Annotated in this window: 105 protein-coding genes (2 of these 105 cut by a window edge); 60 read left to right on the top strand and 45 right to left on the bottom strand. The window is 65.9% G+C overall.

Annotated features, from left to right (window positions below; genetic code table 11):
- The 6 genes from B9C43_RS42720 to B9C43_RS42695 all read right to left on the bottom strand — a co-directional run.
- Positions 1-2,084, bottom strand: partial view of an AAA family ATPase gene (locus tag B9C43_RS42720; protein WP_084433088.1) — the 5' portion only. It extends 382 nt beyond the left edge of the window; the window shows 2,084 of its 2,466 coding nt (coding positions 1-2,084); its start codon is at positions 2,082-2,084; its stop codon lies off the left edge, out of view.
- 202 nt (positions 2,085-2,286) lie between these two features.
- On the bottom strand, positions 2,287-2,862 hold the full coding sequence (locus B9C43_RS42715; protein ID WP_033380580.1) for a GTP-binding protein: 576 nt from the start codon (positions 2,860-2,862) through the stop codon (positions 2,287-2,289).
- Positions 2,855-3,277, bottom strand: coding sequence for a DUF742 domain-containing protein (locus B9C43_RS42710; RefSeq protein ID WP_143446981.1), 423 nt, complete (start codon positions 3,275-3,277; stop codon positions 2,855-2,857). Before B9C43_RS42710 ends, B9C43_RS42715 begins: the two co-directional genes overlap by 8 nt.
- Entirely contained in the window at positions 3,247-3,684 is a 438-nt protein-coding gene (locus B9C43_RS42705; RefSeq protein ID WP_084433087.1) for a roadblock/LC7 domain-containing protein, read from the bottom strand. Before B9C43_RS42705 ends, B9C43_RS42710 begins: the two co-directional genes overlap by 31 nt.
- The gene (locus B9C43_RS42700; protein WP_084433086.1) at positions 3,681-6,128 is read right to left on the bottom strand and encodes a sensor histidine kinase; all 2,448 of its coding nucleotides are present in this window, start codon (positions 6,126-6,128) and stop codon (positions 3,681-3,683) included. Before B9C43_RS42700 ends, B9C43_RS42705 begins: the two co-directional genes overlap by 4 nt.
- A 168-nt stretch (positions 6,129-6,296) precedes the next feature.
- A complete protein-coding gene (locus B9C43_RS42695) occupies positions 6,297-7,511 on the bottom strand; it encodes a styrene monooxygenase/indole monooxygenase family protein (RefSeq protein WP_143446980.1) in 1,215 nt (404 codons plus the stop codon).
- A gap of 274 nt (positions 7,512-7,785) precedes the next feature.
- Here B9C43_RS42695 and B9C43_RS56070 point away from each other — a divergent pair, with 274 nt between their 5' ends.
- Both B9C43_RS56070 and B9C43_RS42685 read left to right on the top strand, forming a co-directional pair.
- On the top strand, positions 7,786-8,298 hold the full coding sequence (locus B9C43_RS56070; RefSeq protein WP_033380586.1) for a hypothetical protein: 513 nt from the start codon (positions 7,786-7,788) through the stop codon (positions 8,296-8,298).
- A 1,419-nt stretch (positions 8,299-9,717) separates the two neighbouring features.
- The gene (locus tag B9C43_RS42685) at positions 9,718-11,244 is read left to right on the top strand and encodes a non-reducing end alpha-L-arabinofuranosidase family hydrolase (protein ID WP_084433083.1); all 1,527 of its coding nucleotides are present in this window, start codon (positions 9,718-9,720) and stop codon (positions 11,242-11,244) included.
- A gap of 69 nt (positions 11,245-11,313) precedes the next feature.
- Here the strand turns inward: B9C43_RS42685 and B9C43_RS42680 are convergent, their stop codons facing one another.
- The gene (locus tag B9C43_RS42680) at positions 11,314-11,658 is read right to left on the bottom strand and encodes a nitroreductase family deazaflavin-dependent oxidoreductase (protein ID WP_235039175.1); all 345 of its coding nucleotides are present in this window, start codon (positions 11,656-11,658) and stop codon (positions 11,314-11,316) included.
- A gap of 112 nt (positions 11,659-11,770) precedes the next feature.
- Between B9C43_RS42680 and B9C43_RS42675 the strand changes: the two genes are divergently transcribed.
- Positions 11,771-12,421, top strand: a complete 651-nt coding sequence (locus tag B9C43_RS42675) for a TetR/AcrR family transcriptional regulator (protein ID WP_235039174.1) — start codon at positions 11,771-11,773, stop codon at positions 12,419-12,421.
- 47 nt (positions 12,422-12,468) lie between these two features.
- Here the strand turns inward: B9C43_RS42675 and B9C43_RS42670 are convergent, their stop codons facing one another.
- Genes B9C43_RS42670 through B9C43_RS42660 form a run of 3 tightly spaced genes read right to left on the bottom strand, consistent with a single transcriptional unit; the run spans position 12,469 to position 14,692 of the window.
- Positions 12,469-13,704 carry an RNA polymerase sigma factor gene (locus B9C43_RS42670; RefSeq protein WP_084433081.1) on the bottom strand — a complete coding sequence of 412 codons (1,236 nt, stop codon included), beginning with the start codon at positions 13,702-13,704 and terminating at the stop codon, positions 12,469-12,471.
- The gene (locus B9C43_RS42665; RefSeq protein ID WP_084433080.1) at positions 13,701-14,024 is read right to left on the bottom strand and encodes a YciI family protein; all 324 of its coding nucleotides are present in this window, start codon (positions 14,022-14,024) and stop codon (positions 13,701-13,703) included. Before B9C43_RS42665 ends, B9C43_RS42670 begins: the two co-directional genes overlap by 4 nt.
- 47 nt (positions 14,025-14,071) lie before the next feature.
- Positions 14,072-14,692 (bottom strand): dihydrofolate reductase family protein, encoded by a 621-nt coding sequence (locus tag B9C43_RS42660; protein ID WP_084433079.1) that lies wholly within the window; start codon positions 14,690-14,692, stop codon positions 14,072-14,074.
- 299 nt (positions 14,693-14,991) lie between these two features.
- Between B9C43_RS42660 and B9C43_RS42655 the strand changes: the two genes are divergently transcribed.
- The 5 genes from B9C43_RS42655 (at position 14,992) to B9C43_RS42640 (ending at position 17,329) form a co-directional block, all read left to right on the top strand.
- Positions 14,992-15,402, top strand: coding sequence for a hypothetical protein (locus tag B9C43_RS42655; RefSeq protein ID WP_051894861.1), 411 nt, complete (start codon positions 14,992-14,994; stop codon positions 15,400-15,402).
- Positions 15,365-16,207: a hypothetical protein gene (locus B9C43_RS42650; RefSeq protein ID WP_143446979.1), complete on the top strand. Its 843-nt coding sequence runs from the start codon at positions 15,365-15,367 to the stop codon at positions 16,205-16,207. Before B9C43_RS42655 ends, B9C43_RS42650 begins: the two co-directional genes overlap by 38 nt.
- Positions 16,204-16,332, top strand: coding sequence for a hypothetical protein (locus B9C43_RS59745; protein WP_268811612.1), 129 nt, complete (start codon positions 16,204-16,206; stop codon positions 16,330-16,332). The genes B9C43_RS42650 and B9C43_RS59745 overlap by 4 nt, the downstream gene beginning before the upstream one ends.
- 35 nt (positions 16,333-16,367) lie before the next feature.
- Positions 16,368-16,958, top strand: coding sequence for a hypothetical protein (locus B9C43_RS42645; protein ID WP_084433077.1), 591 nt, complete (start codon positions 16,368-16,370; stop codon positions 16,956-16,958).
- 92 nt (positions 16,959-17,050) lie between these two features.
- Positions 17,051-17,329, top strand: coding sequence for a hypothetical protein (locus B9C43_RS42640; protein ID WP_143446978.1), 279 nt, complete (start codon positions 17,051-17,053; stop codon positions 17,327-17,329).
- 57 nt (positions 17,330-17,386) lie between these two features.
- Here B9C43_RS42640 and B9C43_RS42635 read toward each other — a convergent pair whose 3' ends face one another.
- From B9C43_RS42635 to B9C43_RS42625, 3 genes are all read right to left on the bottom strand, one after another.
- Entirely contained in the window at positions 17,387-17,662 is a 276-nt protein-coding gene (locus tag B9C43_RS42635; protein WP_200825939.1) for a hypothetical protein, read from the bottom strand.
- A gap of 83 nt (positions 17,663-17,745) precedes the next feature.
- Positions 17,746-18,333: a GrpB family protein gene (locus B9C43_RS42630; RefSeq protein ID WP_084433074.1), complete on the bottom strand. Its 588-nt coding sequence runs from the start codon at positions 18,331-18,333 to the stop codon at positions 17,746-17,748.
- A gap of 71 nt (positions 18,334-18,404) precedes the next feature.
- On the bottom strand, positions 18,405-20,474 hold the full coding sequence (locus tag B9C43_RS42625; RefSeq protein ID WP_084433073.1) for a helix-turn-helix transcriptional regulator: 2,070 nt from the start codon (positions 20,472-20,474) through the stop codon (positions 18,405-18,407).
- Between the two features lie 178 nt (positions 20,475-20,652).
- Here B9C43_RS42625 and B9C43_RS42620 point away from each other — a divergent pair, with 178 nt between their 5' ends.
- The 6 genes from B9C43_RS42620 (at position 20,653) to B9C43_RS42595 (ending at position 29,288) form a co-directional block, all read left to right on the top strand.
- A complete protein-coding gene (locus B9C43_RS42620) occupies positions 20,653-23,814 on the top strand; it encodes a glycosyl hydrolase family 18 protein (RefSeq protein ID WP_160097086.1) in 3,162 nt (1,053 codons plus the stop codon).
- 55 nt (positions 23,815-23,869) lie between these two features.
- The gene (locus B9C43_RS42615; protein ID WP_084433071.1) at positions 23,870-24,472 is read left to right on the top strand and encodes a VOC family protein; all 603 of its coding nucleotides are present in this window, start codon (positions 23,870-23,872) and stop codon (positions 24,470-24,472) included.
- A 77-nt stretch (positions 24,473-24,549) separates the two neighbouring features.
- Positions 24,550-25,938: a flavin monoamine oxidase family protein gene (locus B9C43_RS42610; RefSeq protein ID WP_084433070.1), complete on the top strand. Its 1,389-nt coding sequence runs from the start codon at positions 24,550-24,552 to the stop codon at positions 25,936-25,938.
- A gap of 85 nt (positions 25,939-26,023) precedes the next feature.
- Positions 26,024-27,046 (top strand): NAD(P)/FAD-dependent oxidoreductase, encoded by a 1,023-nt coding sequence (locus B9C43_RS42605; RefSeq protein ID WP_084433069.1) that lies wholly within the window; start codon positions 26,024-26,026, stop codon positions 27,044-27,046.
- Positions 27,043-28,341 (top strand): amidohydrolase family protein, encoded by a 1,299-nt coding sequence (locus B9C43_RS42600; RefSeq protein WP_084433068.1) that lies wholly within the window; start codon positions 27,043-27,045, stop codon positions 28,339-28,341. The genes B9C43_RS42605 and B9C43_RS42600 overlap by 4 nt, the downstream gene beginning before the upstream one ends.
- Positions 28,338-29,288, top strand: a complete 951-nt coding sequence (locus B9C43_RS42595; RefSeq protein WP_084433067.1) for a LacI family DNA-binding transcriptional regulator — start codon at positions 28,338-28,340, stop codon at positions 29,286-29,288. Before B9C43_RS42600 ends, B9C43_RS42595 begins: the two co-directional genes overlap by 4 nt.
- A 20-nt stretch (positions 29,289-29,308) precedes the next feature.
- Here the strand turns inward: B9C43_RS42595 and B9C43_RS57075 are convergent, their stop codons facing one another.
- Both B9C43_RS57075 and B9C43_RS42590 read right to left on the bottom strand, forming a co-directional pair.
- Positions 29,309-29,479 carry a hypothetical protein gene (locus tag B9C43_RS57075; RefSeq protein ID WP_160097084.1) on the bottom strand — a complete coding sequence of 57 codons (171 nt, stop codon included), beginning with the start codon at positions 29,477-29,479 and terminating at the stop codon, positions 29,309-29,311.
- Positions 29,480-29,517: 38 nt separating this feature from the next.
- Positions 29,518-30,906, bottom strand: a complete 1,389-nt coding sequence (locus tag B9C43_RS42590) for a GMC family oxidoreductase (RefSeq protein WP_084433066.1) — start codon at positions 30,904-30,906, stop codon at positions 29,518-29,520.
- A gap of 143 nt (positions 30,907-31,049) precedes the next feature.
- Here B9C43_RS42590 and B9C43_RS42585 point away from each other — a divergent pair, with 143 nt between their 5' ends.
- Genes B9C43_RS42585 through B9C43_RS42565 form a run of 5 tightly spaced genes read left to right on the top strand, consistent with a single transcriptional unit; the run spans position 31,050 to position 35,319 of the window.
- Positions 31,050-31,871: a MaoC/PaaZ C-terminal domain-containing protein gene (locus tag B9C43_RS42585; protein ID WP_084433065.1), complete on the top strand. Its 822-nt coding sequence runs from the start codon at positions 31,050-31,052 to the stop codon at positions 31,869-31,871.
- A complete protein-coding gene (locus B9C43_RS42580; RefSeq protein ID WP_084433064.1) occupies positions 31,868-33,046 on the top strand; it encodes a lipid-transfer protein in 1,179 nt (392 codons plus the stop codon). Before B9C43_RS42585 ends, B9C43_RS42580 begins: the two co-directional genes overlap by 4 nt.
- Entirely contained in the window at positions 33,043-33,474 is a 432-nt protein-coding gene (locus B9C43_RS42575; protein WP_033380606.1) for a type II toxin-antitoxin system Rv0910 family toxin, read from the top strand. Before B9C43_RS42580 ends, B9C43_RS42575 begins: the two co-directional genes overlap by 4 nt.
- Positions 33,474-34,313, top strand: a complete 840-nt coding sequence (locus tag B9C43_RS42570; RefSeq protein ID WP_084433063.1) for an SDR family oxidoreductase — start codon at positions 33,474-33,476, stop codon at positions 34,311-34,313. The genes B9C43_RS42575 and B9C43_RS42570 overlap by 1 nt, the downstream gene beginning before the upstream one ends.
- A 7-nt stretch (positions 34,314-34,320) precedes the next feature.
- Positions 34,321-35,319, top strand: a complete 999-nt coding sequence (locus B9C43_RS42565; protein ID WP_033380608.1) for an AraC family transcriptional regulator — start codon at positions 34,321-34,323, stop codon at positions 35,317-35,319.
- Here B9C43_RS42565 and B9C43_RS42560 read toward each other — a convergent pair.
- The 4 genes from B9C43_RS42560 to B9C43_RS42545 form a co-directional block, all read right to left on the bottom strand.
- Positions 35,304-36,677, bottom strand: a complete 1,374-nt coding sequence (locus B9C43_RS42560; protein WP_407657157.1) for an AMP-dependent synthetase/ligase — start codon at positions 36,675-36,677, stop codon at positions 35,304-35,306. The two genes, B9C43_RS42565 and B9C43_RS42560, sit on opposite strands and share 16 nt — an antisense overlap.
- A gap of 11 nt (positions 36,678-36,688) precedes the next feature.
- Positions 36,689-37,774: a CaiB/BaiF CoA transferase family protein gene (locus B9C43_RS42555; protein ID WP_084433061.1), complete on the bottom strand. Its 1,086-nt coding sequence runs from the start codon at positions 37,772-37,774 to the stop codon at positions 36,689-36,691.
- 12 nt (positions 37,775-37,786) lie between these two features.
- Positions 37,787-38,908: an acyl-CoA dehydrogenase family protein gene (locus B9C43_RS42550; RefSeq protein ID WP_084433060.1), complete on the bottom strand. Its 1,122-nt coding sequence runs from the start codon at positions 38,906-38,908 to the stop codon at positions 37,787-37,789.
- 106 nt (positions 38,909-39,014) lie between these two features.
- The gene (locus B9C43_RS42545) at positions 39,015-39,752 is read right to left on the bottom strand and encodes a metallophosphoesterase family protein (protein WP_084433059.1); all 738 of its coding nucleotides are present in this window, start codon (positions 39,750-39,752) and stop codon (positions 39,015-39,017) included.
- Positions 39,753-39,938: 186 nt separating this feature from the next.
- On the opposite strand from B9C43_RS42545, the gene B9C43_RS58985 reads away from it, so the two are divergent.
- From B9C43_RS58985 to B9C43_RS42525, 4 genes are all read left to right on the top strand, one after another.
- Positions 39,939-40,439: a hypothetical protein gene (locus tag B9C43_RS58985; protein ID WP_235039173.1), complete on the top strand. Its 501-nt coding sequence runs from the start codon at positions 39,939-39,941 to the stop codon at positions 40,437-40,439.
- A gap of 313 nt (positions 40,440-40,752) precedes the next feature.
- The gene (locus tag B9C43_RS42535; protein WP_084433058.1) at positions 40,753-41,577 is read left to right on the top strand and encodes a GNAT family N-acetyltransferase; all 825 of its coding nucleotides are present in this window, start codon (positions 40,753-40,755) and stop codon (positions 41,575-41,577) included.
- Positions 41,578-41,701: 124 nt separating this feature from the next.
- Positions 41,702-42,379, top strand: a complete 678-nt coding sequence (locus tag B9C43_RS42530) for an SDR family oxidoreductase (RefSeq protein WP_084433057.1) — start codon at positions 41,702-41,704, stop codon at positions 42,377-42,379.
- Between the two features lie 25 nt (positions 42,380-42,404).
- On the top strand, positions 42,405-42,977 hold the full coding sequence (locus B9C43_RS42525) for a TetR/AcrR family transcriptional regulator (protein WP_143446977.1): 573 nt from the start codon (positions 42,405-42,407) through the stop codon (positions 42,975-42,977).
- Positions 42,978-43,263: 286 nt separating this feature from the next.
- Here the strand turns inward: B9C43_RS42525 and B9C43_RS42520 are convergent, their stop codons facing one another.
- Positions 43,264-45,135, bottom strand: a complete 1,872-nt coding sequence (locus B9C43_RS42520; RefSeq protein WP_200825938.1) for a hypothetical protein — start codon at positions 45,133-45,135, stop codon at positions 43,264-43,266.
- 305 nt (positions 45,136-45,440) lie between these two features.
- On the opposite strand from B9C43_RS42520, the gene B9C43_RS42515 reads away from it, so the two are divergent.
- Entirely contained in the window at positions 45,441-45,830 is a 390-nt protein-coding gene (locus tag B9C43_RS42515; RefSeq protein WP_200825937.1) for a VOC family protein, read from the top strand.
- A gap of 45 nt (positions 45,831-45,875) precedes the next feature.
- Here B9C43_RS42515 and B9C43_RS42510 read toward each other — a convergent pair whose 3' ends face one another.
- Both B9C43_RS42510 and B9C43_RS42505 read right to left on the bottom strand, forming a co-directional pair.
- Positions 45,876-46,346: a MarR family winged helix-turn-helix transcriptional regulator gene (locus tag B9C43_RS42510; RefSeq protein ID WP_084433055.1), complete on the bottom strand. Its 471-nt coding sequence runs from the start codon at positions 46,344-46,346 to the stop codon at positions 45,876-45,878.
- Positions 46,347-46,467: 121 nt separating this feature from the next.
- Positions 46,468-48,063 carry an ABC-F family ATP-binding cassette domain-containing protein gene (locus B9C43_RS42505; RefSeq protein ID WP_084433054.1) on the bottom strand — a complete coding sequence of 532 codons (1,596 nt, stop codon included), beginning with the start codon at positions 48,061-48,063 and terminating at the stop codon, positions 46,468-46,470.
- A 177-nt stretch (positions 48,064-48,240) separates the two neighbouring features.
- Here B9C43_RS42505 and B9C43_RS42500 point away from each other — a divergent pair, with 177 nt between their 5' ends.
- The 3 genes from B9C43_RS42500 (at position 48,241) to B9C43_RS42490 (ending at position 50,662) form a co-directional block, all read left to right on the top strand.
- Positions 48,241-48,678 carry a MarR family winged helix-turn-helix transcriptional regulator gene (locus B9C43_RS42500; protein ID WP_033380618.1) on the top strand — a complete coding sequence of 146 codons (438 nt, stop codon included), beginning with the start codon at positions 48,241-48,243 and terminating at the stop codon, positions 48,676-48,678.
- A gap of 496 nt (positions 48,679-49,174) precedes the next feature.
- A complete protein-coding gene (locus B9C43_RS42495) occupies positions 49,175-49,900 on the top strand; it encodes an alpha/beta fold hydrolase (protein WP_200825952.1) in 726 nt (241 codons plus the stop codon).
- 45 nt (positions 49,901-49,945) lie between these two features.
- The gene (locus B9C43_RS42490) at positions 49,946-50,662 is read left to right on the top strand and encodes an alpha/beta fold hydrolase (protein WP_084433052.1); all 717 of its coding nucleotides are present in this window, start codon (positions 49,946-49,948) and stop codon (positions 50,660-50,662) included.
- 37 nt (positions 50,663-50,699) lie between these two features.
- Here the strand turns inward: B9C43_RS42490 and B9C43_RS42485 are convergent, their stop codons facing one another.
- Both B9C43_RS42485 and B9C43_RS42480 read right to left on the bottom strand, forming a co-directional pair.
- Entirely contained in the window at positions 50,700-52,055 is a 1,356-nt protein-coding gene (locus tag B9C43_RS42485; protein ID WP_084433051.1) for a tannase/feruloyl esterase family alpha/beta hydrolase, read from the bottom strand.
- Positions 52,056-52,137: 82 nt separating this feature from the next.
- Positions 52,138-52,710: a CGNR zinc finger domain-containing protein gene (locus B9C43_RS42480; protein WP_033380630.1), complete on the bottom strand. Its 573-nt coding sequence runs from the start codon at positions 52,708-52,710 to the stop codon at positions 52,138-52,140.
- A gap of 79 nt (positions 52,711-52,789) precedes the next feature.
- On the opposite strand from B9C43_RS42480, the gene B9C43_RS42475 reads away from it, so the two are divergent.
- From B9C43_RS42475 to B9C43_RS42465, 3 genes are read left to right on the top strand one after another with little or no spacing between them, the layout of a single operon-like run.
- Entirely contained in the window at positions 52,790-53,260 is a 471-nt protein-coding gene (locus B9C43_RS42475) for a mycothiol transferase (protein ID WP_235039172.1), read from the top strand.
- Positions 53,253-53,678 (top strand): Ohr family peroxiredoxin, encoded by a 426-nt coding sequence (locus B9C43_RS42470; protein ID WP_033380632.1) that lies wholly within the window; start codon positions 53,253-53,255, stop codon positions 53,676-53,678. The genes B9C43_RS42475 and B9C43_RS42470 overlap by 8 nt, the downstream gene beginning before the upstream one ends.
- A gap of 17 nt (positions 53,679-53,695) precedes the next feature.
- Positions 53,696-54,700, top strand: coding sequence for an alpha/beta fold hydrolase (locus B9C43_RS42465; protein ID WP_033380633.1), 1,005 nt, complete (start codon positions 53,696-53,698; stop codon positions 54,698-54,700).
- Here B9C43_RS42465 and B9C43_RS42460 read toward each other — a convergent pair.
- From B9C43_RS42460 to B9C43_RS42450, 3 genes are all read right to left on the bottom strand, one after another.
- The gene (locus tag B9C43_RS42460; protein ID WP_084433050.1) at positions 54,697-57,360 is read right to left on the bottom strand and encodes an AfsR/SARP family transcriptional regulator; all 2,664 of its coding nucleotides are present in this window, start codon (positions 57,358-57,360) and stop codon (positions 54,697-54,699) included. The genes B9C43_RS42465 and B9C43_RS42460 overlap by 4 nt on opposite strands.
- Positions 57,361-57,522: 162 nt before the next feature.
- Positions 57,523-58,860: a M23 family metallopeptidase gene (locus B9C43_RS42455; protein ID WP_084433049.1), complete on the bottom strand. Its 1,338-nt coding sequence runs from the start codon at positions 58,858-58,860 to the stop codon at positions 57,523-57,525.
- Position 58,861: 1 nt separating this feature from the next.
- Positions 58,862-60,223 (bottom strand): hypothetical protein, encoded by a 1,362-nt coding sequence (locus B9C43_RS42450; RefSeq protein ID WP_084433048.1) that lies wholly within the window; start codon positions 60,221-60,223, stop codon positions 58,862-58,864.
- A 267-nt stretch (positions 60,224-60,490) separates the two neighbouring features.
- Between B9C43_RS42450 and B9C43_RS42445 the strand changes: the two genes are divergently transcribed.
- Genes B9C43_RS42445 through B9C43_RS42415 form a run of 7 tightly spaced genes read left to right on the top strand, consistent with a single transcriptional unit; the run spans position 60,491 to position 70,131 of the window.
- Positions 60,491-62,122: a serine/threonine-protein kinase gene (locus B9C43_RS42445; RefSeq protein WP_143446976.1), complete on the top strand. Its 1,632-nt coding sequence runs from the start codon at positions 60,491-60,493 to the stop codon at positions 62,120-62,122.
- Between the two features lie 56 nt (positions 62,123-62,178).
- Entirely contained in the window at positions 62,179-64,017 is a 1,839-nt protein-coding gene (locus B9C43_RS42440) for a fibronectin type III domain-containing protein (RefSeq protein ID WP_084433046.1), read from the top strand.
- Between the two features lie 52 nt (positions 64,018-64,069).
- A complete protein-coding gene (locus B9C43_RS42435) occupies positions 64,070-65,020 on the top strand; it encodes an AAA family ATPase (protein ID WP_084433145.1) in 951 nt (316 codons plus the stop codon).
- Between the two features lie 2 nt (positions 65,021-65,022).
- Complete coding sequence (locus tag B9C43_RS42430; protein WP_084433045.1) at positions 65,023-66,159, top strand: DUF58 domain-containing protein; 1,137 nt, start codon at positions 65,023-65,025, stop codon at positions 66,157-66,159.
- Complete coding sequence (locus tag B9C43_RS42425) at positions 66,156-68,150, top strand: transglutaminase TgpA family protein (protein WP_160097082.1); 1,995 nt, start codon at positions 66,156-66,158, stop codon at positions 68,148-68,150. The genes B9C43_RS42430 and B9C43_RS42425 overlap by 4 nt, the downstream gene beginning before the upstream one ends.
- Positions 68,147-69,325 carry a serine/threonine protein kinase gene (locus B9C43_RS42420; protein WP_143446975.1) on the top strand — a complete coding sequence of 393 codons (1,179 nt, stop codon included), beginning with the start codon at positions 68,147-68,149 and terminating at the stop codon, positions 69,323-69,325. The genes B9C43_RS42425 and B9C43_RS42420 overlap by 4 nt, the downstream gene beginning before the upstream one ends.
- 17 nt (positions 69,326-69,342) lie before the next feature.
- Complete coding sequence (locus B9C43_RS42415) at positions 69,343-70,131, top strand: FHA domain-containing protein (protein ID WP_051894874.1); 789 nt, start codon at positions 69,343-69,345, stop codon at positions 70,129-70,131.
- On the opposite strand, the gene B9C43_RS42410 is transcribed toward B9C43_RS42415, so the two are convergent.
- Positions 70,120-70,590, bottom strand: a complete 471-nt coding sequence (locus B9C43_RS42410; RefSeq protein ID WP_084433042.1) for a GNAT family N-acetyltransferase — start codon at positions 70,588-70,590, stop codon at positions 70,120-70,122. The genes B9C43_RS42415 and B9C43_RS42410 overlap by 12 nt on opposite strands.
- A 47-nt stretch (positions 70,591-70,637) precedes the next feature.
- Here B9C43_RS42410 and B9C43_RS58980 point away from each other — a divergent pair, with 47 nt between their 5' ends.
- Complete coding sequence (locus B9C43_RS58980; protein ID WP_235039171.1) at positions 70,638-71,483, top strand: hypothetical protein; 846 nt, start codon at positions 70,638-70,640, stop codon at positions 71,481-71,483.
- Here the strand turns inward: B9C43_RS58980 and B9C43_RS42400 are convergent.
- Entirely contained in the window at positions 71,467-72,372 is a 906-nt protein-coding gene (locus B9C43_RS42400) for an SDR family NAD(P)-dependent oxidoreductase (protein ID WP_084433041.1), read from the bottom strand. The two genes, B9C43_RS58980 and B9C43_RS42400, sit on opposite strands and share 17 nt — an antisense overlap.
- On the opposite strand from B9C43_RS42400, the gene B9C43_RS42395 reads away from it, so the two are divergent.
- Positions 72,359-73,555, top strand: a complete 1,197-nt coding sequence (locus tag B9C43_RS42395) for a sensor histidine kinase (protein ID WP_200825936.1) — start codon at positions 72,359-72,361, stop codon at positions 73,553-73,555. The two genes, B9C43_RS42400 and B9C43_RS42395, sit on opposite strands and share 14 nt — an antisense overlap.
- On the top strand, positions 73,552-74,196 hold the full coding sequence (locus B9C43_RS42390; protein WP_084433040.1) for a response regulator: 645 nt from the start codon (positions 73,552-73,554) through the stop codon (positions 74,194-74,196). The genes B9C43_RS42395 and B9C43_RS42390 overlap by 4 nt, the downstream gene beginning before the upstream one ends.
- Here the strand turns inward: B9C43_RS42390 and B9C43_RS42385 are convergent.
- Genes B9C43_RS42385 through B9C43_RS42360 form a run of 6 tightly spaced genes read right to left on the bottom strand, consistent with a single transcriptional unit; the run spans position 74,163 to position 78,796 of the window.
- On the bottom strand, positions 74,163-75,149 hold the full coding sequence (locus B9C43_RS42385) for a serine hydrolase domain-containing protein (RefSeq protein WP_143446974.1): 987 nt from the start codon (positions 75,147-75,149) through the stop codon (positions 74,163-74,165). The two genes, B9C43_RS42390 and B9C43_RS42385, sit on opposite strands and share 34 nt — an antisense overlap.
- Positions 75,146-75,610 carry a Clp protease N-terminal domain-containing protein gene (locus tag B9C43_RS42380; RefSeq protein WP_084433039.1) on the bottom strand — a complete coding sequence of 155 codons (465 nt, stop codon included), beginning with the start codon at positions 75,608-75,610 and terminating at the stop codon, positions 75,146-75,148. Before B9C43_RS42380 ends, B9C43_RS42385 begins: the two co-directional genes overlap by 4 nt.
- Positions 75,610-75,834 carry a hypothetical protein gene (locus tag B9C43_RS42375; RefSeq protein WP_084433038.1) on the bottom strand — a complete coding sequence of 75 codons (225 nt, stop codon included), beginning with the start codon at positions 75,832-75,834 and terminating at the stop codon, positions 75,610-75,612. Before B9C43_RS42375 ends, B9C43_RS42380 begins: the two co-directional genes overlap by 1 nt.
- Before the next feature lie 59 nt (positions 75,835-75,893).
- Positions 75,894-76,757 carry an SRPBCC family protein gene (locus B9C43_RS42370; protein WP_084433037.1) on the bottom strand — a complete coding sequence of 288 codons (864 nt, stop codon included), beginning with the start codon at positions 76,755-76,757 and terminating at the stop codon, positions 75,894-75,896.
- Positions 76,750-77,295, bottom strand: a complete 546-nt coding sequence (locus tag B9C43_RS42365; protein WP_033380649.1) for an ArsR/SmtB family transcription factor — start codon at positions 77,293-77,295, stop codon at positions 76,750-76,752. Before B9C43_RS42365 ends, B9C43_RS42370 begins: the two co-directional genes overlap by 8 nt.
- Positions 77,296-77,329: 34 nt before the next feature.
- Positions 77,330-78,796 carry a PA domain-containing protein gene (locus tag B9C43_RS42360; RefSeq protein WP_160097080.1) on the bottom strand — a complete coding sequence of 489 codons (1,467 nt, stop codon included), beginning with the start codon at positions 78,794-78,796 and terminating at the stop codon, positions 77,330-77,332.
- Between B9C43_RS42360 and B9C43_RS42355 the strand changes: the two genes are divergently transcribed.
- From B9C43_RS42355 to B9C43_RS42345, 3 genes are all read left to right on the top strand, one after another.
- A complete protein-coding gene (locus B9C43_RS42355; protein ID WP_160097078.1) occupies positions 78,795-80,738 on the top strand; it encodes a GH36-type glycosyl hydrolase domain-containing protein in 1,944 nt (647 codons plus the stop codon). The two genes, B9C43_RS42360 and B9C43_RS42355, sit on opposite strands and share 2 nt — an antisense overlap.
- A gap of 30 nt (positions 80,739-80,768) precedes the next feature.
- A complete protein-coding gene (locus B9C43_RS59975; RefSeq protein ID WP_084433034.1) occupies positions 80,769-83,093 on the top strand; it encodes a helix-turn-helix transcriptional regulator in 2,325 nt (774 codons plus the stop codon).
- Between the two features lie 511 nt (positions 83,094-83,604).
- Positions 83,605-83,958, top strand: a complete 354-nt coding sequence (locus B9C43_RS42345) for a response regulator (protein ID WP_235039170.1) — start codon at positions 83,605-83,607, stop codon at positions 83,956-83,958.
- Here the strand turns inward: B9C43_RS42345 and B9C43_RS42340 are convergent.
- Positions 83,923-84,528, bottom strand: a complete 606-nt coding sequence (locus B9C43_RS42340; RefSeq protein ID WP_235039169.1) for a DJ-1/PfpI family protein — start codon at positions 84,526-84,528, stop codon at positions 83,923-83,925. The genes B9C43_RS42345 and B9C43_RS42340 overlap by 36 nt on opposite strands.
- 70 nt (positions 84,529-84,598) lie before the next feature.
- Here B9C43_RS42340 and B9C43_RS42335 point away from each other — a divergent pair, with 70 nt between their 5' ends.
- Positions 84,599-85,585: a GlxA family transcriptional regulator gene (locus B9C43_RS42335; protein ID WP_084433031.1), complete on the top strand. Its 987-nt coding sequence runs from the start codon at positions 84,599-84,601 to the stop codon at positions 85,583-85,585.
- On the opposite strand, the gene B9C43_RS42330 is transcribed toward B9C43_RS42335, so the two are convergent.
- Both B9C43_RS42330 and rho read right to left on the bottom strand, forming a co-directional pair.
- On the bottom strand, positions 85,519-86,106 hold the full coding sequence (locus tag B9C43_RS42330; RefSeq protein ID WP_033380660.1) for a hypothetical protein: 588 nt from the start codon (positions 86,104-86,106) through the stop codon (positions 85,519-85,521). The two genes, B9C43_RS42335 and B9C43_RS42330, sit on opposite strands and share 67 nt — an antisense overlap.
- A 9-nt stretch (positions 86,107-86,115) precedes the next feature.
- Entirely contained in the window at positions 86,116-87,171 is a 1,056-nt protein-coding gene (rho, locus tag B9C43_RS42325) for a transcription termination factor Rho (protein WP_084433030.1), read from the bottom strand.
- A gap of 166 nt (positions 87,172-87,337) precedes the next feature.
- Between rho and B9C43_RS42320 the strand changes: the two genes are divergently transcribed.
- The gene (locus tag B9C43_RS42320; protein WP_033380662.1) at positions 87,338-87,898 is read left to right on the top strand and encodes a TetR/AcrR family transcriptional regulator; all 561 of its coding nucleotides are present in this window, start codon (positions 87,338-87,340) and stop codon (positions 87,896-87,898) included.
- A 19-nt stretch (positions 87,899-87,917) separates the two neighbouring features.
- Positions 87,918-88,667, top strand: coding sequence for an imine reductase family protein (locus B9C43_RS42315; protein ID WP_143446972.1), 750 nt, complete (start codon positions 87,918-87,920; stop codon positions 88,665-88,667).
- 5 nt (positions 88,668-88,672) lie between these two features.
- On the opposite strand, the gene B9C43_RS42310 is transcribed toward B9C43_RS42315, so the two are convergent.
- The gene (locus B9C43_RS42310) at positions 88,673-90,187 is read right to left on the bottom strand and encodes a M4 family metallopeptidase (protein ID WP_084433029.1); all 1,515 of its coding nucleotides are present in this window, start codon (positions 90,185-90,187) and stop codon (positions 88,673-88,675) included.
- 546 nt (positions 90,188-90,733) lie between these two features.
- Between B9C43_RS42310 and B9C43_RS42305 the strand changes: the two genes are divergently transcribed.
- A complete protein-coding gene (locus tag B9C43_RS42305; protein WP_143446971.1) occupies positions 90,734-91,708 on the top strand; it encodes an ABC transporter substrate-binding protein in 975 nt (324 codons plus the stop codon).
- Here the strand turns inward: B9C43_RS42305 and B9C43_RS42300 are convergent.
- Positions 91,705-92,898 (bottom strand): threonine synthase, encoded by a 1,194-nt coding sequence (locus tag B9C43_RS42300; RefSeq protein WP_084433027.1) that lies wholly within the window; start codon positions 92,896-92,898, stop codon positions 91,705-91,707. The two genes, B9C43_RS42305 and B9C43_RS42300, sit on opposite strands and share 4 nt — an antisense overlap.
- Before the next feature lie 129 nt (positions 92,899-93,027).
- Between B9C43_RS42300 and B9C43_RS42295 the strand changes: the two genes are divergently transcribed.
- From B9C43_RS42295 to B9C43_RS42280, 4 genes are all read left to right on the top strand, one after another.
- Positions 93,028-95,418 (top strand): glycoside hydrolase family 95 protein, encoded by a 2,391-nt coding sequence (locus B9C43_RS42295; RefSeq protein WP_235039168.1) that lies wholly within the window; start codon positions 93,028-93,030, stop codon positions 95,416-95,418.
- A gap of 172 nt (positions 95,419-95,590) precedes the next feature.
- Positions 95,591-96,103 (top strand): lytic polysaccharide monooxygenase auxiliary activity family 9 protein, encoded by a 513-nt coding sequence (locus B9C43_RS42290; protein ID WP_033380668.1) that lies wholly within the window; start codon positions 95,591-95,593, stop codon positions 96,101-96,103.
- A 122-nt stretch (positions 96,104-96,225) separates the two neighbouring features.
- Positions 96,226-96,366, top strand: a complete 141-nt coding sequence (locus B9C43_RS57070; RefSeq protein WP_160097076.1) for a hypothetical protein — start codon at positions 96,226-96,228, stop codon at positions 96,364-96,366.
- Between the two features lie 151 nt (positions 96,367-96,517).
- A complete protein-coding gene (locus B9C43_RS42280; RefSeq protein WP_033380671.1) occupies positions 96,518-96,958 on the top strand; it encodes a hypothetical protein in 441 nt (146 codons plus the stop codon).
- A 3-nt stretch (positions 96,959-96,961) separates the two neighbouring features.
- Here B9C43_RS42280 and B9C43_RS42275 read toward each other — a convergent pair whose 3' ends face one another.
- Positions 96,962-97,696 carry a GNAT family N-acetyltransferase gene (locus B9C43_RS42275; RefSeq protein ID WP_084433025.1) on the bottom strand — a complete coding sequence of 245 codons (735 nt, stop codon included), beginning with the start codon at positions 97,694-97,696 and terminating at the stop codon, positions 96,962-96,964.
- A gap of 155 nt (positions 97,697-97,851) precedes the next feature.
- Between B9C43_RS42275 and B9C43_RS42270 the strand changes: the two genes are divergently transcribed.
- From B9C43_RS42270 to htpG, 3 genes are all read left to right on the top strand, one after another.
- Positions 97,852-99,372, top strand: a complete 1,521-nt coding sequence (locus B9C43_RS42270) for a tannase/feruloyl esterase family alpha/beta hydrolase (protein ID WP_143446970.1) — start codon at positions 97,852-97,854, stop codon at positions 99,370-99,372.
- A gap of 39 nt (positions 99,373-99,411) precedes the next feature.
- Positions 99,412-100,932, top strand: coding sequence for a tannase/feruloyl esterase family alpha/beta hydrolase (locus tag B9C43_RS42265; protein WP_084433024.1), 1,521 nt, complete (start codon positions 99,412-99,414; stop codon positions 100,930-100,932).
- A gap of 69 nt (positions 100,933-101,001) precedes the next feature.
- Positions 101,002-102,879, top strand: coding sequence for a molecular chaperone HtpG (gene htpG / locus B9C43_RS42260; RefSeq protein ID WP_143446969.1), 1,878 nt, complete (start codon positions 101,002-101,004; stop codon positions 102,877-102,879).
- A 41-nt stretch (positions 102,880-102,920) separates the two neighbouring features.
- Here the strand turns inward: htpG and B9C43_RS42255 are convergent, their stop codons facing one another.
- A complete protein-coding gene (locus B9C43_RS42255) occupies positions 102,921-103,901 on the bottom strand; it encodes an aldo/keto reductase (protein ID WP_200825933.1) in 981 nt (326 codons plus the stop codon).
- A gap of 134 nt (positions 103,902-104,035) precedes the next feature.
- Here B9C43_RS42255 and B9C43_RS42250 point away from each other — a divergent pair, with 134 nt between their 5' ends.
- Positions 104,036-105,784, top strand: a complete 1,749-nt coding sequence (locus B9C43_RS42250) for an alpha/beta hydrolase (RefSeq protein ID WP_200825932.1) — start codon at positions 104,036-104,038, stop codon at positions 105,782-105,784.
- 7 nt (positions 105,785-105,791) lie between these two features.
- On the opposite strand, the gene B9C43_RS42245 is transcribed toward B9C43_RS42250, so the two are convergent.
- On the bottom strand, positions 105,792-106,664 hold the full coding sequence (locus B9C43_RS42245; RefSeq protein WP_143446968.1) for an SAM-dependent methyltransferase: 873 nt from the start codon (positions 106,662-106,664) through the stop codon (positions 105,792-105,794).
- Positions 106,665-106,758: 94 nt separating this feature from the next.
- Positions 106,759-107,247 carry a DUF2165 domain-containing protein gene (locus B9C43_RS42240; protein WP_084433021.1) on the bottom strand — a complete coding sequence of 163 codons (489 nt, stop codon included), beginning with the start codon at positions 107,245-107,247 and terminating at the stop codon, positions 106,759-106,761.
- Between the two features lie 174 nt (positions 107,248-107,421).
- Between B9C43_RS42240 and B9C43_RS42235 the strand changes: the two genes are divergently transcribed.
- A complete protein-coding gene (locus tag B9C43_RS42235; protein WP_084433020.1) occupies positions 107,422-108,249 on the top strand; it encodes a phosphatidylinositol-specific phospholipase C/glycerophosphodiester phosphodiesterase family protein in 828 nt (275 codons plus the stop codon).
- Between the two features lie 221 nt (positions 108,250-108,470).
- Here the strand turns inward: B9C43_RS42235 and B9C43_RS42230 are convergent, their stop codons facing one another.
- The gene (locus B9C43_RS42230) at positions 108,471-108,872 is read right to left on the bottom strand and encodes a hypothetical protein (RefSeq protein ID WP_033380900.1); all 402 of its coding nucleotides are present in this window, start codon (positions 108,870-108,872) and stop codon (positions 108,471-108,473) included.
- A 220-nt stretch (positions 108,873-109,092) separates the two neighbouring features.
- Between B9C43_RS42230 and B9C43_RS42225 the strand changes: the two genes are divergently transcribed.
- The 4 genes in view from B9C43_RS42225 to B9C43_RS42210 are tightly spaced (at most 59 nt apart) and all read left to right on the top strand, a layout consistent with a single transcriptional unit that may run on beyond the window.
- Positions 109,093-109,563 (top strand): sigma factor-like helix-turn-helix DNA-binding protein, encoded by a 471-nt coding sequence (locus B9C43_RS42225; RefSeq protein ID WP_160097074.1) that lies wholly within the window; start codon positions 109,093-109,095, stop codon positions 109,561-109,563.
- Between the two features lie 59 nt (positions 109,564-109,622).
- A complete protein-coding gene (locus tag B9C43_RS42220; protein WP_084433018.1) occupies positions 109,623-110,213 on the top strand; it encodes an OB-fold-containig protein in 591 nt (196 codons plus the stop codon).
- A 3-nt stretch (positions 110,214-110,216) separates the two neighbouring features.
- Positions 110,217-112,286, top strand: a complete 2,070-nt coding sequence (locus B9C43_RS42215) for an SPFH domain-containing protein (protein ID WP_084433017.1) — start codon at positions 110,217-110,219, stop codon at positions 112,284-112,286.
- A protein-coding gene (locus B9C43_RS42210; RefSeq protein WP_084433016.1) for a DNA repair ATPase crosses the window boundary here: on the top strand, positions 112,283-113,789 show its beginning. Its footprint extends 3,341 nt past the window's final position; only the first 1,507 of its 4,848 coding nucleotides appear in the window; its start codon is at positions 112,283-112,285; its stop codon lies off the right edge, out of view. The genes B9C43_RS42215 and B9C43_RS42210 overlap by 4 nt, the downstream gene beginning before the upstream one ends.

Genomic DNA, 113,789 nt, shown 5'->3' with positions numbered 1-113,789 from the left:
CGGGTGCGCAGTGACTCCGCGGCACCCCAGGCCCGGCCCAGTTCGACCGCCGTGAGCTTCAACGGCTGGGACCCGCGAGCACTGTCGGACTGCTCACCGCGGTGTCGCTGCAACAGGCCTGCGCCGACCCAGAAACGTATGTAGGCCAGCCACGTGATGCCCCACGAGTCATCGACATCGCGCTGATCGAGGACCGTGTCCTGGACCAGCGCCTCGGCCTGCCTGGGGTCGGCGTGCCACGCCAACGACATCGCGTGCGCGATCCGTGCCCAGGTGATGGCCCAGTGACCGCCGGCCTCCTCGCATGCCGTGAGGTACTCCCTGGTCAACGTGACCACCCTGCCGGGCTCGTCGGTGAGGTGGAACGCGGCTGCCAAGCCCGCGAACAGCGTGCACATCGCCCAGCCGCCCTGGTCGCCGATAGCGGTCGAGTCTTTCGCCGCCCGCATGAGGATGTCGATGCACCCCATGTCGTAGCTGCCGTCCTGGCGCGGGACAAGCATTCGGTGGGCGCCGTCGACGAACAGCACTGCGGGGTTCACCGCGGCGGTGAACGGGTTGTCCTCGCCGCCGTCGGGACCGTGCTCGTCCATCCGGCGTTGTGCCTCGAGGTACAGATCGCGCAGGCGCTGGGCCTCGTCGACCCGTCCCTGGCACAGGGCGATCCACGAGGCCATCGCTGTCGCCACGATCCGCATCGGGTGTGCCGCGCCGAGGTGGGCGGTGGCCGCCAGGCCCTTCAGCAGCCATTCCTTGCCCTCGCCGAGCTTGCCCCAGTAGAACCACCCGCGCAGCCGGGAGATGTGGATGGCGATGGCAAGCGCGTCGGCGGCCAGGTCCGGTTCGGTGTGCCCGTACAGCATGGCGGCCTCGAAGTTGCCCAGCTGCCAGCGTGCGTCCTCGAGGATGGTGGTCTCCTCGGGACTGAACCAGATGGTCCCGTACCGTGCCGCCATCCCCACGAAGTGCTGGAGGTGCCTGCGGCGCAGCGCGCGTTCCGCCGAGCTGTCCTCGATCTTCTCCAGCGCGAACATCCGCACCGGCTGCAGCAGGCGGTAGCGGTGGACACCGCCGCGGGTGTCGGCCATGACCAGTGACCGGTCGACGAGTGCCTTCACGGCCTGGATCACCTGGTCCGGGTCCAGTTCCTCGTCGCTGCACACCTGGCCCGCTGTCGGCAGGTCGAAGCCGCCGGAGAACACGCCGAGCCGGTCCATCACCCGCCGCTCGACCTGGTCGAGCCGCCGGTACGAGCCGGTGTAGGACTGCCGGAGGCCGTCCGGGACGAGGAACCTGTTCGCCCGCCCTCCCACGTCGTCCAGTCCCGGGTAGCGGCGCCGCACGGGCTGACGGGAGTCGATCACGCGGCTGGCCCGGATCTCCGCGAGCGACTCGTACCGCAACCGCGCCGCGTCAATGGCGATCGCCAACGGCAGGCCGTCCACGCTGCGCACCAGCTCGGCCGCGATCACCCGCTCAGCCGCGGACAACGGGTGGCCGAGTGCGTCGGCGCGTGCCGCGAACATCTCCAGCGCAGGCCACCGACCGTCCAGCGAGTCCTGTTCGCGGGGGAAAGGCAACGGCGGCACGTACTCGACGTGCTCGCCGACGCAGCCCAGCGGTTCCCGGGACGTCGCGAGGACGGTGACCTGTTTGGGGACCGCGGCCAGCAGGCTGGCGACGAACTCGCTGGCCTGGAGCACGATGTGTTCGCAGTTGTCCAGCACCAGCAGCGTCGTGCGGTCCGGGGTCCGCAGGTAGTCGGTGATCGCCTCCCACGGCGGGCGGTCGCCGTAGTCGGGCGAGTCGAGGGCGTCCTGGACGGCACGATCGACCTGGTCGGGCCCGGTGTCAGGGGACAGGGACGTCATCCGCACCCACCGGACGACCAAGTCCGGATGGTTGTGCCGCATCCACCACGCTGTGTGCAGCGCCAGCGTGGTCTTGCCGACTCCGGCCGTGCCGGTCAGGGTGACCACGCGCGCACCACCCCGCAGGTGGTCTCTGATACGGAACGCCAGTTCGTCCCGGCCGATCAACAGGTCCGGCTCGGCCGGCAGAGCCCCCGAGAGGTCTCTGGGCATCCCGCAGCACTCCTCGACGTCCCATGGTCATCGGGCAAACGCACGCGTGTCCGCGCGCGGGGAAACACCGTAGCGGTAGGCGTCCGGGTGAGAGACGAGTGATCCCTCTCACGACCGGGCACGGTCCCACGCGCGAACAGGTGTGGACAAGCGCCCAGCCCGGTGGTGATGTTCTGGCCTGCGGCAACGGAATGTGATGCGGCTACCCGCCGAGATACGCGCGCTCCGTCTGGATGGCGTGGTCAACCAGCGTCAACAGCGCGTGCCTGCACGCTGCCTTGCTGCGTGCGTCGCACCGGATGATCGGGGTCTCCGGGTCGACGTCGAGTGCGTCGCGGACGGCCTCTGTGTCGTAGAGCGAGAGACCGTCGAAGTCGTTGATGGCGACGACGAACGGGACCGACCGGCTCTCGAAGAAGTCGATAGCCGCGAAGCAGTCCGTCGGCCGCCTGGTGTCGATGAGCACGATGGCGCCGACGGCACCGATGACGATGTGGTTCCACGAGTTCCAGAACCGGTGCTGGCCGGGCGTGCCGAACAGGTAGAGGGTGAGGGAGTCGTCGAGCGTCAGCCTGCCGAAGTCGAGCGCGACCGTGGTGGTGGTCTTGCCGTTTACGCCGGTGAGGTCGTCGACGGTGGCGCTGGTTTGCGTCAGCGGCGCTTCCGTCGTGAGCGGCTCGATCTCGCTGATCGCGCTGACCATGGTGGTCTTGCCGACGCCGAAACCGCCTGCCACCACGATTTTCGCGGTGCGCGGGAATCCGTTGTGGTCATGCATTGATTAGTCCGTCCCTGACGCGTTGGAGGAAGTCGAGTCGCGTCTGGCCGTGGGTGTCGGCGGCTTGGAGGCCAAGGCTGATCGTGAGGCGGCCGTCGTCGACGAGGTCGCTGACGAGGATCTGGACGGTGGTCAGCGGCAGCGCCATGCGCGCGGCGAGCTCGGCGATGGCGATGGGCCGCGGCGCCAGGTCCATGATCGTCTGCATCTCCGGCGACATCGCCAGCAGGTGCCGGTGCCCTGCCCGTGCCTGCTGGTCGGCGCCAGCTGCCACCTTTACCTGCGTCGTCAGGTCCAGATCGGAGCGGCTGGGTACGGTACGGCCGCCCGTGAGCCCGAAGGGCCGCACGAACGGCTCGTCGTCATCGCCGTGCCGGGCCATGATCAGCGCTCGGGGGAACCAGTCGGCACCCACGCCGGGGCGTCCGCGTCACGCAACGTGGCGGTCAGTTCCTGTCCCACCGAGCCGACGATTCTGTGCAGCGCGTAGAACACGTCGTCCAGGACGGCGTCGTGGTCGGCACGTGCCGCGAGGTAGGCGTGGGGCCCGGCGGCGATGACGACGTACCAGGATTGGCGACCCTCGATCGGGAGCTGTCGCAACACGTCGCCCTGCTCAGCGAGGACGGAGCCAGCGAGTGCCACGAGTGAGGCGGTGCCCGCCGCCAGTCGTTCGGCGGCGGCGCGGTTGGCGGTGTCCTGGTCCCGGTACGCGTGGGCTCTCAGCATGCCGTCCACGGTCACGGCCATCACCATCTGCAGGCCGGGGACACCGTCCGCGGTGAGGAGGTTCTGGAGCAGGTACTGGACACGTTCGGTCATCGCTGTCGGCTTTCTTCGTCTTCGCGCGGCCAGGCCGGCGACTGAGGTGGTCCGGGCTCCGCGGCGGCGGCCTGACGGCCTCGTTCCGTCCCACGCTGCAGCTGGCTCAGCTGGGACCGGGTGTTCGCGACGTCGATCTCGTCCGGCGGGAGGCTGGCGGCGGCGTGCACCATGCCCGGGGAAGCGGAGGATTGCAGCGAGGCGCCCCGACGGCGCCTGGGTAACGGTGGGGGCGCACCGTTCGGTGCGGATACCACGGGGTCCGCGGTCATCGGCGGGCGAGCGTGCCGGGGTCCCACATCGTGCGCGGACCCTATCGGGTTCGGCACCTCGGCCCTGCCGGGCCCGGCCGAGGACGCGACCAGCGCCAGGTCGTGTTCGGCGGTCGTCTCCGTCGCCGTGCCGAACCACGTCGATTCGGCGGGTGCTGCCCGGTCCTCGCCATGGACCATGACCTCCTCCTGCGGAAACGAGGCCAGCAACTCCGAGGGCAGGGTCACGACCGCCGACAGGCCCTGGAAGGCCGAGGTCTGGAAGGCCACGATCATGCCAAGCGCGCGGGACAGGTGCGCCACCACGAAGAAGCCCAGATGACCGATGGCGTCCTCGCGGACCATCACATCGAACTCGGGTGGGTTGCGCATCAGCTCGTTGACCGACTCCAGCGCCTGCCGGGACAGGCCCATCCCCGCGTCCGCGATCTCGATCGCGACGCCGTGCGCGGTCAGCTCACCGAGTACCCGGATCTGGCTTCCTGGCGGGGAATACCGCACGGCGTTGTCCATGAGCTCGGACAGCACGTGCGCGACCTGGTGCGCGAGCAGCGGTTTGACTGACACCTCCGGGATGTTCTGCAACGAGAACCGCTGCAGCTGCCCGGCCGGGTCCGGGCCCTCCGGCGGCGAGGTCTCCGTGGCCGCGCCCTGGACGATGTGGAACAGCGGCACAGGGTTGCGCCGCTGGCGCCGCGGTTGGTCCCCGGCGAGCACGATCATGTGGTCGGCGATGCGCCGGGCCCGCACCACCTCGTGGTCGATCCCGTAGAGGAGCCGGAGGACGGCCGGGTTTTGTTCCTTTTCCTGTGCCGCGAGGACGGTCGACAACAGCCGTGCCACCGGGAGCTGGATGCGGTGCGCGAGCTCCTTGAGCACCCGCGTCGTGCCCTTCCGCAGAAGGATCTCCCGTCGGCGCGCCTCGAGGTCGGCGACGACGGCGTCGCGGAAGCGGGCCGCGACACCGCCGATCTCGTCCGGCCCTTCGTCGAGGAGCACGACGTCGTCCCGGACGTCGACGTCGTCGTCCTCCTGAAGCACGCGGACCAGCTCCGGCACGTCGTCGGTGGCCACCCGGTGCACGCCCTGGGCCAGGCTCCCCAGCCGGCGCGACACCCGCCGCGCCAGCCGCACACCGACGATCGCCGCGGCCACCGCCGCCGCCGCGAGGGCACCCAGCAGCAGCGCCGTCGTCCAGAACACCTCGGAGCCGGTGTCGGCCGCCGCCCCGGCGATGGTGGTGGCCTGCATGACCGTGAGATCGACCAGCTGCCGGGACACCGTGGACGTCAGGTCCGTCCATTCGCGCGCACTGACCGGGAACGACACCGTGATCTCTCTGTCGCCGCTCCGGTGCGGATCGGGTCCCCGTGCGATCAGTGCGTCCTCGATGCCGCTCAGCCGTTGGTACGCCGATCCCTCGACGACGTCGGTGTACCGGTCACGGACCCCGGGCTCGAGGTACTGCGCGGTCGTGTCGAGCTCGTTGTGGTAGGCACCGACGAGGTGCTGGAACCGCTGGTACTCGCCGGCCGCGAAGGTCTGGTTGGCGAGAGCACCGACGGCCAGCGAACCGGCGCGGGACATGTTGTCAGAGACCCGGAACAGTCCCACCGCGGCGATCGCGGACTGCGTGATCTCCACGTCGGGCACGAAGCGGGCCTGGGCGTCGAACAGGCGCGTGGCGGCGTCGAGGACCTCGTTGTAGTACGAGAAGACCTCCGCCGGGCTCGCGGACCTCGACTCGATCAGGCCGCGTTGCTCCGGCAGCCGGTCGAGCAGCTTGGTGAACGCGGTCAGCCGGTCGGTGATCTCCGGCGGAGCCCCGGACAGCGCCTCGGACGCCTTCTGCATCTTCTCGAGCCCTTGGGAGGTACGGGTTTCCTGCTGCCGGAGGGCGGCGGCGTCGGCGCCCGGTGCGGCCAGGTAGGCCAGCGCATGCTGCCGCTCGGCCTGCAGCTCAGCCAGTGCGGGCACCGCGGGCACGGAGACCTCTTGCACGCCGTCCCCGATGATCTTCAGCTTGAGGCTGGGAAGACCGATCTGGATCACGCCCAGGAGAACCGTCACACCCAGGAGCGCGACGAGCGTGAGGGTTGACAACCGCAACCGGGTCCCGAGCGACTGGAGGCGACGGTGCGGCTGCGCCGGCGCCGGGGGTCGGTCGTACACCTGCTTACTCCTTGTGTGTCTCGATTGCGGTCGCCGCCCGCGTGGCCACTCCGCGCCGAGCGAGCCGTGAGCTCTGGCCCGGTCGTGGACCGGCGACCGTGGCTGGGCGAGCCGAATCCGCCTATCCGGCGTCCGATCGGACAGCTGGACGGGTTCGCGTGCTGGGCCCTAGCCGACTGGCGCGCTGAGCAGCTGCTCGAGTGCCCATGGGGTCTCGAACAGGCGGACGATTGTGTCGGCGAGCTCCGGCTGTCCGGCCGCCTCCGCCAGCAGCTGCCGCACCGGCGGTGGTGGCTCCAGCAGCAAGGAGGTCAGCCGCGACGCCGGATACGCGCGCTGCTGCCGCCACTCGTCGGAGCAAGCGGTCAGGAACGCCTCGTCGAACGGCCCGGAGTGGGCCAGCGCGCGGCGAGCGAAGATCGCAGCGCCGTCAGAGTGGCTGTTGGCGCCCTGTGCTGCCAAGGGATCCATCTGGATGGCCAGGTCACCGAGGGACGCCACCGGCCGCCCCGACAGTGGCAGGTGGCTGACCGGCTGACGCACGACCGGCGTGACGGCGCCTGCCATAGTGCCGCGTGCGTCGGCCAACGTGGCCCGGCCGCACCGGGCGGCCACGCTGGGTGCGAACTCACGCAGTAGGCGCAGGAGGAGTTCCGAGCGCGCGGCAGGGTCCTTGACGTCCCGGAACGTGTCCAGCGCGGTCCCGGGGCGTGCCTCCATCAGGACGATGTGGCAGGTGCGGCCTTCGCTGGTCGTGCGATCGCCGAAGTATGCCGGGATCAGCAGGATCTCGCCCTCGGGCAGCAGGGCCAGCTGCACGTAGTTGCCGGGAGTCGGCTCGACACCGTCGAGGTAGACGGCGAGGAGTTGGCGGGCAGGGGGCAGCGCAGGGAAGGCGGGATCGGCGGGGAACAGCTCGGCGAGATCGCTGTCCTTCGGCGAGGTCGTGACGACGACGAGGTCGTGGTCCTGCGCCAGCCGGTCGACGTAGGCCGCGGTGATCGGCTGCCTGGTCTCGGCGTGGATGCGTACGCCCCGGTCGTCGAGGATGCCGAGCCAGGCGGCGAACCGATCGGGCTGGTTGACGGACACGGCGGGGTTGGTCAGTGTGCCGCGCCATTCGAATAGGACCCGGCCCTGCTCGACAGCCTGGCACCAGATACCTCGGATCTGCGGCGCTTCCGGCCACAGGTCGAACCCGAGTGACCGCTCTTGTCCGCGCGTGCGCCACACCTTCACCTGGGTGGAGCGAACCGGGCTGGCCGCGACCGCTTCCGGCGGGGTCGGGGTGAGCACTGTCGCGTGCCCGCCGCCGTTGCGGATATGAGCCGCCATCTGCAACGCCGTCTCACCGGCGCCGACGACCAGCAGCCGCATTCCCATTCGCTACTCCCAGTGCTGTCAGTCGAATCCGGGCGCGTGGCCCTTCCGTGCGATGTGTGCGCCCACCGTGCCAGTACGGACAGTTCTGGGGAATGCCTTCTCCCCCCTCGATCATCGCGGGCCCGCGGTGCTTGCCGGACGATGACCTTCGTCCATATGGGTGATGTCCCGGTCCGCTACGGGGGATGCACCGGTAGTCACCGGGCTCGCCACGGGCCATATCGGAAAACCCCTCTGACCCGACGCGAATACGGCATTGCCGCCGGGTGAAGCAATGGTGCGTGACGTGGAGCCGCGATGCCATGCTGCGTACGGAATGCGCCTGTCCGGTATTTGTACGTCAAACAGTTCGGAAATTGCCAGTGACCAGTTTGATCACCTCGGTGCGCCGGAGCGGCGCGCGTCACCTGCCCGACCGGCGATACCGGGACGGGTCGCGCATGACGAGCTGGCGGTCTGCACCGTCTTGGTGGGAAACCTGGTGATCGAGGAACTGGGCGTCAAGGTCACGGCGGCGTTAGCGGTCCGTTTCCCGCTCGGCGGCGTCCTTCCGGGCACCAACCACCGGGTCGGCTGGCGAGACGACGTCGGCCACTTCGCCCCCATCGGCCGCGACGAGGTCCAACTCCTGTCCGAAGGCACACTCGAAGGTCTGACAACGCTGTGCCGGATCTCGTTCACCTTCGGCGACGCCATACGCATCCCTGGCGAACAGCTGTTCCGCAAAGTTGTATGCGATCGCTGCCTCATCGCCGTGCAAACCCTTCCCGAACTGCTTCTCCTGTGAATAAGGCGATGCACTCCTGAGGGCAGCATATTGTAGAGTCGCAGGTCAGGGGAACTGTCCGAATCGGACTGACAGTGTGGGGTCAGGGTTTCGAATCCCCTCAGCTCCACTCGACTCTGAGACTCCCTTGCTTCGCGCCCTTCGCTTGGGAGTCTCGTCGCTGTCTTTTTGGGGGCCGAGCCCCTAGACCCTCCACGTGCCGTCTCCGGCGGGCCTCACTTCACATCCGGGGGTTGGATGTGCGCGCACGTTGATCACTGTTGACAGAACACGCTCATGCTGATGTGCGGGTTCCTCAGCGCTTGTTTCCGAGCTTGGTCAGGCCGAGGGTGTTTGGTGCCGAGACGAGGGAATTCGTAGCCGATCGGACGGTGCCCCATGCCGTTCTGTCGCGGACTTGCCCGACGAGCATCGGGGCCTTCAACCCTGGCCATCCTGTACGTTCGGCCCGATCGAAAGTTTCGATCGCGGCCCTTGTCATTTCGATCGATGTGGTACTTCGCGCGATGCGGTCAACGATTCGACACGGGCGGTGGCGCGCTCGGGTCAGTGCTGCCAGTGGCGAATGCCATACGACAACGTCGCAGGTCGACACGTACGGCCGAGCGATCCATCAGCGGTTGATCCTAGGTGTGGTCCTGGTGATTCCCGTTGACTGCGGCGGCAGGACTGGCTACATTGGTTCGAAACTTAAAGTGGGATAGCCTGAACGTTTGAGCGTCAGCGGTGACGTTGTGGAGGTGAGGCACCCAGGGTGAGCGGATGCCCCTGCGTATCCATCCGCCACCGCCACGTCCTGCGATTCATTCGATCACGCACATGTGCGAGCGGTGCTGGGCGCGATCCACTTCGGTTGTCGGTGGCCACGTTCTGCGTATTCAGCCGCGTAACCGAGTGTGCAGAGACGCACTTAAAAGCAGTTGCTTCTTGAAGGTTCGGGAGCGGTCTGGCAACTGCGCCAAGCGGCGATGTTCGCCGTTACCCCAATGCTCTGTTTGATGTGCACACATTTTTGCGGGCTTAAATGTTAGCGCTAACACAACAGATATCGCCGCTTTCACCTGGACAAGGAGCTGCCATGAGATTCAACGACGAATCTGAGCAGGCCCGCCAATGACGTGGCTGGGCGCATCGGATTGGTCGCCCTCCTGGACACCACTGCGGCGCGGTCGCGCTCAACACCGGCGTGGCGTTGGTGGCGAGCGTCGGCACGAGTGCTTGGTACGTCCTGGAACGGGACCGACCGGCCATGGCAACTCGGTCGCATCGGGTAGGCGGTGCGACAAGCGCGCCCACCTCACCCAACCAGAGCTGATCAGATCCCGCGCTCCCGTCGTGACCAACCCGGGAGAGCGGGGATCGGGCCTCCCTGCACGCATATCGGGCTTCGTGCGGCCCTGACACCGAAGGAGAACCACCATGAATTCGATGGGTCAAGCTCCGCCGACCGTGCCACCACGGGCGGCACCCCACCGTAGGGATCGCGCCCGGCGCAGCGGTTGGGCGCGCACGCTGATCACCCTGCTCGCGACCGTCCTCGCCGCTGTCACGGCTGTCGCGCTCAACACCAGCGCAGCGTCGGCAGCGACCGTCGACACGAGTGCGTGGTATGTGCTGGTCAACCGCAACAGCGGCAAAGCGTTGGACGTTTCCGGCGTTTCCACCGCCGACGGAGCGGTGGTCCACCAGTGGTCTCGCCACGACGGAGCCAACCAGCAGTGGCAGTTCGTGGACTCCGGCGACGGCTACTACCGGCTGAAGTCGAAGAACTCCGGCAAGGTGCTCGACATCGACAACTGGTCGACCGCGGACGGCGGGAAAGTCCAGCAGTGGACCGACCTCAACGGAACCAACCAGCAATTCCGCCTCGCCGACTCCGACAGCGGTTACGTCAGGCTGATCAACCGCAACAGCGGCAAAGCCGTAGAGGTGACAGGCTCGTCGACCGCGGACGGAGCAGCCGTCGTCCAGTACGGCGACCGGGGCGGGGCCAACCAGCAGTGGCAACTCGTCCGCCTGAGCGACACCCCGCCCGGCACGTGCTCCCTTCCGTCGACGTACCGCTGGACGTCGACGGGGTCGCTGGCGAACCCGAAGGCGGGCTGGGTCTCACTCAAGGACTTCACCCACGTCGTCTACAACGGCAAGCACCTGGTCTACGCGACGACGCACGACACGGGAACGACCTGGGGCTCGATGAACTTCAGCACCTTCACGAACTGGTCCGACATGGCCTCGGCCAGCCAGAACGCGATGAACCCCGGTGCCGTCGCATCCACGCTGCTCTACTTCGCCCCGAAGAACATCTGGGTGCTCGCCTACCAATGGGGTGGGCCCGCTTTCAGCTACAGGACGTCGAGCGACCCCACCAACCCGAATGGGTGGTCGGCGCCGCAGACGCTCTTCACCGGAAGCATTTCCGGCTCTGGCACCGGACCCATCGACCAGACGCTCATCGCGGACGGCACGAACATGTACCTGTTCTTCGCCGGCGACAACGGCAAGATCTACCGTGCCAGCATGCCCATCGGGAACTTCCCGGGCAGCTTCGGCTCGTCCTACACGACGATCATGAGCGACACACAGGCCAACCTGTTCGAAGCGGTCGAGGTCTACAAGGTCCAGGGCCAGAACCAATACCTGATGATCGTCGAGGCGATGGGACGCAACGGGCGCTACTTCCGCTCGTTCACGTCCACCAGCCTGAACGGTTCGTGGACGCCGCAGGCCGCCACCGAGAGCAACCCCTTCGCCGGCAAGGCCAACAGCGGCGCCACCTGGACCAACGACATCAGCCACGGCGACCTGATTCGCAGCAACCCCGACCAGACCAAGACCATCGATCCCTGCAACCTGCAGTTCCTCTATCAGGGACGTGACCCCAACTCCGGCGGCGATTACGGCCTCCTGCCGTACCGACCGGGTCTGTTGACATTGCAACGCTAATCGCCTGACACAGGGGGTCGCCGCCCTTGCTCTGCACCGGGTAAGGGCGCCGACCCAGCCTCCTGGTGATCAGTGGCGCAGGTCTGCCCGGAGGAACTCGGTGATGCGGAGCAACTTTGGTGGGCGTGTCACATCGTCGGAGAGGGCCTGGAACGCCTCGTCCTGTCCGATGAGACGTGGGGCGACGAGTTCCACCTCCCGCCCGTCGACTTTCAGCCTCGCGCCGCCTGCTGCCAAGACGTTCCGCACCCAGTCCGATCTTGATCCGTACACCAGGATGAACAGATAGCCGCCGTCGACAGGATGCGCGTCGAGCGGCGTGCGGTACGTCGTTCCCGAAGTGCGCCCGACGTGGGTCAGCACCGGTCTCTTCCCGCGCGCGATCGAGCGTGGGTTGACCACACGCTTGTTCACGCGTCCTAACCACCTTGGCATCGGCATTTGGCATGTCCTCCTTTGGCCTTACGTGTGTAAGGCTGACTTACGCATGTAAGGTTGTCAACACGCCCGCACCCCTGGAGTCTTCGTGTCACCACCACGGCCACCGCTCAGCCGAGATCGTGTGCTTGACGCCGCGATCCAGGTCGCGGATCGCGGCGGCGCGGCGGCGATCACGATGCGACGGGTGGCGCAGGAACTCGGCGTGGAGGCTATGTCGCTCTATCACCACGTGCCGAACAAGGACGCCATCCTCGACGGCGTGGTCGATGCTGTGTTCGCGGCGATCAAGCTACCCAGCGCCGACTGCGACGATTGGCGCGAAGCGATCCGTGAACGCGCTTACTCCGCGCGTGCGGTCTTGTCGCGGCACAGCTGGGCTCTCGGCCTCATGGATTCCCGTCGTAACCCTGGGTTGGCGACGCTACGCCACCACAACGCCGTCCTCGGCGTTCTGCGGGAGGCGGGCTTCGCGCTGCCGACGGCCGCACACGCGATCTCGCTCATCGACAGCTACATCAGCGGGTACGTCCTGCAGGAGGTGAACCTGCCGATGACGACGCCCGAGGACGTCGAGGAAGTGGCTGGCGGCATCCTCGAGCACCTGCCGGCGGACGAGTTGCCGTACCTCAGGGAAATGATCGTCGACCATGCCCTGCGGCCGGGCTACGACCACACGAACGAGTTCGGCTACGGCCTGGACCTGATCCTGGACGCGCTCGAAGCTCGCCGAAAGTAGCGCACGACGATGTCCGGCCGCGGGGTTTCGGTCGGGATCCGAGGGCGTTATCGCAGTTGGTCGCGGCGGCGGGTCAGGTTGGCGGTCTCGGCGGTGTTGCCGGCCAGTTCGATGGCTTTGTCATACGCCGCACGGGATTCCTGGCTGCGGCCCAGCCTGCGCAGTAGGTCGGCGCGGGTGGCGTGGTAGGCGTGGTAGTCGGCCAGCCTCTGCTCGAGACGGTCGACGGCCGCCAGCGCCACCTCCGGTCCGTCGAGCTCGGCGACTGCGATGGCCCGGTTGAGGGCGATGACCGGGGAGGGGTCGAGGCGGACGAGTTGGTCGTAGAGCGCGAGGATCTGGGACCAGTCGGTGTCGCGCATCTCGCGGGCTGAGGTGTGCACGGCGTTGATCGCGGCGAGGATCTGGTAGCGGCCCGGGGCCATCCCGGCGGCAGCAGCGGCGAGGCGTTCGCGCACCAGCCGGTGCCCCTCGGCGATCAGCGTCGCGTCCCACGCCCCACGGTCCTGCTCGGCCAAGGGAACCAGTTCACCGCCGGGCGAGACCCGGGCTGGGCGGCGGGCCTCGATGAGCAGCATCAGCGCCAGCAGTCCGGCCACCTCACCGTCGTCCGGCAGAAGGGCACGGATCAGGCGGGTGAGCCGGATCGCCTCGGCGGTCAGGTCGTGGCGCACCGGATCGGTGTCGGAGCCGGTGGCCAAGTAGCCCTCGTTGAACACGAGGAACAGGACGGTCAATACGCCGGAGACGCGTGCCGGGAGGTCCTCGGCGGACGGCACGCGATAGGGAATGTGCGCCGCCTTGATCTTGGTCTTCGCGCGGGTGATCCGCTGTCCCGTGGCGCTTTCGGACACCAGGAAGGCGCGGGCGATCTCGGGCACAGTCAGACCGCCGACCATGCGCAACGTCAGCGCCAGACGGGCTTCCATCGCCAGTGCCGGGTGACAGCAGGTGAAGATCAGCCGGAGCCGGTCGTCGTCGATGGCGCCGGGAGGCTCGGGCGGGCTGTCGTCGTACACCATCCGAGCCTCCTTGTGCTTGTCGTCGCGCTTGTTCTCGCGCCGGACCCGGTCGATGGCCTTGCGGCTGGCGGTGGTGGTCAGCCACGCGCCGGGATTGGGGGGCACGCCGTCGGCCGGCCACCGCTCGACGGCGGTCGCGAACGCCTCGGCGGCCGCCTCCTCGGCGATGTCGAGGTCACCGAAGCGCCTGGTCAGGGCGGCGACCACCCGGGCCCACTCCTCGTGGTGGACCCGGATGATCACCTCATCGACGTCGCTCACCGGAACGGCCGCACCTCGATCTTCCGATCGCAGATCCTCGACGCCTCGGTGGCGAGCTTGAGCGCCACATCCAGATCGGGCGCCTCCCACACCCAGACACCGGCGAGGTACTCCTTCGACTCCACGAAAGGCCCGTCGCTGATCACCGCCTGCTCGCCGCGGTTGTCGATGACCGTGGCCGCGTCGGTGTCCGCGAGTCCGCCCGCGAAAACCCAGTAGCCCTCGGCGATCAGTCGTTCGTTGAACGCGCTGATGGCAGGCTCCCTGTCGGTGCAGCCGGGATTGCTCTTGTCATCGATCACGGAAACCAGGAACTGCATCTGAAGATCATCTCCTCTGGTGTCAAGACAGTGCGGTGGACGGTGTTTCAGCCGGCGTAGTACTGCGGGCGCCCGGCCGGCCGGTGGACCTGGATGGTCACGCCCTTCGAGTCGACCCGCGACTCGATCAGGTCGAGCGCGAGATCCGGGCCGGTCTCCGGGAACAATCGAGCGCCCTGGCCGAGGATCACCGGGATCACGATCAGAGTCATCTCGTCGACCAGATCGTTCTCCAGCAGCCACCGGGTCAGGGCGCCACTGCCGTGCACCTGCAGCTCACCCCCGGGCTTCGCCTTCAGGTCCGCGACGGCGGTCGCGAGGTCGTCGGACAGGACGGTGCTGCCCGACCACGCCGGATCGGTGAGCGTCCTCGACACCACGTACTTGGGCTGTGTGTTCAACGCCCGCATGACGGGCTCCCAGCCAGGGACATCCTGTTCAGTCAATGAACCCCATGAGTCGGCGAACAGCTCGTAGGTCCGCCGGCCGAGCAGGAAGGCGTCGGCGCGCTGGTAGGTCTCCTTGATGAACGCCGTGGTCTCGTCGTCACCCTTGCCCCGGGCCCATCCGCCGCGTTCGAATCCGTTCCTACGGTCCTCATCCGACGTGCCGCCGTTTCCCTGCATCACTCCATCGAGGGTGACCTGAGTCATCGTCGTCAGCTTCATGATCGCGGTTCCTTGCCTTGGCGCCGCCCCCTTGCGGGCGGTCTCACCCCTGCTACGAACGCCTCTGCCCCGATCCGACACCGCCCCCGGATTTCTTCGAAGATCTTTCCCGGACACCCGACGGGTTCGGCCCGAGCCCCTGCCATCAGGCCTTCCTCGGTTGTGCGGGCTTGTGCGGCCATTTCGGGGACGCTTCCGGTACGCGCACTGTCCCCGCTCTACTGGCTCGACGAGCCCTGTCGGGGCGGTCGAGCTACTTGGGGACAGGAGTTATGACACGACCACGATCCAGGTCAAGGGTGCTTGCGGTAGTCGTCGGTGTTCTCGCTGGTCTGCTGGCAGTTTCCGGTCAGGCGAGCGCGGTGGAGGATCAGTACATCGGCAAGCTCGGGTTTGAGCAGCGTTGCGCTGACACCGGCCACCTGATGTGTCTGTACCGGCTTGGCAATGGGAAGGGTGCTTACTGGGGGACAAGCAAAGATGTCCGCAACCTTGAAGGCATCTTCTATCGAACAGTGGGAACCGGGCAGAATCAGCCGGTCAAGAACAACTCCGAGTCTGTGATGTGCGCATTGCCGGTGTACAAGTGCTACATCTATTTCAACAGTGGTTATCTTGGTAACTGGGACTGGTTGTATGGAGGTGAAGTCGGCAACTTGCTGCTGACCTGGAGTGACAACGCCTCGGTACGAATCCGGCACGAGCTCTAGCGATATGGCATGTTGGCGAACTGCTGTCGTCATCGCGGCGGTCATCACGGGCTGTGGCACGACCAGCACAGTCGGCACGACGAACGGTGACGACGCATCAGGCGATTTCTTCCTACCGGTCGACGCGTATGCGCTGACAGTGCAGGACAGCGTTCTCATCGGCCACGCGCGGGACGTACTCGTCGATGACTGCATGAGCCGGCTCGGGGTTGAGACAGACCTCGCTTCCCGGTCCGCGCCAAAGGCGGACCGGGAAGCCGAGAACTTTGGGCACTACGGCAACAGGCGCCGTTACGGCATCACAAACGCAGACATCGCCAAGGCGTACGGCTATCACCTGGTGGGGCAAGCGACGGAAAAGCTGGACACACGTCAGCTGTCACCCGCCGTGAGTTGTATGCGGGAAGCTGATGCGACACTTGCTGGCCCGGCGGGACTGGGTGAAGCCGAGCTGGTGGGAAAGATTTCCCGGGACTCCTATCAGAGCTCAATGACTGATCCCAGCGTCACGCAGGCGTTCACCGCCTGGTCGGAATGTATGAAAGCCAAGGGGTACCACCACGCCCACCCCATCGAGGTCGTTGCCAGCTTTGACATCGACAACCCCGTCGTTTCACCGCTCGAACTCGCGACCGCCGAGGCTGACATCGCCTGCAAGCACCAGACGCACCTGATCGAGATCTGGCACGGAATCGAAGCCAGGCACCAGAGTGCCGAGATCAGCAAGCACGCTTCGCAGTTGGAGACGATCAAGGCTCGGCACAAGGAGGTCGTCGGCCGCGCCACTCAGGTGATCCACAAGTGAGTTTCGTATTGTCGAGTCCATACGCGGATCTGCTCGCCGAGTCGGCGCACGACGGTGCCGAAATCTCGGCGCGGCATCAGATCGGGGACGTCGCGAACCAAGCGCGGTGGATCGCTGGGGCATGATGGAAGGGTCGCCCCCGTCCGCAGCGAGGTGCCGCATGGTCAAGCGCAGAACCAAACTCGCGATGGCAGCCATCGCCTCCATCGGCGGTGTCATCGCCGGTGGGCGGTTATACCTGCGTCATCAGCTCGAGCCGGAGAAATATCTCGGCGTCACGCTCTACAGCGAGCCGCACTACCGGGGCCGGAGTCAGACGCTGACGCGTGCGGACACTCCCTGTTCGGTCAGCGAGACGGGATTGCCTCGCGTCGGCTCCATCAGGGTCCAGCGATACACCGGCGGGTTCCGGCCGGCGGTGCTCGAGCTCCCGCTGGCGTTGGGGTGGGTTCGGTCGTCGATCACCTCTCTCATTTCCCGGGACCTGGAAGGGGCCCGCGAAAGCGGCTCCAACGCAGCAGACCTCATGCGGAGCGCGCTCGACCCCCGCTCGTGGCACGCCGAGCGTGATCCGGCCTTGGACGTGCAGTCGTGGGTTCGGTTGTGGGCTGACCGGCCCACGTATCCGGCGGACGATGAGCTGGCGGGCTCTGGTGAGCAGCCGTGGTACGACGTCTTGACGGACACTCCGGACCTTGGGCCGTGGACTACGCGCACCCGCTATCTCGAACTCGGCGTCCGTACCCCCTGATCGCACAGTTGTCCAAAGCAGACTTATGCGGTGACTTTTCTGTCAATGTTGTGAGAGGGGCGCGTGAACCGCGACTGTCTAGCGTCACCGGCATGGAGTTTCTTCGAAAAACGTCCGTTCGTGCGGTCCAGGTGCTTGCGGCAGGGGCGATCGCCGGCGCGGTGATCGGCACGGCGCCGGCCGCGGCGAGCACGGTGACGCCCGGCGCGCTGGAAGCATGTACGGTGGCCACTCCCTGCTATGGCGGGCCCTACGGCGATCGTTTCACTTGCGTGTGGGAGTCGGCCAAGATGTCCAAGGCGTACACCGTCAGCCAGTGCTATTGGTCGACCACCCCGTGGTCGGGATGGTGGTACAAGTACTGGAGGTGACATCCTCCGGTCGCACTTGTCGTATCGCGCAGTCGTCCGCCGGGCGACTGCGCCCGGTCAGCCGTTGCGGATCACCCGGTAGATCGTTTCGGACGTCGGGGACGGCCGGGGGACGTCGTTCCAGCCGATTTCCTCGGCTCGCTTGGTGATTGCGGCCTTCACCTCAGCGGTGTCCACGTCGTCATCGAAGAACGCGACCGACAGCCCGTTTCCGGTTGCCGGGTCGACCAAGTGGTACGCGTTGAGGACACCAGGAACGGCCTTGGCCGCGTCGATGACCCACTGCCGGTCGTCGTCGGGCATCGGTTCCCACACTGCTACTCGCGCGATCATGAGCCACCACCTTTGTCGAACCCCGAGTCTGGCACAAAGGTCTCAGCCAGGTCGGGGTACGTGCGTGCGGTCTTCGGGGCTGTTTACAGCATTCCTGCGGCGCGGAAGAGGCGGTCGTAGATCTCGCGGATCGTCTCCTGCTTGCGGGCGTTGTAGTCCATCACGTGCCCGTCGCCAGCGATTGCCGCGCGTTTGGCGTCCTCGTAGAGCTTGCGGTCCTCAGGGTGGGTCCGTAGCCAGTCACGGAACATGCGGTGGCGGATGGTCTCTGGGCAGTCCGGGCCGAACACGTGCAGGTTGACCCTGGGGTCGGTGAGTGTCAGGCACCGGTGTTCGTGGAAGGACGGTTCTCGTACTGTCAGGACATAGCCAAGATGTGAGAGCGCGGGGACATATACGTCCTCGTGGCGGGGATCGGCGACAGTGAGGTCGATGTCGATGACGTCCTTCGCTGCCAGGCCTTCGACGGATGTGGAACCGACGTGCTCGACGTCGAGGGCAGCGTCGCCGAGCGCCGTGCGGATCTCCGCGGCCAGTGCCTGGAACAGGCGGGGCCATTCTGGCGTGTACGGGACGATCGCGACGGTCGCAGGTGACGGCGGGCCGTTGACCCAAGCGTTCTCAGTCGGGTCGGGATCGTGGTGTCGGGTGATCTCCTCATTGGTCGGCACTCGTCGCAACTTAGCAGCGCCGGGGCGAAGGCGTTGCTGCGTAGTTCTTCCGCCTACCTCGAGCAGAAGGTCTATCCGAGCATGACTCGGTCCAGTTGGGTACGCGAGGTGATGTCCAGTTTCGCAAAAACCTTGCGTAGGTGGTACTGGACTGTTCGCGGGCTGATGAACAGCCGGGTGCCGATCTCTGGGTTGGACAGGCCGTCGCGAGCGAGTTGGGCGACCTGAGTTTCCTGAGCTGTCAGCGTGTTGTGGTTCGGCTGGGTGCGTTTGCGGGCTGTCTCACCGGTTGCGCGCAGTTCGCGCTGTGCACGGGTGGAGAATGCTTCGGCTCCCATTGACGTGAATATTTCCAACGCTGTCCGGAGCTGTGCCCGCGCGTCGATGCGGCGGTGTTCGCGGCGGAGCCATTCGCCGTACAACAGGTGTGCCCGCGCTAGCTCGATGCGGACGTGCGTGCGGTCGAGGTACGTGATCGAGTCGCGGTGGTGTGCGTCCGCTTGTGCTCCTTCGGTCAGCAGGGCGTCGATTCGGGCTTGGATTCCGGACGCCCAGTCGCCGACGGGATCTGGCAGTGCTTTGACCAGATCGAAGTGACCGGTTCTCGCCGCGGCCTCCGCCAATTCCGTTATGACAAGTGGCGTGTGGAGTGCTCGCAATGCGGCGTCACGGGCGGCGTCATGGCGGCCGATTCCGTTGTACAGCACGGCTTTGGCGTAGTCGTCGGCTGTGGTGGGTTCGACACCGCGCCAGGCCTCCAGCACGCTTTCGATACACACTTCATCCGTGTTGCCGCCAGCCTCGACGGCTCGGCGCACCTCGTCCATCAGTGATGTCGCCGTGCGCAACTGGTCCCGCAGTTGCTCGGCTTTGGCGCGTTCACCCGCGGACAGCGGTCCGGCCAAGGCTGCGGCGACGAGTTCCAACGCTTGGTTCCTGGCGCCCGCGTCGTGTTTCGCCGCAGCCGCGGCAAATAGTCGCCGTGCGCGTTGAGCCGGCTCGGGAGTCAGAATCGCCGCGCGTTCCAGAAACGCTGCCGCTGCGGACAGACCGCCACGTGATTGTGCGCGGACGGTGCAGCGCTCGAGTTCGGCGGCGATGGCCTCCTGCGGGCCCGGGGTGGCGTGGGCGTGGTGCCAGGCGCGACGGTCCGGGTCGGTCCGCTGATCGGTGACGTCGCCCAACGCTTGGTGGATCTCTTGGCGCTGCGGCAAAGTGGCCGACCAGTAGGCCGCGCGCCGCATCGCCGGATGCCGGAACCTGACAAGGGTATCGAGTTCGAGCAGGCCTGCCTCGATCGCCGGATTCGCCGCACGTGCCGCAATGCCCAGCTTGTCCGCGGCCCGCCACACCAGCACCGGGTCGCCGACGAAGTCGGCTGCGGCGACTTGCATCAGTCGCCTTGTCTCATCAGGCAGCGTGTCGAGGTGCCATTCGTCCTTGGTGACCAGGGGGAGTGCGAAACCGCCGAGCGGCTCGTCCGGAATGTCCAGTATCGCCAAGGGGTTTCCGTGTGCGTCGGCGATGATCCGGTCGCGCACAGCGGGATCCACGGGTGCGGCCAGCGTGGAGTCCAGCAAGGCCCGTGCCGCGCTGTCGGTCAGGCCGTTCAGCTTGAGAAACGGCAGTCCGGCGATTTCGGAGCTTGGTTCGCGGCTCGCGAAGACCAGGCCCACTGGTCTTGTTCCCAACCGGCGGGCGGTGAACGCCAGTACGTGCACCGAGGCGTGATCCAGCCATTGTTCGTCATCGACCAGACAGATCAGTGGCTGCTTGTCCGACGCGGCGAACAGGATGTGCCGCACGGCAAGCGAGATCGCGAGCCAGTTCAGGGAGCCCGGCCGCATGCCTGCCGCGGTCCGCAACGCCTCACGGTGCGCGGCGGGCAGTTGGTCGAACCGGACCGGCAACTGGGTCAGGAGTTGGTACAGGCCAGCGAAAGCGAGATCAGCCTCCGGCTGAACACCTTCGACGCGCACGACCAGACACCCTGACGCGCGTTCAGCGATGTGCTGCAACAGTGCGGTTTTGCCCGCACCCGACTCGCCGACCAGCGCGAACGCATGGCTTTCGCCTGCACGGACCCGGCCGAGGAACTCCTCGAGCACCCCGGTTTCCGCGTCTCTGCCGATGAGTTGCATCGTCCATCCACTGTGCACCTAGACCCGACCCGTTGATGTTATGTCGCGCACACGGCTGGCCAGTGGCGGATGCGAGCGCACGGCGACCGAACGGATCGTGTCCGACGCAACGAGATCCGTTGATTACGAGGGGATCCGACAACAGATGCAGCCAACAAGAACAGTCACAAGATGGCGCTTGCTCGCCATTGCCCTGACGGCGTTGCTGGGCTTCGGCGTGATCACCGTGGCACCGCCGCGAGCCTCGGCGGTGATCGGCGACCGGCCGCTGGTGACCTGGAACATCCGGGGCGCGACGACCGACGACCTCAGTGTCTGGAATTCACACATATCGCAGTTCGTCGTCGGTGTGACGAACTCGCCGATCATCGCGTTGCAGGAGGTCGGCGGCCACGAGCCGGCCAACACCGAGGGAACGGCGACGAACTACCTCAACGGCGCCCACCTGTTGCCCGCGGCGATGCAAGGTCAACTGCCGCCGATCAACATCCAAGGCGGTCCACGGCAGGTGCGGCACAGCCAATGGACCGCGGGGCACGGCTTCTTCGACGTCTACTTCCTGCAGACGGACACCAACGCGGACACATGGGGCGGCGGACGGGTCAACCTCGCCATGGTCACCGACAGGCCGGCTGACGATGTTGTCATCGTGCCCAATCCGCTCGGCCCGCAAACCGGATTCGCGGCCCGCGCCGCGCTGGGTCTGCGGTTCGGCACGACGTGGTACTTCAACATCCACGCCCTGTCCGGAGGTGGCAATGACGCGCCAGGTCTGCTGGCCAACATCGACCAGTTCGTACAGACACAAGGCGCCAACCACGAGTGGATCGCCATGGGCGACTTCAACCGGCAACCCAACAGCGTGAACAACGGCGCGCTGCCCGCCGGTGCCGCGATCTACGGGTCCGGTCGCGCGACTCGGCCGGCGTCGTTGAACGAGCTGGACTGGTTCGTCTACTCAGGCGGTGTCCACCCTGGTGTCCAGGTGAATGTCCTTGACCAGCAAACCGCCGGTGTGTCCGACCACTTGCCGGTACTCGCCGGCCAGTTGCGCGCGGGCGCCGAACCGCGGGACCTCTACTCGGCCGACCGGGCCTTGGAGAGCATGGCGGCAGGTGGCGTGCTGGATGTCACGCGGGCGAACACCTCTATCGGAACGCCGATCATCAGCAGCAGGCGCAACGGCGGAGCCAACCAGAGCTGGGAAGTGGAGCAGTACAACGACGGAACAGTGCGGTTCGTCGGCAGACAGAGCGGCATGTGCATGCAGTCCGCGGGATCCGGCGGTCAGACGATCCAGCCGTGTACCAACAACCGTAACCAGCGCTTCTGGCGCGAGTATCTCGGCAACAGCGAATACCAGCTGCGCAGCGCGGAGAACCTGGACGACTGCCTGAACGTTCGCGGCGGTCAGTCGAACCCGAGCAACGACACGGCAGTGATCATGTATCCGTGCCAGAACACGCCGAACTCGCGCTGGGTGTTCACGCCTGCCAACACCAACTCCAGTGCCAGCAAGTCGCCGGAGAAACTGTCGGCCGGTGTTCCTGGGCCCTTCACGCTGGAAAGCGTCCGCAACGGTGGTGTCGTCGACGCGGAGAAGGAGAAGACCGGCAACGGCACCGCGCTGATCTCCTTCCACCGCACCGGTGGCGCCAACCAGGGCTGGGTGCCGCAGTGGCACGACCACGGCACTTACGACACGGTGTCGTTCAAGGGCGTGTCCAGCGGCCGATGCATCGATATCCACAACAGCAACGAGAACGTCGGCCCGGGCCGTGATCTCGTGCTGTTCGACTGCACGGGCCAGGACAGCCAGCTCTGGCAGCCGGAGCAGTTGGACGACGGTCAAGTGCTGCTGCACAGCGTGCCGCATCCGGAGCTGTGCATGGACATCGAGCGCGGTCCGGCCAACCCCGACGACGGCAGAATGATCGTCTGGAACTGTTCGGCAGCGGCGAACCAGCAGTGGATGTTCACCCCGTACGACCCGACTGGCGCCCCGGTGCCGCCGTACGAGGAGCCGGACCACGACGAGCTGATCACGTTGCCAGACCCTGGTCAGCCTGCCGAACGCACGGCGTACTTCCCGAGCTGGTCGATCTACGCCAACGAGCTCTACCCCAAGAGCCTCGACGGGCGCGGTATCGCGGGCAAACTCACCACGATGGTGTACGCGTTCGAGAACATCGACCCGGTCAACCTGACCTGCTTCGCGGCCAACAAAGCCGGGTCGTCGGACGAGAGCGATACGACAGGAAACGACGGTGCCTCCGACGCGTGGGCTGACTACCAGCGAGGGTTCACCAGCGACATCAGCGTCGACGGTGTGGCTGATCAGTGGGAACAGCCGCTGAAGGGCAATTTCAACCAGCTGAGGAAGCTCAAGGCGAAATACCCGGCGTTGAAGATCCTGCTGTCGATCGGTGGGTGGACGTATTCGAAGCACTTCTCCGACGCGGGAGCCACCGACGCGTCCCGCAAGAAGTTCGTGTCGTCGTGCATCGACATGTACATCAAGGGAAACCTGCCGAAGATCGGTGACGATCCGGCAGGCGGAACCGGTGTGGCGGCGGGGATCTTCGACGGGTTCGACATCGACTGGGAGTTCCCGGCGAGCGCGAACGGCCACGCGGGCAACCACACCAGCCCGCAGGACACCGCGAACTTCACCTTGCTGCTCAAGGAGTTCCGCAACCAGCTGGACGCCTTGGGCAAGGGACACGTGCGGCTGACCGCGGCGCTGCCCGCCGGGCCTGGCGACATCGACGAGCTCCAAGTCGACCAGCTCGGGCAGGTCCTGGACATGGCGAACGTGATGACGTACGACATGCACGGCGCGTGGGAGACGACCGGTCCGACGAACTTCCAGGCACCGCTGTACGACTCAGCCGAAAGCCCGGCCGCGCGAACCGGGTTGACCGTGAACGACGCGGTCAACAACTACCTGATGCGTGGTTTCCCGAACGAGAAGATCGCGTTGGGTGTTCCGCTTTACGGTCGCGGATGGACTGGCGTGCCGGACAACGGGAAGCACGGCCGGTACCAGTCAGTGACCGGGCCGACGGCGCCGTTCGCCTTCTCCCAGCAGCCGGGTGTGGCGATGTACAAGGAGTTGCAGGCGGCCGGGAAGCTGGGGAGCTTGTTCTACGACCAGCAGACCGGCGGCTCGTGGGTGTACGACGGCCAGAACTTCTACAGCATCGAGCAACCCCGCTCGCTCACCGCGAAACGGCAGTACATCAAGAACAAACGGCTCGGCGGGATCATGATGTACTCGCTGGAAGCCGATGACCTGGCCTCGACCTTGCTCAACGCGGCCACCGGATTCACCAGCTGAACCTGTTGCCCCCAAAGTGGCGAAAGCCGCTTTGGGGGCACCACAATACGGCAGTATGCGAGCGCGGGAGTTCCACGAGTCCCAAGGTGTCGAGGACTGGCGTGTGCTTGTCGGTGACGAGGCGTGCGCCCACTTCATGACGGGTTCGTTCGCCGCCGGAGCGCACTTTGCCCAGTCCATCTGCCCGATGCTGGAAGGCAAGCAGGCCGATGTCGACATCCGGCCGGACGGCGTGACAGTGCGCCTGACTGAGCCCGATGCCGAGTTGGCACGACGGATTTCGGCCGTGGCGCGGAAATCGGGTATGGCGTCGGTTCCGGTCGCTCCGCAGCGGGTTCAGATCTCGATCGACGCTCTTGGTATCCCCGAGGTCATGCCGTTCTGGCGTGCGGTTCTCGGCTACACCGAATGGGGTGACGAGGACCTGGTCGACCCGCGCCGCAGCGGGCCGCCGGTCTGGTTTCAGCAATCGGATATCCGGCGCAGCCGGATGCACGTGGATGTCTACGTGCCGCATGATCAAGGTGAGGCACGGGTCGCCGCCGCGATTGCCGCTGGCGGAACGTTGGTGACCGACGAGTTCGCGCCGTCGTGGTGGGTGCTCGCCGACCCGGAGGGCAACGAGGCTTGCGTGGGCACGTGGCTGGATCGCGAGTAGCCAAATGGGGCACCTGTCGGGGGATATTGGTGCAGAGCTGATCACGCTGGACCGCCGGGCGGGCCATGCTGTGAGGCATGGTGCGGCGGCGACATTTCATAGCCGGCCTGGCGGCTTTGCCCTTCGTGGGGGCGGCGGCCGCGGGCGGCAAGCGAGTAGTGGTGCTCGGTGCGGGGCTGGCCGGTTTGGCGAGCGCCTACAACCTGATGAAGCACGGTTACGACGTGACCGTGTTGGAGGCGCAGGATCGGCCAGGTGGGCGCGTGCAGACGGCGCGATCCGGCTTCCTCAACGGCGGTCACGCGGAATTGGGTGCCGTGCGGGTCTTCGACTCACATTCCTATACCCAGAAGTACATCCGCGAGTTCAATCTCGCGGTGAAGCCGTATGACACCGGCATCACCGCCTACCTCATGCAAGGCAAGCGTTTTCTTCCTCCGCCCGCTGGAACGCCGTGGCCGCTCGACGGGCTTTCTCCGTCCGAACAGCCCGATCCGCGTGCGTTGTTCGGTTTCTACCTCGGGCAGGGCATTCAGAAGATGGGGGACCCGCGTACGCCTGGCTGGCCGGGCAGTGTCCCATCGTCAGCTGAGGTCGAGAAGTACACGGCTGCCGAGTTCCTCAGGTCGTTGGGGGCCTCGGAGACGTGGATCAGCTGGCTGTTCGCGACTGAGGGCAACGCGGGCAGGTGGAATGCCGCGGCTGCGCTGGCGGCCGAGTCGATGGCCTCGGGGAATGTCGGGAGCATCGAAGGCGGCAACGACCGGCTGCCGTACGCCTTCGCCGCCGCGCTCGGCGGCCGGCTGAAATACCGCACCGAAGTCGTCCGCATCGCGCAGGACTCGACCGGAGTGACCGTGGGATACCGCGAGGCAGGACGACGGCACGAGCTCCGCCCCGACCGTGTCATCTGTGCGCTTCCGTTCATCCCGCTGCGACGGGTCGACGCCGTCTTCTCACAGTCCAAAATGGATGCCATTGGGAAGCTGGAATACATGCCCGCGGCTCGGACCTACTTCCAGACCAGGACGAGGTTCTGGTCAGCCGAAGGGCTTGGCGGCCTGAACCTGGTCGCGAGCGACACGGCGTTCGGCCGGATCTGGAACACGAGCTCGCAGCAACGTGACCAGCGGATGGGCATGCTGCACAGCTACATGATGGACGAGCAGGCAGTCCGGTACGCCGAACGCGGCGGGTTCGAGGTTCGCCGGCTGGCCGAGCGGGCCCTGCCGGGACTTCGCGGCCAGCTGGTGTCTACTGTGGACAAGGTGTGGCAGTGGGACCGGTGGGCCGGTGGTGGCTGGGCTTTGGTGCCGCCGGGGACGTTGGCGTGGATGCTGCCCGTCATGCGTCAGGTCGAAGGCCGGGTGCACTTCGCAGGCGAGCACACGTCCGTCTGGCCGGGCTGGATGAACGGTGCCCTCGAGTCGGCCGAACGGGTCGTCCAGGAGGTCCTCGCGTCCTGAGCATTGACCGGGCAGCGCCCCGGTCCCTATGGTGTAACTAGTTACAGCAACTAGTTACACCACTTCTGCCCTGCAGGGGGTCGCTATGAACGTGGTTGTTGTTGGTGCAGGTGTGTACGGCGCGGCGGTGGCGGCCGCGCTGACGAAGCGAGGCGCGAGCGTCACGGTCGTGGACGCCGCCGCGCCAGGGAGCGGCACTTCTGGGGCGACGTTCTCCTGGACGAACTCGTGCGGCAAGCAGCCGCGGGAGTACCACGACCTGAACGTCGCCGGGATGGAAGCCCACCGGAAGATGGCCGGCGACTGGTACCACGAGACCGGCAACCTGGAGTGGGTCGCCGGTGACACGGAACGGCTGCGGCAGCGGGTCGCCGGACTTCACCACTACGGGTACGAGGCGCACTGGCTGAGCCGGTCGGAAGCACTGCGCCTTGAGCCGGACGTCGATCCCTCGGTGCTCCCGGACGACGAGATCGTCTTCTTCCCGCGGGAAGGCTGGATCGAGCCGACAAGGATGATCGCCCGTCTGCTGGCCACGGCCACTGAGGTGGTCCGTGACGACGCCGTCACCAGCCTGGACACATCAGCAGGACGGGTGCGTTCGGTCCACCTCGCTTCGGGGCGGCGGATTGTCGTTGACGCGGTCGTGAACTGCGCCGGCCCGCAAGCGAACGAGATCGCTGAACTGGCCGGGCTGAGCTTTCCGATGCGCAACAAACCCGGTGTGCTCGTGTACACCTCGCCGGTCGCGGTGTCGGTGTCACGGGTGGTCCACGCACCGCACGTGCACGTTCGCCCGGACGGCGGCGGCCGATTGTTGTTGCACGGCAAGGACGACGACGATCCAGCGAACGTGCTGGCGGCGGCCTGCGAGGTGTATCCGGGGATCCGCGCTGCGACAGTCGAAAGCGTACGGGTGGGCAAGCGGCCGATCCCGCTCGACGGCAAGCCGGTGCTGGGACGCGTGCTCGAACTGCCCAACTTCCACTTCGCCGTTTCGCACAGTGCAGCGACGCTCTGCGTGCACGTCGGCGACCTGGTCGCGGCCGAAGTGCTCGGTGAGGATCGAAGCGACGAGTTGGCGCCTTTCCGGTTCGAGCGGCTATGAGTACCACGGTTCTGCAGGGCTACGACCTGATCGACGGTCAGGGAACGCCAGTGCGGCAAGACGTCGACATCGTCATCGAGGGCGACACGATTCGCGAGATCCGCCCTTCGCAAGCCGAAAACGCCGGAATGGTGGTGATTCCTGGGCTGATCAACAACCATACCCACGGCACCGCGTACGGTCCGCTGTTCCCGAGTGGACATGAAGGCCTGTCCCGCGAGCAGGTGCGGGCCAACCTCGACCGGCACCTGCTGGAAGGAACGACCACGGTCCTGTGCGTCGACGGGTTCGTCCTCCCTGGAGAGCAAGCCCACCCGACCAACGTCAAACTGGCTTCCTGTAACACACCTGCATGCCTGGCGGCCGCGACCATCGCCGACGGCGGCGGACTGGCCGAAGCGAACCGTGCTTTCACCGCGCGACAGGCGGTCGCGGCAGGAGCGGTCGCCCTGGGGGAGATCGGGGCGGGGCACACGCTCGGCGGCGGTGGCGCGAGCTACATGTACATCCCCGCCGAGATCGAGAAACGTACCGGGGTGACGATCACGCCCCGCCAGGCGAACGCCTTGAAGATCGCGGTCCTTGGCAGGCACATCTTTGCTTCAGCCTTCGACCCGGACGCGGTGGCGGAAGCACTGGACGCGGCTGGACTCGCCGGCAAGCTGTCAGTCGAGGAGGCCCGTGAGATCGTTTCGGGCATCGTGCTGCCTGCTTTCGACGTCGCGCTGCGAGGTATCGCCGAGGCAGCCGAGCTGGCCGGTCAGCTCGACGTGCCGGTGCTGGTGCACAACGCGGCGGCGTCGATGACTCAGGTAGCCGCCGTCGCCGCCACCGGAGTGCGGTTGATCGCAGGCCACTCCAACCACTCCAGCTTCGACCTACGTGAGGCGCTGGAGCACGCGGAACGACTCAAGGCGATGGGTGCGATCGTCGATGTATCCACTTTGGACACCTTCGGCGCGCGACGGCTGACCACCGGGCCAGAACTGCTCTACGCGCTGTTCGAGGCCGGGTTGGTCGACACGATCTCGACCGACTACGCGGGTGGTCACCACGATTCGATCCTGCTGGCCATCGACCGGGCGGCCAAGGCCGGAGTGGTGAGCCTGCCCGCGGCGATCGCGATGGCGACGGCCAATGTCGCGGACGCCATTCCGGGGCTGGCACCTCGGCGCGGCCGCGTCGTACCCGGCGCGATCGCGGATCTGGTGGTGACGGATCCCGCGAACCTCGACAATGTCCGCATGGTCATGATCGGCGGCAACGTCGTCGCCAGGGACGGCGTGGTCGTATGAAGCGGGTAACCATCGGCGACGTTGCCGCGCAAGCAGGCGTGTCCACGGCGACGGTCTCGCGCGTCATCAACGGCGGCGTCGTCGCCGAGGCGACCGCCACCAGGGTGTGGGATGCGATCACCAGTCTCGAATACAGCCCCAACGCGCTGACCAAGAGCATCTTCGCCGGGCGATCCAGCACGATCGGGGTCGTCATCCGGGACCTGAGCAGCCCGTTCTACCTCGACCTGATCCGCGGGATCGACGAAGTAGCGGCGGCCAACGACAGCCTCGTCATGCTGGCCAACACGTTCCGCAAGGACGACCGGGAGGCCGCCCAGGTACGGGCAATGGACGAGCAGCGGGTACGCGGCCTGATCGTGACAACGGGAGTCACGGCCGACAGCCACACACGCCGAATGGCCGACAACGGCACGCCGTGCGTGATCGTTTCCCGGGTCGTTCCAGGAATGCACTCGATCAGCCTTGACAACGTCCGTGCCGGTGAACTGATGGCCGCACATCTGGCCGCGTGTGGTCGTGGGTCCATCGGTGTCGTCACTGCCAGCCGCCGCCCGTCCCAAATCGAGCGTGTCCAAGGGCTTGCGGTGCCCGAGCGTGCGGTAACCGTTGCCGAGACACCGCAAGACGTGCCGGGCGCCATCGACGCGCTGTTCGACACCAATGACCGGCTCGATGCGATCGTGTGCACCAGTGGCCGGTTGACCGCCGCTGTCCACTCCGCACTGACCGGCCGCGGCATCGCCATCGCCGACGACATCGCGTTCCTGGCGATGGACGAATTCCCGTGGGCCGAGGCACTGGGCGTCACGGTGATCGCCCAGCCGACCTACGACATGGGCAGGAAAGCCGCCGAACTCGTCATCGAGTGCCCGGCCGAGCCGGTGAGCCTGGTTTTCCAGCCTGAGTTGATCGCCCGCACCTCCTGCGGTGAGGTCAGTTCCTGATGCGCTGCTCCACGCAAGCGCTAGCCGCGGGGCTCCTCGTCCGGGACTTCTAGGCGCTGCTCCATCACGTCCGCTTCGGACGCTTCCCAGTCGGTCTCGCTCTCCATGTCAACGGGACGGTCGTCGTCAGTGACGGGGATCTGCTGCTCGATGGCGTCTTCGATGGGCTTTTCGACCCCGAACTCCGGCATGGGTCCTCCCTGACGTGGATGATCCTCTCCGGGCATGGTTACCCGCTGACGTGCTCCTCATTCACCAAGGCCGCGGCGCGTTCGGCGATCGCCACGACCGTGGCGTTCGTATTCGCCGACGGAATGGCCGGGATCACCGACGCATCCGCGACCCGAAGCCCCTCGATACCGTGAACCCGCAGGTCAGAGTCGACAACCCGCCCCATGGCACACGTGCCGACATAGTGGAAATACGAGCCCAACTCCTCTCGAAGGTACGCCTTGGGGTCCTTGATCAGCGGCTCCGCGGCGCGCCACGGGGCCAAGGCGCGCGTGGCGCCAAGCGCCCGGGCCATGTCCAGGCCGGTCAGCGCGGTTGCCATGTCACGGCTGTCGCTCAGGTAGCCCGGGTCGATGAGAGGGCGGTCGCCAGGTCGCGGGCTCGCGAGACGGAGCCGTCCGCGACTGTGCGGTGCCATCAAGGAGAAGTAGATGCCGTAGACGTCACCGACAGGGATACGTGCGAAGTAGAGGAACTGAAGGTCGCCGGCCAGACCGATGACTTCGATGCCGTTGTACACGCTCTCCGGGACGGGTTGCGCGCTGTCGTACTTGATCGAGAACAGCGCGTGGTCGTGCAGGTTTTCGCCGACCGGCAAGTCGGCGACGACCGGAATGCCCAGCGTATGCAACTCATCGGCCGGACCGATGCCGGACAGCAACATCAGCTGCGCCGAACCGATCGCACCCGCGGTCAGAATGACCTCGCCGGAACAGTCCACTGTGGTGTCGTTGTAGTCCACGCCGACCGCCCGGCCGTTGCGGATCCGGATCCGGTGCACCATGGCGTCCGCGACGATGTCCACATTGGCCTGCGGGAGGTACGCGCCGGCGACGCTGAGCCGCTGTCCATCCACAATGCACAGATCCGGCCAGCCGAAGCCCTCTTCCAGGCCGCCGCTGATGTCCTTGGCCTCGGCATGACCGGCTTCCAGCGCCGCTTCGAAGCCTGCGATCGCGAGCGGATGCCGGTCCAGCGCGGGAGCGACAGTCAGCGGTCCGTCCGTGCCACGCAGCACAGGGTCGCGGCCGATCGCGGTCTCACTCCGCCGGAAGTACGGCAGGAGGTCGTCGAAGGTCCACCCGGGACCCCAGTCGTAGCTCGACCGATGCCCGCGCGCGAAGACCATCGCGTTGATCGCCGACGAGCCGCCCACCCCACGACCGCGGGGCAAATCCAGTGGCCTGCGGACGGACGCCTGTTCGACGGTCTGATCACCCCAGTTCGCTGTGGTCTCGTACAGCGTCCATGCGAGCCGCGGCAACGCCGTCGGTGGAGTGGCGCTACCCGCTTCAATCAGCAGGACCCGTGCATGGTGGGAGAGCCGTGTCGCCAAGACGCATCCGGCTGAACCAGCGCCAACCACTACGTAGTCGTAGCTCGTCATGACACCAGCTTCCCAGATTTCCGTGTCGCAACGATCGACTCTCGCATAGCTCTGGCTGGACGGTACGTGTATGCGCGTCGCGGTCACGAACTACGCGTGGTGCGGTCATTCGCTTTCGGGCTGAGAGCTCCTAGCGTCGGTGTATGAGCTTTCACCGCGAAGTGATCGGCGTGTGGGACGAACCGGTCGAGTTCCCGGTGACGCGGGAGCACATCGTCGCCTATGCCGAGGCGACCAACGACCCGACGCCCGCCCACCTGGACGGAAGCGTGGCGCCGCCGGTGTTCGCCGTGGTGCCTGCGTTCCGCGCGATGGCCAACACCACGATGTCGGCTGTGCCGGACGAGCTGATGATGAGGATCCTGCACGGCGAGCACGACTTCCACATCCATCGGCCGATCGTGCCCGGTGACGTGCTGCGGTGCCGGGCCAAGGTGATCGGGATCCACGGCAAGTCGTCGGGTGTCGTGGTGTCGACCAAGCTCGAGACGCGTGACCAGCACGACGCCCTGGTCAACGAGCAGTACTTCGCGGGCTTCTTTCCTGGTGCCGAAGCTGAGAGCGAGGGGGAGACGGGGCCCGGCCACGCTTTCGACGAGACTCTTCGTGAGCGTGAGCCGGACCTTGTCGCCGTGCAGAAGTACGACGAGGACCAGACGTTCCGGTATTCCGAGGCGGCCGGTGATCCGATGCCGGTGCATCTGAGTGACGAGTTCGCGAAGTCCCTCGGATTGCCGGGAATCATCGTCCACGGGCTGTGCACGATGGCTTTCACCTCGCACGCTCTGAAGAACCCGCAGAAGCTGACCAGGCTCGCGGTCCGGTTCAGCAAGCCCGCGCAACCGAAGCACACGATCACCACCTCAGCGTGGCGAGTCGGCAACGGCTACGCCTTCGAAACCGTGACAGACGAGGGGACAACCGTGATCAAGGACGGCCTTGCCGAGTATGGAGCCACGGCATGAAGGTCTACGTAATCGGCGTCGGGATGACCAAGTTCGAGAAGCCCGGCGGAGACTGGGACTACCCGGCCATGGCCAAGGAGGCAGGGACGAAAGCCCTGCAGGACGCGGGAATCGACTACGACCGGGTGCAGGAGGCCTACGTCGGCTACTGCTACGGCGACTCGACCTCTGGTCAACGCGCGGTCTACGAGCTCGGGATGACCGGTGTGCCGATCGTCAACGTCAACAACAACTGCGCGACCGCGTCCACCGCGCTTTACCTTGCGGCACGGGCAGTTCGCGGCGGCCTCGCGAACTGTGCGCTGGCGTTGGGCTTCGAGAAGATGAAGTCCGGTTCGCTGGAGGCCGGGTACACCGACCGGGAACAGCCGCTGCTCAAGCACATCGAGCACCTGGCCCGCCTGCACGAGTTCGCGATGCCGGTGGCGCCGTGGATGTTCGCGGCCGCCGGGCGTGAGCACATGGCGAAGTACGGCACCACAGTCGAACAGTTCGCCAAGATCGGCTACAAGAACCACAAGCACTCGGTGAACAACCCGTACGCCCAGTTCCAGGACGAGTACACGCTCCAGGACATCCTGGACGCCAAGCCGATCGTCGATCCGCTGACCAGACTCCAGTGCTCGCCGACATCGGACGGCTCGGCCGCCGCGATCCTCGCCAGTGAGTCCTTTGTGGAGCGGCATGGTCTGCAGGACCAGGCCGTGGAGATCATCGGACAGGCGATGGTGACCGACCTGGACAGCACCTTCGACGGCACCGCGGCGGGCATAGTCGGCGTGCATATGAGCACAGTCGCCGCGCGGCAGGTGTACGACCAGGCCGGGATCGGCCCCGAGGACGTGGACGTCATCGAGCTGCACGACTGCTTCTCGACCAACGAACTGCTGACCTATGAGGCCTTGGGCCTGTGCGCGACCGGCGAAGGCGGCAAGCTGGTCGACAACGGCGCCACCACGTACGGCGGCCGATGGGTGGTGAACCCCTCCGGCGGCTTGATCTCCAAGGGGCATCCGCTCGGCGCGACCGGACTGGCCCAGTGCGCCGAACTCACCTGGCAGCTCAGGGGAATCGCCGATGCCCGGCAGGTGCCGGGAGCCAAAGTCGCGCTGTCGCACAACATCGGCCTCGGCGGCGCGGCCGTCGTGACCGCGTATCGAGGAGCCACGGCATGATCACCATCGAGAAGACCGCCGAACTGCCCGCCGGCGCGGACAAGATCTGGTCCGTCGTGTCGGACCTGGGACGCTGGCAGGACTGGCTGACCATCCACCAGAAGTGGAAGAGCGAAGTGCCCGCCCAGGTCGGCGAGGGCACCAAGGTGACCGGCGTGGCCAGCGTGCTGAACATGCCCAACACCATCGAGTGGGTCGTGGACGAATGGGACGCACCACGCAAGCTGGCCATCAGCGGCAAGGGCCTGGCCGGTGCGGTGGTGACGATCTCTTTGGCTGTGACGCCACAGGGCGACAGCTCGGAGTTGGTGGTGACGTCGTCGTTCGACGGGCAGATGATCGTCGGCGCGATCGCCGGAGCCATCGAGCGAGCGTCCAAAAAGGAGCTCGACACGTCGTTGGCGAACCTTGAGAAGCTGGTGGCGTGATGGGGCGCGTCGCGATCGTGACGGGCGCGGGCCGCGGCATCGGCCGCGAGCACGCGTTGCTCCTCGCGAAGGAAGGCCTGCACGTCGTGGTCAACGACGTAGACAACGAGCCTGCACAGGAAGTCGTCGACACGATTGTCGCCGCAGGTGGCAAGGCCGTCGCCAACACGAGCAGCATCGCGGACTGGGATCAGGCGAAAAGCCTTGTCCAGCAGGCGATCGACGAGTTCGGGCAGCTTGATGTGGTGGTCAACAACGCGGGCATCCTGCGTGACTCCTACCTCGCGTCCACCGAGGAAGCCCAGTTCGACGCCGTGATCGGGGTGCACCTCAAGGGGCACTTCGCGGTGATGCACCACGCGGCCGCGTACTGGAAGGCCGAGTCCAAAGCCGGCCGCCAGCCCAACGGCGCGATCGTCAACACCACATCGATTTCCGGCACGACCATGCCCAACCCAGGTCAGACCGTGTACGGCGCGGCCAAGGCGGGTATCGCGGCGATGACCCTCGTCGCGGCCATGGAGATGGAACGCTACGGCGTCCGCGTGAACGCCATCGCGCCGATCGCCAGGACCCGCCTGACCCTGGCGACTCCGGGAATGGGCGCGATGTTCGCCGCCGAAGTCCCGGAGGGTGAGTTCGACGCCTTCGACCCCAGCAACGTCGCACCGGCCGTGGCCTACCTGGCCAGCGAGAAGTGTCCCTTCACCGGCAAGGTGTTCATCGTGCAGGGCGGCGCGATCTCACTGCTCGAAGGCTGGACAACGGTCGGCACGGTCGAGACGCACGGCCCATGGGACCCGGCTGAACTGGGCGAACAGCTCGCCGCTTGGGCATAGTGTTCGCATGTCGACGCAGACGGTGCCGATCCACGTTGTGCATCGCCTGCTCAAGCAGGCACAGCGGCGTGGCACAGATGTCATGCCGCTGCTGCGTGCCGCGGGCATTCCCGGCGACATCGCGTACCGGCCGAAGACCCGCGTCACGATCGAGCAGATGGCCAAGGTCACCCGCGGCCTGTGGCAGCTGACCAACGACGAGCTCTTCGGCATCGGCCCGCCGATCCCGTTGGGCACCATGAAGTTCGTGGCCCTGTCCATCATCCACGCGCCCGACCTGCGGGAAGTCATCATCCGGTTCTGCGGCGCGAGCAAGGTGCTGACCGGCGTGCCCCGGGTCAAAGCCGATTTCGGGGCGACGATCGCTCGCGTCGAGATGGACGTCAGCAAACTCGACGACCCCGAGCACTTGGGCACCGAGCTGCTCATCGCGTTGGTCCACCGGTTGTCCAGCTGGCTGATCGGCCGCCGGATCCCGTTGAAGACGGTGCGACTGCCGTACCCGGAGCCGCCGTACGCCGCCGACTACCAGCCGATGTACGGGCGGATGCCCACGTTCGACGGTCCGGAAGGCCGCGTCGCGCTGGAGTTCGACAGCGCGCTGCTCGACGCGCCGGTCGTGCGCGACGAGAAGGACCTGGCCGAGTACATGAGTGATCAACCCGGCGTGTGGTACGCCCGGCGTGACTTCGGGAGCACCACGGCTGACCAGGTCCGCAAGATCCTGGAGCGCGGGCTGAGCGGGACATGGCCGAGCGCGGAGGAGATCGCCGACCGGCTGTCGGTCAGCGTCCAGCACCTACGGCGGCTGTTGCGCGACCAGAAGACGTCGGTCAGCGAGATCAAGGAGGAGATCCTGCGGGACGCGGCGATCGCCAGCCTGGTCCGAGGCGAGGAATCCGTGGACGATCTGGCCGTCCGGCTCGGTTTTTCCGAGGCGAGCGCGTTCCGGCGGGCGTTTCGGCGGTGGACCGGCAGCCCGCCGGGTGCCTACCGCTCGGAGTAGAGGGCGTCGATTTCGGTGGCGTACAGCTCGGCGATCGGCTTGCGCTTGAGCTTCATCGTCGGCGTGAGCTCGTTGCCGCCGGGAAGCCAGAACGTGGGCAGGATCCGGAATGCCTTTATCTGCTCCACTCTGGACAGCGTGGCATTGGCTTCCCGCACGGCTTTGGTCACGGCCTGGACGATCTCGGGATCTTGGGCGAGGGCGTGCGGATCGGTGCCGGTCTCTGGATCCAGGGTGATCAAGGCGACGACGTACGGCCTGCGGTCGCCGATCGCGACGACGGATCCGATCAGCGGGCTGGCGACCTTGACCGCGTTCTCGATGTTGGCAGGCGACATGTTCTTGCCCGCCGCGTAGATGATCAGTTCCTTCTTGCGGTCCACTATGGACACGTAACCGTCGTCGGAGATGGTGCCGATGTCGCCGGTGTGCAGCCACCCTTCGGCGTCGATGGCCTCGGCGGTCTTGACCGGATCCTTGCGGTAACCCTTCATCACCGCCGGACTGCGGAGCAACAGTTCGCCGTCGTCCGCGAGTCTCACCTCCACGCCCGGCATGGGTTTGCCCACAGTGCCTGGTTTCAGCGCGTCAGGCCGGTTGACGGTGCCGTGCACGGACGACTCGGACATCGCCCAGCCTTCGCACACTGGAATGCCGACGGCGGTCGGCCTTACCTTCGGCAGGACCGACGCCAAGGTCTTCGGATCGCTGACACACGTGGTGGTCGCGCCTGTACACATCGGCAGATAATGTGCGAAGTACCGGTTGGCGAGGTGCGCATCGGGCAGATACGACAGCACGCGGCCGTCGGTGGCCGCCGCGGCGAACTGCGGCATTTCCAAGGCAGCGGCCATGCTGAACCTGATGTTCCGATGCGTGATCTCGACGCCTTTCGGCGGACCGGTCGTGCCTGACGTGTAAATGAGCGTCAGCACGTCGTCCGGATCGACCGCTCGCCACGTCGCGTCGAAGTCGAAATCCGGGCTGTCATCGGCGAGATCCTCGATGGTCAGCACGGTCTCGGCTGAGCAGGCAAGCGGCTCGAACTGCTTCTCGCAGACCACGACCCGGTTCTCGGCATTGCCGAAGAGGTAGTCGATCTGCTCGGCGGAACTGGTGTTGTAGATCGAGAACGGGATGGCGCCGAGGTGGAAGACGGCCGTGTCGACCAGATGGAACTCCGGTCTGTTGGTCATCATCAACGCGACGGTGTCGCCTTTCCTGACACCCAAGGCGTATAACTTGGCAGCGATTTGACGTACGCGCTCGCCGTATTCCCGCCAAGTGATCCGGGCACTGTCGTCGGGTGTTCGTAAAGCGACGACATCCGGGTGTGCGGCGACCGTTTGCTGAAACACTTCGCACATGGTCACGGCAGGTCCACCGCCCAGCTGTCCAGCATTGTCCTGGCGTCCACTGTGTTCAGTGGTCGCGGCGGATCGGCCGGGGTACGGCTGAACCTGGGCGCCGGTGCGGGCTGCTTGGTCGTGCCGACCTGGATGAATGCCTTGCGAACGTTGTTGTGTGGATGGTCTGGGGCCTCTTGTGGTGTCAGCACAGGGGCAACACACGCGTCGACGTCTGCGAAGATCTCGGCCCATTCGTCACGGCTGCGCTGTTTGAACGCACCGGCCAGCTGTTCGCGCAGTTCCGGCCACCGGGAGAAGTCGTATTGCTGTGGTGCTTCGGTGAGACCCAAGGTTGTGACGAGCTGGTCGTAGAACTCGGTTTCGACCGCGCCGACTGAGATGAAACGGCCGTCCGCGCACTCGTACGTGTCATAGAACGGTGCGCCCGAGTCGAACAGGTTCTCGCCGCGCCCGTTCGGCCACAGGCCGACGTCACGCATGCCGTGGATGAACGTCATCAGCAAAGACGAACCGTCAACCATGGCCGCGTCCACGACCTGACCCTGCCCGGAGGACTGTCGTTCCAGCAGAGCCGCCAGCACGCCGAGCGCCATCAGCATTCCGCCGCCGCCGAGGTCCGCGACCAGGTTGAGCGGCGGCACCGGCCGGTGTCCCTTCGGCCCGATCGGCTCAAGCACCCCGGCCACGGCAAGGTAGTTGATGTCATGCCCGGCTCGTGCAGCCAACGGCCCGTCCTGACCCCATCCGGTCATCCGGGCGTAAACCAGCCGGGGGTTGCGGTCCATCAGGTCATTCGGGCCGAGGCCGAGCCGTTCGGCGACGCCCGGCCGGAAGCCCTCGACGAACACGTCGGCCGACTCCACGATCCGGTGCAGCGTGGCGAGGTCTCCGGAGTCCTTGAGGTCCAGGGAAAGAGTGCTCCGGCCCCGGTCGAGTACTCCGGCAGGCAGGTCGAGGCCGCGGTTGCGGCTCTTGCGGTCCACCCGCAGCACATCGGCGCCCAGATCGGCGAGGATCATGGCCCCGAACGCGCCTGGCGCGAGGCTGGCGAGTTCCACTACGCGAATTCCGGCGAGAGGTCCCATGGCGTGCTCGGCTCACAGTGTGCGGCCGATGATCTCCTTCATGATCTCGTTGGTGCCGCCGTAGATCTTCTGGATGCGGGAGTCGGTCCAGATCCGGGCGATCGGGTACTCGGCCATGTAGCCGTAACCACCGAACAGCTGCATGCACCGGTCGGCGACGATGTTCTGCTGCTCGGTCAGCCACCACTTCGCCTTCGCCGCGCCCGTGATGTCCAGTTCGCCCGCGATGTGCTTGGCGACGCAGTCGTCCAGGAACGTGCGGGCGACCGTGCCCAACGTCGAGCATTCGGCCAGCTCGAAGCGGGTGTTCTGGAACGCGAGGATCGGCTTGCCGAAAGCGGTCCGCTCCTTGGCGTACGCGATGGTCAACTCGACGGCCTTCTCCATGGACGCGACCGCGGGAACCGCGATGATCAGCCGTTCCTGCGGCAGTTGTTCCATCAGATAACGGAAACCATGGCCCTCCTCACCGAGCAGATTGCTCGTCGGCACGCGCACGTTGTCGAAGAACAGCTCGCACGTGTCCTGACCGTGCTGACCGACCTTCTCCAGCTTGCGGCCCTTGGTGATCCCGTTCTCCACGACGATCAGCGACACACCGGCCGCGCCCTCGTCGGGATCGGTCTTGGCGGCGACGATCACCAGGTCACAGAGAAAACCGTTGGTGATGAAGGTTTTCGAGCCGTTGATGACGTACTCGTCGCCGTTCTTGACCGCAGTGGTCTTGATCCCCTGCAAGTCCGACCCGGTGCCCGGCTCCGTCATCGCGATCGCGGCCACGACCTCGCCACTGGCCATCTTCGGCAGCCACTTCAGCTTCTGTTCATGCGTGCCGTAAGCGTTGATGTAGTGGGCGATGATCGCCGAATGCACCGCGCCGCCGAAGCTCGGCGCGAGCGCCCGGACTTGCGCGTCGACGATCGCGGCCTCATGCCCGAAGTCGCCGCCTCCACCGCCGTACTCCTCGGGTATGGACGCACACAGCAGGCCCAACTCGCCTGCCTTGGTCCAGATCTCGCGGTCGACATGCTGTTGCTGTGCCCATCGCGTCTCGTTGGGCGCACATTCCTTGGCGAAGAACTCATTCGCCAGTTCGGCCAGGGCCTTGTGGTCGTCACGCATCCAGCCGGGCATTCTCGCTCCCCTCAACGCGGTCCTCTTCAGCCTGGTCCGGGTCGTCCGAACCGGCCATGACCGGGCCGCTCGTGGTCCGTGACCGGCACGCGCACCGCTAGGTGGGCTACGAAACCTCCCCTGAGAAGGCTTGCATCGCCTCGGCGGCGGTGGCGCGGGCGCGCAGGAAGAAGTCGCTCCACTCATCGATGCCGGGGTAGCCGCACGTCCGCACATCCGCGATGGCAGCGTCCACATCGAACAGCGTGCGGCGCAGGTCGACACCGGGCCCCAGCAAAGCCCAGTGCGCGCCTGGCCGTCCGTAGGGCATGCCCACGCTGCCCGGGTTGACCACAAGTGTTCCGTGCGCCAGCCGAACGAACGGCATATGCGTGTTGCCGCAGACAACGGTCTTCGCGTCCACACCGTCGAGCACTTCCGCCCAGCGATCCAGGTTGGTGTCGACCAATACGATCTCGTCGTCCGCGCGCGGAGTTCCGTGACAGAACAGCACTTCACCGAGGCCCTCGACGGGCAGCTGACGTGTGTGCGGCAAGTTCGCCAGGAAGTCCAGCTGGTCGTCCCGCACTCGATCCGCGGCCCACATCGCGATCTCGTCGGGGATCTGATCCCGTTGCCCACGGCGGAATTCGACGATCTCCCGGTCGGCGTTGCCGCTCAGCCACACCACTCGGTCACCGAGATCCAACAGCGTGTCCAGTACGGCCTCAGGTTGCGGTCCGGCCGCGATGTCGCCGGTCAGCACGATCTTGTCGGCCGCCTGGACATCGGGTTCGGCCAGCACGGCCGCCAACGCGGGCATGACCGCGTGGATGTCGGACAACACCGCTACCCGGCTCACCATCCGATCACCGTACTCGGAACGTGGCCGATCAATTTCGGGCACACTTTGACTGCGTTTTCGTGCACATGTGCTCGACCGGTAGTCAAATTCCCGGTAAGCGGTACAACGTTAATCGTGAGTAGGGAGTTACGGGCATTCTTGCACAGTCAATAAAGGCATCCTCCCCGGAAGTTCGCCTGGTGGTCCATGACCGGTCACAAACACTTCGGTGTTTCGACGTTCAAGAACAAGCTCACGCTCCTGCATCGCGCATGGGACGTGGCAGTCGGCGGCGATGACGAAGACCTTGCCCTGATCGACCGCCCTGAACTGCGCGCCGTGTTCGAGGAGCCCGATCTCCCTGCCCGCCTGGTGAAGCTGGCTGCGTTCAACGCCATGGTGATGCGCCGGACAGCGGCGTTGCACCTGGCCATTCAGGGGGTCGCGGCAAGTGACCCGGCTGCCGCCGAGATGCTCGCCGCGTTCGGGCAGCAACGCCTGGAAGCCATGGCCATGCATGCCCACGCAGCCGCCGTCACCGGACAGCTCGCAGTGTCCGAAGAGGAATGCCGGGACGTCATGTGGTCGACCACCGACGGCGCTCTCTGGCATCGGCTCGTCGAACAACGCGGGTGGAGCGAAGAGGGTACGCCGCCTGGCTCGGCCGCCTGTGGGTTTCGCTGTTCGTCGGCTAGGTGTCCAGGCTGAGAACGAGGTAGGGATCGGGAATCGGGCCGACTGGTCAGGCTGGGCACGGGTGAGTCATCCTTCACCGCTCGAACAAGCCTGCCTTGCGCTCCACATGGACCAGCTCCCGGTCACCGTCAACCCCCTCCCGCCCGGTTCGTCCGATCTTCGCGTGCCAGGCGCGCTGCCACAATGCGACCTTGGTATCGGCTTTACCCGCAGGTATTTCCGGGCCAGCGGTGAGGAATTTTCAGGCATCGATCCGTACCGGTCGTTGTGCTGCGGGCGCCTTGTGGAGTTCATTGGCGCCGGATGCGAGTGATGGGTGACGGGCATGGTGGACTTCCGGATCGCCGCGGCGACAGCGGACGACATGGTGCGTTTCCGCGACTGGGCCGATGACCTCTGTTGGAATCCCGGTGACTCCGACCGGTACGCGTTCTTCCCCGTCGATCCCAGAGGGTTCCTGATCGGACGGCTTGACGGCGAACCTGTCGCGTCCATCTCGGCGGTCCGGTACGGCTCCGACTACGGCGTCATCGGCCATCACATCGTCCGGGACCACGTTCGTGGCTGCGGATATGGGCGTCAGCTCTGGCAGGCCGCGCTGGACCGCTTGGCTGGCCGGACCATCTCCGTCGACGGACGGGGGTACCCAGGTTTCCGCCGTGCGTGGACCACCATCCGCTACGAAGGCGTGCCAACCGGGCTGGATCGGCCGAGGGGTCTGTCGCTTGTGGACGCGCGTTCGGTTCCGTTCGACCAGATCGCGGCTTATGACCGGTTGTTCTTCCCAGCGCCGCGGGACGCGTTCCTGGCGTCCTGGGTGAGTCTGCCCGGCCATACGGCGGTCGCCGCGATCAGGGATGGCCACCTCCACGGGTTCGCGGTGATGCGCCCGGCCAGCGGTGCACACCGGATCGGCCCGGTCTACGCCGATTCGCAGGATGTCGCGCTCGCCTTGGTCATCGGCCTGTCCGCGTGTGCTCCTGGCCGGCCTGTATGCGTTGACGTGCCGGACATCAACGAGTGCGCCACGATCCTGATGGAGAAGCTCGGCTTACGTCAGACGTCCGAGTCGACGCGGCTGTACCGCGGTCCGGTCCCGGACGTCGACCTCGTCGGCCAGTACGCGGTGACCAGCGTAGAACTCGGCTAATCCGCATCGGTCGTTCTCGATTTCGTCCGCAAGAAGGCGAGTGTGGCCCAGCTCTCTAGACATTTTATTGCACCGGTCGTTCTCAATAGGGTTACGCTGGGCGTACCCGAGAGAGAGGACGATCATGGAACTCGAGAATGCGGTCGCGGTTGTCACCGGAGCGAACCGTGGACTGGGCCTTCGCTTCGCGCAGCAGCTGGTCGAGCGGGGCGCCAAGGTGTACGGGGCGGTCCGGCGGCCGGAGACCATCGACATCCCAGGTGTCGTGCCGGTCAAGTTCGACCTGACCGACCCGGCGACGATCGAGGAGGCGGCCAAGATCGCGAGCGATGCGACGTTGCTGGTGAACAACGCGGGTGTGTCCACGAGGGCGCCGCTGCTCGACGGCGATTTCGCCGACATCCGCCTGGAGATGGAGTCGCACTACTTCGGCACGCTGTCGGCGATCCGGGCGTTCGTGCCGGTCATCGAGAGCAACGGCGGCGGCGCGCTGCTGAACGTGCACTCGATCCTGAGCTGGGTGCACACCCTCGGCAGCGGTTCGTACAACGCCGCCAAGGCCGCGGCTTGGGCGATGAGCAACTCCGTGCGCGCGCAGCTCGCGCCAAGGGGAATCAGCGTCACGGCGTTGTACGTGGGCTTCATGGACACTGACATGGCGTCCTTTGTGGCCCCCGAGGACAAGATCGACCCCGCTGAGGTGGCCAAGATGTCCCTCGACGGCGTGGCTGCGGGCGTGGCCGAGGTGCTCGCCGACGAGCAGACGCGGTGGGCGAAGCAGAACCTCAGCGCCGCGCTCTAGGCTTGAGGCAGGAAGGGAGCAGGTGGTGGTGCGGCACAAGGAGTTCGATCCGGACGTGGCCCTTGACCGGGCGATGGAGATGTTCTGGGAGCGTGGGTACGAAGCCACGTCCATTCAGGACCTGGTGGAGGGGATGGGCATCGGCAGGCGCAGCCTGTACGACACATTCGGCGACAAGCACGCCCTGTTCATCCAGTCGCTCAACCGGTACGCCGACACGCTGTCCGGACGGCTCGGATCCGTGCTCGACACCGCCAAGACCGGCCGCGAGGCCGTACGTGACCTGCTTTCCGTCGTGCTGCAGCCGACCGCGCACCTCAAGGGCTGTCTGCTGGTCAACTCCGCGACCGAGGTCGCGGCCCGTGACAACGAAGCCGCGCAGCACATCGACCAGTACCTGGTCAGGTCCAGGGAGACCATGCTCGAGGCCGTCCGCCGTGGCCTGCAGGACGGCAGCATCACCGACCGGGCCAAGCCGGAGGCGTTGACCAGCATGCTGGTCAACGCCTGGCTCGGCCTGCGGGTCTCGGTGCGGTCCGGCGTGGATCGCAAACGCTTGCGCAAGGACATCGACGAGATCATGAGCCTGCTCGACTGAGAACCTCGTCGAGCAGGCTCATGACCTCCGCGCGATCGGAACACGCACACGCCCGGCAGCCACATCGGCGGCGAGCTGGCGAAGCGCATCACGGTCGGTCGTGGCCATCACCGTGGTGACCTTGGCGTCCTCAAGCTGGAGGTGCGCGGCCGTCGCTTGAAGTGAGCGGAGTGCTGCGGTGGGCGGAACAGCATCGGGACTACATCGCCGATTCCCGTCAGCGCTACGACGCCCGACAGACGTAAGGTGCCTCGCCACGGCGGGAAACCGTGGCGAGGCAACGGTGTTACGGGTACTGCTTGATGTAGACCGGCTGACCGATCTTGGTCATGTCCGCCGCGTCACCGACACCGTTGACCACGTGGTCGATGATCCCGGCGCTGAGGTTGACGGTCATGATGTGGTTGAGCTTCACGCCAGGCGTCTGCGGCACCTCGAACCCGTTCTCGGTGTGGATCTGCGGGTTGTTCTGGTTGAACACGTAGACACCGCCGCCGTACAGCGTGTGGTTGCGAACCTTGTCGCCGACCTTGTACCCGGCGTAGCCCTCGACGTTTCCGTTCATCCAGTCGGCCTGCGTCGGCGGGTCGTACGGCAGTTCGTTCTGGTACAGGATCGTCGTACCGTTCTCGCCGTTCCATGTGGTGTTGTACTGCTGGAAGTGCTCGACGAACAGGCCGGTCGCGGTCACGTTGTCGCCGTTGACGACCGCGCCCTTGCGGCCGGTGTTGGTGTTCCACCGCTGGGTGTCGGTGAAGCCCTCGACGCCGTGGTCCGCGCGCCACACCCACGTGTGGTCGATCAACACGTTGTCGCTGTTGATTTCCAGCGCGGTGTCGGTCTTGCCGACGTGCGGCCCGCCGACCCGGAAGTACACATCGGACAGAGTGGTCGGGTTCGACGGCGAGCTCCAGCCCCAGCCGTGCCGCTTGCCGACCCGCAGCAGCACAGGCGATTCCTGCAGACCCGCGTCGATCGTGACACCGGCGACGACAACGCCGGGGACGTCGGCGACCTCAAGCGGGGTCGCGCCACGGACAGCGGTGAGGGTGGCGTGCCCGAGGCCGAGGACGACGGTGTTCGGCCACAGGACCTGGATGCTGCGGGCGATGTCGTACAGGCCCGGGGTGAGCAGCAGGTGCTTGCCCAGCGCCAGGTGCGCGTTGATCGTGTGGACCGAGTCGCCCGGCTTGGCGACGTAGAAGTCGCTGATCGGGATCGTGCGCCCGGGCGTCATGCCGTTGGCCCAAGTGATGCCGCGGGTACCCTTCGCCGCGGAAGGCACACGCACGTTGTACTTGCCCTTGGTGTCAACGAACAGGTACGGCTTCTCCCGGCTGACGGGCGTGTTCTCCAGCGTCGTGTACGGCGGGGTCGGGAACGCCGAGTCGTCGGGCGCACCGACAACGCCGGAGAAGACCTGGTTCCACACGCCGTTGGACCAACTGGCGACCTCGCTGTTGCGAGTGAGCCACTGCTGCTGCGAACCGTTGGTCGTGGCCGGCAGCTTGGAGTCGGCGATGAAGCCACCGCTGGCGTACTGCGGGCCGTCGGTGCAGTAGTCCATCAGCGACAGTCCGCCGCCCGCGATGTTCAGCCTGCGCAGGGACACGGCCTGGGAGACCGCCCAGAAGTTGGCCGACGAGCGGCACCCGTCCTGGCCCTTGGCGTTGATGTTGAGCGAGAGGTTGGACAGCGTGCGCCAGAAGTTGACCAGCGCGATGCAGTTGGGCCCGGCGTTGTTCAGGCAGCGGTTGTAGACCTCGATCTTGCCGTTGATCACCACATCGGTCGGGGACGCGCCGAGGCCGGAGACCTCGGTGTAGTAGCCGACCTTGATCTGCAACGGCTTGTCCGCGGTGCCGTACGTGCCCGGCTTGAACAGGTACGCGTACCGCGTGGTGCCCATCTCGTTGTCGACCTGCTTGGCATGGGTCGCGTCCAGGGTGGCCTGGATCTGCTCGACCGGCATGCTCGGATCGAAGATGGTGACGTTCGGCCCGAAGTCGGGGGTGCCGCCGCGGCGTTCGCTCACCGGGTCCGCGGTCGCGGTGCTGCCCGCGGCGGCGACTAGGGCGAGGCTGAGCACGAACGCCCGGCCCCATCTGGCTAAGTGCGTGTAAGCGCTCCCACGCGCCTGCTGGTGCACGATCGTCATCGACCTGCCTGTTTCTCCAGGCCCGCTCGGCGAAACACGCGTGAGAGAGCGCTCTCTCGCTCGCTCCGCCACAGCCGGGCGACGGATGGAGGGATCGGATATTTCTACCGCTTGGATCGGTTCAGCGCCATGCCCGGAAGGCCGGTTTTATCTCGCCGGATCGGCTGGGGCAAGAGTGGGAAAGAAACCTCCCGGCCGGCCAAGACTGATCAGGAATCGAGAAGCGCTGGGTGTGCCGTCGGCAATACCGTGACCGTGCGTGGACCTGACGGAGCCACACATACACCGGGAGTAAGGAGAGAACAGTGTCGTTGCAGGCGAGCGTGATCATGCTCGGCGTGAAGGATGTGGACCGCGCCAAGAAGTTCTACGTCGAGGGCATGGGTGCCACGGTCGAGCAGGACTTCCCTGGCTTCGCGCGGTGCAGCCTCGGCGACGGCTCCTCGAAGCTGGCGCTCTACGAGTGGGAGGCACACGCGCAGGACGCCGGCGTCTCCCCGGAGGGGTCCGGGTTCCGCGGTGTTTCGTTCCACTACCTCACCGACACCCGCGAAGAGGTCGACGAGGCACTGCGCAACGCGGAGGCCGCCGGAGCCACCGTGGTTAAGGCGGCCGTCGCCGCTGAGTGGGGCGGATACGACGCCTGGTTCAGCGACCCGGACGGATATCTGTGGAAGATCGCCACGGAGGCCTGATCACCGCACGGGTCCGGCCTCGTCTTCCCCCACGCGAGGCCGGACCTACTGGTCGGTCATCATCCTGCCGATGACGGCGTCCGAAGTGGACCGCAGCGCCCGCAGCGCGGCTGGGTCGAGCGCGTCGATCACCAGCCGCCGTACGGCCGAGACATGCCCGGGCGCGGCGCGGACGAGGTGCTCGTGGCCATCCTCGGTGAGGATGGCGTTGGTGTACCGGCCATCGGTCGGGTCGGCTTCCCGGCGTACGAACCCGCGCCCCTCCAACCGCTTGATCAAGTGCGACATCCGGGACAACTCGGCGTTGACGAACACAGCCAGCTCGCTGATCCGCATGGTCCACTCCGGCGACTCGGACAGACCGGCGAGCGTGTAGTACTCGACGTAACTCAGCTGGGAATCCCGCTGCAGCTGACTGTCCAAAGCGGTCGTCAGCATGGACATCATCAGCGAGAAAGACCGCCATGCGGCGAGTTCTTCCGGCGTCAGCCAGCGGGGTTCCGGGGTGCCGGGCATGCCGCCAGTCTACGAATCACCACACCGGTTGGCAGGAACACCACATGCGTGCCGACGATCTTGTATGAAGACGTCCGGATCCGCGTAGAGCCCCGGCCTGTGGTGTTCCTGATGGTGGCGGTCAGATCTCGGTGAGTGTGCCGTCGGCCAGTTCCAGCCGGCGGTTCACGCCGACATCCGCGAGGAACCGGTCGTCGTGGCTGACGATCACGAAGGCGCCCTGGTAGGCGTTCAGTGCGCTGGTCAGCTGCTCCACGCTGGTCAGGTCCAAGTTGTTGGTCGGTTCGTCGAGCAACAGCAACTGTGGCGCGGGTTCGGCGCAGAGCACGCACAACAGCGTCGCCCGCAGGCGTTCTCCGCCGGAGAGCACGCTGACCGGCAGCTTGGCGCGGTCACCACGGAACAGGAAGCGTGCCAACAGGTTCATCTTGTCCGACAACGGCAGATGCGGGGCTGCGGACTCCAGGTTCTCCATTGTGGACCTGTCCAGGTCGAGCAGGTCGAGCTTCTGGGAGAGGTAGGCGACCCGGCCGTCGGCGCGCGTCATCAACCCGCTGTCCGGTGGTTGGATGCCCGCGATCAGCTGGAGCAGTGTCGACTTGCCGACACCGTTGGCGCCGGTCAAGGCGATCCGTTCCGGGCCGCGGATCGACAGGTCGATGCCGTCGCCCGCGAACAGCGAACGGACCTGCATGCGCTGACCGTGGAACACTGTTCGCCCGGCCGGAACTGTCGTGTCAGGCAAGGACAGTGCGATGGTCTGGTCTTCACGCAGGGCGCGGTCGGCTTCGTCCACTTTGGCCTTGGCGACGTCCAGGCGTTGCGAGTGCATGGTGTTGGCCTTGCCTGCGGACTCCTGGGCGCGCCTTTGCAGACCGCCCTTGATGATCCTCGGGATGTCGGCGTTCGTCCTGGCACCGGTGCTCGCCCGCCGGGCGGCCCGTTCCCTGGCCTGCTGAAGCTCCCGCTTCTCTCGTTTGAGCTCCTGCTCGGCGTTGCGCAGGTTCTTCTCCGCCACCTCGCGCGCCGACTGCTTGGCAGCCTCGTACTCGGCGAAGTTGCCGCCGTAGAACCGGATCTCGCCGTGGTCGAGCTCGGCGATCCGGTCCATCCGGTCGAGCAACGTGCGATCGTGGCTGACCAGCAGCAGGCAGCCCTTCCAATCGCCGAGCACGTCGTACAACCGGCGCCGGGCGTCGCGGTCCAGGTTGTTCGTCGGTTCGTCGAGCAGCAGCACGTCCGGCTGCTTGAGCAGCTGTGCGGCCAGGCCAAGGGACACGATCTGGCCGCCGGACAACGTCCCGATCGTCCGATCGAGATCGACGCCGCCCAGCCCGAGCCGGTCGAGCTCGGCGCGGGCGCGTTCCTCGATGTCCCAGTCGTTGCCGATGACGGTGAAGTGCTCCTCGCTGGCATCGCCCGACTCGATGGCCCTGAGCGCGTGCAGGAGCGGTGCGATCTCCAGCACCTGCGCCACGGTCGGCTCACCGGCCAGCGGAAGGGTCTGCGGCAGATAGCCCAGGACGCCGTCGACCGAAACGGACCCGCTGAGCGGTTCGTACTCACCGGCGATCAGCCTGAGCAGAGTGCTCTTACCTGCGCCGTTGGGGGCGACCAGGCCGGTGCGGCCGGTGTTGACGGTGAAGCTGAGGTCGGTGAACACAGGTGTGCCGTCCGACCAGGAAAAGGACAGGGCAAAACAAATGATCTTGGACATGGCTCTCGTTCGCGAGTGTGGTCAGGACATGACTTGGGGCGGTGTCGCCACAGGCGCACCGCTCGACCAACCGGGCTCACCCGGAGATGTCGTCCTCAGCCACCAGCATGAGAGAAGTGACTCCTCACTCGCGTCTACTGATCATTGAATGTAACAGCCGCGAGTAACCTGTGTGGGGTGAGCGAGTCGAATGCGCCGGCGACAGTGGGGGACCTGCTCTGCTTTGACCTGTACGCGACCTCCCGCGCGGTGACGGCCTTCTACCGGCCGTTTCTCGAGCGCACGGGCCTGACGTACCCCCAGTTTCTGGTACTGACTCTGCTCTGGGAGCAGGACGAACAGCCGATGGGCGCACTCGCGCAACGACTCGACCTCGAGTCGAACACGATGTCGCCGCTGGTGAAGCGGATGGAGAAGGCGGGCCTGCTGGTCCGCGTGACCAACCCGGCCGACGAACGCTCGGTCCTCGTCCAGCTCACCGACGAGGGCAAGAAGTTGCGCTGGCTGTCGCACGAGATGACCGGTGAACTCGGCGCGGCCCTCGGGATGGACGACGAGGAGATCGCAGTGCTGCGCAAGATGCTGCACCGAGTCCGCTCTGGCGCCACGAGCTAAGCCGCGACCTGGTGCGCTGAGGGCGTGTCCACCACTCCGGCACTGTGAAATGCACTTTGCCGCACCGCGGGATCTGCGTTCCGGCTTAGCTTCGGCGCCGAAGCCGTGGCTGGACCTCAGGCGGCCCCGCTTGCTTCACTCCCGCCAAAGCCCGCCATCCAGGGGAGCCCCTGATTTCAACGTTACCGGTGGGGTCTGACAGTTCGCGGTGCGTGATCTTGCGGCGAGAAGTGGTCACTCCACGTGCTCGTCGCTAGTCCGTCAACCGGCCGCCTGGCGGGAAATCCACAGGTCAAAGCTGTAGTGACCTGAATTACATCGTGCGCGACCTTTTCAAGAGTGGTTCGCACTGCTAATTTCAGTCGTGTACGATCTAATCGCACACGATTTAACTGGAGGGGTTGAGATGGGCAAGCTCAAGAGGTTCGGGGTTCTGGCCGCTGCCGCCGTGTTCGCTTCCGCGGTGATCCTGCCGCTCGCGGCTTCCGCCACGCCGATGGCGGACGCCGGTGCCAAGCCGAAGCCGACGATTGTGCTGGTGCACGGTGCTTTCGCCGAGTCGGCGAGCTGGAACGGCGTGATCGCCAGGCTGCAGAAGAAGGGTTATCCCGTTGTCGCGGCCGCGAACCCGTTGCGCAGCTTGGAAGGCGACATCAACTACCTGCGCCAGGTGCTGGCCGGGATCCACGGTCCGATCGTTCTCGTGGGCCACTCCTACGGCGGTGCGGTGATCTCCGGTGCGGCAGCGGGCAACTCGCAGGTGAAGGCGCTGGCGTACATCGCGGCGTTCGCGCCGGAGAAGGGCGAGTCCGCGCTTGAGCTCTCCAACAAGTTCCCGGGCAGCACGCTGGGCCCGACGTTGAACTCGAACCCGTTGGGTGACGGCAGCAATGACCTGTCGATCAAGCCGGACAAGTTCCGTGCGCAGTTCGCCGCGGACGTGTCACGGGACGAGGCCGCGCTGGCGGCGGCAACGCAGCGGCCGGTGCGTGACGTGGCGTTGACCCAGAAGGCGACCGAGGCGGCGTGGCACAACCTCCCGTCGTGGTTCCTGATCCCGACCGCGGACAAGAACATCCCCTTGGCGGCGCAGCAGTTCATGGCCGAGCGCGCCAACGCACGCGACGTCGTGGAGATCCGGGGAGCTTCGCACTCGGTGGCGGTGTCTCGTCCACTTGAGACTGCCGATCTGATCATCGAGGCGGCGAAGTCCGTCCGCTGACAACGGCTTGGACTGGCATTACCTGACTACAATGGAGTGATTGAAATGAGCAACAGGCAGAAGCCGACGATTGTGTTGGTACACGGCGCTTTCGCCGAGTCGGCCAGTTGGAACGGCGTTGTCGTCAAGCTGCAGGATCAGGGTTATCCGGTGGTCGGGGTGGCCAACCCGCTGCGCAGCTTGGCGGGCGACGTCGGCTACCTCCGCGAGGTGCTCGCGGGCATCGAAGGGCCGATCGTCCTCGCCGGACATTCCTACGGCGGCATGCTGATCTCCGGCGCTGCGACAGGCAACAAACAGGTGAAGGCGCTGGTGTACGTCGCGGCGTTCGCGCCTGTCGAGGGAGAATCCGCGCTGGAGCTGTCGAACAAGTACCCGGGCAGCACCCTTGGGGACACGCTCAACCCGACCACGCTGGACGACGGCTCCACTGACCTGTCGATCAAGCAGGAGCTTTTCCGCCAGCAGTTCGCTGCCGACGTCCCGGCTGGTGAGGCTGCGTTGATGGCCGTCACGCAACGGCCGATTCGGGATGTGGCGTTGTCACAGGGAGCGGGCGAGCCTGCGTGGCGCGAGACGCCCTCGTGGTTCCTGATCCCGGCCGCTGACAAGAACATTCCCTTGGAGGCGCAGCGGTTCATGGCGCAGCGGGCGGATGCACGGGAGGCCGTCGAGCTGGAGGGCGCCTCGCACGCGGTGACGGTGTCACGTCCGCTTGAGGTGGCCAATCTGATTCTCGCGGCCGCGAAGTCGGTGCGGTGAAAGGACGGGGCTCGCCCAGTGCGAGCCCCGCCACAACTCAGTAGCGCGGAATCTGGGATCCGTCGGAGGCAGGCAATGTCTCCGGCGCCTTCCCGTGCTCCACCCAGTTCACCAACGCCCCGAAGGCGTCGACGGGCACCGGGCCGCCTTGGCAGTGCGCGACACCCGGGGCCAGGAACACCCGGTAGAACTCGTCAACGCGCTGGTGGCCGCCCATCACCCGGTCAACTTGCTTGCGGTAGTTCACCGTCCCGTGCGGCGGGATCAGCTGGTCGGCCAGTCCGTGCCAGGTGAGCAGCTTGCCGCCGGACTTGCGGAACGCCGACAGGTCGGGCGAGTCCGTTCCGATGATGTGGTTGTACTTCAGCTGCGAGGCGAAGAACACCGCGTAGAAGTCCCGGTACGTCAGCGTGCTGGTGTCGAAGCCCGGGTCCTGCTTGACGAACGTCTTGATCCAGTTCGCCGCGACCGGGAAGCCCGGTGCGAACCAGTTGCCCTGAGCGTCCTGCACAGTGGACGCGAGCCCGTCGAACGAAGCGCCCTTGGGCAGTCCCGCCCACAGCGGCTGCGGGCCGTCCCAGATCTTCCTGACGACGTTCGCGTCCTCGGCCGAGATGGTAATTTCCTTGCCTTCGCAGAGGATCTTCTTGCCGATCAGCTGTTTGGGGTCAGTGATCCCCTGCAGTGCGGCGTCCTGGAATGCCTTGAACTCGCACGGGCTGGGGAAGTTGTTCTCCTCGTTCATCACCACCTGAGGCCAGATGGTCGCGACGGCGAACCGGTCCCAGCTGACCGCTGGTGCGGTGGCCAGGATGCCGTCGAAGTCGTCCGGGAACCGCTGTGCCTCCATGTATCCCTGGCGGCCACCGGTGGAACAGCCGTTCCAGTACGAATAGGACGCCATGCGCCCGTAGAACTTCTGCGTCACCTGTTTACCGACGACCGCCAGGTCGTGCAGCGACCGGGACGCGAAGTTCTCCAGTAACGGGTGGTTCACGCGGCCATTGGGCAACAAACCCCATGAGGTGTCGAGGAAATCCAAGGGCACGCCCGCGTCCGTTGACGCGGCTGCGTACCCGCTGGCCGCTGCGGCGGTCAGTCCGGCGCCGAAGTCGCCTGCCGAGTACCCGGCGCCGCCGATGGCCTGGAACCGGCCGTTCCACTGGGTGGGTAGCAGGACTTTGACGCGGACATGATCGTTGGCGCCCTTGTGGTTCAGCGTGACCGTGATGTCGCAGAAGGACGCTTGGGCAACAGCCGTGACGGACTCGACCTTGGCTCCGGATGGCGCGGATACGCCAATCGGGGCGCATGTCTGGGCGGTGGCCGCGGTGGCGGGCGCCGGAACGGCCACCGCCAACGGGATGATCGCTGCGGCGATCTTGACGAACATCGTGTTTCCCTTCTGATCTGTGTTCGCTAATGCAAATCAACTCGGCATGAGCTGACGTCGAGGGGTGATCAACGGCCGGCGGTTACGCGGGGCCGCGGGCCGGGGCGAGCGGCGGGTTGCCCCGCTTGCGGGCGCGGTACGCGGCCGCCTTCATCTTGTTTCCGCAGGTCTCCATCGCGCACCACTCGCGGCGCGAGCCGCGTGACCGGTCGATGTAGACCTGCGTGCACTCAGGCCTGCCGCACTCCTTGAGCAAGTCCGCGTCCGAACCGCTGAGGATGTCGATGGCTACCCGCGCCACAGTGGACAGTGCCTGCTCGGCTGTGGCGTTGACGACAAGGCCGTCTCGCGTGAGCGTCGGGATGGCAGGCGGGTTGCTCGCCGCGCGGTTCACGATCGCCAGCGCGCTGTCGTCGTAGTCCGTCTTCCAGAGGCGGGCTGCGACCAGCGAATAGATGGCTTCGCGCAACGTCACCGCGGCCTGCAGGTCCGCTGGCGTGCTGCCCGGGTCGTTGTGCGTGACGCCGGACTCGCGGAACCACGAGTCGAGGCTCGACGGCGCGCCGAGCTTCTCGATCGGCGCCGCGTTGCGCCTGGCCTTCAGCGACCCGACGAAGTCGAGCGCCACGTTGCCGCACGGGAAGGCATGTTCCATGTCACCAGCTTGACAGGTGACGAATGGTCCTGCAATAGTCGTCACCGTTCTAACCGGTGACGAATTGAGGGGAGGTTCGGTGATCACCCGAGGCCAGTACCTGTTCTTCATGGCCCGTGCGCTGTACGGGATGGCCGGTATCGTCGAGGAACTCGGTGACGACCTGGCGAATCGGAAATTGCCCTTCCCCGGCGCGAATTCGCCATACGCGGTGCTGAACCACTGCCTCGGTGCGATCGAGTACTGGGTCGGCGACGTGGTCGCCGGTCGGCGGGTGCACCGCGACCGGGATGCCGAATTCCAGGCGTCAGGCCAGGTAGGGCCACTGGTTGCGCGGGTGCGGGCGACCGTGGAACTGCTCGCGAAGGACGTCGGGAACGCGTACGTCCGGCGGTCGATCGGTGTGCCCGTGCCCGGTCTGCACGACGAAAGCGACCAGGGAGCCGCGCTTTTCCACGTGTACACCGACGTTGTCCAGCATCACGGGCAAATGGAAATCATGCGTGACGCGATCATTTACGAGAATGAAAAGAGAGAGAACTATGTCTGAGGTCACATACACCGCCAGCGCCACCGCGACCGGCGAGGGCCGCAACGGCGGCCGGACCGTCACGAGCGACGGCCTGCTCGACGTCACGCTGGCCATCCCGAAGGAGTTCGGCGGCAGCGGCGGCGCGACCAACCCCGAGCAGCTGTTCGCGGTGGGCTGGTCGTCCTGCTTCCTCGGCGCGGTCAAGCGGGCCGCCGCGGCACGCAAGGTCAAACTCGATGACCTGGCTGTCGTCGCCGATGTCACGCTGCACCACGCGAACGACGAGTTCTGGCTCAGCGGCGCGCTGCACCTGGAGATGTCCGGTGTGGACAAGCAGACCGCCGAGGAGCTCGGCGCCGCCGCGCACCAGATCTGCCCGTACTCCAAGGCCACGCGCGGAAATGTCGAAGTCACCATCGACGTGACGGTCGACTGAGCAAAGGGGATCTCGACATGTTGAACAGGCGCACATTCGGCAAGGCAGTCGGTGTGGGAGCCGCCGCGATCGGCGGGCTGTCCGGGCCGTTGGCGGCGGCGTCGCCGACCGGCGGGGGCAGAGGGCTCGGCCCGGTCCGGCACGTCACCACAGAATTGCTCAAGATCGCGTACCACGATGTCGGTCCGAGCAACGGCAAGGTCGTCCTGCTGGGGCACGGTTGGCCGTACAGTCCGACGGCGTACGCCGAGGTCGCGCCTGCGTTGGCGCGTCGTGGCTACCGTGTGGTCGTCCCGTACCTGCGTGGTCACGGGCCGACGCGATTCCTCAAACCCGACACTTTCCGTTCCGGCCAGCCGGCCGCGCTCGGGTCGGACGTGATCTCACTGATGGACGCGCTGGAGGTCCGTTCCGCGATCTTCGGTGGCTATGACTGGGGCGGGCGCGGTTTGAACGTGGCCGCCGCGCTCTGGCCGGAACGCTGCACCGGCCTGGTGTCGGTCAACAACTACCTCATCCCGAACCTCGCGAATGTTGACAATCCCGACCCGGTCGCGACGGAGGCCGCGCACTGGTACTTCTACTTCTTCCTGACCGAGCGCGGCCGCCGGGGCCTCGCCGAGCAGACCAAGGACCTTGCGCGGGTGGTGTGGCTGAAGAACTCGCCGGAGTGGAAGTTCAGCGAGAAGGATCTCGACGACGCGGCGGCGATGTTCGACAACCCGGACTACGTCGACATCGTCATCCACGTCTACCGGCACCGGCAGCTCGCCGCCCCCGGTGACCCGCGGTACGACGCGCTCGAGAAGAAGCTGTTGACGCAGCCGAAGATCACCATGCCCGCGGTGACGCTCGACGGCGCATCGGACGGCAGCGTCCCGCCGACCGACGGCAAGGCCTCCGCGAAATTCTTCGCCGGTCCTCGTGTGCACCACGTGATTCCCAAGGCCGGGCACAACCTGCCGCGGGAAACGCCGAAGGCATTCGTCGACGCCGTACTGGAAGTGGCAAGGTTGCGTTAGTCCAGAGTGGACAAGAGGGAGCCGACGCGGGCGGCCTCCCTGGTGCGGTGCTGGCTTTGGTACAGCTCGATGGCCTGCTGCCAGGTATGGCGGGCTTGCGTGGGCTGGCCCATCGCGGCCCGGGTGGCCCCGAGCCGATCGAGGATCTCGGCTTCGCTGGAGGAATAGCCGAGGTCACGCACAATGGCCAGAGCGCCTTCGAAGTGCGAGACAGCCTCGGCGTACTGGCCGGTGTTGTGGGCGATGTACCCGAGACTGTCCAATGTGGCCGCTGTGCCTTCGTGATCTTGCAGACGGCGGCACAGGGCCAGTGCGTCCTGGCAGTGTGCGCGGGCGCGATCGTGCAGGCCAAGCCGGGCGCAGTACCAGCCGACAAGGTTCTCCGCGTCGGCTTTCCACACTGCCTCGTCCAGCTGCTCGGCCAACGCCAGCGCAGCCTCGGCCGTGTCGAGGCTGCGCTGGTCGTCACCGACCTGTTCCCAAGCCCACGACAGAATCCGGTACGTGTGCATCTTGAACAGGTCCTCCTCAGCCAGGGCGAGGGACTGTTCGAGATGCCTGACTGCTTCGGCCGGTTTGCCGAGCCTGGTGTAGGCGGCGCCGAGGAACCTGCGGGCCACGCTTTGCCTGGCCAGGTCGTTGAGGTGCTCGGCGGCGTCGGTACCCGCCTGCCACGCGGCAAGCGACTCGGTGGCGTGCCCCCGCATGCGGTGGAAGGTGCTCAGGCTCCACGCCAGCTGCCACACGAGTTCGTGCCATCCGTGGATCGCGGCGAACCGCAGTACCGCCATCAGGTTGCGGTGTTCGGCGTCGAACCACGCCATCGCATCAGGCACCTCAAGTGCGGCAACAGGTTCCAGAGCCATTGCTGTCCGATGTGGAGCAAGGAGCCGATCGCAGGCGTACGCGGTGTGCAGGTAGAACTCGGCGAGTTTGTGCAGCGCGGCCAGGTCGGGCGGGGCGCCGTCCGCGGCGTGCAGACGGACGAGGTCATGCATCCGGTAACGACCGGGCTGGTGGCGTTGGATCAAATGCGCCTTGTCCAGCTTGTTCAGCAAGGCTTGTGGCTTCTGTGCCAGAGCACCTGCCGCGGGCACGGTGATGTCGATGCCCGGCGCGTGGCCGAGCAGACGGAAGAGCTTGCCCACAGCGGGATCCAAGGCCTGCGTCGACCACGAGAACACGGCGCGCAGGTTGACGCTGAGTTCACCGGCGTCCAACGCGTCAAGCCTGGTGGCGGCGTCGTGCAGCTCCTTGGCAAGCGCCGCCAGCGGCAGGCCCGACAAGGTTGCCCTGGCCGCGGCGATGCTGATCGCCAACGGCAGCCCGGCGCAGTACGAGAGCAACTCGGTCACCGCGTCGGGCTCGATTGTGAGGACGTCCGGTCCGAGGTGTGCGGCCAGCATCTGGGTGGCCTCGGCGTCGGCGAGGGTGTCCAGCCGCACAGGAACCGCCCCGTGCGACGCGTAGAGCCCGGCAAGCTGATGACGGCTCGTGACGATCACTGTGCACGACGAAGTGCCTGGTAACAGAGGGAGAACCTGTTCGGTGTTGCGGGCGTTGTCCAGCACGAGCAGCATTCGCTTGCCACTGATCAGCGTGCGGTACAGCCCGGTCTGCGCGTCGAGGTCGAGTGGGATCGCGGCCGGGTCCACGCCCAGCGCGTCGAGCAGGCCGCGCAGTGCGATCTCTGGACGCAGTGGCTCACCGGCCGGATCGAACCCGCGGAGATTGACGTACAACTGACCGTCGGCGAAGCGCCGCGCATTGTGGTGCGCCCAATGCAGGACAAGCCAAGTCTTGCCGACGCCGCCGAGTCCGCTGACGGTCGCGATCGCCATCGTGTTCTTGGCCGCCACCTTGTCCAGCTCGGTGAGCGCGGCTTGCCGTCCGGTGAACACGGGTGGTGGTGCGGGAAGCTGCCTCGGTGACGCGTCCATTGTGGAGCCGGTAAGGACTTGGTGGTGCACTTTCCGCAGTGCGGCACCAGGATCGGCGCCGAGCTCGTCACGCAGCCGTCTGCGGATGAGCTCGTATGAGTCGAGCGCCTCGGCTTGGCGCCCGCTGCGGTACAGCGCGAGCATGTATTGCCCGGCAACGCGTTCGTCCAAGGGATGCGCCTCGCTGCGTGCACACAACTCGGTCAGCAGACCCGCATGCTGTCCGCTGCGTAACAACAGATCGGTTCGATCCAGCTCGACGGCGAACTTGTCTTTCTCCAGAGCGTGCCGGATCTCGTTGATCCACGGGGTGTCCAGGCCGGTGAACGGGGCGCCGCGCCACAGCCCCAACGCCTCGTCGGCCAGCGTCAACGCGCGGGCGTCGTCCCGTTCGGCCCGGATCTTGGCGGCGAGCTCCCGGAACCGGTGTGCGTCGATCCCCGCCGGATCGGCACTGAGCTGATATCCGTTGTGCCGCCACTCGATCGAGATGCCGAGCGCCTGGCGCAGCCGGGACAGGTAGCTCGCGAGCGTCCGGTGCGCCCGGGGCGGAAGGGCGTCGGCCCAGACGCGGTCCACCAACTGGTCCGACGAGACCACGCGGTTCGCGTCCATCAGCAACGCGGCCAGCACGCAGCGCTGCCGCGCATGGCCCAGGTACACCGCACGGTCGTCGACCAGTGCGGTGATTTCGCCCAACACTCCGAACTGTGCGCCCATCCCGGCCCCCCGGAGAGACTCCCTGCATTCCGGTTCCTATCAGGTAGGCGCGTGCTCTGGCAACTCAAGTTTATGTACAGAGGTCCGGTCATCAACTGTGGTCACGAGCGCCGGGTCCACCTTTCCGGCACGAAGCCGGAAAGGTGGGCACCCCCAACAGGGTCAGGCGCCGTCCCAGTCGCCGGTCAGGGCGACGACGCCGGGCACCGACTCGTAGCCGGTGTCCCACGCCCGGTCGGACGCTCCGTCGTTCAGGGCGTTCCGCAGGTGGAACGACCCGTCGGCGGGGTTGTAGTAGCCGACGGAGTCTTTCCCGTCGCCGTTCCAGTCACCGGTCAGGATGACCGCGTTCGGGACCGATTCGAGGTTCGTTCCCCACGCGTAGTCGGACGCTCCGTTCGCGTGGTCGTTGCTGAGATGGAAAGTGCCGTCGCGCGGGTCGTAGTAACCGGTCGAGTCTTTGCCGTCGCCGTTCCAGTCACCCGTCAGGACGACAGCTCCGGGAATGGTTTCCAGGCCGGTGTCCCACGCCGCGTTGGAGGCTCCGTCGCTGTGGTCGTTGCGGATGTGGAATGTCCCGTCGGTGGGGTTGTAGTAGCCGGTGGAGTCTTTGCCGTCGCCGTTCCAGTCGCCCGTGAGGATGACAGCGTTGGGAATGGTTTCCAGTGCGGTGTCCCATGCCGCGTTCGACGCGCCCTCATCCAATGCGTTGCGCAGATGGAAGGTTCCATCGCGTCGGTCGTAATAGCCCGTGGAGTCTTTGCCGTCACCGTTCCAGTCGCCAATGAGAACCACTGCGCCGGGGATGGTTTCCAGCGCGGTGTCCCAGCCGTAGTTGGACGGGCCGTCGCTCTGCGAGTTGCGGAGATGGAATGTGCCGTCACGTGGGTCGTAGTACCCAGCCGAATCGACGCCGTGGGTTTCCTGTTCGTCTCCGCAGTTGTTGCTGGGGACGTCGTTCCACGTCTCACCGGTCTTCGCGCCGTACGTCTTGCCGTCGAAGACCTGCGCGACGCGTTCGCTGCCCACCGCGCCCCACGTCGCCCTGCCGTCGCCGTTGGCGTCGAAGGCCTGCTCGAAATGCAGGTGCGGGTGGCCGTTGGAGGTCGGGCCGGTCTTGCCGACCTTGCCGATCTGCTGGCCCTGCTTGACTTTCTGGCCCACCGACACCGCGCGGCTCTGCAGGTGGATGCCAGTGGTGAACCAGCCGCCGCCGTGGTCGATCTGGATCATGTTGCCCGCGTTGTGGTGGTAGAACGACTGCCGGACAGTGCCCGCGGCGGCCGCGAGGAACGGCGCGCCCTCGGTGCCGACCTGGTTGGGCTCCTTCACCATGTCGAGCGCGGGAGCGTGGGTGGAGTCATACGAGTTCAGCTGCCATTTCTGGCCGCACACGAACGGCAGTTGGAAGTCTGGCCGCGGTCCGGCCGCAGTGGCTGTCGTGGTCATCGCACCGGCAAACAAGCTGGCGATGGCAAGGGTCGTCAGTGTTCGTCTCATGTCAGGCTCCGTCCCAGTCGCCGGTGAGGACGACAGCGTTGGGAATGGTTTCGAGCGCGGTATCCCACGCGTGGTCGGATGCGCCGTCGCTCAATGCGTCGCGCAGGTGGAATGACCCGTCGTTGGGGTTGTAGTAGCCGGTGGAGTCCTTCTTGTCGGCGTTCCAGTCACCCGTCAGGACGACAGCGTTGGCAACGGTTTCCAGTGCGGTGTCCCAGGCGTAGTCCGATGCGCCGTCGCTGAGCGCGTTGCGCAAGTGGAATGACCCATCGCGCTTGTTGTAGTAGCCCACGGAGTCCTTGCCGTCGCCGTTCCAGTCACCGGTGAGGATGACCGCGTCGGGAACCGTTTCGAGTGCGGTGTCCCAGGCGTAGTCCGACGGCCCAGTGCTGTGGTCGTTGCTTAGGTGGAAAGTGCCGTCGCGCGGGTCGTAATAACCGGTCGAGTCTTTGCCGTCGCCGTTCCAGTCACCCGTGAGGATGACCGCGCCCGGAATGGTTTCCAGGCCGGTGTCCCAAGCCGCGTTGGAGGCTCCGTCGCTGTGGTCGTTGCGAATGTGGAATGTGCCGTCGCGCGGGTCGTAGTAGCCGGTGGAGTCCTTGCGGTCGCCGTTCCAGTCACCGGTCAGGACGACGGCGCCGGGGATGGTTTCCAGCGCGGTGTCCCATGCGGCGTTCGACGCGCCGTCGCTTAACGCGTTGCGCAGATGGAAAGTCCCGTCCGCCGGGTTGTAGTAACCGCCGGAGTCCCGGCCTGCGGGCGGCGTCGTGGTCCACAGCGCGTCGACGATGATCTTCGCGTCACTCACCTGCACCGGATACCGTTCCGGGTACGCGGAGACCTGCACCTTCTGGCAGACCGCGCCGATCTGCGCGTCGGTCGTGGCCTGGTTCCAGTCGGGGACCTTGCGGACCATCGCGTCGAGGAACGCGTTGGTGGCCCACGTCGGATTCAGCCGGTTCGCCTCGCTGCCCCACGGGTCCTGTTGCTGGAACAGGCCGAGACTGGTGTGGTCGACCTTCTCGGCGATGTTCACGATCCGGGTCTCCACGATCACCGTGGTGATCGCGATGACGGCCGCCTTCTTGTTGAACTTACGGGCCTGCACGGCCTCGACGACCTCGCGTGCGCACGACACCCGGTAGGCGTCCATGTAGCCACGCATCGCCTTGGTCAGCTTCGGGTTCAGCTGCGCGGCGATCGTGCCGTCCCGCTGTGTGGGACCGTTCTTGTCACAGTCAGCGCGTTTGACCAACGCGCTGAACGGTTCTTCCTCGGGTCTTGGCTCACCGGCGAATGCCTGCCCGGCTGAGCCGAGGACGGCCGTGATCGCAAGGATCAGCCCGCCCACTGAGGTACGCATGTGCTTCCTCCAGGTTCGAAGTCCGACTGGTCGGCCGAACGTGCCTGGAGGCTGTTGCGCAGGTGTTGGATGACGGTTGCCTACGAGGTCAGCGGGCGTGGCCGCGCTGCCGCAATGGTCGACACACTGTGCTGGAGTGGCGCACATGCGGTGCCGGAATGCGCATCTCATCGTGGTGGTGTGGTGGACACGCGTTTTACCGCCGTCGGAGCGTCACGCCCACTGTTCGCACGGTAGTGACATCGGGCGGTCGGTACATTGCCTTTTGTGACTGAGGGCGAGGGGAGGGTCGTTGCCGGGCGTTATCGCCTTGCGCAACGGCCGATCGGCCGCGGTGGGATGGGTGTCGTGTGGCGGGCCCACGACGAATACCTGCACCGCGACGTGGCGATCAAGGAACTCCGGCTTGGCGAGTCGGCGGACACCGGCGAGTCCGAGGCGGCCGTGCGCAGAATGCTGCGAGAGGCCAGAGCCGCCGCCAAACTCAGGCACCCGGGCATCGTCACCGTGCACGACGTGGTGATCGAGGACAATCTGCCGTGGATCGTGATGGAGCTGATCGAAGGCCGGTCGCTCGCGGACATCCTCGACAACGACGGGCCACTCCCGCTCGACCAGGCCGCCCAGGTGGGCATCCAGATCCTGCGGGCGCTCGACGCCGCGCACCATCGGGGCGTGCTGCACCGGGACGTCAAACCGGCCAACATCATGCTCGACGGTGAACGCGTCGTGCTGACGGACTTCGGGATCGCGCTGATCGACGGCGCGTCCGCGCTGACCGGTACCGGACAGATGCCCGGGTCGCCGGAGTACATCGCCCCGGAGCGCATCGACGGTCACGAGGCCACGCGAGCAGCGGACATGTGGGCTGCCGGTGTCACGTTGTACGCCACAGTCGTCGGGCGTTCTCCGTTCAAACGCAAGGACATCCAGAGCACGTTGGCCGCGGCCGCGTCCCGTGACCCGGATCCCGATCCCCGGATCGGCCGGTTGTGGCCGGTCATCCAGGGTTTGCTGCGCAAGCAACCGGCGGAACGGATGGAGGCCAAGGACGCGATCGAGCGTCTCAACAGCGTCGCGGGCAGGTTGACGCCACGCGGTGGCCCGCCGAGGCCGTCGAACGGTGCCAATACGTGGATCGACAACCCCTCCGAGCAGGTCACGGTCGTGGACGAGACCGCGCCGAACACCCGCACCGCGCCGCCGTTGATGCCGCCGCCGGTCTACCCGCAGGCGGTCGCGCCAGGGGACATCACCCTCGATCCCATTCCCATTCAGCCGCCCAGGAAGAAGAACCACGGGATTCTGATCGCCCTCGGCGCCGCGCTGGTGGTGGCGATCGTGGTCGTCGTGGTGGCGTTGACCTCGAAACCCCCGCCTGAAGGGCAGCAGCAGCAACCACAGCAGCAACCGTCGACGACGACCAGCCCGCAGCCGCCGCTGGTGCCCTACCGGGAGTTGCTGGGCTACACGATCAGCATTCCGCAAGATTGGAAACGCACCGAGTCGACAGCGGGCGACCGCACCGACGTGCTCTACGTCGGCCCGCAGCCCGATCCGCAGGCCAGTGCGCCCGAGGTGCAGGTCAGGCGGGACACGACCGGGATCACAGCCGCCGAATACCTGGCCAACAGGGACACAAGCGTGAAGGCCGACCGGGAGAACACCGACTACAAGTCCTCCACGACCGGCGACATCCTCGAGTACGAGCACGGCTCTGCCGCCGGACCTGTCCGGTATCACGTCCTGACCAGGGCGGTGACCGACAAGCAAGGCAGGCTGTTCATCATGACGTTCTCGCTGCGCGCGACGGACCCGACGACGTTGCAGAATGAGTGGCGGGCCGTGCGGCCCATTGCCACCGCCATCTTCAACAGCTTCCAGTTCAACAACACCTGACTAGGCCAATCGGGGGTTCGGGACCCCTCCCGAACGCGGGAAGGTAGGTTGCGGCCGTGTTGAAGCGGAGCAGGCCGTTCGCGCTGGTCACCGTGCTTGTCGCGGGCGCCCTGGTTGCCGCCCTCACTGGCACGGCGATGCCACTGCCGGCCGGCCAGTTCGCGCTGACCGGCCACTGGGTGTTCAACTCGGTGCTTCAAGCGGTCTTCCACATCGACGGCGCGACAACGAACATCGACGCACACGCCGACGTGAACGGCGAACCGGGCAGCCAGGTCGTGCAGAGCGACACGCACGGTTATGTCGTCGGACCGAGCGTGATCACCAAGTTCGACAAGGCCACATTGGCCACGCAGGAGAGCATCAGCCCGCCCGCCAACGAACTGCCGGTGTTCATCGAGGTCGTCGGCGGGCCGTATCTCGTGTACCGCAACGCGGGAAAGGTTGTGCGGCTGTCTGATCCGCCGGCGATCGTGACCGTTGGCGGCGCGGTCGGGACTCCGATCGTGACCACGGACGGCACGATGTGGTTGCACCGCCAGGATGTCGGGCAGCTCTGCACGATTGCCAAGGACGCCGACCGGGTCGGCGGATGTCCGGTCGGAGTTGCGGCGGGACACCCCGGCTCGATGACCATTGTGGACGGGAAACCGGCGTTCGTCGACACGTTCTCCGGGACGCTGCACCGGATCGACAACGGCAAGCTGGGCGAGGGTGTGCCGATCGGCGTGCCGCTTTCGCCCAACGCCAGGCTTGCCACCAACGAGGTCGGCGGCAAGCTCGCTATTCTGGATCCGCAGAAGCAAGCCCTTGTGCTGGCGGACACCAAGAACCCGCCGGAGAAGGCGCTCGCGGTCGCGTTGCCCGTCGGCGACTACGACGGCCCGATGTCCACCGGTGACGTGGTTGTCCTGGTGGACAGGCAAAGCGGCAACGTGCTGACCTACACCCCCGATGGCGTGCGCAGGGAAACGAAGCCGATCAAGCAGAAGGGCGGCACGCCCAGGCTCAGCCGTGGCGAGGACAACCGCGTGTACGTCGAAGATGCCGACGGCACACAGGTTGTGGTCGTTGCCAAGGACGGCAACGTGCAGGACGTGTCCACAGCAGAACGTCCCGCGCCGCCCACCAGCCAGGTGAGCGTGCCGAACCCGAACCAGGGCACTTCGACGGACATCCGGGTCGTTGCGCCCCCGCCAGCATCGCCACAGTCCACGCGGTCTACGCAACAGCCAAGGCAGCCGACGACCCAGAGGCCACGCCCGCCTGTCTCGCCGACTACGCCGCCCCCCGTGCCTCCGGGCCGTCCTGGCGCCCCGCCATCGGTTTCAGCGTCGGCCGGCAACGGTTCGGCGACGGTGACCTGGGGCACCGCACCGAACAACCGTGCCGACATCACGGCGTATCAGGTGTCGTGGCGTTCGAGTACGGGCCAGACGGGGTCGATGACCGTTGGAGCGGGAGCGCGGCGGACGACCGTGAACGGCCTGACCAACGGCGTGAGCTACGTCTTCACGGTCGCGGCTACGAACCGTATGGGTACAGGCGCCCGTGCTTCGGCCGCAGCCGTCACACCGAAGGCACCGGTCTCGCCTGCGGCTGCTCCCACCAATCCGAAAGCCACGTTCGACGTGGACGACCGCCCGACCCGGGACGTGACGGTGAGCTGGGGCCGGCCCGCGCTCAACGGCGGCACATTGGTGCACTACCAGGTCACCGCGACCGGTCTCGGCACTCGCCAGGTCACCGGAACCTCGGTCACTTACCCCCAGGTGGAGGCGAGCAGAGTGGTCACCTTCACGATCCGGGCGATCACCAGAACCCCGGACGGGCAGACGCTCACCGGCGCGCCTGCCACGGCCGTGCATCGCGACCGCCAAGGTTCTTCGTCGTGAACACCAGACTGAACGGCCGGGTCAAGTCGAATGAGATCGTGTGGAGGCGGAAGTGAGTGTGTCGGCAGGCGAGGTCTACCAGAGGATCTCGGACAACGTGCAGCGGGTGCTGCGCGGCAAACCGCAGGTTGTCCGGCTGGCTGTGGCCGCGCTGCTCGCCGAGGGACACCTGCTGATCGAAGACGTCCCCGGTCTCGGCAAGACCACCCTCGCCCGGTGTCTTTCCCGCAGCATCAACGGAACGTGGAGCCGGATCCAGTTCACGCCCGACCTGCTGCCCGGTGACATCACCGGTGTCCAGGTGTTCCACCAGAACGACGCCAAGTTCGCCTTCCACCCCGGCGGTGTGTTCGCCAACATCGTGCTCGCCGACGAGATCAACCGTGGCACCCCGAAAACCCAGTCCGCGCTGCTTGAGGTGATGTCCGAGCGGCGGGTCACGGTCGACTCGGTCCGGCACGAGGTCCCGCGGCCGTTCCTGGTGATCGCCACGCAGAACCCGATCGAGATGGCCGGCACGTACCGCTTGCCGGAGGCGCAGCTCGACCGGTTCCTGATGCGCTTGCAGATCGGCTACCCCGACCTCAAGGACGAGGTCATGGTCATCCTCAGCGATTGCGCGGGTGTCGATCCGGACGAATTGCCTGCCGTAGTGGACATTCCGACACTGCAGGCCGCCGTCGCCGAAGTACGTTCCGCGCGCGTGCACACCGCTGTCGTCGAGTACGCCGCGACGATCGCGGCGGCGACCCGTCAGCACGGCGATTTGCGTTACGGCGCAAGCCCGCGCGGCAGCATTGCGCTCGTCCGAGCCGCGCAGGCGGTTGCGGCGACGTATGGGCGCGCGTACGTGACTGTCGACGACATCAAGGAAGTAGCGCATCCAGTGCTCGACCACCGGCTGATCCTCACGCCGGACGCGGAACTGCGGCAGCGGCGGCCCGAGGACATCGTCCGTGAGCTGCTCAACGAGATTCCCGTGCCTGTCGCGACAGGAGCCTGAGTATGCGTCTTACCCGGCGTGGCATCGCCACACTCGTAGCCGCGGCTGTCCTGATCGGGGCGGGCGCGGTCGCGGGTTATGCGATGCTGATCGCGTTGGGAGCGATCGCGTTGGGGGCCGTCCTGGCCGCGCTTGCCGTTGCCGGGCGGAAACCTCGGGTCGACGTGGCCAGGGATGTGTTCCCGGACCGGGTCGAACGCGGCAGCCGCGCGGGAATCACCCTTCGTGTGCACAATCCGGGCACGCGGCGGCAGCCTGGGTTCACCGCGGTGGATCGCTTGGGCGCAAGCACATTGAAGATCGCTGTGCGGTCGTTGGCGCCAGGTTCGGAACAGTCCTATTTGAACGAGCTGCCGACGTGGGAGCGCGGCAGGCACGAAGTCGGCCCGCTGACGCTGCGGCGCAGCGATGCCCTGGGACTCGGGCAAAGCCAGCTGTTCATCGGGACCACGGCGACGATCTGGGTCTACCCGAGGACGCATCCGGTACGGTCAGTCTCGAGTGGACTTCCCTTGCACCACCATGAAGGCGCGGCGAACGAGAACTCGCCACGCGGGTCGTTGGACGTCAGGGAAGTGCGGGAGTACGTTCCCGGCGACGAAGTACGGCACCTGCACTGGAAGGCGACCGCGCGTACCGGGCAGCTGATGATCAGGGACTACGCCGACCCACAGCAGCCCCAGTTCACTGTGCTGCTGGACAACCGGCCGGCGATTCCGGCCGAGCCCGAGTTCGAGGAGGCCGTCGAGGTGGCCGCTTCGCTCGTGGTCGCGGCGGCTAAAGCGGACAACCGGTGCCAGCTGGTCACATCGGGCGGACTCGACATCATCACCACCCCGGGCGCTGCGGCGGTTCCACGTCTCCTCGACGAGTTGTGCGTACTGGAACGCGCCGACAACACAGACCTTCCCCTCGTGCCAAAGGCTTTGGCGCAGTCATGGGGCGGCCAGCTCGTTGTGATCTCGTCGGCCGTGACCGCCGCTGATCAGGCCGCGTTGGCGATGCTCCGGTCGCGGTACGCGGACCTCGTGGTGATCAACCTGGGCCGTAAGGCCGTTGTGGTTCCTGGCGCCAAGATCCTGAAGCCCGCGAATGCCGTCGACGCGACAAGGCAATGGCAGTCGGTGATCGCGCGATGAGGATCCGTGCTGCATGGGTGTTGTTGGCGTCGGCGATTTCCGGCCTGCTGTTCGCGCCGGTTTTCGGGCTGAGGCCGCTGCTGCTTCCGATCGCTGTCGTTCTCGCGGCCTGCTATGCCGCGGTGGAGTTGTGCCTCCGGGTCAAGGTGCTTCAGCCGTGGCGTCCGCTGATCATGGTTGTTCTCGGGCTGCTGGCCTTGAGCATCGCCATGTTCGGGTCGGTGGACGTGACCGCGTTGACCGCGGGTGTGACCGATTCGTGGCAGCTGACATTGCAGTCGACCTGGCCTGTGCGGCCGGACGCCGAACTGATGCTGTTCGTCCCGCTGCTCGTGTTGCTCGCGGCCGTGATCGGCATCGAACTGCTGCGTTGGCCTGCAGCGGCTTTGCTGCCCAGCATCGCGGTTGTTGTGCTCAGCCAGGCTTTCGTGGCCTTGTCCGGAATGACGGCCGTGCTCGCCGCGCTCGGATTCGCAGTCGTCGCGGCAGGGTTGTACATGCCGGTACGGCCGGGGTTGGTGTTGATACCCACGGTTGTTCTGGGGCTTGCCGGCGCGGCCGTGGTCGTGTTGATCGACACTGGTGAGCCGTACTCGTTGCAGCGGAGCGAGTCCGCGCAAGTGCCGTTGCCGAGGACGATCAGCCCGCTGACCGAGGTCGCCGCCCGCTTGTCCAAACCGGACACTCCGGTGTTCAGCTACACCAGCAGGGGCCCGGTCGACCGCTGGCGCTTGGTCGTGCTGAACCAGTTCAACGGGGTCACTTGGGAGCCCGACGACAACTACCGCAGGCTCGGGTCGCGGATCGGTCCGTCGACGAGTGCCCCGGTCCGGGAGTACTCCGCGAAGATCCAGGCACCCGACGGCCAGTGGCTGCCGAGCCAGCCGATGCCCGCCTCGGTCACCGGTGCGGCACCGCTCATCGATCAGGCAACCGGTGCCTTGCTGGTGCGTGACCGGAAAGGTGCGCTGGAGTACGACCTGAACTGGTGGGAACCACAGGTCGACGACAACCTGCCCAACGCGGCGCTCTCGTCGGCCGAGACGCCGGGCGGGGTAGGGGAGGTTCCGCCGGGCATCGCCGATTTGGCACGCAGGGCGACAGCGGGGGAGCGGCCGTCATTCCGGACGGCGTTGGTGCTGGAGCAGTACTTCAGCCGCAACTACAACGTGGCGACCGGTGCGGAATTGCCGACTGGCAGCGGATGGCCACAGTTGCGAGAGTTCCTGCTGGAAAGCAAGCGAGGAACCAGCGAGCAGTTCGCGGCCTCCTACGTGGCCCTGGCGAGGATCGCGGGCATTCCGGCGCGGCTCGCCGTGGGTTACCGGGCTCCGCAGACCCCGATCGGCGCCGAGACCGTCGTGCACAACCGAGACATCCTCGCGTGGCCGGAAGTCGCGGTGGCCGGAATCGGCTGGGTGCCGCTTGACCCGGTTGGCGGTGCGGCTGGTGCGGGCCCCGCGCCGTCCAGGCTGGCGGAAATCACCGCGAAGGCACGGGCCGAGCTGCCGCCGCCGAACCAGTTGCCCGAACAGCCGTTGCCTCCCCAGGAACGCGACGACGAGTCCGGTGGGAACCTGGATATCTGGTTCATCGCGTTGGTTGCGCTGGTGGCCCTTGTCGCGCTGCTCGTTCTTGCTGTCCTGTCGGTTCCGATCGTGAAGGCAGTACGGACCTTGCGCCGCAAACGGCAGACCGGGACGAGCGGGGTCGTGGCCGCGTGGTGGGAAGCCAGAGACCTGATGCGTGCGTACGGAACGCGCGTCACGCCAGGAATGACCGCGCGTGACCTGGCCAGGATCACATCCGATGCGCCCATTGTGGACAGTCTCACCGGCTTGGCCACGCAGATGGATGTCGCCATGTGGTCGGGAATGGGCGCGAACGACAGCGCGGTCGCCGAAGCGTGGGCTTCGGTCAGACGGATCCGCAAGACGTTGGCCGGGCGGCCGTGGGGCGCCAGATTCCGGGCGGTGTTCGCGATCCGATGACGCACACACTGCTCGGCCGCGGCCCGGTCGCCGCCGTCTACGCCACCACCGCCTCGGGGCATCCCGTGGCGGTGAAGGTGTTTCCCGGCAAGTTCGACCGCAAGACGCTCACCGTGATCGAGCGCGAGCGCCTCAAACTGGTCAAACTCGCGAGCACACTGCCGATCCTGCCGATCGACGCGATCGGCCAGTGGGAAGGCAAACACGCGCTGCGGATGGAGTTGTGCGCCGAGTCGTTGTCGGCTCGCGTGCAACGCAGCGGCGCGCTCGACGTCGAGGACGTCGTCGAACTGGGCTATGGCTTGGCTTCCGCTCTCGCTGCCGCACACGCCGATGGGGTGCTGCATGGAGGCGTCAGCCCGCACAACGTGTTGTACCGTGCGTTCGGGCCTCCGGTTCTTTCGGATTTCGGTGTTGTGATCCGTCAGTCCTTCCGGCGTAATCCGTTGCACGCCATCGAATGCGTTCCGCCGGAGACGCTGCGGTCCGGTGTTGTCGATGAGCGAACGGATGTCTACGGCCTTGGCGCGGTGCTGCACTACGCGTTGACCGGGCAGTCGCCGCATCCGAGCCGGATCGGTGAACAGCCAGGGGAGCGCGTGTTGCGGGTACTCGGCGACCCGGTTCCGGCCATCAGCAGGCCGGACGTCCCCATCGAGCTGTCCACAATAGTCGCCCGGATGCTGACGCCGCAACCCGATCGCCGACCGGACAAGGCGACATGGGCGGTGGAGCGTCTCGGCAAGATGCTGCCCCGGCCCACACCGGACATCGTTGTGCCGCAGGCGAAGAAGAAGTCGAAAGTGCCGTACTTCGTGGCTGGCGGAGTGCTGGCGGCCGGTCTGGCGATCGCGCCGTTCGTGTGGCCAGAAGAGGAAACGCCCGTGGCCGCGCCACCGCCACCGCCGCCGCCAGTCACCCTGAACCTGGCGGATCCGGTGGATCAGGGCGATCACGTCCTGCTGAGGTGGGTGAGCCCGCAACCGCTCGACAGCGTCGTCGTGGTCTCGCCGGACGGCGAAGCCAAGCAGTACCTGAACGCCGAACGGGAAACCTCGATCCGTGTTCCGGTCAAGCCGACCGGCGGATACTGCTTCCAGATCCGAGGCACCAACACCGAACAGATCTATCTCAGCCAGCCGAAGTCATTCAGAGGGGCGGTGTGCCAGAGGTGACGCCAGGAGGTCGGAACATGAATCCTGAGTTGAGGTATGCGGGCGGACTGCTGTTGCCGCAAGGCCACGACAGCCTCGTCCACGGTGTGCCGCGGGCAATATCCGGGTCGGTGCACGCGCTGGCGCTCGGCGGCGGGTACTCGGTCGGCCCGAGCGAAGGCCGCGTTGTCTACTTCGGACGCAATCGGCCCGAGGTGCACATCTGCATCGGTGAGGACGACCGCCAGGTGAGCCGCAGACACGGCGAACTCAGGCACTGGGACGGTCGTTGGTGGCTGCGCAACACCGGCCGCCGGCCGATCAGATTGCCGCGTTCCCAATGGCTTTTCGCCGACGAGGACGCCATTCCGTTGTCGGAAGGCTACACACCGCTGCACGTGCCGGGTTCTCGTGAGCGCGAGCACTTGCTTGAGGTGTTCGTGACGGGGACGGACGGCAACAAACCGGCTTCGAAACACACCGAACAGACCGACATGCCTCGGCGTTACGCCCTGAGCGACGAGGAACAGCTGGTGCTGGTCGTGCTCGGACAGCGGTACCTGCTGCATGACCCCGGAGCCCGGCCGTTGACCTGGCAGCAGGCCGCTGACCAGCTCGCCGAGCTGCGCCCGGAGGTCGCGTGGACGGCCAAGAAGGTCGAACACCGCGTGAAGACCGTCCGCGAACGGCTGTCGCAGGACGGGGTTCCTGGGCTCACGCGTGAGGAAGTCGGCGAGCCGGTCGGCAACGCCCTCAACGACAACCTGCTCAGGGAGCTGTTGCGGTCGACGACTTTGATACCGAAGGACTTGTCGCTACTTGACTAGCTTGGCGTATCGGTGCGCCGGGACGGACACGTTCACGGCACGGTGGTCGAAGAGGCCTTCGTCCACCCAGCCGTTGCGTTCGTAGAACTTGCGCGCCCGGGTGTTTCCCGGAACGACCACGAGCCACGCGCGCTCATGACCGTTCTTGGCGACATGGTCCTCGGCTGCCTTGAGGAGCGTCGCGGCCACGCCAGTTCCCCGGTGGTCGGCCGAGACGTAGACCTGCTCGACCTCGTCTGCGACCACCATGACAAAACCGGCCACGGCGCCGTCGACGATTGCCACCGTGGTGTCCCCGACGCGCTGCGGTGCACGTTCCCAGAACGACGCTTTCGTCCTGGCGGCGGTGAGCTCGTCGGGCACATTGCCCAGGTGCCCGTCCTGCCAGCCGCAGTACCAGATCTCCGCGACCTGCTCCGCGTCATCGGCCGTAGCCGGTCTGACGTCGATGTTCCCCATGCTCGGCAGTATGCATGCTCGAGGCGTGTGATTCGCATAGTCGGCTCATGACATCGCGCGGGTACTCGTTGCGCGTTGCCGGCAGCACGCTGAAGTACATGACGAACACGATGACTCTCAACGGGCGATTCGCCCGGCATTACGTGGAAATGATCGTCGCGATGGTCGCGGGGATGCTGCTGTTCGCTCCGCTGTGGACGTGGTGGTCCGCGATGGCGCGGCCGGACGTCGAAGCGCTCGTGATGGCTACGAACATGACCCTGGGTATGGGGATCTGGATGCGTATCCGCGGCCACGGCTGGCGGCCGATCGCCGAGATGGGCGCGGCGATGTACGTGCCGTTCCTGCTCTTACTCGGTCCGTATTGGCTGGGAATGCTGTCGGCCGACGTGGTGATGATCGGCGGACACGTGCTGATGCTGCCCGCGATGCTCGTCGCGATGTTGCTGCGCCGCACCGAGTACACCGTGCATCACCATCGGCAGCCGTCGGCTTCGGGCAAGGTGGTGACTTTCCTGAAGGACCGGTGGCCGACGTGGCTGGCGCTGGTCGTGACGATCGACAACTGGGTCACGCCGATGTACCCACCGGCTGTCGTGATGATGATCCTGCCCACGGCGTACCTGGTGATCGGCGCGTTCCGCAAGCGTTTGCGCGAACCCGGCATGCTGCCACTGCAACTCACCGGGTTCGCCGCCTACCTCGTGCTTGTCGGTGTCGCGCTGTCCGTGCCCGAGGAGATCGCCAAGTACCTGATCGGCGCGGGCTGGCTGGCCCACGGGATCTGGGACTACTTCCACCACCGCCACGACAAGGTCGTGCCGCGCGCGTTCTCCGAGTGGTGCGGCGTGGTGGACGTCGTCATCGGCGTCACCATCATCCTGTTCGTGTGACGGGCAATTTCGGCATGACCATCTTGCGGCCGGCCGAGTCGCCGCCGTCGACCTGTACACCGACGCCGGACATGAACCGGAAGTCGTCGGATGCCAGGCCAAGGACGGCGGCGGCGATCTCGTCGGCGGTGGCCATCCGCTCCATCCCGCTCACGTTGAGCGGGCCCCACAGCTTCTTGAACGCTTCCCAATCCGCGTCGGGAATGCCGGGCGGGCGGGCGACGAACGGAGTGTCCGTCGTGCCCGGCATGATCGCGTTGACCCGGATTCCCTCTGTACCGTACGCCAGCGCGACCGCCTTGATCAGGCCGTTGATCCCGGCCTTGCTCGCGGAGTACGCCGCACCGTCGGGCCGGGCCCGCTCGGCGGAGGCGGACGAAGTGCAGACGATCACGCCGCCTTTCGTTCTGAGCATGTGCGGCACCTGGTGTTTGATCGCCAGGAACACGCCTCGCACGTTGGTGTTCATCACGTCGTCCCAGTCGGCGAGCTTGACCTCGTGCGGCTGCAGCCCAGGCCCCCGGATCCCGGCGTTGTTGAACGCGATGTCGAGCCGCCCGTACTTCGCAACGACCTGGTCGACGAACGACTTCACCTGCTCCTCGTGCCGGACGTCGGCCTGGATGTACACGGCCTCGCCGCCGGCCTTCCGGATCTCGGCGGCCACCTCGTTGCCCAACTGGGCCCTCCGGCCACAGAAACCGACTTTCGCGCCATGGGCGGCGAAGGCGATGGCCGCGGCCTTGCCGATACCGGACGTCGCCCCGGTGATGGCCACGACTTTCCCTTGAAAACGACGCTTTTGTGCCGCGGCCGCAGCAGGTGCGCCGGAAAGCACGGCGGCCGTCGTCCCGCCTGCCGCGGCTGCCAGCAGTGTGCGCCTGTTCATCCTCGATCCCTCCCGTGTGGTCTGCGAGATCAGCGTGGCCGTGCGGGAGGGCCTCGCGGATCCGCCCAGCGGCCGCGGTTGCGGCCAGTTGGGGGAGTTCTCAGGTTCGGTTGGCTACCGTGCTCTCGTGCTGCCCGGATGGCTTGACCAGTTCTTCGATCGACGAGCGGTTCCCTTGCGGCTGCTCGTCCTACTGGCCGTCGCGGTCAGCTACTTCCTAGTCTTCGCGTCGCCCACTGCGCTCGACGCCGTGCTCGTCGGCGGGGCAGTCTTGGCGATGGCCGCCGGTCCCCGGTGGCCGCTGGCTGTCGTGGTGACCCTGGCCGGATTGCTCGTGGTGGCGCCGGAGGGTGCCAGCCATTTGGCGTTGAAGGTGCTGGCTGGGGTCGCGTTGTTCGAGCTGGCGATGCGCCGCTCCGGCTGGCCTTTGGCCGTTGCGGCCGCGGTGATGACGGCTGTGTACGCGCTGAACCGGCCAGATGATCTGCCAGGGCTGGTGTTCCGGGCGGTGATGGCAATCGGCGGGCCGATTCTGCTTGGCACGTATGTACGTTCTGTGCGGCGGTTGACTCAGGTCGAAGTCCGTACCTCGGTGGCGCGGGAGTTGCACGACCTGGTCGCGCACCACGTTTCCTCGATCGTGTTGCGGGTCAAAGTGGCTCGACAGGTGCTGGCGCCGGAGGATGCGCGGGTGCGTGCGGTGCTGGATGACGTGCACGAGACCGGAGTCGCCGCACTGGCCGATCTCCGGCAACTGGTCACGGTGTTGCGTGATCCGAGCCAGAGTTTCGTCGAGCCGGACTCGTTGCCTGCCGCCGTCGAGGCCGCGGTCGCTCGTGCCCGCAAGGTCGGGTTGAGGGTGGACGCGACGGTCGATCCGGCTTTGGCACGGTTGGACGCCACTCGCGGGCTGACTGTCTTGCGGCTGGCGCAAGAAGGTTTGGCCAATGTCGCCAAACACGCGGGAAGTTCGGCTCGGACCCAGTTCTCCACGTCGGTGTCCGCGGATGCCGTCCGGCTGGAGATCCGTGACGACGGCGGGGACTTCCGGATGGCCGGCAGTGGTTCGGGACACGGGCTGGTCGGACTGCGGGAGCGGGTCGAGATGCTCGGCGGCACCTTGGAGGCGGGCGTCCACGGCCATGGGTGGCGTCTGCTGGCGGTTTTGCCGGTGGCGTCGTGATCCGGGTGCTTTTGGTGGACGATCAGCGGCTTGTCCGCGCCGGGCTGCGGATGCTGTGTTCGTCGGCTACGGATATTTCGGTTGTCGGTGAGGCTGGGAATGGTCAGGAAGCCGTGCGCCTGGCCGAGCAGGTGCATCCTGACGTGATCCTGATGGACATCCGGATGCCTGGCGTGGACGGGATCGTCGCGACCCAGCGGATTCTGGCCGCGCGGCCGGCTGCTCGAGTGGTCGCTCTGACGACGTTCGACGATGACGATCACCTGTATCCGGCGTTGGCCGCCGGTGCTTGCGGATTTCTGGTCAAGGACGCCGAGCCGGACGACTTGATAGCCGGGATCCGCCGGGCCTCCGCGGGCGACAGTCCGTTCAGCCCAACGGTCATGCGCAAGCTCGTCACACGAGCGCTGGCCAAAACGTCATCTCCAGCGCTTCCCGGGGTGACCGCTCGGGAGCGGGAGGTGCTGGGGCTGGTCGGAGCGGGGCTGACGAACGGCGAAATCGCCGCGCGGTTGCACGTCGGTGTGACGACCGTGAAGACGCACATCGCCAGCCTGCTGGACAAGACGGGGTGTCCCAACCGGATCAGGCTGGCGGTGCTGGCGACTCAGGCCGATCTGGTGCCGCAGAACTTGGCGTGAAGGACGTTGGTGAACTGTTCGATCGGGTTGTTCCAGTCGGCGTTGACGTTCATCGCCAGCATGTGCCTGGTGTCGCCGTAGGTGTACGTCCACGAGCCCATGATCGCGCCGCCCATGCCCCAGACCTTCTTGCCGCACGCGAGGGTGACTTCTGAGATCCCCAGGCCGTATCTGGTGTTCGGGATCCAGTTGTTGGTCGGGTGCGCCGTGAACATCTCCCGCTGTTGTCGGGACGGAAGGAGTTTGCCGCGGACGAGGGCTTGGAAGAACCGGCTGAGGTCACCGGTCGTCGAGACCATACCGCCGGTTGCCCAGTACGGCGACGGATCCATGTCGGTGACGTCGTAGGTCGTGTTGTCGAACTTCGTGTAGTGCCGCGCGTGCGGGCCTCGGATCACCGCTTCGTCTCCGACAGGCAGGTATGTGCCTTGCAGGTTCAGTGGGCGGGTGACCCTGGTGGCGAGTTCCTCGGCGAGCGGGTTGCCGGTGACCTGTTCGACGATCATTCCGGCGACGATGTAGTTGGTGTTGGAGTACTCCCAGGTGCCGGGCTTTCCAGCCGGATGGTTCTTCGCGATCTGGATCATCCGCTCGGGCGTGCAGTTCGCGCACGTCCGGATCGCCGGGTCTTGGAGGTAGTCGAAGATCCCGCTTGTGTGGTTGAGCAGCTGGCGCACCGTGACGCGGTCCGACAGGCCCGGAACCCAGCGGCCGATGGTGTCGTCGAGACGGAGTTTGCCTTCGGCGTTGAGCTGAAGGACTAGCGTGGCGACGAAGGTCTTGGTCGTACTGCCGATCCGGAACCTGTGCTCTGGCAGTCGTTTCTCGCCCGCGCTGGACCACTGTCCGTCTACTTCGGCCACGATGCTGGGTAACCCGTAGTCGGTGACAGCCCGGTCGAGTTCGGGCTGGATGCACGTTGCCAGCGTCATCGCGATGATGGCTGTCTTCACGTGAGGGCCTCGCCGATCCGGCTGACCAGGGCTTGCTGGTTGACGCCGGCGAGTTCAAGTGCCCGCGGGACTGTGCCGTGTTCGGCTTGCAGCACGCCCAGCAGGACGTGGGCCGGTCGCAGGTCTTTCTTGCGGTTGGTGGTGAAGCTGCGTTCCAGCGCGGCTTTGAAGGAAGCGCCAACGGTTGTCGGCGGGTCAGGCTGATAGCTGGTCAGGTCGAAGTTTTTCTTCGACACGCCAACGGTGTTGAGACTGTGCTCGAACTCGCGGTCGAGGGCTTCGCGGAGTCTCGGATGATCCAGGCCCGCGGTGGCGAGGATTTTCTTGGTCGACGGCTCTTGGTCCTGGGCGATCGCCAGCAACAGGTGCTGGGCTTCGATCGTGGCCGAGCGGTCGTCTTGGGCCTCGCGGCCCGCTTGCTCGATGATCCTGTGCAGGTACTTGTCGAATGTGGACGGCATCAACGTCTCCTGAGCCGCACACCCGCGGCTATCAGCCGCTTGGCGTGCTTCTTGTGCACGGCCTGGCGCGTAACCCCCAGCGCCTCGGCAACTTGCGGCCAGCTCCACCCCGCCCGCATCGCCTGCTCGACGGCGGCATTCTCCAGTTGGTCGGCCAGTCGCCGCAATGCCACTACCGCCGCAAGCCCATCAGCAGGTTGGTTCGGGAACTTCGCCTCGGACATGCAAGCAACCCTAGTTGACAAAATCGAGTTTAGTCAACCTGGGTTGCTTGGCGGTTCGTTTATGCTTCGTCCGGTAGTTCGGTGGTCAGTGGGGTCCAGGCTGGGCCGAGTTCGTGCATTCGCTTCAGTTCTGCGAGGCCACCGAGCCACCCGGCTTCGTGTTGAGCGGCACTGTCCAGCTCGTCGTCGGTATATCCACTCTGGACGAAGGTCAGGTGCGTTCTGCCTTCCGAGCCTTCGAGTTCCCAGTGCACCACCGAGCCTTCGTCGTCGCCGTAGACGAGCTTCTTGTTCGGCTCGAACTCGAAGATCTTGCCATCGACACCCACCGCGATCTTGCCACCGACTCGTGGTTCCACCGTCGCTTCCCAGCCGAACCACTTCTTGATCGCGGCCGGGTCGATCAGGCTCGCGAACACCTCCGAGGCTGGCGCCGCGACCGTCAACGAGACCCTGATCTCCGGCGACCGGTCCGGGCTGAAGTCGGCCTTCGGCGTTTGTGGCCTGCCGTCGAGGTATTCCGCCAGGTTGGCCAAGGCCAGGCCCCAGAAGGTGTGCATGGAATGCCTGCCGTCGCGCCTGCCCGGCGGGTTCATCAGTTCTTCCAGCGTGGGCAGGTTTGTCTGCTCTACGCGCAGGACTGTGCCGGTTGGCGACGGGACCAGCGAGTAAGTGACCGTGGTTTCCTCGTTGTCGAGGGTCCACGAGAAGCTCAACGAATCATCCGATACGGCGAGGAGTTCCTGTGCCGCTTTGGATCCCTGCGGTGTGTACTTGCCCCAGAACGTGTATTGCTTGTCTGGCAACGAGACTTCCGCGTGCTCCGCCAGCCAGACTTGGAGTGCGGCGGGTGAGGTCAGTGCTTCGTGGACCTCGGCTGGTGGTGTGGACAGGTGTGCTTCGAGCGCGAGGGTGTCACTCATCGGCTGTCTCCTTGGGGTAGCAGGCCACGGCCAGACGGAAGGCTTCGCCCTCGGCGCCGCCGTGGCGGGCGAACAGCTCCTGCAATGTCGCGCGTAGGTCGTCCAGGAAGGCTTTCCGATTCCCTTTGGGCAGACGGATTTCTCCCGACACCCCCAGTGTCGGCCCACCGTCGATCTTGGCCAGGTCGTCGTGTACTTCCTCGACGAGGTTCAGCAGGTATCCGAGGCTCAGCTCGTCCTGCACCTTCCTGGGCCCGACCGTGCCCACCAGTTGCGGCGACAGCCAATACGACTGCGCACTCGCCTGGTACACGCCTTCCTGGATGCCACGCACCCGGCGTTCACTGACCAGGGTCACCAGGCCGGCGTCCACCAGCTTCTTCACGTGGTAGTACACCCGCTGCGGCGACTGCCCCAGCACGCTGCCGACCTCCGTGCACGACTTCGGGACAGCCAGCTGCCGGAGCACCTCGACGCGCTGCGGTTTGAGCAGGGCCTCGGCCTGCTCAAACCGGTCAATGTAAAACACCTCTTTCATAATAAGGCTACCTTGAACGTAAAAACTTCTTTTGTCAATCCTCTGGTGGCAGCTCGTGCGAGCAGGTCGGTGCTCCGGCCGCGCGAGCTTGGCGATACGCCAGGTACGGCCCGGCGATCTCGGCGCGCGGCACGTTGGCCAGTGCGAGGACCGTGTCACCAGCGGCGAGGGTCTGGGCGCGCATGCGGGCGAAGTCGATCGCCTGCGAGCCGAACGACGGTGCCCACAGCGACCACGGCCCGGAGATCATCGCCATGCTGGGGATCAGGTGGCTGTGAAAGTGCGTGCCGAGGCCGCCGAACGAGCACTGCGGCGGTACGCGGCCGGGCACCGGCGAGTCGATGCCTGGCAACACGAACACCCGATCCAGGCCGTGCCGGGCGATCGCGTTCTGAGCCGCGGTCGACAGCACCGGGCTTCCGGCGAACCAGCCGAAGACTTCGCTCAGACCCGATGTCTGGAGTTCCTGGCCGACGCGGACGTACTCACGGGTGCCGAGGTGTTCGAGGGCGAACGCGAAAGCCACGGTTCCGTCGTCGTACTGCGCGTCGAGCTTGCGGGCGTACAACTCCGTTCCCTCTGCTGGCCGGTGGAGATGGCCGGTGGCGAAGACGAACTCGATCGTCCGCGGACGGCAACGCAGCGGTTGGTGCGCGAAGTACTTGGCCAGTGCCAGCAATGCCGCGTTGGCGTTCTCCTGAACCCATGTGTTGCCGTCGGTGTTGGCGTCGAAGACGATCTTTTCCTTGTGCTGTCCCGGCAATGTCGCGATCACCGACCGGGTGGTGGCCCGGCCGGTGATCGCCAGGATCGCCAGGTGCGCCCGGCTACCAACTGCTTGCTTGAGCTGCTGGGCTTCCGCGCCGCCGACGAAAACCCCTGGGACGCGGTAATGCGTGCCTGTGTGCGGGTCGTAGTAGCCGCTGACCTGTGCGCGCGGGAAGTCGAAAGCGATGATCAATCCCGCCGCTCCGGCCAGCCCGGCGTCGACCAGGTCTTTGTTCAGCGCCGCTTCGGCGAGATATCCCCGGTCCACGGCCGGGAAGTCACGGATGACGACCTTGCCGCGGGCGTTCGCCGCGGTGATCGGATCCTTGAGGTAGACCAGTTCACCGGAGCTGAACAGCGTCGGCTTGGTGTACGGGATCGCACCGGCGACCGGAATCCGTTCATGGCCAACGAAAAGAAGCCCGGTCGACGCCAGATCGCCGGTAACCGGCAGCCAGCGGCGGATCTTCGAGGTCTCCGACCGCGTCGTGATCCCGGGCATCCGCCGGACCTCGCGCTCGAGCCAGTCGACCAGCCGCCGGTGCGCGGGGCTCGCGGTGGTGCGCAGGCCGAAGCCCGCGATGGTCGCGTTCATCTGCCGCAACTCGGCTTCCGAGGTGAACGCGGTCGAATCGATCACGGACGCGCAGCCCGGTTCCGGGGCGGCGTTGGCGGCGGCCGTGACGGTGTGCGTGAGCAGAACGGCCACAAGGGCGCAGACAGTTGCTCGCATGAACTGCAATGCTGACAGTGTGAGCGCGTTCGGGGAATGGACTCGTGCGGAGGATCTACCCGCTTTCGCCTGCACGGCCGGGCCGCGGCAGTGGGATCCGTTGATCGATCCACCGTCCACAAAAAACGTCGTCCACCTGGGGAATCGCCGAATCACCCTGGTGGCCGACAGTGATGGGCTTTGTGGCGTATGGGATGAATACGTCGACTGCCGGTGGATCGCCGAACATACCGGCGAATGCGACCTTTCCGGCCTGACGGCCCCTGGCAAGATCCTTTTTGGTCCGACGTTCTTACGGGTCACCAAGGCGGATGACGACGTTGTGCTGGAACGCACAGTGCTGTGCCCGGAAGGCGAGTCGCCGTGGCTGCTGATCCGGGTGGACATCACGAGCAAAACCGCGCTCCGGCCGACGTTGACCGAGCGGTGGGAGGTCAGGCAGCGCCTGGTCAGCCTGGAATTCGGCCCGCCGAGGGGAGAAAACCCGCCTGCCACGGCAGTCGTCGTACTTGAGGAAATCGGCGGTACTCGTGTCGAAACCGCCGACGGAACGCTGACTGTGGAACGGCATCTCGATCTTGTGCCGGAGCAAACAACAACGGTGTGGTTCCGCTTCGGAATCGATGACGGCCCAGTGGATACGGCTGTCTACGAAAACAGTCTGCGAAGATTGCGTGAACGGCTGCCGCGTGCCAGCTCGGAACATGCACCGGAAGCCGAAATCGAAGTCCCGTGGCACGCGGCGATGCTCACCGGTGCCGCGTGCGTTGACGGCCTGCTCGGCGGCCACACCTTGGATCAAGGATCGGCGTATTCCTTCCGGCACGGGTTCAACGGCGCCGCCCGAGATCCGCTACAGCACGCGCTTCCGTTGGTCTACTTTGAACCAGATCTCGCATTGTCCGTGCTGCGCAACACATGCGCGTGGGGTAGCCCGGATGGCGATCTCCCGTACGCGCTGGATGGCCGAAAGCAGCCGTGGACACAGCTGTTCCGGCCCTCCGACCAGAATCTCTGGGCGCTCTGGCTCGGCGCCGAGTACGTCTCGGCCACCGGTGACGTGCAGGCGCTCGCCGAAGCCGTGCCGTACCACCCGATCCACCAGGCCGAGCCGGTGTCGTTGGGTGAGCACCTGCGCAGGCAGTTCCGGTTCTTCGTCGACCGGGTCGGGCTCGGCGAGCGCGGGCACGTCCGGATTCTCAACGCCGACTGGAACGACGTCGCGATCGTCGAGTCCGGAGTGGACAGGGAATGGATGGTCGAGCACGGCGAGTCGGTGCTCAACTCCGCCATGGCCGCGTGGGTTTTGCCGGTCTACGCGCAGATCGCGGACCCGGACACCGCTGCCGAAGCCCGCGAGCTCGCCGACGACCTGCGGCTGCGAGTCGCGGACGAGTGGAACGGCCGGTGGTTCCGCCGCGCCTACGGCACCGGCCCGATCGGCGACGACGAACTGTGGCTGGAGGTCCAGCCGTGGGCGATCCTGTCCGGCGCGGCCGAACCCGAGCAAGCCAGGGACCTGTTGCGAACGATCGACGAGACCTGTCGCGCCGGATCGCCACTCGGCGCACGGGTCCGCTGGCCGACGCCCGGTGCGGTCTGGTTCTCGATCAACATGACGCTGATCTGGGCGGCCGCCCGGCACAACTCGGACATGGCGTGGGACGAGTGGCGAAGGATGACGCTGCACTCGCACGCGGCCGCGTACCCGGACATCTGGTCAGGCACGTTGTCCGGACCGGACGCGTACCTTCCGCCGGAAAGCGACCGTCCCGGTGAGACATGGGCGATGCCCGACATGGGCGTGGCGATGCAGGCGTACCCGGTCGCCAACCTGCACAGTCACTCACAGCCATTGCTGGCGTATCTGCGGTTGCTCGGCGTAGAACCAGGTCGTCAAGATCGCCTGTCTGGCGGCACGTTTCACCCGAATGTGCCGTAACGCCGGTCAAACCTGGGGCGAGGTCCGAATGTGACGGCCCTGTCGATGCGTTTCGTCGCCGCGCTCGCGGCAGCGGGTGCGCTGTTCGGCGGGATGGTGCTCGTGCTGAGCGCGTCCGGCAGGCACGAAACTTCGACGACCACGCTGTTCTCCGGCACAGTCGGGGTGCTGTATCTGGTGGCCGGATCGATCGCGCACTGGCGTCAGCCGGACAACCGGACTGGGCTGCTGATGGTGCTGGTCGGCTTCGGCTGGTTCGCCGAGGACCTGCAGGTCGCGGTGGACCCGCTGACGCACACGATCGGCCTGTTGCTCCGGTCGGCGTCCACGGGACTGTTGCTGCACCTGGTGCTGGCGTTCCCGACCGGCGAACTGCGATCGCGGATCGACCGTGTCGTGGTGATGATCGGCTACGTGGCGGTGTTCGGGCTTGTCCCGTTGAGCACGGTCGCGTTTCCCACGGTTACCGAGAATCTGCTGCTGATCTGGGAGGTGTACTGGGTCCGCGACGTGATCTCGACGGTCCAGGCCGTGGTGAGCGCGATGGTCGTGATCGTCCTCGCGGTCCGCTGGATCACCGCGTCCCGGCCCGCCCGCCGAGTGCTCGCCCCGGTAGTGCTCACCGGACTGTTGGGCTCCGTCCAATCGTTGCTCGGGCCGATCCTGAACACGTCACTGATCAGCGACATCGGCCACGCCGCGGTCCTGATGCTGCCGCTGGCGTTCCTAGCCGGAGTATGGCGGATCCGGCTGGGCCGTACGAACGTCGCGGACTTATTGGTGAAACTGCCCCGATCCGCGCCGACAGAATTGCAGAACCTGTTGGCCAAGGCACTCGGCGACCCATCGTTACGCGTGGCGTACTACCGCGAGGACAACGGTGATTATGTAGATCTGGAGGGCCAACCCCTCACGATTCCACCCGATCAGTCCGTCTCCGTTGTCGTCCGCGAGGGCCGTCAGGTGGCAGCGTTGCTACACGATCCCGCCCTACGCGAAGACCGCCACGTCCTCGAGGCCGTCAAATCAGCGGCCGCATTGGAATTGGACAACCAAAGACTCGCCGCCGAGGTACGCGCCCAGTTGGTCGAAGTGCGCGCGTCGCGGGCGCGCATCGTTGCCGCAGGCGATGAACAACGCCGACGAGTGGAACGTGACCTACATGATGGGGCCCAGCAACAACTGGTGACGGTCGCGTTGTTGCTAAAGCTGGCACGTCAACGCCTCGACGACCTCCCTTCACAGGACGACAAACTCGCTGACTACTTGACCCGAAGCGCCGACGGACTCACCGAAGCACTACGCGAACTCCGCGAACTGGCCCGAGGAATCCACCCCGCAGTGCTCAGCGAAGCAGGCCTCGGCGCAGCACTACGAGCATTGGCCGCACGATCACCACAACCCGTCGAAGTCTGCGTCGCCGCGTTGCCCAAACTACCCCCGCCCGTCGAAGCAACCGCCTACTACGTCGCCGCCGAAGCCCTAACCAACGCCCTCAAACATGCGCAAGCCAAAACCATCCGCGTCACAGTGTTGTGTGCCGACTCGTCGCTGTCCCTCGAAGTCGTCGACGACGGGCATCGGCGGGGCGTCACTGGAAGCCGGAACAGGACTGCTTGGCTTGCAGGACAGAGCTTTCGCGCTGGACGGTCAACTGACAATTCGCAGCGACGCCAACGGAACCACAGTCCAGGTCGTCTTGCCCTTGGAGTACGAATGACGTTACGAGTCGTGCTAGCAGACGACGCCCGGCTCTTCCGTGCAGCTTTAGCGGAGTTGTTGGAGAGCAACGGATGCACGATCGTCGGCCAAGTCGGAGACCCGGACGGCCTACGCGCGATGGTTGCGGAGAAGCGCCCGGACATCGCGGTCGTCGACATCCGAATGCCACCGACCCACCAGCTCGAAGGCCTGCACGCCGCAACCGACATTCGCCGTGAACACCCAGGCGTAGGCGTATTGCTGCTGTCACAATACGTGGAAGCCGCACATCTGAAGGATCTCGTCGACGGCGGAACGCATGGCGTCGGCTACCTGCTGAAAGACCGCGCATCCGGCCCGGACTTCCTGGACGCGGTCCGGCAGATCGCGGCGGGCGGATGCGTATTCGACCAAGAGGTGGTCAACGCAATGCTCACCAAACCCCGGCACAGGCTGGACGCACTGTCAGCACGTGAACGCGAAGTCCTTTCCCTGATGGCCCAAGGCCTATCAAACTCAGCAATCAGCACGAAGATGCACGTCGCCGCGAAGACAGTCGAAACACACGTCCGGCGAATCTTCGAACGCCTGAACCTGCCCGACGCGGCAGACCACCACAGAAGAGTGCTGGCCGTGCTGGCCTTCCTGGAGTGAACGAAGGCGCACCCGGCGAAGACGCAGACCTGGCTCGGCGAGGCTACGGCATGCCACCGACAAAAATCGGTGCCCGACCTGAGCACCCCCCGATGACCCAAAGTACAGAGGGGGTCTGACAGAAAGAGGGACAAGGCGCGCAGCCATCGACAACGCAGGCGGGCCACGAGTGAAAGCGAAGGCGCGCCCCAGGCACAGAAAGGCGCGCCAAAAGTGGTAGTCGGCGCGATTTTGTGTGGAGTGGCGCCGCAAATAAGCTTGTCGGCGGGGCAGGGCCGCAGGTCCTGCCCGCTTTCCCTGTCCTTTGCGGCGCAGAGGCTCCACACCAAATCGCGCCGACCAGTCACAGGAGCGCGCCGAAGATGACCACAGCGCGCGCCGAAGTAGGCACAGCGCGCGCCGGCGGTGAGCTAGAGCGCGCCGAAGTAGACACAGAGCGCCCCGAAGCCCCCGAACGATCTCAGGGATAGCCCTGATGTGCCCGAACGCCGAAACACCGAACACTGACCGAGTGGCCGGCGTGCTGATCGTGGACGACAACGCGGCCTTCAGATCGGTGGCCCGCACTGTTCTGGAGGCGGGCGGCTACCGAGTCACGGCCGAGGTGGGGACCGGAGCCGCGGCAATCCTGGCCGCGGCCCAGGTCAAACCAGACCTGGTCCTCCTCGACATAGGCCTCCCCGACCAGGACGGCTTCGTGACCTGCCGCCAACTGCACGCGACCCAACCCAACCTCGTCATAGTCCTCTGCTCAATCCGCGACGAAGACGAGTACGGCGACGCAATCGCACGGTCCTCAGCGGCCGGGTTCCTGGCCAAAGCGCAACTCTCAGCCGACGAGCTGCGCAGAATCGCGACCGCCTAGCCACACCGGCCCGCGACGCTCGTACGCGAGCACCTGCTGGGCCAACAACGCCGTCTCAACCCCGAAGAACCGCTCAACCAGCCACAACCCGAGATCAAGCCCAGACGTCACCCCACCAGCGGTGACCAGATCGCCATCATCGACCACCCGGCTGTCGATCACGCTGGCCCCACGAGCCTTCAAATCATCCTTGGCGAGCTCAAAACTCGTGCACGGCCGCCCGACGACAACGTCGCCCAGCAACAACGTCCCAGTGCACACTGCGCCGAGAACCAACCCGGGACGCCGAGCAGCAGCAAGAGCCTGAGCAATCACGCCCCGCCGAACCTCCCTGTCCACAGGGGATTCAGGCCCGTAACCACCGCCTGGAACCAGAACCAAATCAGCATCATCGGGCGACCAAGGCTGCCGGACAGCGATCTCGAACCCGGCGGCGGTGGGAACAGTCTTGGGCCCGTCAACGCAGACGTACTTGAGCTCAACGCCATCGGCGACCTGTAAAGGCCCCAGCGGACCAATGAAATCCTGCGGCTCGACCCCGTCATAGAGCACTGTGTGCACACGAAACATGGCCAAATTCTCTCGGCGGACACCGGCCCGCGACAGTGGCCGTAATGCCCAGGATGCGTAAGATCTGGCCATGCACGTAGTCGCGGTTCTCGCGTTGGACGGCGTGGTCGCCTTCGAGCTGACCATCCCGTGCCTGGTGTTCAGTTCGACGCCCGGCTACGAAGTCCGCGTCTGCGCCGAACGATCCGTCACGGCGACATCCCATGGTCAGGAGTCCTTCCGGGTCTCCTCGCGCTACACCCTGAAAGACGCCGTGGACGCGGATACCTTGATCGTCCCTGGCATTGAGCCGGGCACATCGCCGTCTCCGAAGGTCCTGAAGCTGCTGCGGGACGCGGCTGCCCGTGGCACCCGGATCGCGTCGGTCTGCACAGGCGCGTTCGTCCTGGCTTACGCAGGTCTTCTGGACGGCCGGAAAGCCACCACCCACTGGATCGTGGCCGACGACCTGGCGAAGACGTTCCCACAGGTCACAGTCGACCCTTCGGTGTTGTTCATCGACGAAGGACAGATCCTCACGTCAGCGGGCGTGGCCGCGGGCCTCGACCTCTGCCTGCACATGGTCCGTCTCGATCATGGCGCGGCCGTCGCCGCGAACACGGCGAGAGTGATCGTCATGCCACCACAACGGACAGGCGGCCAGGCGCAGTTCATCGAACACCCCGAACCAGACGTGGACACCAACGACCTGACCCCGGTACTGCAGTGGATGCAGGACAATCTCGACCTCCCACTGACCATCGCGGACATCGCGGCCAAGGCGACCATGAGCACTCGCCACCTTTCGAGGCGCTTCCGTGCCCAGACGGGAACGACGCCACTGCAGTGGTTGCTGGACCGCAGACTGCAGCGGGCCCGTGAACTGCTTGAGACCACAGGACTTCCGGTCGAGCGGATCGCCCAGACGTGTGGCTTCGGGTCACCGGAGACCCTGCGTCACCACTTCGCCAAACACGTCGGCACCACCCCGCGGGACTACCGGGCAGCGTTTCAAGCCAGCGGCGAGATGATCTCGCGGAGCGCCGGAACAACCGCCTTGGAGTCCGTGAACCGGTGAGAAGCAAGCACGTGCGTCTCGGTGAGCGGTTCCCACATCGGCTCGGACACCCGGACCTGAGTGATCACCAGGCTGAACGGCCGCACTGGCCTGCCGAGCTCCCGCTCAACCGACTGGACCACGTCGTTGATCGGAAGTGGCGACGAGACAAAGGTTTTGCTCAGCTCGGCGTGGTATCGCGCAGCGGGAACGGTCAGTGCCGCGACCGAAGCGCGCAAAGCAGGCCGGTTGGCCAACGCGGGTGAGGTTTCCACCATCGGTGCCATGGTCAGCGCTTGCTGGGACGGCACTTCCTCCCGGGCCCACTCGAGAACGTCGTCCCACCAGCCGGGCCATTCCGCCTCGATCGCGGCCCGGTCGACGCCGTTGGGAATGGCGACGGGCAGAACTGGTTCGAGGCTTGGCACATGCGGCCTGGTGTCCACGGACAGGGCAAGTGTGTCCCGGATGAAAAGGGCGAAGTCGACTGCCAGTGAGCCGCCGTAACCCACACGCCACGATGGTGCGCCACCCAGGTGCATACGGCCATACTACTTGCGCAGCTGCTGCAAGAAATCCGCGTTGGTCTGAGTGCGGCGCAGACCATCAAGCAACACAGTGATGTCACGGCCGTGCAAGGCGCGGCGCAGCAGTTGAGTGGTGGCGTTTTCGAACGGAGTGAGCAGCAGGTCTTCGCGGCGAGTGCTGGTTTGGCTGTGGTCGATGGCCGGGTAGACGCGCTTGTTCGCCATCGCGCGGTCCAATCGGACTTCGGCGTTGCCGGTCGCCTTGTATTCCTCGAACATCACGCTGTCGCCGGCCGAACCCGTGTCCACCAAGGCCGTGGCGAAGATGGTGATCGAGCCAGCCTTTTCGAGGTTGCGGGCCGCGCCGAGCAAGCGTTTGGGCTGGACCAAGGCGCCTGAGTCGACACCGCCGGTCAAGATGCGGCCGGATGTCGGCGCGGCGAGGTTGTACGCACGACCCAGCCGGGTCAGCGAGTCCATGATGATGACGACGTCCTGACCTGCCTCAGCCATGCGTTTGGCTCGTTCGACGGCCAGTTCGGCGATCGCGACGTGGTCACGCGGCGGCTCGTCGAACGTGGCGGCGATCACCTCACCGGGCACGGCCCTGGCGAAATCGGTGACCTCCTCGGGACGTTCGCCGATCAGCACCAGCATCTGGTGGCACTCGGGGTGGTTCTTCGCTATCCCGTGCGCGATCGACTGCAGCACAGTGGTTTTGCCCGCTTTGGGCGGCGCGACGATCAGTGCGCGTTGCCCCTTGCCGACAGGCATGAGCAAGTCCAACGCACGCGTCGCCAACAGGTGCGGCTCGGTTTCGAGGCGGAGACGTTCCTGAGGATGGACGGTGACCAGGTCGGCGAATTCCGGGCGAGGGCGTGGGGACTGGCCGTTGACCAGCGAGACTTCGGTCATTTTCCGGCCGTCGGTGACGCCGGAGACGGTGTCGCCACGGCGCATTCCGTGTTTGCGGATCAGTCCGATGGGGACTTGGACGTCGTCGGGACCAGGCAGGTACCCCTCCGCACGGAGGTACGCGCCTCTGTCCACAATGTCCAGAATTCCGGTGATTTCATGCATGGTTGTTCCTAGGTGTGGGTATGCCGGGAAACTCATCCGGCGAAGGTGGTGAAAAGACTCTCCGTGGGCGGCGGTCCGCCTGCATCCACAGGAGGGAGATACCGCGAGGTTACCCACTCGCCGTCCGAGACGCAACGGCAATCGGAGTCTGTGGCTAAATGGACGCATGGGCAGGTTGAGCCGTGCGGACCGGCGGAGGCAGTTGCTGGACTCGGCGATGGGGATCATCCGTGCCGAGGGAACCAACGCTTTGACGCTGGTCACACTCGCGGAGAAAGCGGGCGTGACCCGGCCAGTCGTGTACGACCACTTCGGAACCCGCGAGGGTCTGCTGGTCGAGCTGTATCGCGACTATGACCAGCGGATCGTGGCGACGATGAGGCAAGCGTTGGGGCAACGCGCCCGGTCGCTCGGCGCGGTCGCGTCGGTGCTGACCACCGCGTATGTCGATGGTGTGGTTGACGCGGGCCAGGAGTGCGAGGAGGTCTTCGCCGCGCTCGCCGGGAGCCCGGAAACGCGGAAGGTGCTACACGACTCGCGAGATTTCTACATCGCGGAGTTCGCCGCTGCTCTCGAACCGTTCGCGCGCCTGGACTTGCCGGCGTTGACCGGAATGCTCAGCGCGGTAGACGGCCTCGCCCGTGCCGCTGCGGACCAGCGGATCACCCGTGCCGACGCGATCGCGACGGCCACGTTGATCGTCAAAAGGCTTGCGGCCGGCCGCTAACCTACATAATGTAAGTTAGGTGCGAACGGAAGTGATCGGGGCGAACCCCCGTGCCAAGGCGATCGCGGACGCCTTGGAACCTGTGGCGGGACAAGCGGAGCTGGTGGTCATCTGTGCCGAGGACTACTCCACGGTCCCGGATGTGCCGCCAGGACCGGACATCGTGAACCTCACGTCGGGTACGACCGAAGAGGCCGTCGAGGCGGCGAAACGGTTTCCTGGCAGGTATCTCGACGGCGCGTTGATGGCGCACCCGGAACACGTCGGCAGGCCGGAGACGGTCCTTGTCTACAGTGGATCTCCGGACGTCTTCGCGCGCCACGAGAAAACCCTTGCCCGGCTTGGTTCGGCCACGTACCTCGGGCCGGATCCAGCGACGGCATCGCTCTACGACGCGGCAATGCTGAACTTCGCCTGGGCCACGCTGATCGGATACCTGCAGTCGGCGGCCCTGGTGAATGTCGAGGCCAGGACGTTCACGCCGCTGTTGACGCAGTGGCTGAAGAGCACAGTCGCCGATGTCATCGAGGGCTACGCCGGACAGATCGATGCCGGGAGCTATCCCGGTGACGAGGAATGGCTGGAGCTCGACGAGCCGCTGATGCGTCATCTGATCGTCGCGACCGAGCAACGTGGGCTGGATTCGGCGTTGCCGAGGTTGATCCACTCGCTGACGACGCGCGGCATCGAGGCAGGGAGTGGTGCGGAGAGTTTTGCCAGTCTGGTGGAAGTGATCCGTGGTGGCGGACAGCTGCCCGCCACCACGTGATCACGTCACGGACAAGCAGGCTCGCCTGCCTGCGCCGGAACGCTCACCGCGGCCCAGGCGGCCTTGGTCGCGTTGAACTCGGTGCAGCTGCCAGGGAACAGCGCCTTGGCGGACTGCAGGGTGGCGACCCGCGCGCGGGCGTGGGTCCACGTTGTGGTCTTGCGCAGCAGGCCGTTGTAGAAGATCTGGCCTGCCTTCTGGATTCCGATGCCGACCACGGTCGAGTTGTTGCACGTCGGGCTGGTCGGTTTGCCGCCGCCGGGGTTGCTGCCCTCGGCGAGCAGGTAGAACCAGTGGTTCTGCGGGCCGGCCGCCGCGTGCACCGGCGTGTTCGGGATGGACGAGCTGTAGCAGTTCGGGTGGTTGCGCAGCGAAGGCTGGTACATGAACCGGATCGCGCCGTTGCCGACCAGGTTGACCTCTTCGCCGACCTGGTAGTCCGGCGGGTCGTTCGGGTTGTTGGCGAAGTGTTCGGTCAGCGCGCCGAAGATGTCACCGGTCGACTCGTTCAGGCCGCCCTTCTCGTTGCCGCCACCACCGGAACCACCGGGCGTGAACTGGAAGATGCCGTGGCCGAACTCATGCGCCACAACATCCATCGGCACAACCTGACGCTGTCCGTCCTGTGACCGGCCGAACGAAGCCGCACTGCCGTTCCAGAACGCGTTCACCGCGGAAAGCCCGACGTAAGCAGGGAATCCGCCGCCGTTGCCGTTGATCCCGTTGCGGCCGAGCCACGTCCGCAGCATGTCCCACTGCTTCTGCACGCCGTAAAGGGCGTCGACGCAGGCCGTCTCCAGGTCAGTGCCGGACCCGTTGCCCCAGTTGTCATCGGGTCCGGTGAACACCTGCTGGTTGCTGGAGCGGCCACACCGGACGCCACTGCGCGTCGGGTCGATGGTGGAGAACGTGCTGCCGCTCTGCTGAGTGTCGATCGTCACCGGGTTGCCGTTGTAGAAGCTGTTGCCGGTCCCGGCTTTGACCTCGTCCCAGCTGTCGAGGACCGCGCCGGTCCTGGCATCGACGAACACGTGCAGCACGCTCGGCACCTGCTCGGAAGCCCATCCGGTCAGCACCACCTCGTACGCCAAGGCGGGCCGCTCGCCCGCGAGGACAACCAGTCGCTCGGCCACATTGTCCACAACGGACAGTTGCTTCAGTGCGATGTCCTTGGCAGCGGCCGCGGACAGCGTGGGCCGCGTGTCGACGTTGATCCGCGCGGTGTCCGCCGTGACGCGGTCGTGCACGCGCCCCTGGCCATCGGTGACGATCACCGCGTCACCGCCGACAACCTCCAGCCCCCGGTAGGTCCGTTGGTAGGACGAGTAAAACAGCCCGGCGGCGCCGGCAGTGGTCGCGGACCGCCGGAACGATTCGTCCGGGCTCTGCGCCAGCGCCACGCCCGCGCGGTCGGCCGCACGCGTGGCAACAAGTTCTTCGGCCTGGGCGGGTTGCGCCAATGCCGTGAGCACCATGGCGAGACTGGCGGTCAGGGCCAGGCCCGCTCGTTTGCGATTCATCAGCCGTGTCCTCCCGAGGCGCACCCGGGCAGGGAAGCAACAGCGGGCACGCCGTATCTCGGACAGCCTTCATCCCCGGACGCGTCAGGCGACCGGCAACGTACGACTGTGTGCAGGGATAGCAATATGCCTACATGTAGACGTTTCGATACAACTGGTAACCGCCGAGGGCGTCAATGGGCCATTCGGCCCAGTGGGATAACAGGGAACCGGCGGTGCGTCCGACTGGGTGACGTCCGGCGGGATGGTCGGTGTTCGCCATGAGGGCTCGCGGAGCTGGATCGACCGGGAGGTGCCGATGACGGAACCCGGCTATCGGTATCAAGATGGTCGTACTGTCCCTCGTGGACGATTGCGAGCTAGAATAGATTAGAGCTCAACAACAATTGCCGGGATCATGGGCTGAATTCTTGACTCGAGTCTCCTCTAGCGACTGTCGGCATTGGACATATAAGTTGCTTGGCGCTCATGACAGGCATATGTCGCCGGTAGTCGGGAGAATCCTCGAAAATGCCCTGTGCACAAGTCTTCAGACGAACTCGTTCGATGCTCGCGCTGTCGATCTCGGCGCTCACGCTGGCCGCCGTGTCCGGGTGCGGGCTGCTTTCCGGTGGGAGTTCCGAGGGGACTCCGGTCACGCCTGGCCCGCTGGAACGCACCAAGGTGACGGTCGGCGTGCTGCCGATCGTGGATGCCGCCGCCGTCCACATGGCGATCAAGAAGGGCTATTTCAAGGTCGAAGGACTCGATGTCGACCTCAAGAACCTGGCGGGCGGGGCGGCCGCGATTCCGGGGATGGCCAACGGTGAACTGCAGTTCGCCTTCGGCAACTATGTTTCGTTCTTCGCGGCGCAGTCGAAGAAAATTCTCGACATCACGCTGGTCGCCGACGGCTATCAGGCACGTCCACACGTGTTCATGATCGTGGCCGCGCGCGGGTCCGGGATCGCCAAACCGCAGGACCTGGCGGGCAAGAAGATCGCCATCAACACCAAGAACAACATCGTCGAACTGACCACCCGGGCCACGCTCGAGGCGGCCGGCGTCGACATGAAGACGGTGACTTTCGTCGAGGTGCCTTTCCCCGACATGCGGGCAGGCTTGGAACGCAAGAACTTCGACGCCGCCTTCATGGTCGAGCCGTTCATCACCCAGGCCGAACGCCTCGCCGGGGTGACCGCGGTGGTCGACCCGGCGAGCGGCGCCACCAACGAGATCCCGATCGCGGGCTGGGCCGCCAGTGCCGAGTTCACCAAGGAGAACCCCAGGACCGTCGCGGCGTTCCAGCGCGCGATCACCAAAGGACAGCGTGACTGCGCGAACCGGACCGACGTCGAGGATCTCGTCACGGCGTACGCCAACGTCGAGAGGCAGACGGCCAGCCTGCTGCATCTCGGCACGTGGCCGCTGACACTCGAACCGGCTCGCCTGCAGCGGGTGGCGGACCTGATGAAGACCTACGGCGTGCTCACCGGCCCGCTCGACGTCAAAGCGATGATCTACGCCGCACCGAGCAGCTAGATCGAGTCACCTGGGTTGAGGACTGGAACATCGACGTCAACTGGGTACTTCGCGCCCGCGCCGGTGTTCAGCACGACAACTTCGTCAGATTGCTTGATCCAGCCGGATGTCCGGAGGCTGCGGACCGCTGCGAGGGTGGCCGCGCCTTCCGGGCAGATGAACGCGCCTTCGAGCTGTGCGCACAATGCTTGTGTGGCAAGGGTGTCCGAATCGTCGACCGCGACAGCTGTGCCGTTCGTGGCGTAAAGGGCTTCGAGGATCAGGAAATCTCCGAGTGGTTTGGGCACGGTGATGCCGAACGCGACTGTCTTGGGATCCGGCCATGGTTCGCTGACCTTGGCGCCCGCGTTGAAAGCCTGGACGATCGGGGCACAGCCGGAGGACTGGACGGCGACAAGCCGGGGCAGCGGGCCGGTCAGCCAGCCGAGTTCGAGCATTTCCAGCAGAGCCTTGTAGATGCCGATCAGGCCGACGCCGCCACCGGTCGGGTAGACGATCACGTCGGGGCTGCGCCAGCCGAGTTGCTCGACGATCTCGTACCCCATCGTCTTCTTGCCTTCGATGCGGTACGGCTCCTTCAGCGTCGACGCGTCGAACAAAGCGCCGCCGGAGCGTGCGATCAACGCGCCGATCATCTGGCCGCAGTCGCCGATGTGGCCGCGAACCAGGTACAGCTGGGCCCCGGTGATCGCCGATTCGGTCCGGTTGATCAGCGGTGCCGACTCCGGCATCGCGACCACGCTGCGCATTCCGGCCCTGGCGCCGTACGCGGTCCATGCGGCGCTGGCGTTTCCATTGCTGGGCATGGCGAACGCCTTGACGCCGAGCTCCGCCGCGCGCGAGACGCCGACCGCCGCGCCGCGTGCCTTGAACGATCCGGTCGGGATCAGGCCGTCATCCTTCATCAACAAACCCGGGACGCCCAGTTGCTTGCCCAACGCGGGCAGCGGCAGCAGGGGAGTCATGCCCTCGCCCATGCTGATCACGCGTTCACGTACAGGAAGTACTTCGTGGTAACGCCACAAAGTGGGTTCCCGCTGCGCGATGTCACTCGGATCGACGCTGACCGAGCCGAGGTCGTAGCGGGCCAGCAGCGGTGAGCCGCAGGTGCAGAGGTTGTTGATCTCGTCGGCGTCGTACCGGTTGCCGCAGCGTGCGCAGTCCAAATGCGACAGATGACTGAAGGCCATGATCCTCATTGTTGTTGGACGATCGTCGAATTACCAGAGAGGTCCGAGCTCTCTCTAGTAATTCTGGACATCGTGTGGGTAAAGTGCGACACACCTCCGATGTATCGAGCGAACTGGCGGGAGCTCGGCATGAGACGACGTAGTCTTGTGGTACTGGCCGCGATCTTGATGACCGTCCCGGTGCCGGTCGCCGAGGCGAATACCGGCCGCGACATGGTGCTGTGGTACGACGAACCGGCGCCGGACACCAATCAGGGCTGGGAAACGCGGTCGCTGCCGATCGGCAACGGTGCCTTGGGTGCCACGATCTTCGGTGGTGTGCAGGGCGAGCGCCTTCAGTTCAACGAGAAGACCCTGTGGACCGGCGGTCCGGGTGTCTCGGACTACAACTTCGGCAACTGGTCGGAGCCTCGTCCGGGCGCGCTCGAGGCGATCCGGCAGCGGGTCATCACAGAAGGCCAGGTCAAGCCGGAGGACGTGCTGGCGTCGCTCGGGCTGAAGTCCGACACGCCGCGGCACCGGCGGTTCGGCGCGTACCAGAGCTTCGGCGACCTGCGCCTGGCGTTCCCGCACACCGAGTTCACCGACTACCGGCGTGAGCTGGACATTTCCCGTGGCGTGGCCAAGGTGTCCTACCGGTCCGGCGGCGTGCGCTACACCCGTGAGTACTTCGCCACGGCTGCGGACGACGTGGTCGTCGCCAGGATCAGCGCCGATCAGCCGGGCAAGGTCACCATGGACACGCGGATCCAGGTCCCGGCCAACCGGACGAGCACGGCGACAGCGGGCAAAGGCCGCATCACCGTCGCCGGAGCCCTGGCCAGCAACGGACTGCGCTACGAAACGCAAGCGCAGGTGAACAACCACGGCGGCACTCGGACCGACAACGCGGACGGTTCGGTGTCCGTAGCCGGAGCGAACGAGGTCACGCTTGTCCTTGCGGCAGGCACGGACTACGCCAACGACTACCCGAAGTATCGCGGCGAAGATCCGCACAAGCGGGTGACACAGACGGTGAATGCCGCGCAGCGACGCAGTTTCGGGATCTTGCAGTATCGGCACATCGCTGATTACCGGGAACTCTTCGGCCGCGTGTCGCTGAACCTCGGCGGGCGCATGCCGGACGTCCCGACCGATGACGTGCTGGCCGCGTACGGCAAGGACACCGCCGCCGACCGAGCGCTTGAGCAGCTGTTCTTCGCTTACGGCCGTTACCTGTTGATCGCCTCGTCCCGGCCGGGCTCGTTGCCCGCGAACCTGCAGGGTGTCTGGAACGTGCTGGAGGCGCCACCGTGGCAGGCGGACTACCACTTGAACATCAACATCCAGATGAACTACTTCCCGGCCGACACAACGAATCTCGCCGAAACCGCCGAGCCGTTCGCGGCTTACGTCGACTCCTTGCGGGAGCCCGGCCGGGTCACCGCGCGCGAGATGTACGGCGTGAAGCAAGGCTGGGTGGCCCATCACGCCTCGAACATCTACGGCTGGACCGGCGCGTGGGACCACCCCGCGTACTTCTTCCCGGAATCCGGTGCGTGGCTGTCCGAACAGCTCTACGACCACTATCGGTTCACTTTGGACAAACAGTACCTCGCCAGGCAGGCGTACCCGGTGATGAAGGAGACCGCTCAGTTATGGCTGGAATTCCTGCAGACCGACCCGCGGGACGGCAAGCTGGTCGCGTTGCCGAGCCGCTCGCCGGAGATCGGCCCGCACACCGCGGGTGCCTCGATGTCCCAGCAGATCCTCTGGCTGCTGTTCACCGATGTCCGCCAGGCGGCTGAAACGCTGGGAGACAAGGACTTCGCGGCCAAGGCGAGCGAGGTCCTCGGCAAGCTCGACCCGGGACTGCGCGTCGGCAAATGGGGCCAGCTGCAGGAATGGAAAGCCGATATCGACGACCCGAACGAAACCCACCGGCACGTCTCGCACATGTTCGCGTTGCACCCGGGAAAGCAGATCTCGCCCCGCACGACCCCGGAACTCGCGGAGGCGGCGAAGGTTTCGCTGAACGCGCGGACCGATGCCGGAACGGGCTGGAGCAAGGCGTGGAAAATCAACTTCTGGGCCCGATTGCTGGACGGCGATCGAGCGCACAAGTTGCTCGCCGACCAGTTGAAGACGAGCACACTGCCGAATCTGTGGGACACCCATCCGCCGTTCCAGATCGACGGAAACTTCGGCGCGACCGCCGGGATGACCGAAATGCTGCTGCAAAGCCATCTGGGTGTCGTGGACGTACTGCCCGCACTACCGGCCGGCTGGTCGGACGGGCAGGTCGACGGGCTGCGGGCCAGGGGAGACGTGACGGTCGGCGTCACGTGGAAGTCCGGCGTGCCCAGTCAGATCCGGCTGGAAACCGGAAATGGCGGCGCTGTCAAGCTCCGCAGTTCAATGTTCCGCAATGCAGTGCACGTCTTCTCGGAAGGCAGGCTCGTGCCGCACACTACGGACGGTGATGTGCTGAATTTCGCCACTCGGAACGGCGGCGAATACGTGATCGTCCCGGCGCGCTGACAACCCCTGGTAGCTGGGGAAATTCGACATCTCTTGACCGATTCGTCGGACGTTAGTATGGTCTAGACCACAAAACCCCTGCAGGTCTTGTGTTTGGTATCGGCCCCCAGCTTCAGGGGGCCGGTCGGCGCGCGACACCGGACCGCAGCTCGTCGTGAAGAGGAGCTGAAACATGAAGCGCAAGTTCATCGCGGCCGCGATCGGTGTACTCATCGCCCCCTTGCTCACTGTGGTCCTGCCCGCGGGAACCGCCAGTGCGCACGGATGGATCACCAGTCCTGCCAGCCGTCAGCAGCAGTGCCGGGCCGGCACGGTGGCGTGTGGCGAGATCAAGTACGAGCCACAGAGCGTGGAAGGCCCCAAGGGCCTGCGGAACTGTCACGGCAACGTGGCCAGGTTCGCCGAGCTGAACAACGACGGCAAGGGCTGGCAGGTCCAGAACGTCAGCCGGACGCAGCCGTTCTCGTGGCAGATCACGGCTCGCCACCGCACCAGCACGTGGGAGTACTACATCGGCGGCACCCGTGTGGCGTCGTTCAACCAGGGTGGCCAGCAGCCGCCCGCGACCTTCACGCACAACGTGAACTTCGGAAGTTTCACTGGCAGGCACAAGATGCTGGCCATCTGGAACGTCGCGGACACCGCGAACGCGTTCTACGTGTGTGTCGACGTGAACATCAGGTAAGCACGACGGTTGCGGCCCGGTGGCGAGCGTAGGCCACCGGGCCGTTTTCCTTGTCTGCTGAGGACTTCGGCTGCGTGGTCCGGTTGGTTGTCCGGTTTGTCAGTGACAGCAAACGATCCCGCGTGAGCGGGAAACGTGTTTGTGTCCGTGGCAACGGTCAAACCGACCGCTACGCCCAGTTCGCCAGCCAGATCGACGACATCTTCGCGGAAGCCGCGGCCCGCCTCGGCGGTGGAGTCCCGGCATGTCAGGTACGTCCATGACAGCGCCTGCCGCGCTGTGGTCAACGATGTGGTGATCGCCCGGTCCTCAATGGGATCAATGGACTCGATCGCCGGCGCGATTTAGGAGCTCCGGAAAACCAGATCGACTCGCCAACCAGATCTGGCGGATGCCTGGTTAGTATCCGGTCGCATGAGTGCCCCTGCGTTAGTCGCCATCGACCACGACGACTACCACGCCGAACACGTCGGCCGGACTTCGGACGGCAGGCAGTTCTTCCTCACCACGCCGTTCGAACCTGGGCTCGGGCAGGAGGGCAACGAGTTCGTTGCCCTCTTCCTGTTCGACGCGGCAGGCAACTTCCTCGAGGCGAAGATCGACGAGTTCGGCCCACGCGCGAGCATCGACCCCGAACGGCGCAAAGCCGTGTACGAACAGCGGTTGCGGGAACTGGGCGCGGTCACGTTCACCCGGATCGAAGTGGCTCCGTTCGAAGTCGAGAAGTTCGGCACGACTTTCGGCCTCATCGCCCGCCCAGGTGATGACGAGGACGATTCGTGGTGGGTCGAACTGCATCCAGGCAACTACATGGCCTTCACCGAACCGTGGGACAGCGGCGAATACGACACCTAAGCCCTACATTGGGTGCTCCATCCACACGTTCGGCTCGACGTAGACGCCGTAGTCCCGCTCGGCCGATGCGATGATCGGCGCGATGCCGCCGGGGAACAGGTTGTCGCCGTCGACCAGGTCGATGCCCGCCCATTCCCACCAGTCCGCGAACGAACCCGAGATGGTCACCGCGAACGGGCAGATCTTGACCATCTTGGCGCCCAGGCGTTCGTGGGTGCGCAGCCAGCGGTCGGCGAACAGGCCGTCGGGGCGACGGCGGTTGACGTACTCCGCCATCGGCGTTTTCGGTTCGTCTTCCTTGCCGATCGGCCGGACCGACACGATCAAGCGGGACAGGCCGGTCTCCTGCGCGCGGGCTTTCAACGCCTTGAGCATCTCCGATGACAGGTGCCTGCCGCGGTGCTTCGGGTCGATCACGACTTCCAGTGCGCACAGGGCATTGGGCGCACGACCGTCCATTTTGTCCTGGGCGGCCCACTGGATCGCCTCGTCCCAGCCGTGGTCCGGCAGTTCGGTACGGTCGTCGGCCGGGAAGGCGAGCGGGACCGAGAGGGTACGGGCGATCGGGACGTCGTCCTCCAGTGCGATCAGGAAGTACCGGCCCCAGTGCCGCAGGAACCGCTCGACGGTGATGATCTTTCCGCTCATCCCGGCGTAGATGAACTGGCCACCGACGTCGCCGAGATCGAGGGCGGCGTCGGCCAGGTCGGGGCGCGACGCGAGATCAACGATGTGCATAGCGTCAGCTAAGCGAAACGATCACTGTCCGGATACCGTCATCCGGGGGATGTCGATCATTACCGTGCGTGCAGGCGATAGCTGGGGCTGAAGTGGATAGTCTCGGGCCGGAGTTTCTCCTATGGTGCGGTGAACACTTTGACCTGGGGAGAATCATGAGACGACTGCTCGGCGCCTTAGTGGCGCTCGTATCCGCGACCGTCATGGTCAGCACGCCTGCTGCCGCGTCCGCGGCGCCGAACTGCGCCGTGGGCAAACTCAACGTGCCAGGCACCGAGGTCCTGTCGATCACGGCCGGTGAGAAGCCCGGCGGGACCGTCGAATATCCGCCTGGGCTGCCGATCCCGCCGGTGACCAACGTTCCGCGGTACTGCGCTGTGACCGTGACGCTGACTCACCCTGGCGTGGGCGACAAGGTCACGGTGAAGGTATGGCTGCCGGTATCCGGCTGGACCGGGAGGTTCCAGGGTGTCGGTGGCGGCGGCTACTCCATGACCGGATGGGACGCGAGCCTGGCTGAGGCGGTCAAGCTCGGCTATGCGGCCGCGACGACCGACGGCGGAGTCGGCTCTGACATGTCGAGTCCGGCCGCGTGGGCGCTGGATGAGCACGGCAACGTGAACACCGAGCTGTTGACGAACTTCGCGTCGAGGTCGCTGCACGACATGGCTGTCGCCGGAAAGGCCGTGACCGCGCAGTACTACGGAAGCCCAGCGAAGTATTCGTACTGGAACGGCTGCTCCCAAGGCGGACGGCAAGGGGTGATGAACGCCCAGCGTTACCCGGACGACTACGACGGCATCAACGCCATGGCGCCCGCGATCAACTGGAACCGGTTCGCCGTCGGCGGGTTGTGGGCGCGGGTTGTGCAGAACGAGGAACGCAACCAGCTGACGGACTGCGAGCTCAACGCGTTCGAGACGGCCGCGATCGACGCGTGCGACAAGATCGACAATGTCGCCGACCGCGTGATCGACGACCCACGGAAGTGCCACTACAACCCGTACGACCTGGTCGGTACGAAGATCGTCTGCGAGGGCCAGGAAGTGACCATCTCGCGGGCCGACGCCGAGGTCATCCGCAAGATCTGGGAAGGCGCACGCGGCTGGTACGGCTTCAACAGGGGAACCGACCTCAGCGTGGTCGGCGGACCGACGGGGTTCGACCTGAGCGCGCACTGGGTGCGGTACTTCATCGAACAGAACCCGCAGTATGACGTGACCAAGATGTCGTACGCCGACTACTACAAGGCCTTCATCGAAGCCCGGGTGCGCTACGACAAGCTGATCGGCACCGAGGATGCCAACCTGTCGGCGTTCCGGAGGTCAGGCGGCAAGATGATCACTTGGCACGGCACGGATGACGCTGTCATCCAGTACCAGGGCACGGTCGAGTACCGCGAGCGCGTCGGCCGCCGGATGGGCGACGTGAACGACTTCTACCGCGTGTTCCTCGCGCCCGGAGTGGATCACTGCGCCGGTGGTGTGGGTGCGGTCCCGATCGATCCGCTCGGCGCGGTCGTCGACTGGGTCGAGAAGGGCAAGGCCCCGCAGACGCTGCCCGCCCGGACCATGGACGGTTCGGCCACGCGGAACCTCTGCCTGTACCCGTTGGTGTCGAAGTACGTCGGCGGTGACCCCAACTCGGCGAACAGCTTCACCTGCCGCAGGGGCTGAGTAAGGTCCGTTGAGTCACATACAGAACTGGGGAGCGTGATGAGACGACTTTGTGGCGCCTTGGTGGCGCTTGTTTCCGCGACCGTGATGGTCAGTACGCCTGTTTCCGCGTCCGCCGCGCAGAAGTGCGCCGTGGGCAAGCTCTCGGTGCCTGGCGCCGAGGTCGTGTCGGTCACCGCGGCCGAGCAACCCGGCGGGACCGTCGAATGGCCTCCGGGGTATCCGATCCCGCCGGTCACCGACGTCCCGCCGTACTGCGCTGTGACGGTGACGCTCACGCATCCAGGCGTGGGTGACAAGGTCGCGGTCAAGGTGTGGCTGCCGTTGTCCGGGTGGACCGGCCGGTTCCAGGGCCTTGGCGGCGGTGGTTACTCGATGGGTGGCTGGGACGCCGACATGGCCACCCAGGTCAAACTCGGCTACGCGGTCGCGACGACCGACGGCGGCGTCGAGGCCAATCCGATGAGCCCGGCCAGCTGGGCGCTGGACGAGAACGGCAACGTCAACAAGGAGCTGTTGACGAACTTCGCGTCACGGTCCCTGCATGACATGGCCGTCGTCGGAAAGGCCGTCACCAACCAGTACTACGGTCGCGCGCCGAAGTACTCGTACTGGAACGGCTGCTCGACCGGCGGGCGCCAGGGCATGGAGAACGCCCAGAGCTTCCCGGACGACTACGACGGCATCAACGCGGCCGCGCCCGCGATCAACTGGGACCGGTTCATCGTCGCGAACCTGTGGGCGCAGGTCGTGCAGAACGAGGAGCGCAACCGGCTGACCTCGTGCGAGCTCGACGCGTTCGAGAAGGCCGCGGTCGACGCGTGCGACAAGATCGACGGCGTGGCCGACCGGGTGATCAACGACCCGAGGACCTGCCGCTACAACCCGGCAGACCTGGTCGGCACGAAGATCGTCTGCGAGGGCCAGGAAGTGACCATCTCGCCGGCCGATGCCGAGGTCGTCCGCAAGATCTGGGACGGGCCACGCGGCTGGTTCGGCTTCAACAAGGGCGCGGACCTCGAGTGGACCGCCGGGCCGGTGCCGTTCGAGATCAGTGCGACCTGGGTGCAGTACTTCATCAAGCAGAACCCGCGGTTCGACGTGACGAAGATGTCCTACGCCGAGTACTACCGGACCTTCGTGGCCTCGCAGGTGCGGTACAACTCGATCATCGGCGCCGATGATCCCGACCTGTCGGCGTTCCGCAAGTCAGGCGGCAAGATCGTCACCTGGCACGGTACCGACGACGCGCTGATCCCGTACCAGGGCACCGTCGACTACCGGGAGCGCGTCGCTCGCCGGACGGGCAACGTCAACGACTTCTACCGCGTGTTCCTCGCCCCCGGCGCCGACCACTGCTTCGGCGGTCCGGGCGCGGTGCCGATCGACCCGCTCGCCGCGGTCGTCGACTGGGTCGAGAAGGGCAAGGCCCCGCAGACGCTGCCCGCGCGGACGGCCGACGGAACGGCGAGCCGCAACCTGTGCTTGTATCCGTTGGTGCCGAAGTACATCGGCGGCGATCCCAATTCGGCTGACAGTTTCACCTGTCGCAAAGCCTGATACGACCAGGTCCCGCTGCCCGGGACGCCCAGCGTTCCGGGCAGCGCGGGCGCACGAGATAATGGGGGAGTGGACACCCAGATGGAAACGCTCGAGTTCCAGGCCGAGGCACGCCAGCTGCTGCAGTTGATGGTCCATTCGATCTACTCGAACAAGGACATCTTCCTGCGTGAGCTGATCTCCAACGCCTCGGACGCGCTCGACAAGGTCAGGCTGGCCGCGTTCAAGGACAAAGATCTGCAAGCGGACACCGATGATCTGCGTATCGAGCTCGAAGCGGACAAGGACCAGCGCACGCTCACCATTCGCGACAACGGGATCGGGATGTCCCGAGCCGAGGTCGTCGACCTGATCGGCACGATCGCGAAATCTGGGACCGCGGAACTGCTGCGCAAACTCAAGGAGTCGAAGGAGAATTCGGCCGACCTGATCGGCCAGTTCGGTGTCGGTTTCTACTCCAGCTTCATGGTCGCCGACAAGGTCACGCTCGTGACCAGGAAAGCAGGCGAGACCGAGGGCACCAAGTGGGAGTCCGAGGGCGAGGGCACGTACACCATCGAAGCACTCGACGACGCCCCCCAGGGCACCTCGGTGATCCTGCACCTGAAGCCGGAGGACAAAGAGGACCACCTTTTCGACTACACGGCCGAGTTCAAGCTCAGGGAGATCGTCCGGCGTTATTCGGACTTCATCACCTGGCCGGTCCGGCTCAAGGTCGAAAAGACCGCCGACGGCGAGACCACGACCGAATTCGAGACGATCAACTCGATGAAGGCGCTCTGGGCGCGCTCGAAGGACGAGGCGACCGAGGACGAGTTCAAAGAGTTCTACCGGCACATCAGCCACGACTGGACCGATCCGCTCGAGATCATCCAGATGCAGGCCGAAGGCACGTTCGAATACCAGGCACTGCTGTTCATCCCGTCGCGCGCGCCACTGGACCTGTTCATGCGGGAAAGCAAGCGCGGGCCCCAGTTGTACGTCAAGCGCGTGTTCATCATGGATGAATGCGAAGCGCTGATGCCGGAATACCTCCGGTTCATCAAAGGCGTTGTCGACGCCCAGGACCTGTCGCTGAATGTGTCGCGGGAAATCCTGCAGCAGGACCGGCAGATCCAGCTGATGCGCCGTCGCCTTGTGAAGAAGATCCTGTCGACCATCAAGGCTATGTCGTCCTCGGATGCGGAGAAGTACAAGACGTTCTGGCAGGAGTTCGGCGCGGCGGTCAAGGAAGGCCTGGTCAACGACTACGACAACCGCGACGCCATCCTGGAGATCTGCGCGTTCGCCTCGACGCACTCCGACGACGAGCTGACGTCGCTCAAGGACTACGTCTCGCGGATGAAGGAAGGTCAGGAGCACATCTACTACCTGACCGGTGCCTCGCGCACGATCATCGAGAACTCGCCGCACATGGAGGCCTTCAAGGCCAAGGACTACGAGGTGCTGATCCTCACCGACGCCGTCGACGAGATGTGGGTCAGCTCGGTGCCGGCGTTCGACGGAAAACAGTTCCAGTCCATCGCCAAGGGCCAGGTCGACCTGTCCGACGACGCCTCGACCGAAGAGAAGACCAAGGACTTCGCAGACCTGCTGTCCTGGATGACGGAAACGTTGAAGGACAACATCAAAGAGGTCCGGCTGTCCTCGCGCCTGACGACATCACCGGCGTGCATCGTGGGCGACGCGAACGACGTCACGCCGACACTGGAGAAGATGTACCGCGCGATGGGCCAGGAACTCCCGCCGATCAAGCGAATCCTCGAACTCAACCCGGACCACGCGCTGGTCACCAGCCTGCGCAAGGCCCACGAAGAGAACAAGGAAGGCGCGGCCGAAACCGCGGAACTGCTGTACGGCATCGCCCTGCTGGCCGAAGGCGGCGAACTCGCCGACGCCCCGCGGTTCACCCGCCTGCTGGCCGACCGCCTGGCCCAAGCCCTATAAGACAGTGGAGGGGCTGCCGCCGCCGGCAGCCCCTCCAGGGCTCACCACTTGTCGTGGACCAGAGCCCGGATCCGTTTGTCGTACAGGTCCTCAATAGCCGCAAGGGTTTCCACGGACAACGGCGCCACGTCAGCCGCAGCCGAGTTGGCCTGGGCCTGCTCGATGTTCCGGGCGCCCGGAATCACTGTGCTCACCCCGGGCTGCTGCACGATCCACCGCAGAGCCAACTGAGCCGGAGTCACACCAGCCGGAGCGAGAGCCGAGAACTCCTGCGCGGCCTGCAAGCCGGTCTCGTAGTCCACGCCCGAGAACGTCTCGCCGACGTCGAAAGCCTCACCGTGCCGGTTGTAGTTGCGGTGGTCGTTCTCCGGGAACGTCGTGTCGGCGCGGTACCGCCCGGACAACAAGCCCGACGCCAGCGGAACCCGGGCGATGATCCCGACCCCGGCAGCGGCCGCCGCGGGCAGGACCTCCTCCAAGGGCTTGCGGCGGAAGGCATTCAAGATGATCTGGATGGTCGCCACACCAGGCCGCGCGATCGCCGCGAGAGCCTCGGCGCACGTCTCCACGCTCACGCCGTAAGCGGCGATCCGCTGTTCGGCGACCAGGGTGTCGAGGGCGTCGAAGACCTCGTCCGACGCGATCACCGATGGCGGTGGGCAGTGCAGCTGGACCAGGTCCAGTACGTCCATGCCGAGGTTCTTGCGTGACCTGTCCGTCCAGGCGCGGAAATTGGACAGCGTGTAGTTGCCCAGTTCCTGTGCCATCCGGCGGCCCATCTTGGTCGCCACGAACGGCCGGTCCGCCCGGCCTGCGATGTACTTGGCGATGATCTGTTCGCTGCGGCCGTCGCCGTAGACGTCCGCGGTGTCCAGGAAGGTCACGCCGGACGACACCGCCGCGTCGAGCACGGCCAGCGCGTCGGACTCGCTGACTTCACCCCAGTCCGCGCCGAGTTGCCATGTGCCGAGGCCGATCACCGAGACGTCGCGGCCGAGCCTGCCGATAGTGCGTTTCTCCACTCCTCGATCCTTCCATCGCGCAAGGGCGCGCGCGAAATTAAGACATGTGGCCCTGCCGCGTTCGCTGTCAGTGAGATAGGGACTACCGCATGGCCCCATTACGTGTCTTAGTGACCACTATGGCGTGTACCGCCATGGCACTTACGGTGCTCGCCACGCCGAGCGCAGCCCTGCCGGACCGACCGCCTGCCGAGCCGAAGAACCCGGTCATCCCGCAGCGGTACCTCGACCAGCCGATCCAGTGGGCGCCTTGTTCCTTCGACGAACGGATCAAGCGGGCTAACCCACAGGCGCCGACGACCAACTGCGCCACGGTCAAAGTGCCGATGGACTGGCACAACCCGGACGCACACCCGGACATCACGGTGGCGATCGCGCACAGCAAGGCCACTGGCCCGGTTCGCGGCTTGCTGACGTCCAACCCGGGCGGCCCTGGGGGCGCCGGGCTGGAGTTGACCTCGAACCTCGCGCTGTCCCGGCCGCAGATGTTCCAGGACTTCGACCTGCTGGCGTTCGACCCGCGTGGCTTCGGCAAGAGTGAGGCCCTGCGGTGCCTGACCACACAGGAGGAACTGGACGCGCTGCCCACCACTCCTGACTACCGCGTCCGCAACGAACAGACGCACCGCACCGAGATCGCCGAGGCGCAGCTGCAGGCCAAGGCCTGTGCGGCCACGGAGTTTGGGCGGTTCGTCAGCAGCCAGCAGACCGTGTACGACATGGACTTCCTGCGTGCCCTGCTCGGTCACAGGCTGTTGAACTTCATCGGATACAGCTACGGAACGTGGCTGGGCGGCTGGTACGCCGACACGTACCCGCAGCGCGTCGGCCGGTTCGTGCTGGACTCCAACATGGACTGGACGCACACGCAGTGGGACAACGTCAACTTCGACCCGTGGTCCTACCAGCGCCGGTTCGACACGCAGTTCAAGCCGTGGATCGCGCGGCACGCCGACCAGATCACCGGAAGCCTGGGCACCAGCGCCCATCAGGTGCAGCGGACGTACGACAGCATCCGCGGCAGGATCGCTGAGCTGTACAAGGCCGGGCTCACCAAGGTTCGCCCACACGACCTGGACTTCAACGTGCTCGGCGTGATCGGCAACAACCGCCGGTTCATCCGCGCGTTGATCGACATCCTCGTACACGACGAGCTGGGCAAGGCGCCCGCCGCCACGGTCCAGGTGGCCCACGTGGAACGCGCATGGGGCCGGCTCGCTCCGGCACTGCAGGCGTACGACACCCTCGCGGACATCAAGACGCGGTATGACGTCGACGCGACCGCTGCGGCTGATGGAGTCGTGAACATCGGCGCCATTTCCACGACCGTGCGCTGCAACGACACCGCGTGGAACAAGGACCCGAGGTACTACACCCGTGAAGCCGATCGGATGACCAGGCAGAACCCGTGGGCCGGTTACCTCAACGGTGTGCCGATGTGCGCGTTCTGGCCGTACCCGCCGCAGGACCGCAACCTGGACCTGAAGGGCGCGCCGCGGATGCTGTTGGTGCACAGCGAGATCGACCCGCAGACCGCGTATGAAGGTGCCTGGCGGACGTACAAGGACATCGCGCACGCTGCGCGCCTCGTCTCGGTCGACGACGAGGGCAAGCACGGGCAGTACATCAGCGGCCCGTCCACGTGCGTGCAGCAGTTCGGTGACAGGTTCCTGTTCAACGGGGAACTGCCTGGGCGCAACGAGATCTGTGGCACCGCGCCGCTCCCCGAGGACGGCTCGGTCTACGAGGTCAAGGGCCCGCTCGACGGCAAGGCGGTTCCGTTGCCGCGCAGCCTGCTGAGCTCGGCCGCGGAGCCGAACCCGGCACTGCAGGAGATCTTCGACCGGACTGTCGAGCTGCCGGTGAAGGCTCTCAACCGATAGGTGTTCGCTAGGCCGGGGCCTCGGTAACGGGGCCCCGGACCCGTCCCATGCCGCCGATGCCGAGCAGTCGTGCCTCGCTGTCGTTGTCGGACTCCAAGGAGCCGTCCGGCCGCCATTCCGGCAGGATCGTGATCCCGGGTTCCAGCAAGTCCATCCCGGTGAACCAGGACCGCAGGTCGTCCACTGTCCAGGGGTGGATCTGTTCGCTGGCGTCGTTGTACACCGCGATCAGGTCGAGAATTTGCTTGTGTGTCATCGGATCATGTTCGGCCACGATCTGCGTCGTGATCACTGAGATGGGCAGCAGGCTGCCCGGCACGCACGCGTCACGATAGGTCGCCACCAGTCCTGCTGGGTCGTATTCTTCGCCGACGTACAACAGGATCCCGACCATCAGCAGGCCCACCGGCCGCGTGAAATCCAGCAGGGAACGGACTTCCGGCGCGTGCAGCACGGTCTGCGGATCACGGATGTCCGCGTGCAGGATCCCGGCGTTTTCGTTGCCTTTCAACAGCTTTCGTGCGTGTGTTACGGCAGTCGCGTCGTAGTCCACGTACATCACGCGACCGTCGGGGTTGCTTCGCTGCACGATCTCGTGCACGTTGCCCACAGTGGGAATGCCCGAACCGAGGTCGAGGAACTGGTCGATTCCCTCGTCCAGGCAGACGTTCACGACCCGCCGCAGCCAGGATCGGTTCAACCGCGCCAAAGACGGCGTGCACGGCAGCACGGTCTTGGCGCGTTCCGCCAGTTCGCGGTCGGCGGTGAAGTTCATCGCACCGCCGAGGTAGTAGTCGTACATCCGGGACGCGTTGGGCATCTCGCTGTCGTACGAGCGTGGACCGATCGGCTGTAAAGGGGGCGGCGTCGCGCGCGTCATCAGCACAGCATCCACTTGGCCCGCAAGACAATCAAGCGGGCCTACATGGTTCTGTTGTTGGCCACCAAGCGAAATGCGCAGGCGGGCGGCTAAGTCACGGCTGCGAACGTTCAGGCAACCGGGTGAGGATCAGGCCGGCCGAGGCGATCAGGAAGTTGAACGTCGCGGGCTGCAGGCCGTTCCACTGCTGTGACTGCCACATCGCGAACCACTCACCGCCGATCGCGATGAAACCCGCGCCGAACAACACCATCATCATCAGGAATCCGACTGTGCCGTAGGAACGGGCACGATCGTTGTTCCGGACCCCCAGCACGAACCCGATGCCCAGCACGATCGCGGTGAGCGCCTCCCAGATGATGATCGCGATGTACGCGATCAGCGCGACCGTCGGGTTCGTGATCGCACGCCACATCGTGTTGTCGGACTTGAACGTGGTGTCCATCGCCAGCACGTGCTCGACGAATGCCCGGTTGGTCGGGAAGTCGAACACGTTGTTGAAGACGACAAGTCCCATGTAGAGGGTGGCGATGCCGGTGGCAACGGCGATGGCCGTGCGCAGGCTGCCGAGCCGCGTGATCATGCGCGCGACTGTAACAGAGCGACTACTGTCAGCTCACGCCTTTTGTGAAAAGTCGACACAACGGCCACGTCAACAGTAAGTGAAACACCGTTCCAATCGTGCTGGAACCGGTCGGGGCTGAGTATTACGCCGGAGTTCACGTACAAGCGGTTCATCCACGCCTAGGGTGACCGCATGCGGGTACTGACAGTGGTTCTGAGCGTTTTCGCGCTGGTTTTCGGTGCGTCGGCGGTTGCATCGGCGACCCAGGTGCGCCCGCTGCCCCAGGCGCACGCGCACAACGACTACGAGCACACGCGACCCCTGCTCGACGCGCTCGATCACGGGTTCACGAGCGTGGAAGCGGACATCTACCTGGTCGACGGCCAGCTCCTGGTGGGGCACGACCCGGAGGACCTGACTCCGGAGCGCACCTTGCAATCGCTCTACCTCGAGCCGTTGCACAAGCGCGTACTTGCCAACCACGGCAAGGTCTACCGGGGCAAGCCGGTCGCGTTCCAGCTGCTGATCGACATCAAGACGAACGGGGTGGCCGCGTACACGCAGCTGGACAAGGTGCTGCGGCAGTACCCGTTCCTGTTCACCAGGTATGTCAACGGGTTCGTGCTTCCAGGGCCGGTGACCGCGGTGATTTCGGGCGATCGGCCCCGTTCCTTGATGGAGTCCCAGCGGCACAGGGTTGCCTTCTACGACGGCCGCATCGTCGATTCGACGGACCTTGGCCCGGGATCGGATGCGCGGCTGACGCCTCTGGTGTCAGACAACTGGACCAAGCTGTTCACGTGGACGGGTGTCGGCGAGTTCCCTGCGGCTGAACGGGATCGGTTGCGGCAGATCGTTTCCACGGCGCACAAGGCCGGGCAACGGGTCCGCTTCTGGGCGACCCCGGACGTGCCGGGCGCCGCACGGGACGCGATCTGGACCGAGCTGCGCAAGGCGGGCGTCGACCACATCAACACGGACGATCTGGCTGGGCTGCAGGCTTTCCTCACCCGCCGCTGACGGACATCGCTGGATTCGGGCGGCCACCGGCCCCCGAATCCAGCCTATCCGGTACCCCTGACATCCCGGCCGCGCGGAAGATCCACACCACCAACCTGTCCACAGCTGCCGAGTTGTCCACATCGCGCACGACTCAACCACTGCCGACCAAGCCCCACCGATGGACTGGACCAGGGACGCCTCCCCGGGAGCGGTGGGGATGTTTTTAGGGCGGGCGTGGGTCAGGGCTTGTAGCAGCTGGTGAAGCCCGCGGGTTTCTGGCTCGAGTCGGCCAGCAGTGTCTCCACTTGTTGCTTGCGCAGGTTCTCCGGGTAGCCGGGCCACTCCGGTTCCTGGCCGTTGACGTGCAACTCGTCCAGCCAGTAGCCCGACTGGCCGGAGACCTTCTCGAACTCGAGGTCGCAGCCCTTCACGCGGACGACCGCCTCAAGCACCTTGGTGCTCGACTTGACCGTCTTCGTGCCGACCTTCTTGGTCTTCTTCTCCGTCTCGGTGGTCGGCTGCACCGTGCCGAACCCCGCGGCTTTGAGCTCGTCGGCGAACTTCGACTCGCTGCTCGAGCACGCCATCAACACGCTTGCGCTGGTCATGCCGACCACTGCGAGTGCGATCTTGTTCCTCACAGCCGTGAGCCAAGCGCAGAGATCAATCGGGTAACGGCGATTCCGGCTAATAGTTATCCGGCCGTTAGGGTGATCGTTGCGCCGAGTGGAGTATTACCGACACGTCTCGAAATCGGCTTGCCACACAGGGTATTTCTTCTGGAAAACCCGCGAAGTCGCGTAAGCCATGGCGTTTCCGTCAGTCATCACTGTGACTGGTCACACCATCCGGGGAGACGCCATGGGTCTCGGGGACATCGTTGTGTCGACGATCAAACCTGTCGTGGTGCGGTACTGCCGCGCCCGGATCGGCAGGCGGGACGGTTCGTTCGCCGTGGCGGATCTGGTTGCCAAAGAGACATTGCACGCTGTTCTGCGGTCACTGACCGCTGAGCGGGAGCCCTTGCTGGCAATCACTTACCGGATGGCCGTGAAAAACGTGACCAGAGAACTGAAGGGCGAGCCGGGCTGTGCTGACTCGGCACTCAACGTTTCCGTCCTGCCCGATGGTGAACGGGAGATCCTCATCCTGCGCGCGATGTGCGGCCTCACCGCCGAACAGACCGCCGAGGCGATCGGCAGTACCCCCGCGGATGTCCGAATAGCCCAACATCGGGCATTGGAAAAGCTCCGTAAAAGCTCCCAACTGGACGGACGTGTGACACGATTCGGTCACGGGGCCACGATGGAAACGCTCAGTGAGCGCTGCTGAGTTATAGTCGCCCGGCCGGGCCAAGGGGAGGTACCGGATTTCGGCGTCTAGGGGGCGGGGTGGCCGAGTTCTTCCAGGCAACACTGGCTTTCCCGGCTGTGCTGTTCACTTTTCTGCTGATCGTCTGCGTCGGTTACTGGCTGTTGACTTTGTTCGGTGCCATCGACGTCGACGAGGACGCGGGTGATCTGCTCGGCGCACTGGGCTTCGGCGGCGTGCCGCTGACCATCGTGCTGACGCTGACGATCGTCGTCGCCTGGTTCCTCAGTCTTGTCGGCACGGTCCTGTTGGCCGGAACGGCAACGGGCGTGCGGATCACGTTCGGGGTGCTCGTTCTCCTCGCCGCGATCGTCCTGGCGCTCTTGGTGACGAGACTTCTCGTGACACCACTGCGCAAGGTGTTCCACTCCGGACCGGCCGCCTCGCGCGCCGACTTCATCGGCCGCACATGCGTGATCCGGACCAGCACTGTGGCAACCGATTTCGGCCAGGCCGAAGTCCACGCCGAGGACGGGTCCTCGGCCGTCGTCCAAGTCCGCCAGACCGGAACGGACGACCTGCGCGCCGGGCAGACGGCGCTGATCTACGACTACGACACCGATGGCGAGTTCTTTTGGGTCGCCCCGGTCGAGACTCATCTGAAGGACTGAGGAATGGACGCTATCGGAATCGGGGCCGGCGTGCTGATCGGCGTCATCCTGCTGGTCATCCTGATCATCGTCTTCGTCGTCAGCAGGCTGTTCCGCAAGATCGAACAGGGCAAGGCGCTGATCATCTCGAAGGTGCGCAACGTGCACGTCACCTTCACCGGTGCGATCGTCCTGCCGGTGCTGCACCGCGCGGAGGTCATGGACATCTCGGTGAAGACCATCGAGATCAACCGGGCCGGCCAGGAAGGCCTGATCTGCAAGGACAACATCCGCGCCGACGTCAGGATCACGTTCTTCGTGCGGGTCAACAAGACCGCCGAGGACGTCATCAAGGTCGCCCAGGCCATCGGAACCGCCCGCGCCAGCGACGAGGCCACGCTGCAGGCGTTGTTCAACGCGAAGTTCTCCGAGGCGCTCAAGACCGTCGGCAAGCAGCTGGACTTCGTCGACCTGTACACCAAGCGCGACGAGTTCCGTGACCAGATCATCCGGGTGATCGGCACCGACCTGAACGGCTACAGCCTCGAGGACGCCGCGATCGACTTCCTCGAGCAGACCCCGATGAGCCACCTCGACCCGGCGAACATCCTTGACGCGCAGGGTATCCGCAAGATCACCGAGCTGACCGCGATCGAGCACGTGCGGACCAACGAATACCAGCGCAACGAGGAGAAGGAGATCACGCGGCAGAATGTCGACGCCCGTGAGCAGATCCTCGAGCTGGAGCGCCGCCAGGCCGACGCGGAGGTCAAGCAGCGCCGCGAGGTCGAGACGATGAAGGCCCGCGAGGAAGCCGAGATCGCCAAGGTCCAGGCCGAGGAACGGCTCAAGGCGCACACCGCGAACATTCGCACCGAAGAGCAGCTGGGCATCCAGGACCAGAACCGGGCCCGTGAGATCGCTGTCGCGGAGAAGAACAGGGAACGGGTCATCGCGATCGAGACCGAGCGGATCGAGAAGGACCGCCAGCTCGAGGTGATCGCTCGCGAGCGGGAGACCGAGCTGTCCCGGATCAGCAAGGACAAGGAGCTCGAAGGCGAGAAGCGCGCGATCGCCGAGGTGGTCCGCGAGCGGATCGCGGTGGACAAGACGGTCGCCGAGCAGGAAGAGACGATCAAGCGGCTGCGTGCGGTCGAAGAGGCCGAGCGGATGCGCCAGGCGCTGGTCATCCAGGCCGAGGCCGAGGCGCAGGAGAAGCTGGTCAAGGACATCAAGGCAGCCGAAGCCGCCGAGCAGGCCGCGAAGTTCGAGGCACGCCGCGAGCTCGCGCTGGCCGAGGCCCGCCAGCAGGCCGCGGAACTGGACACCCGCGCCAAGATCCGCCTCGCCGAAGGCACGCAGGCCCAGGCTGCCGCGGAAGGCCTGGCCAACGCCCAGGTCAGGGAACGCGACGCGGCCGCCATCGAGAAGGTCGGCCGCGCGGAGGCCGTGGTCGAGCGTGAGAAGGCCCTCGCACGCGCGGAGGCCGCCGAGAAGATCGGCATGGCCGAGGTGGGCGTGGAGCGTGAGAAGGCCGTCACGATCGCGGAAGCGTTGCGCGAGAAGCTGAAGGGCGAGGCGGAGGGCCTCACCGAGAAGGCCGCCGCGCTGGCCGCGATGAACGACGCGACCCGCGAGCACGAGGAATTCCGGCTGCGGCTGGAGATGGAGAAGGACATCCGGCTGGCCGGGCTGGACGCGCAGCGCGACGTCGCCGCGTCGCAAGCATCGGTCATCGCCGCGGGCTTGGAGAAAGCCGACATCGACATCGTCGGCGGCGAGTCGATGTTCTTCGACCGCTTGGTCGGTGCGGTCACGATGGGCAAGAGCGTCGACGGGTTCGTCGAGCACTCGAACACCGCGCAGGCGTTGGTCAAGCCGTGGCTCAACGGCGAGCAGAGCTTCACCGAGGACATCAGCCGCATGCTCGGCGGCGTGAGCACCGCCGACGTGCAGAACCTGACCGTGTCGGCGTTGCTGCTCAAGCTGATCGGCTCGGGCGGCAAGGAATCCGCCAAGCTGCAGGAGTTGCTGGACACCGCGAACCGGCTCGGGATCGGTGAGCACTCCGTGGCGGGCCTGCTGCCCCGATGACCGCCACGGCTGTGTCCCTCGACGAGGGCACGTACGAGCTGCTGAGGGCGCGGTTGGCGGAACACGCCGCCGCGCTCGCGGCCCGTGCCGAGCAGCTGAACACCAAGCGCCTCGACGTCTTCGGCGGCACCGAGCTCCGGCTGATCGGCACCGAACGGATCCGTACCGCGAACAACTGCGTGCCCCGCGACGTCGTGTCCGTCAACGGCTCGATGTTGTTCGGATACAACGTGTTCATCGGGTTGCGGCCGGAGACCGAGGTCAAGGACGTCTTCTCGGTGCACTCGTTCACCAGGGACGGCGACGCGTTCCGATTCGACGACGCCAGCGTCAGCGGCCTGCTCGACGACCAGCAGTTCGTGCACGACTTCGTCGAGCTGTACCGGTACTACAAGGAAACCCGGCTGCTGCAGCTGCGGCGGGTCGAAGGCAAGCTGCTGGCGATCTTCCAGACTGGTGCCAACGCCGCCGACATCAAGGTGATGCGGTGGAAACTGGCCACTGACGGCACGGTGTCCTATGAGGATAACCGGGGTGAGCGGGACCATGTCTTCCCGCCCTCGCACGACTTCGAGTGGATCGAGACCACGCGGGACGACCACGTCCTTGGCAGGCACCCGCACATCTCGATCCAGAACGAGGTGTTCATCGAGTCGGTCGGCGGCGACCTGACCATCAAGCTGGAGAACAACACCGAGACCGGCGAGGGCATCTACTCCGAGCCGGTCACCGAAGCGCTGCAGAGCCTGGCCGACGCTGACGTCCAGTACGCCCGCGTCGGCGCGCTGATCCTGCTGAAGATCCGGCCGTACAAGGAAACTGACTGGCGGTACCTGGTCTTCAACACGCAGACCAAAGGCGTGACCCGGCTGGACGGCATCGGCCAGGCGTGCCAGCGGCTTCCCGAAGACCAGGGCATCATCTTCCCTGGCGGTTACTACCTCACGACCGGTGTCGCGAAGACGTTCGACACGGATGTCACCGACCTCGAGTTCGAGCGGGTGATCCGCTCGACCAACGGCGAAGACGTGTTGTACGTCTTCCATGCCCGCGCTGAAGGCCGATCACTGCTGTTGCCGTACAACGTGATCCGCAAGGAAGTCGGCACACCGATCCCGTGCCACGGGTATTCGCTGTTCGATGACGGCACGCTCGTGGTGTTCCGCGCGGTGTCCGACGAGCCGACCCGCGTGCATCCGATGCAGGTCTGGCAGACGCCGTACTTGTCCGACACGTATGCGGCAGCTCAGGAGACCGGCGACGGCCCGCTGGGGCGTGTCGGGAACGCCGACCTGGTCAGGGGAATCTCGGACTGCCTGTCGGTGTCCAGGATGGTCGGCGAGATGGCACCGTCCACAGAGGTCTTCGAGGCGCTGATCGCCGCGTGCGACCGGGCCTTCGACCACTACCACTGGCTCGGCGAGCAGGACCTGTGCGATCTGCGCACCCCATTGGCCGAGGTCCGCGCCACGGCCGAGCAGGTGCTCGACGAGTTCGAAGGCG

The sequence above is a fragment of the Kibdelosporangium aridum genome, assembly GCF_900176515.1.
Lineage (GTDB): Bacteria > Actinomycetota > Actinomycetes > Mycobacteriales > Pseudonocardiaceae > Kibdelosporangium > Kibdelosporangium aridum.
The sequence above is the reverse complement of the archived record's forward strand: the minus strand, read 5'-3'. Positions and strand labels throughout refer to the sequence as shown.

What these genes read in the sequence shown, in the direction of transcription:
- B9C43_RS42520 (WP_200825938.1), bottom strand. Translation starts at nt 45,135, where the DNA reads ATGACGATCGTGCACCAGCAGGCGCGTGGGAGCGCTTACACGCACTTA.
- B9C43_RS42605 (WP_084433069.1), top strand. Translation starts at nt 26,024, where the DNA reads ATGAACGTGGTTGTTGTTGGTGCAGGTGTGTACGGCGCGGCGGTGGCG.
- B9C43_RS42320 (WP_033380662.1), top strand. Translation starts at nt 87,338, where the DNA reads ATGGGCAGGTTGAGCCGTGCGGACCGGCGGAGGCAGTTGCTGGACTCG.
- B9C43_RS42455 (WP_084433049.1), bottom strand. Translation starts at nt 58,860, where the DNA reads ATGAGACGAACACTGACGACCCTTGCCATCGCCAGCTTGTTTGCCGGT.
- B9C43_RS42595 (WP_084433067.1), top strand. Translation starts at nt 28,338, where the DNA reads ATGAAGCGGGTAACCATCGGCGACGTTGCCGCGCAAGCAGGCGTGTCC.
- B9C43_RS42300 (WP_084433027.1), bottom strand. Translation starts at nt 92,898, where the DNA reads ATGGCCTTCAGTCATCTGTCGCATTTGGACTGCGCACGCTGCGGCAAC.
- B9C43_RS42695 (WP_143446980.1), bottom strand. Translation starts at nt 7,511, where the DNA reads ATGGGAATGCGGCTGCTGGTCGTCGGCGCCGGTGAGACGGCGTTGCAG.
- B9C43_RS42610 (WP_084433070.1), top strand. Translation starts at nt 24,550, where the DNA reads ATGGTGCGGCGGCGACATTTCATAGCCGGCCTGGCGGCTTTGCCCTTC.
- B9C43_RS42280 (WP_033380671.1), top strand. Translation starts at nt 96,518, where the DNA reads ATGAGTGCCCCTGCGTTAGTCGCCATCGACCACGACGACTACCACGCC.
- B9C43_RS56070 (WP_033380586.1), top strand. Translation starts at nt 7,786, where the DNA reads ATGGTGCGTGACGTGGAGCCGCGATGCCATGCTGCGTACGGAATGCGC.
- B9C43_RS42625 (WP_084433073.1), bottom strand. Translation starts at nt 20,474, where the DNA reads ATGCAACTCATCGGCAGAGACGCGGAAACCGGGGTGCTCGAGGAGTTC.
- B9C43_RS42415 (WP_051894874.1), top strand. Translation starts at nt 69,343, where the DNA reads ATGAATCCTGAGTTGAGGTATGCGGGCGGACTGCTGTTGCCGCAAGGC.
- B9C43_RS42235 (WP_084433020.1), top strand. Translation starts at nt 107,422, where the DNA reads ATGCGGGTACTGACAGTGGTTCTGAGCGTTTTCGCGCTGGTTTTCGGT.
- B9C43_RS42375 (WP_084433038.1), bottom strand. Translation starts at nt 75,834, where the DNA reads ATGTCCGAGGCGAAGTTCCCGAACCAACCTGCTGATGGGCTTGCGGCG.
- B9C43_RS42460 (WP_084433050.1), bottom strand. Translation starts at nt 57,360, where the DNA reads ATGGGCGCACAGTTCGGAGTGTTGGGCGAAATCACCGCACTGGTCGAC.
- B9C43_RS42290 (WP_033380668.1), top strand. Translation starts at nt 95,591, where the DNA reads ATGAAGCGCAAGTTCATCGCGGCCGCGATCGGTGTACTCATCGCCCCC.
- B9C43_RS57075 (WP_160097084.1), bottom strand. Translation starts at nt 29,479, where the DNA reads ATGCCGGAGTTCGGGGTCGAAAAGCCCATCGAAGACGCCATCGAGCAG.
- B9C43_RS42635 (WP_200825939.1), bottom strand. Translation starts at nt 17,662, where the DNA reads ATGATCGCGCGAGTAGCAGTGTGGGAACCGATGCCCGACGACGACCGG.
- B9C43_RS42250 (WP_200825932.1), top strand. Translation starts at nt 104,036, where the DNA reads ATGGCACTTACGGTGCTCGCCACGCCGAGCGCAGCCCTGCCGGACCGA.
- B9C43_RS42580 (WP_084433064.1), top strand. Translation starts at nt 31,868, where the DNA reads ATGAAGGTCTACGTAATCGGCGTCGGGATGACCAAGTTCGAGAAGCCC.
- B9C43_RS42480 (WP_033380630.1), bottom strand. Translation starts at nt 52,710, where the DNA reads ATGGAACATGCCTTCCCGTGCGGCAACGTGGCGCTCGACTTCGTCGGG.
- B9C43_RS42530 (WP_084433057.1), top strand. Translation starts at nt 41,702, where the DNA reads ATGGAACTCGAGAATGCGGTCGCGGTTGTCACCGGAGCGAACCGTGGA.
- B9C43_RS42380 (WP_084433039.1), bottom strand. Translation starts at nt 75,610, where the DNA reads ATGCCGTCCACATTCGACAAGTACCTGCACAGGATCATCGAGCAAGCG.
- B9C43_RS42430 (WP_084433045.1), top strand. Translation starts at nt 65,023, where the DNA reads ATGCGTCTTACCCGGCGTGGCATCGCCACACTCGTAGCCGCGGCTGTC.
- B9C43_RS42715 (WP_033380580.1), bottom strand. Translation starts at nt 2,862, where the DNA reads ATGCATGACCACAACGGATTCCCGCGCACCGCGAAAATCGTGGTGGCA.
- rho (WP_084433030.1), bottom strand. Translation starts at nt 87,171, where the DNA reads ATGCATGAAATCACCGGAATTCTGGACATTGTGGACAGAGGCGCGTAC.
- B9C43_RS42485 (WP_084433051.1), bottom strand. Translation starts at nt 52,055, where the DNA reads ATGTTCGTCAAGATCGCCGCAGCGATCATCCCGTTGGCGGTGGCCGTT.
- B9C43_RS42575 (WP_033380606.1), top strand. Translation starts at nt 33,043, where the DNA reads ATGATCACCATCGAGAAGACCGCCGAACTGCCCGCCGGCGCGGACAAG.
- B9C43_RS42470 (WP_033380632.1), top strand. Translation starts at nt 53,253, where the DNA reads ATGTCTGAGGTCACATACACCGCCAGCGCCACCGCGACCGGCGAGGGC.
- B9C43_RS42410 (WP_084433042.1), bottom strand. Translation starts at nt 70,590, where the DNA reads ATGGGGAACATCGACGTCAGACCGGCTACGGCCGATGACGCGGAGCAG.
- B9C43_RS42425 (WP_160097082.1), top strand. Translation starts at nt 66,156, where the DNA reads ATGAGGATCCGTGCTGCATGGGTGTTGTTGGCGTCGGCGATTTCCGGC.
- B9C43_RS42545 (WP_084433059.1), bottom strand. Translation starts at nt 39,752, where the DNA reads ATGGTGAGCCGGGTAGCGGTGTTGTCCGACATCCACGCGGTCATGCCC.
- B9C43_RS42645 (WP_084433077.1), top strand. Translation starts at nt 16,368, where the DNA reads ATGGTCAAGCGCAGAACCAAACTCGCGATGGCAGCCATCGCCTCCATC.
- B9C43_RS42275 (WP_084433025.1), bottom strand. Translation starts at nt 97,696, where the DNA reads ATGCACATCGTTGATCTCGCGTCGCGCCCCGACCTGGCCGACGCCGCC.
- B9C43_RS42510 (WP_084433055.1), bottom strand. Translation starts at nt 46,346, where the DNA reads ATGCCCGGCACCCCGGAACCCCGCTGGCTGACGCCGGAAGAACTCGCC.
- B9C43_RS42685 (WP_084433083.1), top strand. Translation starts at nt 9,718, where the DNA reads ATGAATTCGATGGGTCAAGCTCCGCCGACCGTGCCACCACGGGCGGCA.
- B9C43_RS58985 (WP_235039173.1), top strand. Translation starts at nt 39,939, where the DNA reads ATGACCGGTCACAAACACTTCGGTGTTTCGACGTTCAAGAACAAGCTC.
- B9C43_RS42450 (WP_084433048.1), bottom strand. Translation starts at nt 60,223, where the DNA reads ATGCGTACCTCAGTGGGCGGGCTGATCCTTGCGATCACGGCCGTCCTC.
- B9C43_RS42295 (WP_235039168.1), top strand. Translation starts at nt 93,028, where the DNA reads ATGAGACGACGTAGTCTTGTGGTACTGGCCGCGATCTTGATGACCGTC.
- B9C43_RS42245 (WP_143446968.1), bottom strand. Translation starts at nt 106,664, where the DNA reads ATGACGCGCGCGACGCCGCCCCCTTTACAGCCGATCGGTCCACGCTCG.
- B9C43_RS42270 (WP_143446970.1), top strand. Translation starts at nt 97,852, where the DNA reads ATGAGACGACTGCTCGGCGCCTTAGTGGCGCTCGTATCCGCGACCGTC.
- B9C43_RS42585 (WP_084433065.1), top strand. Translation starts at nt 31,050, where the DNA reads ATGAGCTTTCACCGCGAAGTGATCGGCGTGTGGGACGAACCGGTCGAG.
- B9C43_RS42310 (WP_084433029.1), bottom strand. Translation starts at nt 90,187, where the DNA reads ATGAATCGCAAACGAGCGGGCCTGGCCCTGACCGCCAGTCTCGCCATG.
- B9C43_RS42555 (WP_084433061.1), bottom strand. Translation starts at nt 37,774, where the DNA reads ATGGGACCTCTCGCCGGAATTCGCGTAGTGGAACTCGCCAGCCTCGCG.
- B9C43_RS42550 (WP_084433060.1), bottom strand. Translation starts at nt 38,908, where the DNA reads ATGCCCGGCTGGATGCGTGACGACCACAAGGCCCTGGCCGAACTGGCG.
- B9C43_RS42590 (WP_084433066.1), bottom strand. Translation starts at nt 30,906, where the DNA reads ATGACGAGCTACGACTACGTAGTGGTTGGCGCTGGTTCAGCCGGATGC.
- B9C43_RS42495 (WP_200825952.1), top strand. Translation starts at nt 49,175, where the DNA reads ATGGCGGACGCCGGTGCCAAGCCGAAGCCGACGATTGTGCTGGTGCAC.
- B9C43_RS42225 (WP_160097074.1), top strand. Translation starts at nt 109,093, where the DNA reads ATGGGTCTCGGGGACATCGTTGTGTCGACGATCAAACCTGTCGTGGTG.
- B9C43_RS42705 (WP_084433087.1), bottom strand. Translation starts at nt 3,684, where the DNA reads ATGACCGAACGTGTCCAGTACCTGCTCCAGAACCTCCTCACCGCGGAC.
- B9C43_RS42370 (WP_084433037.1), bottom strand. Translation starts at nt 76,757, where the DNA reads ATGAGTGACACCCTCGCGCTCGAAGCACACCTGTCCACACCACCAGCC.
- B9C43_RS42665 (WP_084433080.1), bottom strand. Translation starts at nt 14,024, where the DNA reads ATGCAGTTCCTGGTTTCCGTGATCGATGACAAGAGCAATCCCGGCTGC.
- B9C43_RS42615 (WP_084433071.1), top strand. Translation starts at nt 23,870, where the DNA reads ATGCGAGCGCGGGAGTTCCACGAGTCCCAAGGTGTCGAGGACTGGCGT.
- B9C43_RS42570 (WP_084433063.1), top strand. Translation starts at nt 33,474, where the DNA reads ATGGGGCGCGTCGCGATCGTGACGGGCGCGGGCCGCGGCATCGGCCGC.
- B9C43_RS42600 (WP_084433068.1), top strand. Translation starts at nt 27,043, where the DNA reads ATGAGTACCACGGTTCTGCAGGGCTACGACCTGATCGACGGTCAGGGA.
- B9C43_RS42420 (WP_143446975.1), top strand. Translation starts at nt 68,147, where the DNA reads ATGACGCACACACTGCTCGGCCGCGGCCCGGTCGCCGCCGTCTACGCC.
- B9C43_RS42490 (WP_084433052.1), top strand. Translation starts at nt 49,946, where the DNA reads ATGAGCAACAGGCAGAAGCCGACGATTGTGTTGGTACACGGCGCTTTC.
- B9C43_RS42465 (WP_033380633.1), top strand. Translation starts at nt 53,696, where the DNA reads ATGTTGAACAGGCGCACATTCGGCAAGGCAGTCGGTGTGGGAGCCGCC.
- B9C43_RS42360 (WP_160097080.1), bottom strand. Translation starts at nt 78,796, where the DNA reads ATGCGAGCAACTGTCTGCGCCCTTGTGGCCGTTCTGCTCACGCACACC.
- B9C43_RS42215 (WP_084433017.1), top strand. Translation starts at nt 110,217, where the DNA reads ATGGACGCTATCGGAATCGGGGCCGGCGTGCTGATCGGCGTCATCCTG.
- B9C43_RS42240 (WP_084433021.1), bottom strand. Translation starts at nt 107,247, where the DNA reads ATGATCACGCGGCTCGGCAGCCTGCGCACGGCCATCGCCGTTGCCACC.
- B9C43_RS42340 (WP_235039169.1), bottom strand. Translation starts at nt 84,528, where the DNA reads ATGTTTCGTGTGCACACAGTGCTCTATGACGGGGTCGAGCCGCAGGAT.
- B9C43_RS42565 (WP_033380608.1), top strand. Translation starts at nt 34,321, where the DNA reads ATGTCGACGCAGACGGTGCCGATCCACGTTGTGCATCGCCTGCTCAAG.
- B9C43_RS42355 (WP_160097078.1), top strand. Translation starts at nt 78,795, where the DNA reads ATGAACTGCAATGCTGACAGTGTGAGCGCGTTCGGGGAATGGACTCGT.
- B9C43_RS42535 (WP_084433058.1), top strand. Translation starts at nt 40,753, where the DNA reads ATGGTGGACTTCCGGATCGCCGCGGCGACAGCGGACGACATGGTGCGT.
- B9C43_RS42365 (WP_033380649.1), bottom strand. Translation starts at nt 77,295, where the DNA reads ATGAAAGAGGTGTTTTACATTGACCGGTTTGAGCAGGCCGAGGCCCTG.
- B9C43_RS42640 (WP_143446978.1), top strand. Translation starts at nt 17,051, where the DNA reads ATGGAGTTTCTTCGAAAAACGTCCGTTCGTGCGGTCCAGGTGCTTGCG.
- B9C43_RS42305 (WP_143446971.1), top strand. Translation starts at nt 90,734, where the DNA reads ATGCTCGCGCTGTCGATCTCGGCGCTCACGCTGGCCGCCGTGTCCGGG.
- B9C43_RS42660 (WP_084433079.1), bottom strand. Translation starts at nt 14,692, where the DNA reads ATGAAGCTGACGACGATGACTCAGGTCACCCTCGATGGAGTGATGCAG.
- B9C43_RS42505 (WP_084433054.1), bottom strand. Translation starts at nt 48,063, where the DNA reads ATGTCCAAGATCATTTGTTTTGCCCTGTCCTTTTCCTGGTCGGACGGC.
- B9C43_RS42330 (WP_033380660.1), bottom strand. Translation starts at nt 86,106, where the DNA reads ATGCACCTGGGTGGCGCACCATCGTGGCGTGTGGGTTACGGCGGCTCA.
- B9C43_RS42335 (WP_084433031.1), top strand. Translation starts at nt 84,599, where the DNA reads ATGCACGTAGTCGCGGTTCTCGCGTTGGACGGCGTGGTCGCCTTCGAG.
- B9C43_RS42265 (WP_084433024.1), top strand. Translation starts at nt 99,412, where the DNA reads ATGAGACGACTTTGTGGCGCCTTGGTGGCGCTTGTTTCCGCGACCGTG.
- B9C43_RS58980 (WP_235039171.1), top strand. Translation starts at nt 70,638, where the DNA reads ATGACATCGCGCGGGTACTCGTTGCGCGTTGCCGGCAGCACGCTGAAG.
- B9C43_RS42400 (WP_084433041.1), bottom strand. Translation starts at nt 72,372, where the DNA reads ATGAACAGGCGCACACTGCTGGCAGCCGCGGCAGGCGGGACGACGGCC.